Source organism: Azospirillum formosense, from assembly GCF_040500525.1.
GTDB classification, from domain to species: Bacteria; Pseudomonadota; Alphaproteobacteria; order Azospirillales; family Azospirillaceae; genus Azospirillum; species Azospirillum formosense_A.
In genome coordinates, this window is the sequence record NZ_CP159405.1 from 333768 (window position 1) to 446349 (window position 112582).

100 protein-coding genes and 1 pseudogene (2 of these 101 only partly in view) are annotated in these 112582 nt (G+C 70.4%); 35 read left to right on the top strand and 66 right to left on the bottom strand.

The window, feature by feature from the left end; translation table 11 throughout:
* The 7 genes from ABVN73_RS25875 to ABVN73_RS25905 all read right to left on the bottom strand — a co-directional run.
* On the bottom strand, positions 1-655 hold the 5' portion of the coding sequence (locus ABVN73_RS25875; protein WP_014199935.1) for a ribose-phosphate pyrophosphokinase. The gene continues 281 nt to the left of window position 1, outside the view; the window shows 655 of its 936 coding nt (coding positions 1-655); it begins with the start codon at positions 653-655; its stop codon lies beyond the left edge, outside the window.
* A 227-nt stretch (positions 656-882) separates the two neighbouring features.
* Positions 883-1362 carry a hemerythrin family protein gene (locus ABVN73_RS25880; RefSeq protein WP_353861464.1) on the bottom strand — a complete coding sequence of 160 codons (480 nt, stop codon included), beginning with the start codon at positions 1360-1362 and terminating at the stop codon, positions 883-885.
* Positions 1363-1481: 119 nt separating this feature from the next.
* On the bottom strand, positions 1482-2249 hold the full coding sequence (gene pgeF, locus ABVN73_RS25885) for a peptidoglycan editing factor PgeF (RefSeq protein WP_353861465.1): 768 nt from the start codon (positions 2247-2249) through the stop codon (positions 1482-1484).
* Between the two features lie 31 nt (positions 2250-2280).
* On the bottom strand, positions 2281-3408 hold the full coding sequence (locus ABVN73_RS25890) for an SAM-dependent methyltransferase (protein ID WP_353861466.1): 1128 nt from the start codon (positions 3406-3408) through the stop codon (positions 2281-2283).
* Between the two features lie 17 nt (positions 3409-3425).
* A complete protein-coding gene (lgt, locus tag ABVN73_RS25895) occupies positions 3426-4232 on the bottom strand; it encodes a prolipoprotein diacylglyceryl transferase (protein ID WP_353861467.1) in 807 nt (268 codons plus the stop codon).
* A gap of 57 nt (positions 4233-4289) precedes the next feature.
* Complete coding sequence (rfaD, locus tag ABVN73_RS25900) at positions 4290-5276, bottom strand: ADP-glyceromanno-heptose 6-epimerase (protein WP_353861468.1); 987 nt, start codon at positions 5274-5276, stop codon at positions 4290-4292.
* 123 nt (positions 5277-5399) lie between these two features.
* Positions 5400-7100: a long-chain fatty acid--CoA ligase gene (locus tag ABVN73_RS25905; RefSeq protein WP_353861919.1), complete on the bottom strand. Its 1701-nt coding sequence runs from the start codon at positions 7098-7100 to the stop codon at positions 5400-5402.
* 374 nt (positions 7101-7474) lie between these two features.
* Here ABVN73_RS25905 and ABVN73_RS25910 point away from each other — a divergent pair, with 374 nt between their 5' ends.
* The 3 genes from ABVN73_RS25910 to ABVN73_RS25920 all read left to right on the top strand — a co-directional run bounded on the left by ABVN73_RS25910 (position 7475) and on the right by ABVN73_RS25920 (position 9573).
* The gene (locus ABVN73_RS25910; RefSeq protein WP_353861469.1) at positions 7475-7930 is read left to right on the top strand and encodes a cold shock domain-containing protein; all 456 of its coding nucleotides are present in this window, start codon (positions 7475-7477) and stop codon (positions 7928-7930) included.
* A 111-nt stretch (positions 7931-8041) separates the two neighbouring features.
* A complete protein-coding gene (locus tag ABVN73_RS25915) occupies positions 8042-8704 on the top strand; it encodes a chemotaxis protein (protein ID WP_353861470.1) in 663 nt (220 codons plus the stop codon).
* Between the two features lie 17 nt (positions 8705-8721).
* Entirely contained in the window at positions 8722-9573 is an 852-nt protein-coding gene (locus ABVN73_RS25920) for an HAD hydrolase-like protein (RefSeq protein WP_353861471.1), read from the top strand.
* A 55-nt stretch (positions 9574-9628) separates the two neighbouring features.
* Here the strand turns inward: ABVN73_RS25920 and ABVN73_RS25925 are convergent, their stop codons facing one another.
* The 8 genes from ABVN73_RS25925 to bioF all read right to left on the bottom strand — a co-directional run bounded on the left by ABVN73_RS25925 (position 9629) and on the right by bioF (position 20076).
* A complete protein-coding gene (locus ABVN73_RS25925; RefSeq protein WP_353861472.1) occupies positions 9629-10711 on the bottom strand; it encodes a serine hydrolase domain-containing protein in 1083 nt (360 codons plus the stop codon).
* 63 nt (positions 10712-10774) lie between these two features.
* Complete coding sequence (gene ppdK / locus ABVN73_RS25930) at positions 10775-13468, bottom strand: pyruvate, phosphate dikinase (protein WP_353861920.1); 2694 nt, start codon at positions 13466-13468, stop codon at positions 10775-10777.
* 279 nt (positions 13469-13747) lie between these two features.
* Complete coding sequence (locus ABVN73_RS25935) at positions 13748-14455, bottom strand: DUF2270 domain-containing protein (protein WP_353861473.1); 708 nt, start codon at positions 14453-14455, stop codon at positions 13748-13750.
* 55 nt (positions 14456-14510) lie between these two features.
* Complete coding sequence (gene bioB, locus ABVN73_RS25940) at positions 14511-15494, bottom strand: biotin synthase BioB (RefSeq protein ID WP_353861921.1); 984 nt, start codon at positions 15492-15494, stop codon at positions 14511-14513.
* A gap of 43 nt (positions 15495-15537) precedes the next feature.
* The gene (gene bioA / locus ABVN73_RS25945; RefSeq protein ID WP_353861474.1) at positions 15538-16854 is read right to left on the bottom strand and encodes an adenosylmethionine--8-amino-7-oxononanoate transaminase; all 1317 of its coding nucleotides are present in this window, start codon (positions 16852-16854) and stop codon (positions 15538-15540) included.
* Positions 16851-18260, bottom strand: coding sequence for a dethiobiotin synthase (bioD, locus tag ABVN73_RS25950; RefSeq protein WP_353861475.1), 1410 nt, complete (start codon positions 18258-18260; stop codon positions 16851-16853). The genes bioA and bioD overlap by 4 nt, the downstream gene beginning before the upstream one ends.
* Positions 18257-18898 (bottom strand): alpha/beta hydrolase, encoded by a 642-nt coding sequence (locus tag ABVN73_RS25955; protein ID WP_353861476.1) that lies wholly within the window; start codon positions 18896-18898, stop codon positions 18257-18259. The genes bioD and ABVN73_RS25955 overlap by 4 nt, the downstream gene beginning before the upstream one ends.
* Positions 18895-20076 (bottom strand): 8-amino-7-oxononanoate synthase, encoded by a 1182-nt coding sequence (gene bioF, locus ABVN73_RS25960; protein ID WP_353861477.1) that lies wholly within the window; start codon positions 20074-20076, stop codon positions 18895-18897. Before bioF ends, ABVN73_RS25955 begins: the two co-directional genes overlap by 4 nt.
* A gap of 92 nt (positions 20077-20168) precedes the next feature.
* Here bioF and ABVN73_RS25965 point away from each other — a divergent pair, with 92 nt between their 5' ends.
* Positions 20169-20609: a GIY-YIG nuclease family protein gene (locus tag ABVN73_RS25965; RefSeq protein ID WP_353861922.1), complete on the top strand. Its 441-nt coding sequence runs from the start codon at positions 20169-20171 to the stop codon at positions 20607-20609.
* 180 nt (positions 20610-20789) lie between these two features.
* A complete protein-coding gene (locus ABVN73_RS25970) occupies positions 20790-21860 on the top strand; it encodes a BMP family ABC transporter substrate-binding protein (protein ID WP_353861478.1) in 1071 nt (356 codons plus the stop codon).
* Positions 21861-21980: 120 nt separating this feature from the next.
* On the opposite strand, the gene ABVN73_RS25975 is transcribed toward ABVN73_RS25970, so the two are convergent.
* Positions 21981-22691: an RNA pseudouridine synthase gene (locus tag ABVN73_RS25975; RefSeq protein ID WP_353861479.1), complete on the bottom strand. Its 711-nt coding sequence runs from the start codon at positions 22689-22691 to the stop codon at positions 21981-21983.
* A 204-nt stretch (positions 22692-22895) separates the two neighbouring features.
* On the opposite strand from ABVN73_RS25975, the gene ABVN73_RS25980 reads away from it, so the two are divergent.
* From ABVN73_RS25980 to galU, 3 genes are all read left to right on the top strand, one after another.
* A complete protein-coding gene (locus ABVN73_RS25980) occupies positions 22896-23642 on the top strand; it encodes a VWA domain-containing protein (RefSeq protein ID WP_353861480.1) in 747 nt (248 codons plus the stop codon).
* A gap of 33 nt (positions 23643-23675) precedes the next feature.
* Positions 23676-24413, top strand: a complete 738-nt coding sequence (locus ABVN73_RS25985) for a DnaJ domain-containing protein (protein ID WP_353861481.1) — start codon at positions 23676-23678, stop codon at positions 24411-24413.
* Positions 24414-24546: 133 nt separating this feature from the next.
* The gene (gene galU, locus ABVN73_RS25990) at positions 24547-25416 is read left to right on the top strand and encodes a UTP--glucose-1-phosphate uridylyltransferase GalU (RefSeq protein WP_145687224.1); all 870 of its coding nucleotides are present in this window, start codon (positions 24547-24549) and stop codon (positions 25414-25416) included.
* Between the two features lie 54 nt (positions 25417-25470).
* Here galU and ABVN73_RS25995 read toward each other — a convergent pair whose 3' ends face one another.
* Both ABVN73_RS25995 and ABVN73_RS26000 read right to left on the bottom strand, forming a co-directional pair.
* Positions 25471-26079, bottom strand: a complete 609-nt coding sequence (locus tag ABVN73_RS25995; protein WP_353861482.1) for a hypothetical protein — start codon at positions 26077-26079, stop codon at positions 25471-25473.
* Positions 26076-26636, bottom strand: coding sequence for a hypothetical protein (locus tag ABVN73_RS26000; protein ID WP_353861483.1), 561 nt, complete (start codon positions 26634-26636; stop codon positions 26076-26078). Before ABVN73_RS26000 ends, ABVN73_RS25995 begins: the two co-directional genes overlap by 4 nt.
* A 280-nt stretch (positions 26637-26916) precedes the next feature.
* On the opposite strand from ABVN73_RS26000, the gene ABVN73_RS26005 reads away from it, so the two are divergent.
* Complete coding sequence (locus tag ABVN73_RS26005) at positions 26917-27669, top strand: isochorismatase family protein (protein WP_353861484.1); 753 nt, start codon at positions 26917-26919, stop codon at positions 27667-27669.
* Positions 27670-27798: 129 nt separating this feature from the next.
* Positions 27799-28983: a pentapeptide repeat-containing protein gene (locus ABVN73_RS26010; protein ID WP_353861485.1), complete on the top strand. Its 1185-nt coding sequence runs from the start codon at positions 27799-27801 to the stop codon at positions 28981-28983.
* Positions 28984-28992: 9 nt separating this feature from the next.
* Here ABVN73_RS26010 and ABVN73_RS26015 read toward each other — a convergent pair whose 3' ends face one another.
* Positions 28993-29538, bottom strand: coding sequence for a BMP family ABC transporter substrate-binding protein (locus ABVN73_RS26015; RefSeq protein ID WP_353861486.1), 546 nt, complete (start codon positions 29536-29538; stop codon positions 28993-28995).
* Positions 29535-30281, bottom strand: a complete 747-nt coding sequence (locus tag ABVN73_RS26020) for a hypothetical protein (RefSeq protein ID WP_353861487.1) — start codon at positions 30279-30281, stop codon at positions 29535-29537. Before ABVN73_RS26020 ends, ABVN73_RS26015 begins: the two co-directional genes overlap by 4 nt.
* Before the next feature lie 169 nt (positions 30282-30450).
* Here ABVN73_RS26020 and ABVN73_RS26025 point away from each other — a divergent pair, with 169 nt between their 5' ends.
* Positions 30451-31278 (top strand): NAD(P)-dependent oxidoreductase, encoded by an 828-nt coding sequence (locus ABVN73_RS26025; RefSeq protein WP_353861488.1) that lies wholly within the window; start codon positions 30451-30453, stop codon positions 31276-31278.
* 401 nt (positions 31279-31679) lie between these two features.
* Positions 31680-31871 (top strand): hypothetical protein, encoded by a 192-nt coding sequence (locus tag ABVN73_RS26030; RefSeq protein WP_353861489.1) that lies wholly within the window; start codon positions 31680-31682, stop codon positions 31869-31871.
* A gap of 86 nt (positions 31872-31957) precedes the next feature.
* On the opposite strand, the gene argE is transcribed toward ABVN73_RS26030, so the two are convergent.
* The 6 genes from argE to ABVN73_RS26060 form a co-directional block, all read right to left on the bottom strand.
* Positions 31958-33154 carry an acetylornithine deacetylase gene (gene argE / locus ABVN73_RS26035; protein WP_353861490.1) on the bottom strand — a complete coding sequence of 399 codons (1197 nt, stop codon included), beginning with the start codon at positions 33152-33154 and terminating at the stop codon, positions 31958-31960.
* Complete coding sequence (locus ABVN73_RS26040; protein ID WP_353861491.1) at positions 33151-34170, bottom strand: oligopeptide/dipeptide ABC transporter ATP-binding protein; 1020 nt, start codon at positions 34168-34170, stop codon at positions 33151-33153. The genes argE and ABVN73_RS26040 overlap by 4 nt, the downstream gene beginning before the upstream one ends.
* Positions 34167-35156 (bottom strand): ABC transporter ATP-binding protein, encoded by a 990-nt coding sequence (locus ABVN73_RS26045; protein ID WP_353861492.1) that lies wholly within the window; start codon positions 35154-35156, stop codon positions 34167-34169. Before ABVN73_RS26045 ends, ABVN73_RS26040 begins: the two co-directional genes overlap by 4 nt.
* A gap of 12 nt (positions 35157-35168) precedes the next feature.
* Positions 35169-36071, bottom strand: coding sequence for an ABC transporter permease (locus ABVN73_RS26050; protein ID WP_353861493.1), 903 nt, complete (start codon positions 36069-36071; stop codon positions 35169-35171).
* Positions 36068-37045: an ABC transporter permease gene (locus ABVN73_RS26055; RefSeq protein WP_353861494.1), complete on the bottom strand. Its 978-nt coding sequence runs from the start codon at positions 37043-37045 to the stop codon at positions 36068-36070. The genes ABVN73_RS26050 and ABVN73_RS26055 overlap by 4 nt, the downstream gene beginning before the upstream one ends.
* 201 nt (positions 37046-37246) lie before the next feature.
* Complete coding sequence (locus tag ABVN73_RS26060) at positions 37247-38845, bottom strand: ABC transporter substrate-binding protein (protein WP_353861495.1); 1599 nt, start codon at positions 38843-38845, stop codon at positions 37247-37249.
* 348 nt (positions 38846-39193) lie between these two features.
* Here ABVN73_RS26060 and ABVN73_RS26065 point away from each other — a divergent pair, with 348 nt between their 5' ends.
* Positions 39194-40633, top strand: a complete 1440-nt coding sequence (locus ABVN73_RS26065) for an aldehyde dehydrogenase family protein (RefSeq protein WP_353861496.1) — start codon at positions 39194-39196, stop codon at positions 40631-40633.
* A gap of 63 nt (positions 40634-40696) precedes the next feature.
* Here ABVN73_RS26065 and ABVN73_RS26070 read toward each other — a convergent pair whose 3' ends face one another.
* The 8 genes from ABVN73_RS26070 to ABVN73_RS26105 all read right to left on the bottom strand — a co-directional run bounded on the left by ABVN73_RS26070 (position 40697) and on the right by ABVN73_RS26105 (position 49442).
* Entirely contained in the window at positions 40697-42058 is a 1362-nt protein-coding gene (locus ABVN73_RS26070) for a nucleobase:cation symporter-2 family protein (RefSeq protein ID WP_353861497.1), read from the bottom strand.
* 201 nt (positions 42059-42259) lie between these two features.
* Positions 42260-43504, bottom strand: a complete 1245-nt coding sequence (locus tag ABVN73_RS26075; protein WP_114861229.1) for a threonine ammonia-lyase — start codon at positions 43502-43504, stop codon at positions 42260-42262.
* A gap of 14 nt (positions 43505-43518) precedes the next feature.
* A complete protein-coding gene (locus tag ABVN73_RS26080) occupies positions 43519-44325 on the bottom strand; it encodes a carbon-nitrogen hydrolase family protein (protein ID WP_353861498.1) in 807 nt (268 codons plus the stop codon).
* 4 nt (positions 44326-44329) lie between these two features.
* Positions 44330-45385, bottom strand: a complete 1056-nt coding sequence (speB, locus tag ABVN73_RS26085) for an agmatinase (RefSeq protein WP_353861499.1) — start codon at positions 45383-45385, stop codon at positions 44330-44332.
* A gap of 44 nt (positions 45386-45429) precedes the next feature.
* On the bottom strand, positions 45430-46230 hold the full coding sequence (locus ABVN73_RS26090; RefSeq protein ID WP_353861500.1) for an ABC transporter permease: 801 nt from the start codon (positions 46228-46230) through the stop codon (positions 45430-45432).
* Positions 46230-47084 carry an ABC transporter permease gene (locus ABVN73_RS26095; protein ID WP_035682465.1) on the bottom strand — a complete coding sequence of 285 codons (855 nt, stop codon included), beginning with the start codon at positions 47082-47084 and terminating at the stop codon, positions 46230-46232. The genes ABVN73_RS26090 and ABVN73_RS26095 overlap by 1 nt, the downstream gene beginning before the upstream one ends.
* Positions 47081-48142 carry an ABC transporter ATP-binding protein gene (locus ABVN73_RS26100; RefSeq protein WP_353861501.1) on the bottom strand — a complete coding sequence of 354 codons (1062 nt, stop codon included), beginning with the start codon at positions 48140-48142 and terminating at the stop codon, positions 47081-47083. The genes ABVN73_RS26095 and ABVN73_RS26100 overlap by 4 nt, the downstream gene beginning before the upstream one ends.
* 178 nt (positions 48143-48320) lie before the next feature.
* Positions 48321-49442, bottom strand: coding sequence for an extracellular solute-binding protein (locus ABVN73_RS26105; protein ID WP_137142949.1), 1122 nt, complete (start codon positions 49440-49442; stop codon positions 48321-48323).
* A 184-nt stretch (positions 49443-49626) separates the two neighbouring features.
* On the opposite strand from ABVN73_RS26105, the gene ABVN73_RS26110 reads away from it, so the two are divergent.
* Positions 49627-50571 carry a LysR family transcriptional regulator gene (locus ABVN73_RS26110; protein ID WP_353861923.1) on the top strand — a complete coding sequence of 315 codons (945 nt, stop codon included), beginning with the start codon at positions 49627-49629 and terminating at the stop codon, positions 50569-50571.
* On the opposite strand, the gene cysE is transcribed toward ABVN73_RS26110, so the two are convergent.
* The 9 genes from cysE to ABVN73_RS26155 form a co-directional block, all read right to left on the bottom strand.
* Positions 50562-51431, bottom strand: a complete 870-nt coding sequence (gene cysE, locus ABVN73_RS26115) for a serine O-acetyltransferase (protein WP_353861502.1) — start codon at positions 51429-51431, stop codon at positions 50562-50564. The two genes, ABVN73_RS26110 and cysE, sit on opposite strands and share 10 nt — an antisense overlap.
* 647 nt (positions 51432-52078) lie before the next feature.
* Entirely contained in the window at positions 52079-53584 is a 1506-nt protein-coding gene (locus ABVN73_RS26120) for a tetratricopeptide repeat-containing glycosyltransferase family protein (RefSeq protein WP_353861503.1), read from the bottom strand.
* Between the two features lie 104 nt (positions 53585-53688).
* The gene (locus ABVN73_RS26125; RefSeq protein WP_353861504.1) at positions 53689-56058 is read right to left on the bottom strand and encodes a HAMP domain-containing sensor histidine kinase; all 2370 of its coding nucleotides are present in this window, start codon (positions 56056-56058) and stop codon (positions 53689-53691) included.
* A gap of 170 nt (positions 56059-56228) precedes the next feature.
* Positions 56229-58067 (bottom strand): PTS fructose-like transporter subunit IIB, encoded by a 1839-nt coding sequence (locus ABVN73_RS26130; RefSeq protein WP_353861505.1) that lies wholly within the window; start codon positions 58065-58067, stop codon positions 56229-56231.
* Positions 58068-58093: 26 nt separating this feature from the next.
* A complete protein-coding gene (gene pfkB, locus ABVN73_RS26135) occupies positions 58094-59080 on the bottom strand; it encodes a 1-phosphofructokinase (RefSeq protein WP_353861506.1) in 987 nt (328 codons plus the stop codon).
* Positions 59077-61584, bottom strand: coding sequence for a phosphoenolpyruvate--protein phosphotransferase (gene ptsP / locus ABVN73_RS26140; protein WP_353861507.1), 2508 nt, complete (start codon positions 61582-61584; stop codon positions 59077-59079). Before ptsP ends, pfkB begins: the two co-directional genes overlap by 4 nt.
* 67 nt (positions 61585-61651) lie before the next feature.
* Positions 61652-64528 (bottom strand): PAS domain S-box protein, encoded by a 2877-nt coding sequence (locus tag ABVN73_RS26145; RefSeq protein ID WP_353861508.1) that lies wholly within the window; start codon positions 64526-64528, stop codon positions 61652-61654.
* 16 nt (positions 64529-64544) lie between these two features.
* Positions 64545-65027: a response regulator gene (locus tag ABVN73_RS26150; RefSeq protein WP_353861509.1), complete on the bottom strand. Its 483-nt coding sequence runs from the start codon at positions 65025-65027 to the stop codon at positions 64545-64547.
* Complete coding sequence (locus ABVN73_RS26155; protein ID WP_353861510.1) at positions 65020-67326, bottom strand: ATP-binding protein; 2307 nt, start codon at positions 67324-67326, stop codon at positions 65020-65022. Before ABVN73_RS26155 ends, ABVN73_RS26150 begins: the two co-directional genes overlap by 8 nt.
* Positions 67327-67695: 369 nt before the next feature.
* On the opposite strand from ABVN73_RS26155, the gene ABVN73_RS26160 reads away from it, so the two are divergent.
* From ABVN73_RS26160 to ABVN73_RS26185, 6 genes are all read left to right on the top strand, one after another.
* Positions 67696-68403, top strand: a complete 708-nt coding sequence (locus ABVN73_RS26160) for a Crp/Fnr family transcriptional regulator (protein ID WP_353861511.1) — start codon at positions 67696-67698, stop codon at positions 68401-68403.
* Positions 68404-68859: 456 nt separating this feature from the next.
* Positions 68860-69267, top strand: a complete 408-nt coding sequence (locus ABVN73_RS26165; protein ID WP_353861512.1) for a hypothetical protein — start codon at positions 68860-68862, stop codon at positions 69265-69267.
* Positions 69268-69418: 151 nt separating this feature from the next.
* Complete coding sequence (locus ABVN73_RS26170) at positions 69419-70474, top strand: helix-turn-helix transcriptional regulator (protein ID WP_353861513.1); 1056 nt, start codon at positions 69419-69421, stop codon at positions 70472-70474.
* A 186-nt stretch (positions 70475-70660) separates the two neighbouring features.
* Entirely contained in the window at positions 70661-72226 is a 1566-nt protein-coding gene (locus ABVN73_RS26175; RefSeq protein ID WP_353861514.1) for an ABC transporter substrate-binding protein, read from the top strand.
* Between the two features lie 41 nt (positions 72227-72267).
* A complete protein-coding gene (locus tag ABVN73_RS26180; RefSeq protein ID WP_353861515.1) occupies positions 72268-73176 on the top strand; it encodes an ABC transporter permease in 909 nt (302 codons plus the stop codon).
* Positions 73173-73988 carry an ABC transporter permease gene (locus ABVN73_RS26185; RefSeq protein WP_353861516.1) on the top strand — a complete coding sequence of 272 codons (816 nt, stop codon included), beginning with the start codon at positions 73173-73175 and terminating at the stop codon, positions 73986-73988. Before ABVN73_RS26180 ends, ABVN73_RS26185 begins: the two co-directional genes overlap by 4 nt.
* 14 nt (positions 73989-74002) lie before the next feature.
* Here the strand turns inward: ABVN73_RS26185 and arsB are convergent, their stop codons facing one another.
* Entirely contained in the window at positions 74003-75043 is a 1041-nt protein-coding gene (arsB, locus tag ABVN73_RS26190; protein WP_353861924.1) for an ACR3 family arsenite efflux transporter, read from the bottom strand.
* A gap of 38 nt (positions 75044-75081) precedes the next feature.
* The gene (gene arsC, locus ABVN73_RS26195; RefSeq protein WP_353861517.1) at positions 75082-75534 is read right to left on the bottom strand and encodes an arsenate reductase (glutaredoxin); all 453 of its coding nucleotides are present in this window, start codon (positions 75532-75534) and stop codon (positions 75082-75084) included.
* Between the two features lie 164 nt (positions 75535-75698).
* On the opposite strand from arsC, the gene ABVN73_RS26200 reads away from it, so the two are divergent.
* Positions 75699-76034: a metalloregulator ArsR/SmtB family transcription factor gene (locus tag ABVN73_RS26200; RefSeq protein WP_353861518.1), complete on the top strand. Its 336-nt coding sequence runs from the start codon at positions 75699-75701 to the stop codon at positions 76032-76034.
* Between the two features lie 7 nt (positions 76035-76041).
* Here the strand turns inward: ABVN73_RS26200 and ABVN73_RS26205 are convergent, their stop codons facing one another.
* The 10 genes from ABVN73_RS26205 to ABVN73_RS26250 form a co-directional block, all read right to left on the bottom strand.
* On the bottom strand, positions 76042-76821 hold the full coding sequence (locus ABVN73_RS26205) for a GntR family transcriptional regulator (RefSeq protein WP_353861519.1): 780 nt from the start codon (positions 76819-76821) through the stop codon (positions 76042-76044).
* A 96-nt stretch (positions 76822-76917) separates the two neighbouring features.
* Complete coding sequence (locus ABVN73_RS26210; protein WP_353861520.1) at positions 76918-78189, bottom strand: TRAP transporter large permease; 1272 nt, start codon at positions 78187-78189, stop codon at positions 76918-76920.
* Positions 78190-78218: 29 nt separating this feature from the next.
* Positions 78219-78830, bottom strand: coding sequence for a TRAP transporter small permease (locus ABVN73_RS26215; protein WP_353861521.1), 612 nt, complete (start codon positions 78828-78830; stop codon positions 78219-78221).
* A gap of 14 nt (positions 78831-78844) precedes the next feature.
* Positions 78845-80233, bottom strand: a complete 1389-nt coding sequence (locus tag ABVN73_RS26220) for an amidase (RefSeq protein ID WP_353861522.1) — start codon at positions 80231-80233, stop codon at positions 78845-78847.
* The gene (locus ABVN73_RS26225; RefSeq protein ID WP_353861523.1) at positions 80230-80466 is read right to left on the bottom strand and encodes a hypothetical protein; all 237 of its coding nucleotides are present in this window, start codon (positions 80464-80466) and stop codon (positions 80230-80232) included. The genes ABVN73_RS26220 and ABVN73_RS26225 overlap by 4 nt, the downstream gene beginning before the upstream one ends.
* Before the next feature lie 77 nt (positions 80467-80543).
* Positions 80544-81308 (bottom strand): GntR family transcriptional regulator, encoded by a 765-nt coding sequence (locus ABVN73_RS26230; protein ID WP_353861524.1) that lies wholly within the window; start codon positions 81306-81308, stop codon positions 80544-80546.
* Positions 81305-82495, bottom strand: coding sequence for a CoA transferase (locus ABVN73_RS26235; RefSeq protein ID WP_353861525.1), 1191 nt, complete (start codon positions 82493-82495; stop codon positions 81305-81307). The genes ABVN73_RS26230 and ABVN73_RS26235 overlap by 4 nt, the downstream gene beginning before the upstream one ends.
* 99 nt (positions 82496-82594) lie before the next feature.
* Positions 82595-83773: an acyl-CoA dehydrogenase family protein gene (locus ABVN73_RS26240; protein WP_353861526.1), complete on the bottom strand. Its 1179-nt coding sequence runs from the start codon at positions 83771-83773 to the stop codon at positions 82595-82597.
* A gap of 22 nt (positions 83774-83795) precedes the next feature.
* Positions 83796-85202 (bottom strand): MmgE/PrpD family protein, encoded by a 1407-nt coding sequence (locus ABVN73_RS26245; protein ID WP_353861527.1) that lies wholly within the window; start codon positions 85200-85202, stop codon positions 83796-83798.
* A gap of 79 nt (positions 85203-85281) precedes the next feature.
* Positions 85282-85779 (bottom strand): MaoC family dehydratase, encoded by a 498-nt coding sequence (locus ABVN73_RS26250; RefSeq protein WP_094306085.1) that lies wholly within the window; start codon positions 85777-85779, stop codon positions 85282-85284.
* Between the two features lie 135 nt (positions 85780-85914).
* Between ABVN73_RS26250 and ABVN73_RS26255 the strand changes: the two genes are divergently transcribed.
* The 3 genes from ABVN73_RS26255 to dctP all read left to right on the top strand — a co-directional run bounded on the left by ABVN73_RS26255 (position 85915) and on the right by dctP (position 89230).
* Positions 85915-86811 carry a CoA ester lyase gene (locus ABVN73_RS26255; RefSeq protein WP_353861528.1) on the top strand — a complete coding sequence of 299 codons (897 nt, stop codon included), beginning with the start codon at positions 85915-85917 and terminating at the stop codon, positions 86809-86811.
* Positions 86812-86864: 53 nt separating this feature from the next.
* Positions 86865-88067 carry an MFS transporter gene (locus ABVN73_RS26260; protein WP_353861529.1) on the top strand — a complete coding sequence of 401 codons (1203 nt, stop codon included), beginning with the start codon at positions 86865-86867 and terminating at the stop codon, positions 88065-88067.
* A 131-nt stretch (positions 88068-88198) separates the two neighbouring features.
* Complete coding sequence (dctP, locus tag ABVN73_RS26265; protein ID WP_353861530.1) at positions 88199-89230, top strand: TRAP transporter substrate-binding protein DctP; 1032 nt, start codon at positions 88199-88201, stop codon at positions 89228-89230.
* A gap of 79 nt (positions 89231-89309) precedes the next feature.
* On the opposite strand, the gene ABVN73_RS26270 is transcribed toward dctP, so the two are convergent.
* The 5 genes from ABVN73_RS26270 to ABVN73_RS26290 form a co-directional block, all read right to left on the bottom strand.
* Positions 89310-90014, bottom strand: a complete 705-nt coding sequence (locus ABVN73_RS26270) for an SDR family oxidoreductase (RefSeq protein WP_353861925.1) — start codon at positions 90012-90014, stop codon at positions 89310-89312.
* Positions 90015-90148: 134 nt separating this feature from the next.
* Entirely contained in the window at positions 90149-90274 is a 126-nt protein-coding gene (locus tag ABVN73_RS26275) for a hypothetical protein (RefSeq protein WP_353861531.1), read from the bottom strand.
* A gap of 207 nt (positions 90275-90481) precedes the next feature.
* Entirely contained in the window at positions 90482-91612 is a 1131-nt protein-coding gene (locus tag ABVN73_RS26280) for a glycosyltransferase family 9 protein (RefSeq protein WP_353861532.1), read from the bottom strand.
* Positions 91609-92280: a hypothetical protein gene (locus ABVN73_RS26285; protein ID WP_353861533.1), complete on the bottom strand. Its 672-nt coding sequence runs from the start codon at positions 92278-92280 to the stop codon at positions 91609-91611. The genes ABVN73_RS26280 and ABVN73_RS26285 overlap by 4 nt, the downstream gene beginning before the upstream one ends.
* The gene (locus ABVN73_RS26290) at positions 92187-94247 is read right to left on the bottom strand and encodes a tetratricopeptide repeat protein (protein WP_353861534.1); all 2061 of its coding nucleotides are present in this window, start codon (positions 94245-94247) and stop codon (positions 92187-92189) included. Before ABVN73_RS26290 ends, ABVN73_RS26285 begins: the two co-directional genes overlap by 94 nt.
* A 252-nt stretch (positions 94248-94499) precedes the next feature.
* Here ABVN73_RS26290 and ABVN73_RS26295 point away from each other — a divergent pair, with 252 nt between their 5' ends.
* The 3 genes from ABVN73_RS26295 to ABVN73_RS26305 are packed head-to-tail and all read left to right on the top strand — an operon-like array spanning position 94500 to position 96006.
* Positions 94500-95072: an RNA polymerase sigma factor gene (locus ABVN73_RS26295; RefSeq protein ID WP_353861535.1), complete on the top strand. Its 573-nt coding sequence runs from the start codon at positions 94500-94502 to the stop codon at positions 95070-95072.
* Complete coding sequence (locus tag ABVN73_RS26300) at positions 95069-95500, top strand: hypothetical protein (protein ID WP_353861536.1); 432 nt, start codon at positions 95069-95071, stop codon at positions 95498-95500. Before ABVN73_RS26295 ends, ABVN73_RS26300 begins: the two co-directional genes overlap by 4 nt.
* The gene (locus ABVN73_RS26305) at positions 95497-96006 is read left to right on the top strand and encodes a periplasmic heavy metal sensor (protein WP_353861537.1); all 510 of its coding nucleotides are present in this window, start codon (positions 95497-95499) and stop codon (positions 96004-96006) included. Before ABVN73_RS26300 ends, ABVN73_RS26305 begins: the two co-directional genes overlap by 4 nt.
* 9 nt (positions 96007-96015) lie before the next feature.
* On the opposite strand, the pseudogene ABVN73_RS26310 reads toward ABVN73_RS26305, so the two are convergent.
* From ABVN73_RS26310 to gcvA, 3 genes and pseudogenes are all read right to left on the bottom strand, one after another.
* Positions 96016-96824 (bottom strand): annotated as a pseudogene (locus ABVN73_RS26310) (IS5 family transposase).
* 50 nt (positions 96825-96874) lie between these two features.
* The gene (locus ABVN73_RS26315; protein ID WP_353861538.1) at positions 96875-97432 is read right to left on the bottom strand and encodes an ankyrin repeat domain-containing protein; all 558 of its coding nucleotides are present in this window, start codon (positions 97430-97432) and stop codon (positions 96875-96877) included.
* 29 nt (positions 97433-97461) lie between these two features.
* Positions 97462-98382: a transcriptional regulator GcvA gene (gcvA, locus tag ABVN73_RS26320; RefSeq protein WP_353861539.1), complete on the bottom strand. Its 921-nt coding sequence runs from the start codon at positions 98380-98382 to the stop codon at positions 97462-97464.
* 117 nt (positions 98383-98499) lie between these two features.
* On the opposite strand from gcvA, the gene ABVN73_RS26325 reads away from it, so the two are divergent.
* Entirely contained in the window at positions 98500-98724 is a 225-nt protein-coding gene (locus ABVN73_RS26325) for a DUF1127 domain-containing protein (RefSeq protein WP_353861540.1), read from the top strand.
* 13 nt (positions 98725-98737) lie between these two features.
* Here the strand turns inward: ABVN73_RS26325 and ABVN73_RS26330 are convergent, their stop codons facing one another.
* Complete coding sequence (locus tag ABVN73_RS26330; protein ID WP_353861541.1) at positions 98738-99661, bottom strand: MBL fold metallo-hydrolase; 924 nt, start codon at positions 99659-99661, stop codon at positions 98738-98740.
* A gap of 102 nt (positions 99662-99763) precedes the next feature.
* Positions 99764-100147: a hypothetical protein gene (locus tag ABVN73_RS26335; RefSeq protein WP_353861542.1), complete on the bottom strand. Its 384-nt coding sequence runs from the start codon at positions 100145-100147 to the stop codon at positions 99764-99766.
* A 191-nt stretch (positions 100148-100338) separates the two neighbouring features.
* On the opposite strand from ABVN73_RS26335, the gene ABVN73_RS26340 reads away from it, so the two are divergent.
* The 3 genes from ABVN73_RS26340 (at position 100339) to ABVN73_RS26350 (ending at position 102997) form a co-directional block, all read left to right on the top strand.
* Positions 100339-100734: a VOC family protein gene (locus tag ABVN73_RS26340; RefSeq protein ID WP_094306072.1), complete on the top strand. Its 396-nt coding sequence runs from the start codon at positions 100339-100341 to the stop codon at positions 100732-100734.
* A gap of 96 nt (positions 100735-100830) precedes the next feature.
* Entirely contained in the window at positions 100831-101397 is a 567-nt protein-coding gene (locus tag ABVN73_RS26345; protein WP_353861543.1) for a Twin-arginine translocation pathway signal, read from the top strand.
* A gap of 28 nt (positions 101398-101425) precedes the next feature.
* Positions 101426-102997 carry a GMC family oxidoreductase gene (locus ABVN73_RS26350; RefSeq protein WP_353861544.1) on the top strand — a complete coding sequence of 524 codons (1572 nt, stop codon included), beginning with the start codon at positions 101426-101428 and terminating at the stop codon, positions 102995-102997.
* An 83-nt stretch (positions 102998-103080) separates the two neighbouring features.
* Here ABVN73_RS26350 and ABVN73_RS26355 read toward each other — a convergent pair whose 3' ends face one another.
* Positions 103081-103473, bottom strand: a complete 393-nt coding sequence (locus ABVN73_RS26355; protein WP_353861545.1) for a ribbon-helix-helix domain-containing protein — start codon at positions 103471-103473, stop codon at positions 103081-103083.
* Between the two features lie 575 nt (positions 103474-104048).
* Between ABVN73_RS26355 and glf the strand changes: the two genes are divergently transcribed.
* From glf to ABVN73_RS26375, 4 genes are all read left to right on the top strand, one after another.
* Positions 104049-106364, top strand: a complete 2316-nt coding sequence (glf, locus tag ABVN73_RS26360; RefSeq protein ID WP_353861546.1) for a UDP-galactopyranose mutase — start codon at positions 104049-104051, stop codon at positions 106362-106364.
* A 148-nt stretch (positions 106365-106512) separates the two neighbouring features.
* Complete coding sequence (locus tag ABVN73_RS26365; protein WP_353861547.1) at positions 106513-107676, top strand: beta-glucosidase; 1164 nt, start codon at positions 106513-106515, stop codon at positions 107674-107676.
* The gene (locus ABVN73_RS26370; RefSeq protein ID WP_353861548.1) at positions 107673-109439 is read left to right on the top strand and encodes an ABC transporter ATP-binding protein; all 1767 of its coding nucleotides are present in this window, start codon (positions 107673-107675) and stop codon (positions 109437-109439) included. Before ABVN73_RS26365 ends, ABVN73_RS26370 begins: the two co-directional genes overlap by 4 nt.
* 220 nt (positions 109440-109659) lie before the next feature.
* Positions 109660-112582, top strand: partial view of a PAS domain-containing protein gene (locus tag ABVN73_RS26375; protein WP_353861549.1) — the 5' portion only. 47 nt of this gene lie beyond the right edge of the window; only the first 2923 of its 2970 coding nucleotides appear in the window; it begins with the start codon at positions 109660-109662; its stop codon lies beyond the right edge, outside the window.

The window sequence follows — 112582 nt, forward strand, 5'->3', positions numbered from 1 at the left end:
TGTCGTCGAGCAGGATGCAGCGGCGGTTCTTGACGTCGCCGATGATGTTCATCACCTCCGACACGCCGGCGCGCTCGCGCCGCTTGTCGATGATAGCGAGATCGGCATCCAGCCGCTTGGCCAGCGAGCGGGCGCGCACCACGCCGCCGACGTCGGGCGACACCATCGTCACCTCGCCGATGTCCTCGAAGGTCGCGCGGATGTCCTTCTCGAACACCGGGGCGGCCATCAGGTTGTCGGTCGGGATGTCGAAGAAGCCCTGGATCTGGCCCGCGTGCAGGTCCATGGTCAGCACGCGGTTGGCGCCGGCCTGGGTGATCAGGTTGGCGACCAGCTTGGCCGAGATCGGCGTGCGCGGGCCGGTCTTGCGATCCTGGCGCGCATAGCCGTAGTAGGGGAGGACCGCCGTGATGCGCCGGGCCGACCCGCGACGCAGGGCGTCGATGGTGACCAGCAGCTCCATCAGGTTGTCGTTGGCCGGGAACGACGTCGACTGGACCACGAACACGTCTTCGCCGCGCACGTTCTCCAGGATTTCGACGAACACCTCCATGTCCGAAAAACGGCGGATGCTCGCTTTGGTCAGCGGCACGCCGAGACAGGTGGAGATGGCCTCGGCCAGCGGACGGTTGCTGTTGCCGGCAAGCACCTTCATCGCAGTCGGCTCTCTCTGCAGGGAATAGGTTCCGGTGCGCCCGTCAGTCCCTTGCCGACGCCGCCCCTTGAAAACGCGGCGGACCATAACAAAGGGCCGCACCCATGTAAACGTTCCATGACGGGCGGTTCAAGACGCCGCAGCCAGCCGGCCCTGCGATTCCCGCATGGCGCAGGCTTGGCCGCAGGCGGTGGGAGAGGGCCGTCCGCTCATGGGGCGTCCGCGCATCACCGCACCGCGAATTTCGCAAGATGCGTTTTCATGGGCAGGTCGGCCTTCGCGAAATGGTCGAAGAACCAGAATTGCAGAAGCTCGTCCGCCTTGCCCTTCACGTAGGCGTACTCGAAGGCCGACTCCTCGGCGTCCACCTGCCCGATGATGTCGTCCAGCAGGGTGGCCAGCCGGCGGTGTTGCGCCCGGTGCTCTTCCAGATGAGGGTAGCGCATCGAGGCCTGGACCCGCTCCTCCCGCAGGAAATGACGGATCGAGACGCGGCGCAGCTCGCTCAGCAGGGCCAGCGCCGGCTTGCGTTCGGCCTCCTCGCCCGGCAGGGCGACGAAGCGGCGGATCAGCTCGTGCTGCATCCGGTGGTCGGCGTCCAGCCCGCCGTTGTCGAGCACCATCCGCGCGCTGCGCCAATCGCCCCGTCCGTCGCCGCTCCGCCCCTCGCTCCCCAGCGTATCCTCCCGGTGCGCGTTCATCGTCATGCCGGCGTCCCCCCTGCGGAATGCCCTTGCCCTGGAGATCCGATCTTACCCGAAATGGGTCGTATCGCAATCATTCAGAGGTAAGAACAATTTTCGGGCGGCGGATTTTCCGTGCGCGGTCAGCCCTGAAGGACGATGGCCGACAGGCCGCGCCCATAGTCCTTCTCGCCGCGCAGGCAGGACCGGCGGTAGCTGAAGAAGCGATCCTCCTCGACCACCGTGTCGTTGGGGCAGCGCTGGATGATCTCCACCCCGGTGTCGCCCAGGCGGCGGGTGATGTAGCCGGCCAGATCAAACAGGAAATGGTCCGGGCGGCGGGCGGGCGCGAAATAGTCGCGGTTGCGCGGGTCCTCGGCCAGGAAGGGGGCGGGGAATTCCGGCCCGACCTCGTAGGAGCGCTGGGCGATGCAGGGGCCGATGGCGGCGACGACGCGGTTGCGCTTGGCGCCCAGCTCCTCCATGCGCGCGATGGTCGCCTCCAGCACGCCGCCCTTGGCGCCCTTCCAGCCGGCGTGGGCGGCGCCGATGACGCGCGCCTTCTCGTCGGCGAACAGCACCGGGGCGCAGTCGGCGGTCAGGATGCCCAGCGCGATTCCCGGACGGTCGGTCGCCATGGCGTCGGCGTGGGGCGCCTGATCGGGCGTCCAGGGCTCGGTGACGGCGACGCAGGTCGGGCTGTGCACCTGATAGCAGGTGACGAGCCGCTCCGGCGGGACGTCCATGCGGGCCGCGGCGCGCGCGCGGTTCTCCGCCACGGCCGCGGGCGCGTCCCCGGACCCGAAGCCGACGTTCAGCGAGGCGTACAGCCCCGTCGAAACGCCGCCGGTGCGGGTGAAGAAGGCGTGTCGGATGTGGGTGATGTCGTTCAGCGCGCCAAGCGTAATCACGAACCCGTCCCTTTGCTGTCGCGGTCTCTTGTCAAGTTGCCGGATCCGGGCTTTCGAAGCCCGCCGGAGGCCCCAGGCCGGGGGAGGCGAGGGCCAACACCTTGAAGAGGGTGCCCATTTGGTCGGGCCCGATCAAGCGGGCCAATGCGGAGTCGATGTCCGCGGCCTGCTTCGCCGTGGCCCCGCGCTTCAGCGCGGCGGCGCGCGGCTGGATGCCCAGCCGGGCGAGCCAGTCGCCCTGGTCCACCGGCCCGAAGCCCTCCGCCCCGCCGTCGCGCGCGGCGGCGGCGATGGCGGCGAAGTCCACATGGGCGGTTAGGTCGGCCTCGCCCGGCGCGTCCAGCACGGGGGCGAAGGCGTGGCGGCGCAGCGCCTGGAGCGTGTCGCCGACCGCCGGCCCGCTGCGGTAGCCGTAGTCGATGACCAGCGCCGCCCCGGGGTGGATCGCCAGACGCTCCCCGATCAGCCGGGCCACCGCCTGGGAGGCCGGGGAGACCTCGACCACGCTGCCCTCCGGCGCGTCGCGCAGGGCCGGCGGGATCAGCCGGGCACCGGCGCTGCCGAAAGCCTCCAGGACGAAGCGGAAGCGGGGCGTGTCCGTCGATCCTGTGCTGTCGAGGTCGATCAGCCGCTCGAACCAGCCGTGGTTGGTCTTCTGGATCTGGCGGATGGGCAGGGCGTCGAAGAACTCGTTGGCGAGGATCAGGGTCGGGCCTTCGGGCACGTCCTCCAGCTGGTCGTGCCACGCGACCGGAATGCCGGCCAGGGTTTCCTTCTGGCGGGCGCGCAGCGTCGGGCTGGTCTCCACGAGATGGACCTGCGCGGCCTCGCGGAAGGCGGGGACGAGCGCGGCGGCGCGCAGCGCGTCCTGCATCAGCGTGCCGCGGCCCGGCCCCAGCTCCACCAGATGGAAGGGGGTAGGGCCGCCCAGCCGCGCCCAGGTGTCGACGCACCACAGCCCGGCCAGCTCGCCGAACATCTGGCTGATTTCCGGCGCGGTGGTGAAGTCGCCGGACACGCCGAAGGGGTCCTGGCGCATGTAGTAGCCGAAGCGCGGATGCCCCAGCGCTTCCGCCATGAAGGCGGCGACCGACAGCGGCCCGTCCATCAGGATGCGGCGGGCGAGGTGGTGGGCGAGGCTGTCCGGGGCATCACTCATGACGGGACCTTCCGAACTCAGACGGCGGCGGGGCGGCGGCGGGCCTGGGCGACCAGCCACGCACCGAACAGAACCATCGGCACCGACAGAAGTTGTCCCATCGTCGCCCCGGCGTAGAGGAAGCCGAGCTGCGCGTCCGGCTCGCGGAAGAACTCCGCGATGATTCGCGACAGGCCGTAGCCGATGAAGAAGATGCCCGCCGTCATGCCGGCCCGCCCGCGCACGGCGGGCATCCGCACCAGGATGGCCAGCAGGACGAAGAGGACCGCCCCCTCCAGGAAGGCCTCGTAGAGCTGGCTGGGGTGCCGCGGCACCTGCAGCGGATCGCGCGGGAACACCACCGCCCAGGACACCTCGGGCGCCGGGCGGCCGTACAGCTCGCCGTTGATGAAGTTGGCGATGCGGCCGAAGAACAGCCCGATGGGGGCCGCCGCGGCGATCAGGTCGCCGAAGGCCAGCGGCGACAGGCCGCGCTTCCAGCAGAACAGCAGGATCGCGCCCAGGACGCCGATCAGCCCGCCGTGGAAGGACATGCCGCCGTGCCAGACCATCAGCGCGTCGAGCGGATTCTGCAGGTAGAAGGGCAGGTTGTAGAACAGCACGTAGCCGATCCGCCCGCCCAGGATGACGCCGACCACGGCCCAGGTCAGGAAGTCGTCGTAATCCTCCGCCGAGGGGCGGCCCGGCGTGCCGCGGGCCAGCGCCAGGCAGTAGCGCCAGCCGAGCACGAAGCCCGCCAGATAGGCCAGCGCGTACCAGCGGATGACGATCGGCCCGAGTTCGAACGCCACGGGGTCGATGGCGGGGAAGGCGATGGCGAGCATGCGCGGCGGGTGCCTTATGTTGTTTGGGCGTTTCCCAGGTCGGGGGAGGCGGAACCGTCAGCGGTAGGGATCGGGCTGCGACAGGAAATCCTGGACGTAGCGGCGCACGCCCTCCTCCAGCTCGGTGAAGGGCCGGTCGAAGCCGGCGGCGCGCAGGCGCTCGGTGCGGGCCTCGGTGAAATACTGGTACTTGCCCTGAAGCTCGGCCGGCATGTCGAAATACTCGACGCGCGGCTCCATCCCCAGGGCCGCGAAGGTGGCGAGGGCCAGATCCTTGAAGCTGCGGGCCTTGCCGGTGCCGACGTTGAACAGCCCGCTGACCTGCGGGTTGTCGTAGAGCCAGAGCATCACGGCCACGCAGTCGTCCACGAAGATGAAGTCGCGGAGCTGGCCGCCGTCCTCGAACTCCGGGCGGTGCGACTTGAACAGGCGCGCCGGCTCCCCGGCCTTCAGCTTGGGGTGCAGCTTGGCGACGACGCTCATCATGTCGTCCTTGTGCCGCTCGTTCGGGCCGTAGACGTTGAAGAACTTCAGGCCCGCCCACTGCGGCGGCACGATGTCGCCCTCCGCCACCACGCGGGCGACGCGACGGTCGATCAGATGCTTGGACCAGCCATAGGCGTTGAGCGGGCGCAGGGCCGCCAGCGCGTCCGGCGACCCGTCGTCGTCGAAGCCGGCGGAGCCGTCGCCGTAGGTCGCGGCGGAGGAGGCGTAGATCAGCCGCGCGCCCCGCCAGGAGGACCAGCGCCACAGGTCCAGCGTCAGCGCCACGTTGTTGGCGACGATCCGGTCCACGTCGCGCTCCGTCGTCGCCGAGATGGCGCCGAGGTGGAAGATGACGTCGATCTCGGCGGCGTGCTGGTCGAGAAACGCCAGCGCGTTCTCCGGAGCGACGAGGGTGGCGAGTTCCCGCTTGGCGAGGTTCTGCCACTTCTCCCCGTCGCCGAAGCGGTCGATCACCGCGACGTTGGTGATCCCGCGCGCGGCCAGGGCCGCCACGAGGTTCGAGCCGATGAAACCGGCCCCACCGGTGACCACGATCATGCGCTTTTCCTTGCCGCCGGACCGAAAGAAAGGACGAGCGTCCTTATAGGGAACGGGGGGCGGAGCCGCAAGGTGGGGTGGGGCGTATGGCCACCCTGCGGTTCCGGAAGGGCGCGCGGCCGCTCATGCGCCCTTGCGCCGCGCCTCCTCCTCGTCGAGCAGGGCCTTGCGCGACAGCTTGCCGATCATCGTCTTGGGCAACTCGCCGCGGAACTCGACCGCCTTGGGCATCTCGATGGGGGAGAGCTTGTCCTTGAGGAAGTCGATCAGTTCCTCGCGCGTCAGGGTCTTGCCGTCGTCGACGCGGATGTAGGCCTTCACCGTCTGGCCGCGGTACTCGTCGGGCAGACCGGCGACCACGCATTCCGCGACGGCGGGGTGCAGGTAGATCGCCTCCTCGACGTTGCGCGGGTAGACGTTGAAGCCGCTGCACAGGATCATGTCCTTGATGCGGTCGACGATGTGGGTGTAGCCGTCCTCGTCCATGTAGCCGACGTCGCCGGTGTGCAGGCGCCCGTCCACCAGGGTCAGCGCCGTTTCCGACGGCTTGTTCCAATAGCCCTTCATCACCTGCGGGCCGCGGATGCACACCTCGCCCTTCTCGCCGACGGGCAGGACCCGGCGCGGCTCCTCCAGGCTGACGATCTCGATCAGCGTGCCGGGCAGGGGCAGGCCGATGGAGCCCGCCTTGTTCAGCCCGGTCACCGGATTGGCCGTGGCGACCGGCGAGGACTCGGACAGGCCGTAGCCCTCCACCAGGACGCAGCCGGTGTTCCGCTCGAACGCCTCCTTCACCTCCACCGGCAGGGGCGCGCCGCCCGACAGGCAGTAGCGGATCGAGGAGAGGTCGTACTTCTCCAGATGCCTGTGGTGGTTGATCGCCGTGTAGATGGTCGGCACCGCCGGAAACAGCGTCGGCTTCTTGGTGTGGATGGTCTCCATCACCTGGTCCAGCTCGAAGCGGGGCAGCATGACGATCTCCGCCCCGATGCGGATGCTGAAATTCATCACCACGGTCATGGCGAAGACGTGGAAGAAGGGCAGCACGCCCAGCATCCGTTCCTCCCCCTCCCGCGCGCCGACGAACCACAGGCTGCACTGCTCGGTGTTGGCGAACAGGTTGGCGTGGGTCAGCATGGCGCCCTTCGGCACGCCGGTGGTCCCGCCGGTGTATTGCAGCACCGCCACGTCCTCCGCCGGGTCGATGGCGACCGGCTTCGGGGCGCCGTCGTTGGCGATGAGGCGGCGGAAGGACAGGTGGCGGTCGTCCGCGGGGATGCGCGCGACCTCCGCCCGTTTGACGATGGGGAACAGCCAGTTCTTGGGGAAGGGCAGGATGTCGGCCATCGGGCAGATCACCAACCGCTTCAGCCCCGATTCGGCGAGCATCCGGGCCATCTTGCCGTACAGCACCTTGAGGTCGAGCGTGACCATCAGCTCGACGCCGCTGTCGGTGATCTGGTGGTGCAGCTCCCGCTCGGCGTAGAGGGGGTTGAAGTTCACCACCGTTCCGCCGGCCTTCAGGACCGCGAAGTAGCAGATCACGTAATAGGGCGTGTTGGGCAGGAACAGCCCGACGCGCACGCCCTTGCCGACGCCGATCGCCTGAAATCCGCGGGCGGCGCGGTCCACCATCCGCGCCACCTCCCCATAGGTCGAGCGCTTGCCCATGAAGTCGAGGAAGGGACGCTCGGCGAAACGGGCCGCCGCGTCCTCCAGCAGCGCGGTCAGCGGTTTCACCGGGATCGGCGCGTTCCAGTCCACGTCGGGCGGGTAGCCCAGGGTCCAGCTCTGGTCCGGCAATCTGCGGGCCGCATCCCCCATCATCGTTTTCCCTCCCATGTTCGGTTCTTGTTCGGCCCCGGTGCCCGTTCGGGCTTGTTCGACTCATGTTCGAGGGCCTTTGGCGCATTGTAGCCTTTTTCGTAACCCGTCATTCGGAGAAATGGTCCCTGCGACGGTCCCGCCGCCAGAGGCAAACGGCGGGTGTGAAGAAAAAATTACGCTGGAACCCCTATTTTCTGTGTGGCTAAATTCACGCTTGGCGGACGATCCGGCGATGCCGGGCGGCGCCGAACCCGTTCACCGCGCCGGGCGCCTCGACCGAAAGGTTCGAACTCGTGTCTACAGCCGACTCTCACTCCAGCGGCGCCCCGGGCGTCCCTTTCCCGGACGAGGGCGTCCAGGTCCGGGTCCTGATGAAATGGTTCGATCCGGTCAAGGGCTTCGGCTTCGCGGCTCCGCAGGATGGGACGGCCGACGCCTTCCTGCACATCTCTGTTCTGAGCCGGGCCGGGTTGCACGAAATCGGCGAGGGGGCGGAGCTTCTGTGCCGGGTGGTTCCGGGGGCCAAGGGGCCGCAGGTGGCCGACGTCCTGGAGGTGCTGAGCACCGGCACCCCCGCCGAAATCCGCAGCGCCCGCCCCGCCGCGGCGTCCGGACCCGAGGAGGAACTGACGGGCACCGTGAAGTGGTTCAAGCCGGAGCAGGGATTCGGGTTCGTCACCGCGGACGACGGGGCCAAGGACGTCTTTGTCCACAAGAGCGTTCTGCGCCGCTGCAACCTGACGGGCCTGGATTCCGGCCAGCGGGTGCTGTTGCGGGCGCGCGCCGCGCCGAAGGGGCGGGAGGCCTCCTGGGTCGTGCTGCTGTGACATGTCCCCCGGGTTCCGGCCGGACGGCGGGGCATACGGACTTGTTGTATTTTCCTTAAGCACCACGGATTACCATCGTCGACGTTTTCCGCCTCATCCAGGCTGACGGTGATGCCCCTGTCCGGTCCCTTCCACTTCCAATCCTCCGCCGGATTCGACCGTCGCGGCACGGGTGGTGACGGGGCGCGCGGGGACGGCAGCTATCTCGACCGCGAGTTCGGGGCCTATGTGGTGCCGGTGGTGCTGGGCCATCACCGGATCTCCGGCCGCGACGACGACATGCTGGTGACCACGCTCGGGTCCTGCGTCGCCGCCTGCATCAACGATCCGGTCGCCCGGGTCGGCGGCATGAACCATTTCCTGCTGCCCGGTTCCCCGTCCGGTGGCGAGGGGTATGGGGTGGCGACCCGCTACGGCAGCGTGGCGATGGAGTGGCTGATCAACGACCTGCTGGAGCGCGGCGCCTGGCGCGAGCGGATGGAGGTCAAGCTGTTCGGGGCCGCCCGCGTCATCGACACCAGCCTGGACGTCGGCGCCGCCAACGCCGCCTTCGCGGTTGACTATGTGCGGCGGGAGGGGCTGGCGCTGGCCGTTCGCGACCTGGGCGGGGACAAGGGGCGGCGCGTCCATTTCTTCCCGGCCAGCGGGCGGGCCTTCCGCCGCCTGCTGCGTCCGGAGGCGGAGCGGGAGACGGTGCATCAGGAGATGGACTACCTCCAGGCGCTGCGGCGTGCCCCCCTGGAGGGCGAGATGGAGCTGTTCGACCGGCGCTGAGGGCCGTGCCGGGACTTATGGCCGTACCGGCGCTGCGGCCGGATCGATTGGAAGCGCGGCGCCCGCGTCGTCGGTTCGGGGCAGCCCCTTTTCCGGCGGGCGACGAACGCCTTGGCGTTGCCTGGCAAGCGCCCTACAGTGACGTCGGCGGGGCGTTCCCTCCTGCAAGCCCGGCCACCGCGGCGGCCCAAAAAACAACGGCCCCAAAAACGACGGCCCGAAAACAACGAGACGGCTTTGTGGCTTATAAGCTCGCAATTTTCGACTTCGACGGAACGCTGGCCGACAGTGCGGATTGGCTGAAAAGCGTATTCAACCAAGTCGCTATCCGATACGGCTTCCAACAGATCAGCGATGAGGACTTTGCCGTCCTGCGGGGCCGCGACAACCGCGCCATCATCCGCCACCTCGGCGTGCCGGCATGGAAAATCCCGTTCATCGCCAGACACATGCGCGCATTGGCCGGGCGTGACGCCTCGACCATACCGCTGTTCGCCGGCTCGGCGGAACTGCTGCGCACATTGCACGGGCGCGGCGTGATCATCGCAATCGTGAGTTCAAACACGGAAGAGAACATACGGCGGATTCTTGGGCCGGACAACGCGTGCCTGGTCGCGCATTATGAATGCGGCGCATCGATATTTGGAAAGGCGTCCAAGTTCCGCCGCGTTCTGAGACAAGCCGGCGTCGTTCCCAAAGAGGCCATCGCCATCGGCGATGAGACCCGCGACATCGAAGCCGCCATGCAGGCCGACATCGCCGCGGGAGCGGTGGCGTGGGGATACGCGACGCCCGAATTGCTGAAATCCCGTTTCCCCACCCATATGTTCGAAACCATGGACGATATCGTCGCGACCCTGCTGCCCTGACCGGCCGGCCATTGCCCGGCCCCGCAGGCCCGGCCTGCGAAGGCAAGCGGCCGGATCATCCCCTCAGGATTTCGGCGGCCTCCACCGTCATCCATTCCGCCTGGTCGTTGTCCTCGCCATCGGTGAAGAGGGCCACGGTCACCGCGTCCTCCCCGGGCCCGCGGGGTGGGAAGTGGTAGGCGCAGGCGGACCCGCCCGGCCCGCCACCGGTGTGCCCCCAATAGGGGCCGGCCTGACCGTCCCGCTCCACCATCAGGCCGAGGCCGTAGCCCGGCTCCACCCAGGGGCGCCCACGCATGGTGCCGGGCACCGGGAAGGAATCGTGCATGCGCGCCGCCAGGACGTCGGGCAGCAGGCCGCCCGCGAACAGCGCGTGGAGAAGCCCGGCGATGTCGGCCGCCGTCGCGGCCACCACGCCATGGGCCACCCAGCCGGGATGGTAGAGGGCGGCCACGTCGGCGGGCGGACCGTCCTTGCCGCCCAGATAAGGGCTGGGTCCGGTCCACAGACAGGACAGGTCGCCGCGGTCCGTCGGCACCGACCAGCCGGTCAAGGCCAGCGGGCGGAACAGCTCACGGTCCAGGGCCTGGGCGAAGGGCAGGTCGGTGACCCGCTCCAGCACCCGCTTCGCCAGCAGGTAGCCGATGTTGGAATAGGAGAACTCCCGCCCCGGCGGTGCGAACAGGTCGGCGGCGCGGCAGCGCTCCAGGAACCCATCCTCGCTCCACGGCTCCTCGCCCGCCCGCACGGCGGCGTGGTAGGCGGGGCTGCCGCCGTAATTGCGCAGTCCGGCGCGGTGGGCGAGCAGTTGGGCCAGGGTGATCCGGCCGGCCGCCGCGAAGTCGGGCAGCCAGCGGTCCAGCGGGGCGTCGGGGTCGATCCGGCCTTGTCCGCACTGGCGCAGCAGGGCGGCGGCGGTCAGGGTCTTGGTGACGCTGTAGACGAGGAAGCGGGCGGCCGCCGGCGGCGGCGCCGCACCGCCGCGGGCGAGGCCGGCGGTCCAGGACCGCGGCCCCGAACGGACCGCCACCACCGCGGCGCGGGCGGCGGCGGGGCCGTCGCCCTCGTCGAGGCAGGCGGCAAGGCGGTCGGTCAACCGGTCGATGTGCCGGGTCGGAAGGGCGGCGGCAGTGTCCACGGAACCATCCCTCAAAAAACGAAGGCCCCCAGAGCTGGGGGCCTTCGCGTCGTCGGGTGCCGGTCAGTCGCGCTTCACCGTATCGGCGTCGAGCGCCGCCTGGGCGGCGGCCAGACGGGCGATCGGCACGCGGTAGGGCGAGCAGGACACGTAATCCAGCCCGACCTTCTCGCAGAAGGAGATGGAGGCCGGGTCGCCGCCATGCTCGCCGCAGATGCCGAGCTTGATGTTCGGACGGACCTTGCGGCCGCGCTCCGTGGCGATGGCGATCAGCTCGCCGACGCAGTCCTGGTCCAGCGTCTGGAACGGGTCGTGCTCCAGGATGCCCTGGCGCTGGTATTCCGGCAGGAAGGCGCCGGCGTCGTCGCGCGACAGGCCGAAGGTCGTCTGGGTCAGGTCGTTCGTGCCGTAGGAGAAGAACTCCGCCGTCTCGGCGATCTCATCGGCCTTCAGTGCCGCGCGCGGCAGCTCGATCATCGTGCCGACCATGTACTCGAACGTGACGCCGGTCGAGTCCATGACCTCCTTGGCGACGCGGTCGATGACGGCCTTGAGGATGTCCAGCTCCTTCTTGGTGACGATGAGCGGGATCATGACCTCCGGCATCACCGTCTCGCCCGTGGTCTTGGAGACCTCGGCGACCGCGCTGAAGATGGCGCGGGCCTGCATCTCGTAGATCTCGGGGTAGGTGATGCCGAGGCGGCAGCCGCGATGGCCGAGCATCGGGTTCGCCTCGTGGAGCTGCACCACGCGGTGGTTCACCCTGAGCTGGTCGGTGCCGGTGGCCTTGGCGACCTCCGCCATCTCCGCCTCGGTGTTGGGCAGGAACTCGTGCAGCGGCGGGTCGAGCAGGCGGATGGTCACCGGCAGACCCGACATGATCGTGAACAGCTCGACGAAGTCCTTCTTCTGGAAGGGCTCCAGCTTGGCCAGCGCGGCGCGGCGGCCGGCCTCGTTCTCGGCCAGGATCATCTCGCGCACCGCCAGGATGCGGTCCGGGTCGAAGAACATGTGCTCGGTGCGCGACAGGCCGATGCCCTCCGCGCCGAACTTCCGCGCGGTGCGGGCGTCCAGCGGGGTCTCCGCGTTGGTGCGGATCTTCATGCGGCGCAGCGAGTCGGCCCAGCCCATCAGCGTGGCGAAGTCGCCCGACAGTTCCGGCTGGATGGTCGGCACCTGGCCCAGCATCACCTCGCCGGTCGAGCCGTCGATGGTGACGATGTCGCCTTCCTTGATGGTGACGCCGCGGACCGACATGATCTTGGACTTGTAGTCCACGCGCAGGTCGCCGGCGCCCGACACGCAGGCGCGGCCCATGCCGCGGGCCACCACGGCGGCGTGGCTGGTCATGCCGCCGCGGGTGGTCAGGATGCCGCGGGCGGCGTGCATGCCGTGGATGTCCTCAGGCGAAGTCTCCACGCGGCAGAGGATGACCGCCTCGCCCTGGCCGGCCAGGGTCTCCGCCTCGTCGGCGGTGAAGACGACCTTGCCCGAGGCCGCACCCGGCGACGCCGGCAGGCCCTTGGCGATGACCTTGCGCTCCGCCTTCGGGTCCAGCGTCGGGTGGAGGAGCTGGTCGAGCGAGGCCGGGTCGATGCGGCGCACGGCCTCCGCCTTGTCGATCAGCCCTTCCTCGGCGAGATCGACGGCGATCTTCAGCGCCGCCGGGGCGGTGCGCTTGCCGTTGCGGGTCTGCAGCATGAACAGCTTGTTCTGCTGGACCGTGAACTCGATGTCCTGCATGTCGCGGTAGTGCTTCTCCAGCGTGAGGCGGACCTCGTTCAGCTGGTTGAAGACCTCCGGCATGACCTCTTCCATGGCGGGGAGGTCGGACTTGTTGGCCTCCTTGCCGGCGATGGTCAGGTGCTGCGGCGTGCGGATGCCGGCCACCACGTCCTCGCCCTGGGCGTTGACGAGGTATTCGCCGTAGAAGGCGTTCTCGCCGGTCGACGGGTTGCGGGTGAAGGCCACGCCGGTGGCGCAGTCGTTGCCCATGTTGCCGAACACCATGCACTGCACGTTGACGGCGGTGCCCCAATCGGCGGGGATGTCGTGCAGCTTGCGGTAGGTGATGGCGCGGGCGTTCATCCAGGAGCCGAACACGGCGCCGACGGCGCCCCACAGCTGCTCCTGCACGTCCTGCGGGAAGGGCTTGCCGAGTTCGTGCTCGACGGCCTTCTTGTAGTCCTCGATGACGGCCTGCCAGTCGGCGGCGCTGAGGTCGGTGTCGAGATTGTGATTCTTGTCGCGCTTGTGGTTGTCCAGGATCTCCTCGAAATGGTGGTGGTCAACGTCCAGCACCACGTTCGAGTACATCTGGATGAAGCGGCGGTAGCTGTCGTAGGCGAATCGGGCGTCGCCCGAGCGCTTGGCGAGGCCGGCGGCGGTCGCGTCGTTCAGCCCGAGATTCAGCACCGTGTCCATCATGCCCGGCATGGAGGCGCGGGCGCCGGAGCGCACCGAGACCAGCAGCGGGTTGGCCGGATCGCCGAAGGTGGCCCCCATGGCCTGCTCCAGCCGCTTCACCGCGCCTTCCACCTGGGCCTTCAGCTCCGGCGGATAGTTGCGGCCGTTGGCATAGAAATAGGTGCAGACCTCGGTTGTGATGGTGAAACCCGGAGGAACCGGGAGGCCCAGATTGGCCATCTCGGCCAGATTGGCTCCCTTGCCGCCGAGCAGGTTCTTCATGTCCGCCCGGCCTTCGGTGGCATCGGCACCGAAGCTGTACACCCACTTGTTCTCGCCCTGGCTCGCCATCGTGAAATCCTCGTTCACCTCTATGGTCGTCCGGCCGTCGGCTGTGCGGGGAACCGGTGAAGATCAGCCCGGCGAACGGGTGTCCTTCTGGTATGACCGCGCAACCGCATCCGATGGAGCCCCTTCTAGCCCCCCGCGGAAGGAGAACACAAGACGATCCGTTGCATAGCGTGAGCGCGACGGTGCTGATCCCATTTATGCCACGGCGCGCAAAAGGGGCAGGCCGGACGGAAAACTACCCCTTATCCCTTGCGCAAAAAGGGAAATCCGCTGCGGCCCTCACGGGCCGCGGGCGAGATCGAGCACGGCGTCGGTGGCGGGCGGCGGCGGCCGTTCGCGGTCGGCGCCGCGGCGGCTGCGGAAGGTCCGGAAGGCGATGGCCATCCAGGTGCCGTGGAAGGCCATGCCGCACAGCAGGACGATCTCCCCCGGCACCGGCCCGATGGTCGCCCGCGCGAACAGCTCGTCCAGGCTCGACAGCGGGACCGGGTGGATCATCAGCTTGCCCAGATAGGCCACCACCTGGATCAGGAAGATCCAGCCGTAGTTCCGCCGCAGCCGGCGGCCCACCGCCTCCAGGTAGGTGATGTGCAGGTTGGGGTGCTGGTAGTCCTGGAACAGCGTCTCGTTCCAGCCCCGGGCGAACTGGTCGCCCTGGCCGCGCAGGATGGGGCCGAGGAAATACAGCTCCAGCACATGGGCGCGGATTCGCCAGAAGTCGAAGAAGCGGTAGCGCCGCGCCTCGATGTAGAGGAACACGGCGACCAGCAGCCCCACCAGCACCAGCGGCAGGGGAGAGGCGGTGGCGCTGCTGAAGGTCAGCGAGAGGGCGATCCCGGTGGTCACCACCGCCCAGTTCGTGGTCGCGTCCAGCCGGGTGCGCCAGACGGTGCTGCGGTAGATCTCGGCCCTGTAGAGGTGCGACAGGGCCGTGACCTCGGCCGGGGTGTAGTGGGTCTTGGGTGCTTTGGCGGCGATGTCGTCCATGCTCGGCGTCCTCCCCCTGGCTTTTCTTGGCGCAGGGGCCGGGGACGCCGGCGCGTCAGTGGGCGCCGCCGTCGGCCTCCAGCCCCAGCCGGTCGAACAGCCGCCGGTCGGCCTCATGCTCCGGGTTGCCGGTGGTCAGCAGCTTGTCCCCATAGAAGATGGAGTTCGCGCCGGCGTAGAAACAGAGCGCCTGCCCCTCGTCGCTGAGCGAGCGGCGGCCCGCCGACAGGCGGACGTAGGAGCGCGGCATCAGGATGCGGGCGACCGCGATGGTGCGGATGAACTCGAAGGGGTCCAGCGGGTCGACGCCGCCCAGCGGGGTTCCGGCGACCGACACCAGCTTGTTGATCGGCACGCTCTCCGGCTGCGGCGACAGGTTCGCCAGGGTCTCCAGCAGGCCGGCGCGGTCCACCCGGCTTTCCCCCAGCCCGACGATGCCGCCGGAGCAGACCTTCAGCCCGGCGTCGCGGACGTTGGCCAGCGTGTCCAGCCGGTCGCGGTAGCTGTGGGTGGAGACGATCTGCTCGTAGAACTCCTCCGACGTGTCGAGGTTGTGGTTGTAGTAGTCGAGCCCGGCGTCCTTCAGCGCGTCGGCCTGCGGGCGGGTCAGCATGCCCAGCGTCATGCAGGCCTCCAGCCCGAGGTCCTTCACGTCGCGGACGATGTTGGCGAGCTTCTCGACGTCGCGGTCCTTCAGCTCCCGCCACGCTGCCCCCATGCAGAAGCGTCCGGCGCCCGCCTTCTTGGCCTTCTCGGCGGCGGCGCGCACCTGGGCGCGGTCCAGCAGCTTCTCCGCCTCGACGCCGGTGTCGTACTTCACGCTCTGCGCGCAGTACTTGCAGTCCTCCTGACAGCCGCCGGTCTTGATGTTCAGCAGGGTGGAGAGCTGGACCTTGTTCGGGTCGTGGTGCCGGCGGTGCGTCTCGTGGGCGCGGTGCAGCAGCTCCATGAAGGGCAGCTCGAACAGGGCCAGGATGTCCTCGCGGGTCCAGCGCCGGGCGGTGGTGGAGGCGGCGGGGGTGGAGTCCGCGGTCTGCATGGCGGTGTCGGGCATGGTCGGTCCTTGGATCAGAAGAGGCGGATCAGAGAAGGCTGTCGGCGGCGTCGCGGATCGCGGCGTAGGCGCGGTCCAGCTGCCCGTCCGTCACGCAGTAGGGCGGCAGCAGGTATATCACGGGGCCGAGCGGGCGCAGCAGCAATCCCCGCTCCAGGAAGAAGCGCTTCAGCGTCTGCCCGACCGCGGCGGTGTAGCCCTGCGCGTCGGTCACCTCGATGGCGGCGATGGTGCCCATGACGCGCCCGCGCGACAGCTTCGGGTGCCGGGACAGGTCGGCGATGGCGGCGCGGTGCCGGTCCTCGATGCGCGCGAGGTTGGCGGCCGTCTTGGCCGACGTGGTCAGCTCCAGCGAGGCCAGCGCCGCGGCGCAGCCCAGCGGGTTGGCGGTGAAGCTGTGGCCGTGGGCGAAGGCCCGGTCGAAGCCGGCGCCGAGGAACGCCTCGTAGATCGAAGCGCCGCAGGCGGTGACCGACAGCGGCAGGAAGCCGCCGGTCAGGCCCTTGGACAGGCAGATGAGGTCCGGGGCGACCCCGGCCTTCTGGCTGGCGAACAGCGCGCCGGTGCGGCCGAAGCCGGTCATCACCTCGTCGAAGATGACCAGACCGCCCGCCGACCGCACCCGCGCGGCCATGGCCCGCAGGAACTCCGGCCGGCAGAAGCGCATGCCGGACGCGCCCTGGACCAGCGGCTCGATGATGACGGCGACCAGTTCCGCGCCGTTGGCGGCCAGCCAGCGGTCGAGCCAGTCCAGCGCCTCGGCCTCCTTCGTCCCGACCTCCGGGTCGCCGTCCCAGGTGGCGGGGTAGGGCATGCGGTCGACGGCGAACAGCAGCTCCTGGAACGGCTCGTAGAAGCCGGAGCCGACCCCCGCCGCCATGGCGCCGAAGGTGTCGCCGTGGTAGCTGCCCTCGAAGGCCAGGAAGCGCCGGCGCTGACCCTCGCCCCGGTTGCGCCAGCACTGCCAGGCGAGCTTCAGCGCGACCTCCACGGCGGTCGAGCCGTTGTCGGAGTAGAAGACGCGGTCGAGGTCGCCCGGCAGCACCTCAGCCAGCCGGGCGGCGAGGCGGGCGGCGGGGCTGTGGGTGAAGTCGGCGAAGATCACCTGCTCCAGCTTGTGCGCCTGCTCCGCGATGGCCCCGGCGATGGCCGGGTGGGCGTGGCCGTGCAGATTCACCCACCAGGAGGAGATGAGGTCCAGGATCTCCCGCCCGTCCTCGGTGAACAGGCTGACCCCTTTGCCGTGGGTGACGGCCAGCGGCTCCGGCGCGGTCTGCGCCTGGGTGAAGGGGTGCCAGACGTGGCGGCGATCCAGGGCGATGGTGCCGGGGGCGGTGTCGGTCATGGAAACACGCTGTCGAAGGAAGGAATGAGGGACGCCGCCCCGGCGACGGCTTCGGTGTCGATTCGGTCGAGCGTGGGAATCTCGGCCAGCACGCGGACCTTGCCGAACCGCTCGATGGCGGCGCGGTTGCCGGGGTTGGGGGGGCCGTTCAGCACCACCCCGGCCACCGCCAGCCCGCGCGCCCGCAGCGCCTCCAGGCTCAGCAGCGTGTGGTTGATGGTGCCCAGCGTGCTGCGCGCCACCAGCACCACCGGCAGGCCGAAGCGGGCGATCAGGTCGATGATGAAGACGTCCTCCGTCACCGGAACCAGCAGCCCGCCGGCCCCCTCCACCACCAGCGGACGGTCGGTGTCGGGCAGGGCCAGGGCGTCGGGGTCGATGGCGACGCCCTCCAGTTCCGCCGCGGCGTGGGGGGACAGCGGCTCGGCCAGGGCGTAGGCCGGCGTGTGGACACGCTCCGGGGGCAGGGCGGCGAGGGCGGCGACGGTGGGCGTGTCGCCGGCCTCGTCCTTCAGGCCGGTTTGCAGCGGTTTCCAATAGGCGGCGCCCCAGGCCCGCGCGAGCACGGCGGACACCAGCGTCTTGCCGACGCCGGTGTCGGTTCCGGTGACGAACACCCCGTTCGGGCGGGCGCCGTCCTTGCGGAACAGGCCGTAGGCGATGTGGTGGGTCATGGTCACTCCTTCCGGGCGTTCGAGCCGGCGCAGCACGCGGCGCAGCGCGCCCGGCGGCAGGGGGCGGCGGCCCTCCGCCGGCAGATGGGCGCCGATGCCCTTCAACTCGGCGAGGAATTCCAGCCCGTCGGCGTGACGGCGGAGCAGCCGCTCCTCCTCCACCGATCCGCGGCCTCCGGCGGGCCACAGCCGGTCGAGGTCATGGCGGGTGGGGTAGGTGGGCACTCCGGCCTCAAGCCCCAGCGCGTGGTGGGCCTCCCGCCACTCGCGGAAGCTGTCGGCGGCAAGCGTGGCAATGGCGATGCGCCCTCCCGGCGCCAGCAGCCCCACCCAGTGCGCCAGAGCGGTGGCGGGGTTACGGAACCATTGCAGGGCGAGGCTGGAGACGATGAGGTCGAAGGGGCCGTCGAGGTCCGGTTGTTCCCCGTCCACGATCCGGAACGCTGAGTCGGTCGGGTTGCCCAGCGTGGCGCGGCAGCGCGCCAGCATGTCCGGCGACAGGTCGGTGAGCAGCCAGTCCGCCGGCCCGATCCGCTCGCGCAGGGCGCGGCTGAGGAAGCCGGTGCCGCAGCCGATCTCCAGCACGCGGGGGCGGGCCGGCAGGGGCAGGCAGGCGACGCGCTCCGCCAGACGCTCCGCCGCGGCGCGCTGCACGGCGGCGTGCTCCTCGTAGCCGGGGGCGGCCTTGCCGAAGGCGGCGGCGATGGCGGCCTTGCGCGGGTCGGTGGTCATGCGGCCAGTCCGGCGGCGAAGGCGGCGATCCGTTCCGCGCACCAATCCGGTGCCGTCAGCGGCAGCAGATGCCCGCCTTCGGGGTGCCATCCGACGTCAATTCCGGCGAGCGCCTGTTCGGTCATGGCCGGCGGGACGATGGGGTCCTGCGCCCCCGCCAGGGCCAGCGCCGGGCCGACGAGCGCCGCGCGGGCGTCCCAGTCGCGCAGCGCCCGCAACGCCGCGCCCAGCCGGGCCGCATCCAGCCCCTCGGGCCGTGGAGCCTCGACGCCGCAGCGGTGCAGGAAGTCGCCGGTCACCGCTTGCGGCGCGGCGTCGAAGCGCGCGACCATGCGGTCCAGCAGCCGGCGCGGCGTGGCGGGGGCGAAGCCGTCGCCCTCGGCGAAGCGGGGAAAGCCGTTGACCAGAACCAGCCCGTCCCAGGCGAAGGGCCGTTCGTGCAGCAGCCACAGCCCCCCGAAGGAATGGCCGACCGCGACGACGGGGCGCCCTGCGGCAATCATAGGAAATGACGGCGGGCCGTAGAAGCCGAGATCCACCGCCACGCTCTCAGCGTCCGGCAGGGCAGCGCGCACCGCGTCCCAGACCCTGGGGCCAAAACCCCAGCCATGGACGAAGACGAACAGCGGTCCGGTCATCGCGGGCTCCAGGCATCGGCGACCGCACCCGTCAACGCGTCCATGTCGGCGTCCGTGTGGGCGGCGGACAGGGCGAAGCGCAGGCGGCTGGTGCCCGGGGGGACGGTCGGCGGACGGATGGCGATGCCCAGGATGCCGTGTTCCTCCAGCCGCCGGCTGAGCGCCAGCGCGTCCTCCTCCGCCCCGACGATGGCCGGGACGATCTGCGTGCTCGACCCCGCCGTGGCGATGCCCAGCCCGTGGAAGGCGGCGCGCAGCCGCTCCGCCATAGCCTGGAGCCGGGCGCGCTCGGCGTCCAGGGTCGGAACGAGGTCGAGCGCCGCGTCCATCGCTCCCAGAACGGCGGGCGGCAGAGCGGTGGCGTAGATCAGCCCGCCGCAGCGGTTCACCAGATAGTCGCAGAGCGCCCGGGACCCCGCCACATAGGCGCCGAAGCCGCCCAGCGCCTTGCTGAAGGTGCCCATGGCGAGGTCCACGCGCCCCTCGCCCAGCGCCGCCAGCCCCATCCCGCGCGGGCCGAGCACGCCGGTCGCGTGCGCCTCGTCGAGGAACAGGACGGCGCCGTGCCGCTCCGCCAGCGCGGCGAGCGCCGGCACGTCGGCGCGGTCGCCGTCCATGCTGAAGACGCTTTCCGTCACGATGAAGCGCGCGCCCGGCTCGCCCGCGCGCTGGGCCAGCAGGGTTTCCAGATGGCCGAGGTCGTTGTGGCGGAAGCGGATCTGCCGCACCCCGGCGGCGGCGCAGCCATGGTGCAGGCTGGCGTGGTTCAGCCGGTCGGTGAAGACCAGCGCGTCGCCGCCCAGAAGCTCCCGGTCGAACAGCGCCGGCAGCACCGCGGCGTTGGCCTGCCAGCCGGAATTGAACAGAAGCGCCGCCTCCGTCCCCTTCAGCCGGGCGAGCTTCGCCTCGACCGCCGCGTGGATCTCCAGCGTGCCGCAGACGAGGCGCGACGCCGTGGCTCCCGCCCCCCAGCGCCCCGTCCAATCACGGGCGCGCTCCACCAGCAGGGGGTGGGAGGCGAGGCCGAGATAATCGTTGCTGGAGAAGTTCAGCAGCGTCCGCCCGCCGCGCCGGATGCGCCCCGCCCCCTCCGGGCGCACGGGCAGCAGGTGGCGCCGCGTGTGGCGCCCGTCGAGGCGGTCGAGATGCTGGCGGAACAGAGGGTCGAGCAGGGACATGATGCGGGCGTGATAGCAGAGCGCGCCGCTGGGGTGAAAGGTCCGAATAGCACGGGTGCCCCGGCGCTCCGGCGGGCGTAGACTGCGTGGCCATGCCGCCCGACCCGCCATTCCACGACCGCCCCGATGCCCTGCCGCCCGTGCCCGGCGCCTACGCGCTGCTGGTCGCGCTGGACCGGGACCTGCCGCTTCGCCTGCCCGGCAAGCCGGAGCGCGTGCTGGTGCCGGGCCGCTACCTTTATTGCGGCAGCGCGCGCGGGCCGGGAGGCCTGCGGGCGCGGGTCGGGCGCCATTTCCGCCGGGGGAAGCCCGAGCGCTGGCACATCGACCGGCTGACCGCGGCCGGCCGGATGCTCGGCGCCTGGATCGTTCCCGGCGGCGACGAATGCGCCCTGGTGGCGGCGCTGTCCGGCCTGCCGGTGCCGGTTCCCGGCTTCGGCAGCAGCGATTGCCGCCGCTGCGCCAGCCACCTGCTGCATTGGCCGGACGGGACGCCAATCGCGCTGCCCGGTGCGCCCGCCCGGTGCGTCTGATTTGAGGATCTGGATGGCCCCCGGCTTGGCAATTGAGGCGAATTGCTTGGTATGACCATCCTCCAAGGGTTATAGTCTCCCGTCATCGGGAGGCGCATGAAGACATCGATCCACAACCGCCGGGCCCACAGCCGCCGAGATGTCCTCCGGGCTTTCGGAGGCGCTTTCGGGGCCGCGGCCATGCTTCTGGCGGCGCCCCGGGCGTCGGGGCAATCGGCACCGTCCGCCCTTGGATCGCCCGACCTGGGCGTCGGCGTCCTCTATTGCGGCGACCGCGCGGATTTCGGTTTCAACCAGGCCCACGCGGAGGCCGCCCGCGCCCTGACCGGCCTGCCCGGCCTGCGGCTGGAGGAGCGCGATCACGCCGCCGGCGCTCTGGCCGCCACGGCGGAGGAGCTGGTCGGTCCCCAGGGCTGCCGGGTCCTCATCGTCACCGCCGCGGGCGACGCCCTGCCGGGGCTGCTGGCCCAGGCCGACGCCCACCGCGACACGGTGTTCCTGTTCTCCGACGCGCCGCTGGACCGCGACCGTCTCCCGATCAACACCGGCTTCTTCGAAGGCTATCTGGAGGAGGCGCAGCACATCTCCGGCCTTGTCGCCGGCTACGCCAGCCGGGCCAAAACGATCGGCCTTGTCGCCTCCCATCCCGCGCCGGACGTGTTGCGCTGCGTGAATGCCTTCGCGTTGGGCGCCCGGCGCGCCGATTCCGCCGCCGCGCTGCGCGTCGCCTTCGTGGGCGAGGCGGCGACGCCGCGGCAGGTCGCCGAGGCCGCCCGCGCGCTGGCCGACGGCGGCGCCGACGTGCTGGCCGCCCAGCTCGACGGGGCGCGCCCGGTCTGCGAGGTGGCGGAGGCGCACGGCATCCTGTGCTGCGGCCTGCACACCGACCTGTCGGCCTTCGCGCCGCAGGGGCTGCTGACCGGGGCCGAATGGGCCTGGGAGAAGGCCTACGCCGAGGCGGTCGCGCTGATCGCCGCGGGCAAGCCGTGGAAGCATCTCCGCCAGGGCGGTTTCGACCAGGGCTTCGTGCGCAACACCGCCTACGGTCCGGCGGTGGGGGTGGAGGCGCGGGCGCACGCCGACGCGGCGCGGATGCAGCTCGCCAACGGCAACGCCGCGGTCTTCCGCGGGCCGATCCAGGACAACACCGGGCGGACGGTGGTCGCCAAGGGCCGGGCCCTGCGCGGCGGCGACCCGGCGCTTGGCCGCATGGTCTGGCTGGCCGACGGCGTCACCGAGGTCGGGCGCTAACCTCTCCCCAAAGCGGATTTTTATTCGCTTTGGACTCATATGGCCTCAATTGCCGGCCGCGCTTCGGCCGCATGGGCGGCCGGGACCGCCGTCGCGGTCCTGAGCGGACTGCATTCCGCTTCACCGGCCCGAATCGCCGGTCCAGCCGCAGGCGGCCAGGGCGTCCCGCATGTGCGGCGGGGGCGGCGCCACGGCGGTGACCGGCTCGCGGTCGAAGGCCATGGTGAAGGTCACCGTCCGCGCCAGCAGATGCAGGTTTCCCGGCGGCACCCGCACCGGACCGTAATAGGGCTCGCCGACCAGCGGGCAGCCGATGGCCGCGCTGTGGACGCGGAGCTGGTGGGTGCGCCCGGTGCGCGGCCGCAGCTCCAGCCAGGCCCGCCCGTTGCCGGTTCCCAGCACCCGATACTCGGTGAGGGCGGGCTGGCCGGTGGGGTGCGTCACGATGTTCCAGGCGCCGGGGATCAGCAGTTTCAGCAATGGGAAGTCGATGACCCCCTCCGCCTGCTCCGGGACGCCCTCGCTGACCGCCCAGTAGGTCTTCTCGACATGGCCGGCGGCGAACATGTCGCCCAGCCGCTTCAGCGCCCAGAGCGACCGCCCGAGCACGAGGCAGCCCGCCGTGTCGCGGTCCAGCCGGTGGGCCAGCCGCGGCGGCGTTCCGTCCCCCTCCGCCAGGAAGGGCAGGTAGAGGTCGAGATGGTCGGTGATCCGCCCGGCCTTGTGCACGGCCAGCCCGGCGGGCTTGTCGATGATGAAGACGTCCGCATCCTCGTGCAGGATCCGGGCGCGCAGCGTGGCGGGGGTGAAGGTGGGACCGGCGTCGCTCATGGGCGCACCCAAGCACGGCGAGGGGAGAGGGGCAAGCCCGCCGGCGGTGCTGCGCCGCGGAACCACATCGCCGCGCGGCCTGTTGCCCAGACAGCGGCGCTTCCAACCTGACCGGCGACCTGTCCGGGCGCGCATGTCTGGACCCACGCCGCCACGCCGCCCATCTTACGGAATCACGAAACACCGCGCGAAGGGATACGGGCGATGGGGGAACGCGACAATCTGCCGGCGCAGCAGCGGTCCACCCAGACCGAGGTGGACGATTTCCTGCGCCGCGTGGCGACCCTCCCGCGCGCGCCGGGCGGTCCGCGCGGGCGGCTGATGTTCGCCATGGACGCCACGGCCAGCCGCGAGCCGACGTGGGACCGCGCCTGCCAGATCCAGGGGGAGATGTTCCAGGCGACCTCCGCGCTGGGCGGGCTGGACATCCAGCTCGTCTATTACCGGGGGTTCCGGGAGTGCCAGGCCAGCCCGTGGGTCGGCAACGCGCAGGACCTGCTTCGGCGGATGACCGCGGTGTCCTGCATGGCCGGCCAGACCCAGATCGCGCGCGTGCTGGGGCACTGCATCAAGCAGACGCGGGACCGCAAGGTCAACGCGCTGGTCTTCGTCGGCGATTGCATGGAGGAGGACGTCGATCATCTCGCCCATCAGGCGGGACAGTTGGGTCTGCTCGGCGTGCCGGTCTTCATCTTCCACGAGCGGGGGGACCTGATCGCCAAGCGCGCCTTCCAGACCATCGCGCGGCTCAGCGGCGGCGCCTATTGCCCGTTCGACGGCTCGTCGGCCCAGCAACTGCGCGACCTGCTGAGCGCGGTCGCCGTCTACGCGGCGGGCGGCCGGGCGGCGCTGGAGCATTACAGCCGCGGGCGGAGCGACGCGGTGCGGCTGCTCACCAGCCAGCTCGGGAGCGGTCAGGGAGGACGCGGAGACCAAACCCATGCATCATAGGGCAGGATTCGGCTAGAAATGGGGCAGAGCGGGATGTTTGGGTTTTTTCTCCTGGGCATCGCTCTGGTGGCCGGCCTTGCCATGCTGGCCCGTGTCTTCGTGTCCGCAGACCCGCGTGCGCTCGCCACGGCGGTGCGCTATGGCGGGATCGCGCTGGCGGCCGTGACGGTCGTCGTGCTCACCCTGACCGGGCGGCTGGGCACCGCCATGATGCTGGGGGCGCTGGCCTTCCCGCTGCTGACGCGCTGGCGGACGCTGCGCGACGCCTTCCGCCCCTCGTCCTACGGAGCGGCAAGCGGCGGGCAGACCTCGCAGATCGAGACGCTCTATCTGCGGATGACCCTGCAGCACGACAGCGGGGCGATGGCGGGGGAGGTCCTGCACGGGCCATGGCGCGGGCGGACGCTGGAGTCGCTGACATTGGAGCAGGTGCTGGCGCTTCTGGCGGAGTGCCGGCGTGACGATCCGCAATCGGCCGCCGTCCTGGAGGCGTGGCTGGAGCGTTCCCATCCCGGCTGGCAGACGGCCGGGGAGCAGTCCGCGGGGGCGTCAAACAATTCCGGTTCGAAGGACAATGGCGGCGGTCGCGGCGGCGGTTCTATGACCCGTGACGAGGCCTATGATATTTTGGGGTTGTCGGTTGGCGCCACACCCGAACAGGTAAAGGACGCCCACCGAAGGCTGATGATGAAAGTGCACCCAGATCATGGGGGGTCCACCTATTTGGCGGCCAAGATCAACCAAGCGAAGGATTTGCTGCTGCGCAACTAACCTTTTGCCGGGTTACGGAAGGGGAGTTGCGTCACCGAATTGCCTGTGGCAGAAAGCTGGACGAGCGTTTTGCAAAGCTGCGAATCGTCTCCATATTCGAAGTATTTCCTCAAGCAACCACAAGAGAACCCCAATGCGAAAGCCTGTGCGCAAGGTGGTGTTCCCCGTCGCCGGTCTCGGTACGCGTTTTCTGCCGGCGACCAAGGCGATTCCAAAGGAAATGCTGCCTTTGGTCGACCGGCCTCTGCTTCAGCATGCCGTGGAAGAGGCGCGGGCCGCCGGCATCGAGGATTTCGTGTTCGTCACGGGCCGCAGCAAGCGCGCCATCGAAGACCATTTCGACACCGACACGGAACTGAACCGCACCCTTGAGGAGCGCGGCAAGCAGGACGCCCTCGATGTGGTGCGCCACAGCGAGATCGCGCCGGGCCGCTGCTTCTACACGCGCCAGCAGGTCCCGCTGGGCCTCGGCCACGCGGTGTGGTGCGCGCGGGCGGTGATCGGCAACGATCCCTTCGCCATCGTCCTCCCCGACGACTTCGTCCAGGGCGACACCCCCTGCCTGAAGCAGATGGTCGACGCCTACAACGAGGTGGGCGGCAACATTGTCGCCGTCGTGGACGTCCCGCGCGAGCGGACCAGCAGCTACGGCATCCTGGACGTGGAGAAGGACGACGGCCGTCTGGCCACCGTCCGCGGCCTCGTCGAGAAGCCGAAGCCGGAAGAGGCGCCCTCCACCCTGTCGATCATCGGCCGCTACATCCTGCAGCCGGAAGTGTTCGACCATCTGGAGAAGCAGCAGCGCGGCGCCGGCAACGAGATCCAGCTGACCGACGCCATGGCCAAGCTGATCGGCACGCAGCCCTTCCACGGCCTGCGCTTCGAAGGCACCCGCTACGATTGCGGCGACAAGGTCGGCTTCATCGAGGCCACGCTCGCCCACGCGCTGCGCCGTCCGGACATGGCGGACAAGGTCCGCGACATGCTGCGCAAGTACTGCTGACGCGGACGGCCCGCGGGGAGGGGCGCCGCCCCATCCCCGCGGGCCGGATGCTCGTCAACCGCCGGCGGCGGCCCGGCGGGGAGGCCGCGCGGCTTCCTCCGGCGGGGCGGAGCGGCGGAAGGTGCTGAGTTCGGGGATGCGGTTCACCGACAGGCCGGCGACCCGGCAGGGCACCACTTCCAACACCTGGAATCCCGCCTTGCGCGGGTAGCGGGCGCTGACGCGCTCGCGCACCTCCCGTTCCGTTTCGGCGGTCAGGAGGCAGCGGCGGATGCCCACCCAGCCGCGTTGCCCCGTCATCACCGTGGCGTCGCTCGGCACATGGCGCACCGCGGCCTCCCAGAACCGGCCCGGACGGGGTTCGGAGCGGTCGAAGACGTGATAGCGCACGACCGGCGCCGCCTGCCTCGCCTCCAACTCGTTCAAGGCGGCCTGCATGTCCTGCTCGGCCTTCAAGGCGCGCTTTTCGGCCTCGCCGTGCTTCTGAGCGACCTGGGAGTAGGCCGTGGCGATGTCCTCCACGTCCTTCCCCACCTCCTCCATCTTTTCGCGGATGCGCAGCTGGGCCTGCCGCAGACCTTCCAACTGCCGCCGCCAGTAGCGGTTGGACAGCACCGTCAGCACCATCAGCCCGAGGCTGAGATAGAGCATCATCCCGGTCATGCCGCCGCTCCCTGCGCGTCGGGGTCAGGGGCGTGGGCGAGCGGGACGACCATGGTCGGCAGGACGCCGTTCTTCACGGTGAAGGCGACGCGCGCCATCGCCGCCGCCTGATCGGCCGAATAGGTCCAGACATGGGCGACGTTCGTGTAGCTCCAGATCTGGCGGGCGAAGATCACGTCGCGCCGTTCGATGGAGGGGAATTCGTCCTGCACGGTCAGCCGGACCCAGAAGGCGCTGGCTTCCTCGCCGTCGCCCAGTTCGTGCACGAACTCCACCTTGGTGAGTTCCAGCGCCCGGATCTCCGACAGCGCCTTCTGCCGCCGCCCGTTGCATTCGGTGGTGCGGGCCTGGAAGGCGATCATTTCCTCCTGCCGCTGCTCCAGCTTGCGGGTCCATTCGCCCAGCGCCGTCTTCTTCCGGTCGTGCTGGCGCATCATCATGGTCTGGCGCGCCTTCTCCGACGTGATCTGCCCGACGTCGATGACGATGGACAGGCCGAGCGCCGCGGCGCTGGTGACCAGCAGAAGCATGCCCAGGAACTCGGCCGATAAAACCATTGGTGTGCCTTATGGTTGCGGCGGAAGCTTCGCGTCTCCTTTATTGAGGACCGGGTTTCACGGCTTGGCATTGCGGTATTCCGTCGCACGGCGCGCCGAATGCGGACAGGAATATGTCTCGCGGTTGCAACAAACGGTCGATCCGGCTGAATTCCATTGATCTTTTCGGACCCATGCGCAAGCGTTCGGCCACAATGTCGCAGTGCTTGGACACAGTCCTGAAATGTTGTGCCCCTCCGTTCGCAGGACTGCCATCTCCACCACTTGAATGGGAGCACCCATGCTGGACCTGATGACTCGCAGCGACGAGGCGCTGGACACCATCCGCCGCACCTTTCCGGTGGCGCTCGGCGACTACGCGATGCCCGCCGGAGGCACCGGTCTGGTGATCATCGACGAGGTGAAGGGGTTTGCCGCCGTCGGTTGCGGTCCGCTCGCCCCGGCGGCGCCGAACGCCCAGGTGGAGCGCATGATCGCCGAGACGGACCGCCTGGCCCGCCGCTTCGCCGGGGCCGGCTGGCCGATCTGCGTCTCGCTGGACCGCCACGACCCGGACAGGCCGGAGCCGCCCTATCCCCCGCATTGCCTGGTCGGCACCGGCCACGATGAACTGGTGTCCGAACTGGCCTGGCTCGAGTCGGAGCCGTCGGCGACCCTGATCGCCAAGGACTGCATCAATTTCTTCGTCGGCGCGACCGAGCTGGGCGCGGATGGCAAGGCCGGGCGCAACCGGCTGGTGGACTGGGTCAACGGCAACCGGCTGGCGTCGGTCGTCACGGTGGGCATCTGCACCGACGTGTGCGTGATGGACTTCGTCCTGACCCTGCTGTCCGCGCGCAACCACGGCATGATGCCGACGCTGAAGGACGTGGTGGTCTATGAGCCGGGCTGCGCCACCTACGATCTCCCGGCGGAGACGGCGCGGGACCTCGGCCTTCCCGAGACCGCGGCGCATCCGCAGGAGCCGGCGCACCACATGGGGCTCTACATGATGGCATCGCGCGGCGCGCTGCTGGCCGACACGCTGCGCTGAAGTGCGGCGGATAAGGGCTTTCGCTTTTTCCAGGCGGCTCTGGTAACATCCCAGCGTGGCAAGGGTTCCGATCGTTCAACCGGCGTGCGATGCCGGCGCAAACGGCCGGACGGCGCGGAGACGTCGCACGTGGAAGAGCGATATCTGAGGGCGATCCGCAACGCGCTGGTCCGGCATCAGCAATGGCTGACGCGCGACCCGAGCATGAAGGGCCGTTGCGCCGACCTCAGCTTCCACAACCTGTCGGGTCTGGGCTTGCGCCGCATCAACCTCAGCAGCGCCAAGCTCAGCGGGGCGAACCTGAGCAGCGCCCGGCTGACCGGCGCCGACCTGTCGCGCACCGACCTGTTCGGCGCCGATCTGTCGAAGGCCGAGCTTTCCGGTGCGTCGCTTGAAAGCGCCGACCTGCGCGGCGCGCGGGTGGAGGGCGCCACGCTGGAGGAGGCCAACCTGCGCGGCGCCGACCTGCGCAAGGGCATGATGCTGGGGGCCGACGAACGCAAGCCGGCGGGCAACGCCGACGGCAGCACCACCTTCATCGGCTCCAAGATGGCCCGCGCCATCCTGTCCGACGCCCGTCTGGCGCAATGCGACTTTTCCGGCTGCGACATGGCCGGGGCGACCTTCTCCGGCAGCGACATGACCGGAACGATCCTGATCGGCGCCAACCTGATCGGCGCGGTGATGGAGCGGGTGGAGATGCAGGGTGCCCTGCTGTGCGGCGCCCGGCTGGACGACGAACTGCGCCAGACGCTGGAGCGGCGCGGCATCGACGTGGACGGCACCGGGCTGGTCAGCCTCGCCGGGCGGATGGCCGACAGCATTTCCGCCCACCAGCTCTGGGTCGAGCGCAACGCCGCCGCCGGCCTGCGGCTGGAGATGCAGCGCGTCGACCTGCGCGGCTACAACTTCGCCAACCAGCTTCTGGCCGGTTGCGTGATGCGCTTCTGCGGGTTGCGCGGGGCGGATTTCTCCGGGGCGAAGCTGGTGATGGCGGATCTGTCCTACTGCGACCTGCGCGAGGCGGACTTCACCAGCGCCGACCTGTCCGGCTGCAACCTGCGCGGGGCGAATCTGGCGGGGGCCAAGCTGTGGCGGGCACGGCTGCGCCCGGTGGACCTCGCCGGGGACGGCAGCCGCCTGTGGCCGACCAACCTCGCCGAGGCCAGCCTGACCGGTGCCGATCTGCGCGACACCAGCCTCGCCCGCGCGATCCTGCACGGCACCGACCTGACGCGCGTCCGCGCCACGGCGGAAACGCTGCGTGGCGCCGACCTGAGCTTCGCCGTCGGGGTCGAGCCGCAATACGCCTGAGTGGGGCGCCTACACGGCGTCCGCCACCCGGATGCGGCCCTCGATGATGGCCGCGCGCGCCTCCTCCAGCCGGTCCCTCATGGCGGCGGTGACCAGCGCGCGGTTGTGGTCGTCCAGCGCGCAGTCGACGCCGCGCTCGGCCAGCCCCAGGGCGCGCGGACCGGGGGTCCAAGCGCCGCTGCGCCCCTCCGCGAAGGCGCGCTCCACCGCCAGATCCACCCGCTTCAGTATCGAGGTCAGGATGGTGCCCGGGTAGAGGTGGTTCTGGTTGCTGTCCACCTCGATGGCGAGGCGCCCGCCGTCCTTGGCCGCCGCGAAGATCCCGAAATTGGACACGCCGGCCCCGGCGAACACCACGTCGGCGCCGCGCTGGAACTGGGCCTTCGCCACCTCCGCCCCGGTGAAGGCGCCCTCGTTGAAGCTCTTGTCGAACTTCTGCCCCACCGCGTAGAGCAGCCCCGGCGCAAAGTCCTGCGCCCGCGCCGGAGCGGCGAGCGTGGTGAGGCCGGCGGCGCCCAGCGCCAGGACGGAACGGCGGGACAGCGGAGGCGTCATCGGACGGGCTCGGAGGTCAGGATTTCGGACACCAGCCCCGCGTGACGCGGCCGCAGCGGGGCGAGGGCCGGGCTGTCGGGCCGGGGCGGCTGGAGGACGAGCCGCGCGTCGGCGCGCCCGGTCGCGGCCAGGACCGCGCCGGGGAAGGCGGCGGCGGCGCGCTGCAGGGATTCGGTGAAGGCCTCGTCGGGAAGGCCGCTGTAGGGCGTCCCGTCGCCGTTGCGCAGATTCAGGAACAGCAGCGTGTCGCCAAAGGCGGTGTAGCCGCCGCCCAGCCCGTCCTGCTCCGCCGCGGCGGCGAGGAAAAAGCGCTGGGCGCGGTCCGGCGTCAGGCTGCCCGCGGGAAAGCGGACCAGGGCGTAGCCGGTGGCGCCGTCCGCGCTGTCGAAGTCCGCCACCAGGACGCTCTCCTGTTCGAGGCTCCAGGCGATGGCCCCGGCCAGCCGGTCGGCGGGCGCGTCCTCCAGCCGCAGGGTCATGTGGAGCGACGGGTTGGTCTGGAGCCGGTAGCCGCCCATCCGCAGATCGGTCACCGCGCCCGTTCCATCCAGGCCGGCGGCGTCGAGGATGGTGGGCAGCAGTTCGGTCCGGGCGCGCTCGGTCAGGCGTTGCCGCGCGTCGTAGGACGCGCCGGGCGGGGCGCCCGCCGGCACGGCCTCGAAGAACAGGTGCTGCGTCACCGCCTGCGCGAAGGCGGGCGCGGAGCCGAGGATCAGTGCGAGGGCGAGAGCAAGACGGCGCACCGGCCGGAACTCCCAGGCGAAAAGGGGCAAGCGCAGTCTAGACGCGAAGGGATATTGACGCATAGGTCAATTGAATGACGCATGCGTCTGGACGGCGCCCCGGGGATGTGTGGTAGCATGGCCGCCAACCGGCCGGCTGCGGCGGAAGAATTATGGGGAGGGAAGCGACATGACGGACGCGCGCACGCTGAAGGGCAAGACCCTGTTCATCACCGGCGCCAGCCGGGGCATCGGCAAGGCCATCGCGCTGCGCGCCGCCCGCGACGGCGCCAACGTCGTAATCGCCGCCAAGACCTCGGAACCCCACCCCAAGCTGCCCGGCACGATCTTCTCCGCCGCGGAGGAGGTCGAGGCCGCCGGCGGCAAGGGGCTGCCGATCCTCTGCGACATCCGCGACGACGCCCAGGTGGCCGAGGCGGTGGCCCGCACGGTGGAGCGGTTCGGCGGCATCGACATCCTGGTCAACAACGCCAGCGCGATCAGCCTGACCGGCACGCTGGACACCCCGCTGAAGCGCTGGGATCTGATGATGGGGGTCAACGGGCGGGGCACCTTCGCCTGCTCCCAGGCCTGCCTGCCGCATCTGCTGAAGGCCGAGAACCCGCACATCCTGACCCTGTCGCCGCCGCTGAACCTCAATCCGCGCTGGTTCCAGCACCACACCGCCTACACCATCGCCAAATACGCGATGAGCCTGTGCACGCTGGGCATGAGCGCCGAGTTCCGCGGCAAGGTCGGGGTGAATTCCCTGTGGCCGCGCACGATCATCGGCACGGCGGCCATCGCCATGCTGAAGGGCGCGGCCGAGTTCGACAATTGCCGCAAGCCGGAGATCCTGGCCGACGCCGCCCACGCCATCCTGACCCGCGACGCCAGGACCTGCACCGGACACTTCTTCATCGACGACGAGGTGCTGGCGGAGGAGGGCGTCACCGACTTGGAGCCCTACGCGGTCAAGCCGGGCGCTCCGCTGGCGCCGGACATCTTCCTGGATTGAGGGCCGTCCGAAGGACCCGCGCCGCGCCGGGGGTGGCCATGCCGGGGCTACCCCTTCCGCGCCCGTGAGCGCGCTTGATGCAGGGCAGCGTTCCCACGATATCACAAGCATCGGCCGCCGGTTTCGATTACACTGCGGTTTGTTTGCTCCCCAAATCGAAAGGGACCCTTTTCGCCGATCGGCTGATCCCCGGATTCAATCCGCCAACCGGCAAGTGTCCGCACGTCCCTTTCCAGTCTTGTTTGCATAGACCGTCCGGTTGGGGCGGAGCGGATGCTCGAACAGCGTCAAACACTGAGCTTGTCCCAGAACAATCGGTTCATTCCGGAGCTCTTATGACCATCGAGCTGCACACGTTCACTGTCACCCTGAATCAGTCGGAAGCAACGGCGTACAAGAGCATGGCCGAGCATCGGGCCTGGGTCCGCACCGCGGTGTCCGACCTGTCGGAGGTGCTGCGCACCGCCGGCATGGGCGCGGAGGCCCGCCTGCGCGGGCACGACCGCTGCGGTCACCTCGTCGTCGAGGCGACGGACACGGGTGCCGATTTCCTGCGCACCCTGCCGGCCATCGTCAGCGTGGAGGTCCACTGACCGGCGAAGCGCAACGGTCTGAGGGACGGTTTCAACGGGGGCCGGAGCGGAAACGCTCCGGCCCTTCCGCGTTCCAGGCGCCGTTGTTACAGCCCCTTCGTCGCGGCGTCCTTCAGCCGGTGCAGAAAGCGCTCGGCCCGGGCGAGTTCGCTCAGCTCCACATACTCGTCGGGCTTGTGGGCCTGCTCGATGTCGCCGGGTCCGCAGACCACGGCGGGGATGTTGGCGATGCTGGTGAACAGCGCCCCCTCCGTGCCGAAGGCCACCTTGCCGTGGCCGTTCTGCTCGGCGAGGTTCTTGACCAGCGTCACCTCCTCCGACTCCGGCGGGGTGTCGAGCGCCGGGCTGTCCGACAGGGTTTCCCAGGAGAATCCCGCCTCCGGACGGACGGCGCGCATCTCCGGTTCCAGCGTCCTGGCGAAGTCGCGCAGTTCCTTCAGCATCGGCGCCACGGGATGGTCGGCGAGGTGCCGGATCTCGAACTCGAAGGAGGCGTCGGAGGGCACGATGTTGCGGGCCGTGCCGCCCTCCATCACCCCGGTGTGCACCGTGGTGAAGGGCACGTCGTAATCGTAGTCGAACGGCCCCTGTTCGGCGAAGCGGCGGCCCATGCCGCGCAGGAAAGACACCAGCTCCGCCGCGTACTCCACCGCGTTCACCCCCTGCGGGGCGAGCGAGGAATGGCAGGCGTGGCCGTGGACGCGGCAGCGCATCGCCACCTTGCCCTTATGGCCGACGATCACCCGCATCCGCGTCGGCTCCCCGACGATGCACAGGCGCGGCTTGACCGCCATCCCGGCAAGCCGGGTCAGCAGGCCGGGCACGCCGAGGCAGCCCAGCTCCTCGTCATAGGAGAAGGCGTAATGGACCGGGGTCGTCAGGTTGGCGGCCAGGAAATCCGGCGCCATGGCCAGCGCCGCCGCGATGAAGCCCTTCATGTCCGCCGTGCCGCGTCCGAACAGTTTGCCGTCGCGCTCGGTCAGGGTGAAGGGATCGCTGGACCAGTCCTGGTCGTCCACCGGCACCACGTCGGTGTGGCCGGACAGGCAGACGCCGCCGCGGTCCATCGGGCCGATGGTGGCGTAGAGGTTGGCCTTGGTCCGCTCCTCGTTGAACACCAGCGTGCTGGACACCCCCAGCGCCGCCAGATGGTCGCGGATGTAGTGGATCAGGTCGAGGTTGGAGTTGCGGCTGGTCGTGTCGAAGGCGATCAGGTCGCGCAGCAGCTCCAGCGTGCGCGGGCTGCACGCGGATGGGCCGGCGGGATCGGGTGAGGGCATCATGGACCTGTGGTTTCGTTCAGATGGCAGGCGGACCAGCGCCCGGGCGCGATCGCGCGCAGGGCCGGGCGTTCCGCCGAACAGCGTGGCATCGCGTGCGGGCAGCGCGGATGAAAGGCGCAGCCCGACGGCGGGTCGAGGGGCGATGGAATCTCTCCGCGGATCGGCGCGAACCGCCGCTTCTCCACGGACACGCGCGGCGCCTCGTCCAACAGCGCCTTGGCATAGGGATGATTGGGTTTGTCGAACAGCTCCGGTGTCGGGGCCAACTCCACGATCCGTCCAAGATACATGATCGCGGTGCGGTCGGAAATGTGTTCCACGACGCCCAGGTCGTGGCTGATGAAGAGATAGGTCAGCGACAGCTCTTCGCGCAGGCGCATGAACAGGTTGATGATCTGCGCCTGGATCGACACGTCGAGCGCCGCCACCGATTCGTCGCAGACCAGCACGTCCGGCTTCACCGCCAGGGCGCGGGCGATGCCGATGCGCTGCCTCTGCCCGCCGGAGAACTGGTGCGGGTAGCGCCGCAGATAGGCGGGGTCCAGCCCGACCTGCCGCAGCGTCGCGGCCACATACGCCTCCGCCTCCCGCCGCGGGACCAGCCCATGGACCACCGGCGCCTCGCCGACGATGTCGGCCACGCGCAGGCGTGGGTTGAGCGAGGCCATGGGGTCCTGGAAGACCATCTGGATCTTCAGGTTGGCGTGATGGCGGTCGGCCAGGGACAGGTCCCGCAGGTCGCGGCCACGCCAGCGCAGGGTGCCGGCGCTCGGCGGCAGAATGCCGGCGACCATGCGGCCCAGCGTGCTCTTGCCGCAGCCGGACTCGCCGACCAGCCCGACCACCTCGCCCTCGGCGATGGACAGGTCCACGCCGCTGACCGCCTGCACCGCACGGTCGTCGATGGCCGCCCCCAGACGGCGGGCGAAGCGCTCCACCACGTCCAGCTTGCGCGAGAAGCGCTTGGTCAGGCCGTCCAGCTCCAGGATTGGGGCGGCGATGGATGCGGACGTCATGCGGCGTCTCCCTGCGCTTCGGCCCCGACGGGATTCCAGCAGCGCCAGGCGCGGCCCTCCCGCTCGCCGCTCAACTCCGGCATCACGGTGCAGGCTCCGGTGGACCGGTCGCAGCGTGGGCGGAAGGCGCAGCCCTCCGGCAGGTCGAGAACGGAGGGCGTCATGCCGGGGATGGAGCGCAGCGGCACGCCGCGCCGGTTGCGGCTGGGCACCGACTCCAGAAGGCCGCGGGTGTAGGGGTGGCGCGGGTTGCCGATGATCTCCGCCACCGTCCCGGTTTCCACCACCCGGCCGGCGTACATCACAGCCACCCGGTCGGCCAGCGCCGACACGACGGCCAAGTCGTGGGTCACCCAGATCAGCGCCGTCCCCGTCTCGCGGCAGAGCTTCTGCACCTCGAAGAGGATCTGCGCCTGGATGGTGACGTCGAGCGCGGTGGTCGGCTCGTCGGCGATGATCAGGTCGGGGGAGTGGAGGAGGGCGATGGCGATGGCCACGCGCTGGCGCATGCCGCCGGAGAACTGGTGCGGGTAGGACATCAGCCGCTCGTCGGGCGAGGCGATGCCGACGCGAGCCAGCGCCCGGCGCGAACGTTCCCACGCCTCCGCCCGGCTGACCGTTTCGTGGGCCCGCACGGCTTCGACCATTTGGGTGCCGATGCTCAGCACCGGGTTCAGCGTCATCATCGGGTCCTGGAAGATCATGGCGATGCGCCGCCCGCGGATGGCGCGCAGCCGCTTCTCCCCGGCGGTTACCAAATCTTCCCCGTTGAACAGCACCCGCCCACCGACCACCCGCCCCGGCGGATCGACGAGGCCGAGGATGGATTGCCCGGTCACCGACTTGCCGGAGCCGGACTCGCCGACCAGCCCGAGGATCTCGCCGCGGGCGAGGTGCAGGCTCACCCCGTCCACCGCCTTCACGGCACCGGCGCGGGTGAGGAAATGCGTTTTCAGCTCTTCCACGCGCAGCAGGGGTTCGGTCATCGCGTGCCCCTCCTAATGGTTCAGGCGCGGGTTGAGGACATCGCGCAGCCGGTCCCCGACCAGATTGATCGCCACGATGGTGACCAGCAGGGCGAGGCCGGGAAACAGGCTGACCCAGTAATCGCCCGAGAGCATGTACTGGTAGCCCGACGCGATCAGCATTCCCAGCGACGGCTGGGTCACCGGCACGCCGACGCCGAGGAAGCTCAGCGTCGCCTCCAGCGCGATGGCGTGGGCGACCTGCACCGTCGCCACGACGATCAGAGGCGGCAGGCAGTTGGGCAGCAGGTGGCGCATCATGATCCGCCGGTGGGGCAATGCCAGGCATTGCGCGGCTTCGATGTATTCCTTACGCCGCTCCACCAGGGCGGAGCCGCGGATGGTGCGGGCGTAGTAGGCCCACTGCACGGCGGCCAGCGCGACGATCACCTTGTCCACCCCCTTGCCCAGCAGGGCCAGCAGGATCAGCGCGATCAGGATGGCCGGAAAGGAGAGCTGGATGTCGACCAGCCGCATGACCAGCCCGTCCACCCGGTCCCCCGCGTAGGCGGCGAGCAGCCCCACCGCCACCCCGACGGCGAGCGCGATTAGCGTGGCGACCACCCCGACCAGCAGGCTGGTGCGCAGCCCGAAGACGATGGCCGACAGCATGTCGCGCCCCTGGTCGTCGGTGCCCAGCCAGTAGGTCCAGCCGCCGCCGCCCAGCGATCCCGGCGCCATCATGCCGTCGAGGATGTCCAGCTGCGCGAGGTCGTAGGGGTCCTGCGGCACCACCCAGCGGGCGAGCAGGGCGGCTAGCACGATCAGGACCAGCATCACCAGCCCCGCCAGCGCCGTGCGCGACCGCGCGAAGTCCCGCGCCAGCCGCAGGAAAGGCGTCTCGACCGCCGGGGCCTTGGCAATGACGCCGCTCATGCCCGCCCCCCGCCCAGCCGGATTCGCGGGTCGAGCAGCGAATAGACCAGATCGACGATCAGGTTGATGACGACGAACAGCAGCACCGTCACCAGCAGGTAGGCGATCACCACCGGCCGGTCGAGTTGCAGGATGCTGTCGATCAGCAGCTTGCCCATGCCCGGCCAGGCGAAGACCGATTCCGTGACCACCGAAAAGGCGATGACGCTGCCCAGTTCCAGCCCCAGGACGGTGACCACCGGGATCATGATGTTCTTCAGGATGTGCACCCCGACCACCCGCGCCGGCGCCAGCCCCTTGGCGCGGGCGAACTTCACATAGTCCTGCAAGGCGACCTCCCGCGTGCCGGCGCGGGCCAGACGGATGACCAGCGACAGCTTGAACAGGGCCAGATTGACGGCGGGCAGGATCAGATGGGCCAGCCCGTCCGCGGTCAGGAAGCTCCATTGCACGCCGAACAGGCTGGCCGTCTCGCCGCGTCCGCCCGCCGGCAGCCAGCCCAAAGTCACCGCGAAGGCCATGATGAGCATCATGCCCACCCAGAAGGTGGGCAGCGAGAAGCCGAGGATGGAGCCGGTCATGATGACCCGCCCGGCCAAGCTGTCCGGCTTCAGCCCGGCCCACAGCCCCAGCGGGATGCCCAGCACCACCGCCACCAGCATGGCGCAGACCGCCAGCTCCAGCGTCGCCGGGAAACGCTGGAGAACGAGTCCGAGCGCCGGCACCCCATGCACGAAACTGGTGCCGAGGTCGCCGCCGAGCGCGCTGTCCACGAAGCGCAGGAATTGCTCGTGCATCGGCTTGTCGAGCCCCAGCCGCGCGATGGCGGCGGCGCGCTCGAACTCGTCGGCCTCCGGGCTGATGAGCACGTCGATGGGGTTGCCGATGGCGAAGATGCCGGCGAAGACCAGCACCGACATCGCCACGACGACGACCGCGCTCTGCGCCAGCCGCCGGAGGATGAAGACAAGCATGGATTTAGCCCCTTAGCCCTCTCCCCTCCGGGGAGAGGGTGGCCCGAAGGGCCGGTGAGGGGAATGCGCGTTGCGGAGCGTTCGGCAGAAGCGAACCCCCTCACCCTAACCCTCTTCCCGCTTTCGGCGGACCGAAGGTCCACCTGTCGCGTCAGCGCAAACTTCGTTTGCGCGTGAGCGGAGGGGAGAGGGGATGAACGCTCACTTCGCGGGGGTCACCTTCTGCGCCAGCGTGTACTGGTCGGCGCGCGGTTCGTAGCTCAGCCCCTTCTTCATGGCCCAGACCGTCACCTCGTAATGCAGCGGAATGATGATGTCGGCGTCCATCGCCCGCTTCACCGCGGCCTGGAGCAGCTTTTCCCGCTTCGCGTCGTCCACCGTCGTCAGCGCCGTGTCCAGCATCCCGTCCAGCTCCGGGTCGGAGTAGCTGGTGTAGTTGGTCGTGCCGTAGCCCTTCTCCTTGACCGGCGTGGCGATCAGCGCCTTCAGCGGCGACGACATCTCGCCCGAATCGGCGCCCCAGCCGGCCAGGAAGACGCTGTATTCCTGCTTGTTGCGCTTGGAGAAGAAGACGTTGGCGGTGGTCGCGTCGACCTGGGTCTGCACGCCGATGCGGGTGAACATCTGGGCGACCGCCTGGGCCACCTTGTCATCGTTGATGTAGCGGTCGTTCGGCGTGCCGAGGGTGAGCTGGAAGCCCTTCGGGTAGCCGGCCTCGGCCAACAGCTGCTTGGCCTTGTTGGCGTCGGTCGCGACGGTGACCTCCGGGTTGTTGCCATAGAAGCCGGCGGGCAGGTACTGGTTCGCCGGCTCCGCCACCCCCATCATGATGCGCTTCACGATGGCATCGCGGTCCACCGCCAGCGACAGCGCCTTGCGCACCTTCGGGTCCTTCAGCGGGTTCTTGCCGTCGGTGCCGGTGATGGTCGGCGGGGTGTCCTGGACGCCCAGCGCCAGATAGATCACGCGGTTCGACTGGGCGCGGGCCAGGGAAACGTTGGGGGCGGATTTCAGCCGCTCGATGTCCTGCACCGGGGGGGATTCGATCATGTCCACGTCGCCGGCCAGCAGGGCGGCGACGCGCGGCCCGTCGCTGGTGATCGGGCGGAAGACCACCGTGTCCCAGGCCGGCTGCGGACCCCAGTAGTCTGGGTTGCGCTCCAGGATTTGGCGGTCGCCCTTGGTGTAGGACTTGTGCTTGAACGGCCCGGTGCCGATCATCAGCGAGCCGTCGTTGAAAGCCTGGGTGGTCGGCCAGGAGTCGGCCTTGCAGCCCGCCTTGTCGAAGGTGACGGCTTCGCCGCCCGCCGCCTTGGCCGAGATGATGCCGAAGGTCGACAGCTCCACCGGCAGAAGCGGGTAGGGCTTGCCGGTCTTGATGACCAGGGTGTGCGGGTCCGGCGCCTCGATCCCCGCGATGCCCTTGGTGTAGACGGTGAAGGAGGACGGGCTGTTGGCGACGTTCGGGATGCGGCAGACCGTGTAGACGAAATCCTGCGCGGTGAACTCGGTGCCGTCGTGGAACTTCACGCCCTTGCGCAGCTTGAATTCCCAGGTGGTTTCATCGACGGCGCGCCAGCTTTCCGCCAGTTCGGGCTGGAGACGCATCTTGGCGTCCATGCTGACCAGCGATTCGAACACATGCTTGCGGGCGCGCGTGTTGGGGCCGAGGTTGTGGTAGTGCGGGTCGAGGGCGCTCGGCTCCGCCGAGGTGCCCACCGTCAGGGTGGCGGCCCGCGACGGCGTCGGGGCCGCGGCCAGCAGGGCCAGGCAGGCCGCCGCCGGCAGGGCTCGTTTCAAGGTTCCGGAACGCAGCACATCCGCAAGACGCCGACCACGCCCATGCCGATCACGTAAGGCCATCCCTCGTCCCCCTGATTGTACGTTTGAAGTGTACCCGTAAAGCAGGCTCCCAGCCCTTTGGACCGCCGTTTCTGCGGCCCGATTCTTGTCGTTCGGCTCGCCGCATGCGGGGCGGCGGCACGTCTGTGTTCAACGATCAGACCGTGAAACCATTGGTCTGTCAACAGGGTCCGGTCTTCTGACCTATCCGGTTTTTCCCGATGGAAAGCTTTGGCAAACGGCTCCGGACGGGGCAGGATCGCTTCACCCGAAAACGCCAACGACAAGAGAGCGAGGGGATTAGAGATGAAGACCTGCCAATCCTTCTACATCGGCGGCGCCTGGACCGAACCCGCGGCGGGCGCCACCGTGATGGAGGTGTTGAACCCGGCGACGGAGCAGGTGTCGGGCACCGTGGCGCTCGGCGGGCCGGAGGACGCGCAGCGCGCGGTGGCGGCGGCCCACGCCGCCTTCGACGGCTTTTCCCGCACCCCCCTGAACGAGCGGCTGGAGCTGCTGGCCGCCGTCTGCGCGCTCTTCGAGAAGCGCATGGACGAGGTGGCCGACGCCATCACCGAGGAGATGGGCGCCCCGCTGGCGGCGCTGTCCAAGCCAGCGCAGGCCTTCATGGGGCTGGCCCACTTCAAGACGGCGCTTGAGGCCGCCCGCGAGTACCCGTTCGAGCGGACCCGCGGCACCACCCGCATCCTGCGCGAGCCGGTCGGCGTCTGCGCGATGATCACGCCGTGGAACTGGCCGATCAACCAGATCGCCTGCAAGGTCGCACCGGCGCTCGCCACCGGCTGCACGATGGTGCTGAAGCCCAGCGAGTTCGCCCCCTATTCGGCCTGGATCTTCGCCGAGATCCTGCACGAGGCCGGGGTGCCGGCGGGCGTCTTCAACATGTTCTACGGCGACGGAGCGGTCGTCGGCCCGGTGCTGGCCTCGCACCCGCTGGTCGACATGGTGTCTCTGACCGGCTCCACCCGGGCCGGCGCGTCGGTGTCCCACAACGCCGCCGACAGCATCAAGCGCGTGTCGCTGGAGCTGGGCGGCAAGTCCGCCAACATCATTTGCGAGAGCGCCGACCTGACGAAGGCGGTGACCCACGGCGTGCGGTCGATGATGTCCAACACCGGGCAGAGCTGCAACGCGCCGTCGCGCATGTATGTCCCGGCCTCCCGCCTGGACGAGGCGGAGAAGATCGCCGCCCAGGTCTGCGCCCGTCTGGTGGTCGGCGATCCGCGCGGCGACCGCACCGGCGTCGGCCCGATCGCCAACCAGCGCCAGTACGAGCGGGTGCAGCGCCTGATCCAGGCCGGCATCGAAGAAGGCGCCTCCCTGCTGTGCGGCGGTCCGGGCCGTCCGGACGGTCTGGAGCGCGGCTTCTTCGCCAAGCCCACCGTCTTCAGCCGCGCCACCGACGGCATGACCATCATGCGCGAGGAGATCTTCGGCCCGGTCCTGACCATCCGTCCCTACGAGGACATCGAGGAGGCGATCCGCAGCGCCAACGACTCGCTCTACGGCCTGTCCGGCTACGTCTACGCCGGCACGGTGGACGAGGCTCGCGCGGTGGCGAAGCGGCTGCGCACCGGCATGGTGCATCTGAACGGTGCCTCCATCGACCTCGCGGCCCCTTTCGGCGGCTACAAGCAGTCGGGCATCGGCCGCGAGTGGGGCGAGGTCGGCTTCGAGGAGTTCCTGGAGACCAAGTCCGTCTACGGCAGCGAGCCGGCCGCGTAAGGGGCTGAGCCGGCGGTGAAATCCCCTCTCCCCTCTGGGGAGAGGGCTCAAAGCTTGGTTCCCTCACGCCTCCGCGGTCTTGGCTGCGGCGACGAACGCCTTCGCGTCGGCCTTGCCCAGCCCGTTGAAGAACAGGTTCAGCAGGACCGCCGCGATGGTGCCGAGAAGGATGCCGCTGTGCAGCAGCGGCGACAGGAAGGGCGGCATTTTCTGGAAGATTTTGTCGGCGACCAGCGGCACCATCCCCAGGCTGATGCTGATGGCGACGACGTAGATGTTGCCGCGGTTGGTCGTGTAGTCGACCTTCGCCAGGATCTTCACGCCGGTCGCCGCGACCATGCCGAACATCACCAGACCGGCCCCGCCCAGCACATAGGTGGGGACGGAGGCGACGACATGGGCCAGTTTCGGGAACAGGCCGAAGGCGACCAGGATGACGCCGCCCGCCACGCAGACCCAGCGGCTGCGCACCCCGGTGATCCCGACCAGCCCGACATTCTGCGAGAAGGAGGTGTAGGGGAAGGTGTTGAAGACGCCGCCGATCAGCGTGCCCAGCCCGTCCGTGCGCAGGCCGCGGGTCAGCTGCTCCGGCGTCACCGGGCGGCCGACCATCTCGCCCACCGCCAGGAACATGCCGGTGGATTCGATCATCACGACGATCATCACCAGCGACATGGTCAGGATCGACCAGAACTCGAACACGGGCATGCCGAACTGGAACGGGTGGATCACGTCCACCCACTTGGCCTGTCCCACCCCGTCGAAGCTGACCAGCCCCAGAACCATGGTCAGGGCGAAGCCCGCGACGATGCCCAGCAGGACCGAGATGTTCGCCAAGAAGCCCTTGGCGTATTTGGTCACCAGCAAGATCACCGCCAGCACGAACAGAGCGACGCCGAGATAGAGCGGGTCGCCGAAATTCGGGTTTCCAGCGCCGCCGCCGGCCCAGGTGATGCCGACCCGCATCAGCGAGATGCCGATGATGGCGATGACGGTCCCCGTCACCACCGGCGGGAACAGCGGCAGCAGGCGGCCGACCAGCGGGGCGGCCAGCGTGGCGAGGACGCCCGCCCCGATCACCGCGCCGTAGATGCCCAACAGCCCCAGCGACGGGTTCCCCGCCATGGCGACCATCGGCCCGACCGCGGCGAAGGTGACGCCCATCATCACCGGCAGGCGGATGCCGAACTTCCAGAAGCCCAGCGTCTGGATCAGCGTGACGATGCCGCAGGCGAACAGGTCGGCGTTGATGAGCAGCGCGATCTGGTCCTTGGGCAGCTTCAGCGCGCCGCCGATGATGAGCGGCACGGCGATGGCCCCCGCGTACATCACCATCACATGCTGCATGCCCAGCGCCAGCAGGCGCAGCAGCGGAAGCTTCTCGTCAACCGGATGGGTTGGCTGTGATGACACCACCGACGACATGATCCATGACCTCCGCGAATGAACAGGCGCGAATTGCATGGTCCGTGCCACAACCGGCGGGGCGGAATATCCATGCGCGGCCCCGCAGATGTGCCGCGAAAGGCAGCGGTGTTCGGGAGGGGTGCTCAATCCTTAGGCAGCCCCATATACCCTCTCCCCAGAGGGGAGAGGGTTATTGCGCCGCAAGTGAAGGGGCTCGGGTCAGGGCCGCGCGCTGGACAGCGGCTGCGCGGCTTCCGCCACCACCGCCTTGCGGACGGGCAGGCCGGCGCCGCGCAGGGCTTCGGTGATGCGGTCGCCGTGGCCCTCGTCCTCCACCTCGATCAGCAGGGCGACCTCGGCGGACTTGACGGAGAAGGCGCCGAACAGGCGCTGGTGCTGCACGTCGATGATGTTGCCACCGCACTCCGCCACGATGCGGGCCACCTGGGCCAGCGCGCCGGGCTGGTCGGCCACGTCGATGTCCAGGTTGATCAGGCGGCCGTCGCGGGCGAAGCCGCGCATCAGAACGTTGGCGAGCGTGCGCGTGTCGATGTTGCCGCCCGACACGATCAGGCCGACCCGCTTGCCGCGGAAGCGCTCGGGGTGGAAGAGCAGGGCGGCCAGACCGGCGGCCCCGGCGCCCTCCGCCACGGTCTTCTCCACCTCGATCAGCATCGCGATGGCGCGTTCGATCACCGCTTCGGGCACCAGCACCACGTCGCAGCCGTTCTGCTTCAGAATGTCCATGGGCCGGTCGCCGACGTCGCGCACGGCGATGCCCTCGGCCACCGTCGGGCCGCCGACCTTGACCGGCTGCCCGGCGAGGCGCTGCGCGGCGGCGGGGTAGGTCTCCACCTCCACCCCGACGACCTCCAGGCCGGGCCGCAGCGCGCGGGCGGCGACCGCGGCCCCGGCGGCCAGCCCGCCGCCGCCCACCGGAATGGCCAGCGCGTCGAGGTCCGGCACCTCCGCCAGCATCTCCAGCACGACGGTTCCCTGGCCGGCGATCACCGCGTCGTCGTCGTAGGGATGGACGAAGACCAGACCGTCCCGCTTGGCGAGGTCGTGGGCGAAGGCCGCGGCCTCGGCCAGGGAATCGCCCTCCAGGATGACGGTGGCGCCGTGGTAGCGCGTGCGCTTGACCTTCACGAAGGGTGTGAAGCGCGGCATGACGATGGTCGCCGCGATGCCCAGCCGCTTCGCGTGGTAGGCCACGGCCTGGGCGTGGTTGCCCGCCGACATGGCGATCACCCCGGCCCGCCGCTCCTCCGGCGTCAGGTGCAGCAGACGGTTGGCGGCCCCGCGCTCCTTGAAGGAGGCGGTGAACTGGAGGTTCTCCAGCTTGACCCAGACCTCGGCGCCGGTGATCTGCGACAGGGTTTCGGAGCGCAGGAAGGGCGTGCGGCTGATGCGTCCGGCCAGCCGTTCGGCGGCGGCGTGAATGTCGTCGATGGTGACCGGCATGTCCTGTGCTTCCTCTACGAACCGCCCTTCCCAGGCGTACTGGAGACCGCACCGTACAGGTCCGGGCGGCGGTCCGCCAGATGCGTGCCGACACGGCGCAGGGCGGGGTCCAAATCGACGGTCAACAGCGTCTCCACGTCGCCGGCCCGCGCCAGCACCGATCCGTCCGGCGCCGCCACGCTGCTGAGCCCGCAATAGCGCAACGTCCCTTCGCTCCCGCAGCGGTTGGCGTAGGCGACGAAGAAGCCGTTCTCGAAGGCGCGGGCCGGGACGATGGTGGTGGCGACGATCTCGTAGGGCGCCATCAGCGCGGTCGGCACCAGCAGAACGTCGACTCCGGCCAGCGCGTGGCGGCGCACCAGCTCGGGGAATTCCACGTCGTAGCAGATCGCCACGCCCATCCGCATCCCGCCGACCTCGGCGGTCGGGAAGGCGTCACCGCCCGGCGCGAAGGAGCCTCGGTCAAGATCGCCGTAGAGATGGGTCTTGCGCTGGTTCAGCCGGGGCCGTCCGTCCGCCCCGATCAGCTGCGCGGCGTTGTGGACGGCGCCGTCCGCCCCGCGCTCCGGATAGCCGTAGAGGATGGCGATGCCGTGCCGCCGGGCCATCTCGGCGACCCGCACGGCCATCGGTCCGTCCGCAGGCTCGGCCAAGGCGCGCACCGCCTCCGCTCCGATGTCGTAGCCGGTCAGGCCCATTTCCGGCCCGACCAGCAGGGCGGAGCCGCGCCCTGCCGCCTCCGCCGCCGCCCCTTCCAGACGGTCGAGGTTGCGGTGCGGCGCACCGGGTTCCGCGTCCGCCTGGAACAGGGCCAGCCGCATGCGGTCAGCCTTGCTTCTGGCGGTTGGCGAGGGCGCGCACCGACAGGCAGAGGATTTCGAACAGCATCTGTGCGCCGGCGTGGGCGGTGTTGGTCGTCGCGTCGTACTGCGGCGCCACCTCCACCACGTCGCCGCCGATGATGTCCAGCCCGTCGAGCCCGCGCAGGATCGCCAGCGCCTCCCGCGTGGTCAGGCCGCCGACCTCCGGGGTGCCGGTGCCGGGGGCGAAGACCGGGTCCAGGCAATCCACGTCGAAGGAGACGTAGACCGGCCCGTCGCCCACCACCTTGCGCGCCGTCTCGATGACGCTGGCGATGCCGCGTTCCGGGATGTCCTCCGCGTGGATCACGGTCATGCCGCTGTCGTAGGAGAACTCCCACAGATACTCGGTGCTGCCGCGGATGCCGATCTGCACCGTGCGCTCCGGGTCCAGCACGCCGTCCAGAACCGCCTGCCGGAAGGGGCCGCCGTGGTGGAACTTGGCGCCCTCGTAGGGGCCGCCGGTGTCGCAATGGGCGTCGAAATGGATCATGCCCACCGGACGCTCGCGGCCCAGCGCCTTGAGGATCGAGTAGGTGATGGAATGGTCGCCGCCGACCGACAGCGGGATGACCCCCGCGTCCATCACGCGGTTGTAGAAGGCCAGGATGTCGCCGTGGCAGGCCTCCAGGCTGAAGCGGCTGGACAGCGGCACGTCGCCCACGTCGGCCAGCTTGCATGAGGCCGCCGGGACCATGCGCAGGGCGTGTTCGTAGGGGCCGATGCGCTCCATCCCGCGCACGGCGCGCGGGCCGAGGCGGGCGCCGGCCCGGTTGGTGACTCCCAGGTCCATCGGCACGCCGATCAACGCGATGTCCAACCCGCCGAAGTCCGCGGCCTCGGCCGCGTCGGGGCGGTAGGGGGCGTCGAGCAGGGTGGACACCCCGGCGAAGGGCTGCACCCGCTTGCCGCCGGAGAACTGGAGGGCGGCCACCCGCTGGAACTCCGGATCGTGGAAGTCGTCGCCGCCGGAGCCGCTGTACTTCGTACGCAAACGATCAAGCTTCTGAGGGTCGATCATCGTCCGAATCTCTCTGAGGAAAAGGTGTTGGTCGTTTTTGGACGTCAGTCGTTCTTGGCCCAGGCACCGAGCAGGCGGGGCAGGTCGCCGAACCACGCGATCAGCCCGAAGACCACCGCGGTCAGCGTCACGAACAGCACCGTCACGGCGGCCATGGTCGGCGTGTAGCCGTAGCGGAGCGCGTTGAAGATCTTGATGGGCAGCGTTTCCAGCGTGAAGCCGACCACCATGTAGGCCACGATGTACTCGTTCAGCGACAGAACGAAGGCGAAGGCGAAGCCGGAGATCACGTAGGGCCGCACCAGCGGCATCACCACCGTGCGCAGCACCGTCCGGTCGTCCGCCCCCATGGTCGCCGCCGCCTCGACGTAGGAGCGGTCGACCGCGCCGAAGCCCAGCGACAGCGTGACCAGCGGCAGCGTCACGAAGAACACCGCGTGGCTGACCACCACCGTCCAGGGCGACCCGTACTCGCCGACCGCCGCCCAGAAGCTGAGGAAGCCCAGCGCGGTGATCACCGGCGGCAGGATGAAGGGCGTCATGCCCAGCACCTCGAACGCCCGCGCCCAGGGCGCGCGCCAGCGCCACAGGAACCAGGCCAGCGGGAAGGCGATCAGCACCGCCAGCGCCGCCGACAGGGTGGCGACGACGAGGCTGGTGATCAGCGCGCCGCGCCAGCCGGGATCGGTGAAGACCTCCGCGTACCAGGCGAGCGAGAAGCCCTGCGGCGGGAAGGTCAGCGCCTTCTTCTCGTTCACCGAGACGCCGGCCACCACCAGGATGGGAGCGGCCAGGACCAGGGCGATCAGGCCGGCGGCCAGGGAGTTCAGCGTGCGCATCAGCATCAGGCCGTCTCCTCCCGCCGCCCGGCGAGCAGCGCCAGCCCGACCAGGGCGAGGCTGACCAGCACCAGGAAGACGGCCATCGCCGCCGCGAAGGGCATGTTGGACTGGTAGATCGCCTGATCGGTGATCAGCACCGACAGCGTCCAATGCTGCGGCCGCCCGAGAAGCTGCGGCAGCAGGTAGGAGCCCAGCGCGAAGACGAACACCATGATCGTGGTCGCCACGATGGTGTTGCGCAGCGCCGGAACCACCACCGTGAAGAAGGCGCGCAGCGGCGAGGAACCCAGCGTGCGCGCCGCCTCCTCCAGATAGGGGTCGAGGCGGGCGAGCGCGGGGTAGAGCACCAGCACCGTGTAGGGGAAGGCCTGATAGACCAGCCCGGCCAGCAGCGCGCCGAAGCTGGGGCTGAGCGATTGCGGCTCGGCCATCAGGCCCAGCGCCACGAACAGGTTGGTGATGCCAGCCGTGCGCGACAGCAGGGTGGACCAGGCGAAGCCGATGATGACTTCCGACAGCGAGAGGATCGACAGCAGGAAGACCAGCCAACGGATCTGCGCGCCGCGCGACAGCTTGACCAGCCGGTAGGTGAAGGGGAAGGCGATGCCCACCGACAGCGCCGCGACCAGCGCCGCCAGCCCCAGCGAGAAGGACATCACCCCGCCGAAGAAGGCGGTCAGGAACCGCTCGTAGTTGGCGAAGACGAGGTCCGGCTCATAGAAGCCGCCAGGCACGCGCCGGAAGACGCTGACCGCGATCATCAGGCTGAAGGGGATGACGAAGAAGACGACCAGCATCAGCGCCGGGAAGAGGATCGGCGCGTGCTCGGCCAGACCGCGGGGGGCGCGGCGGATCATTGCGGACGCTCCGACATCGGCGGCAGCACGACGCAGGCCGCCGGCGGGAACTCCACCGACAGGGCGCCGCCGGGGGCGACCGGCGGGCGGTCCTGCGGACGCGACAGGGCGACGATCTCCCGCCCGGCCACGTCGATGCGGAACTCCACGCTGGCGCCGAGGTCGCGCATGAAGGACAGGGTGCCGGTCAGCCGGTTCGGCCCGTCCGTTCCCGTGGGGTGGACGACCACGTCCTCCGGGCGGACCGACAGCAGGACGCGGCCGGTCGGCGGCAGGTCCGGCAGGTGCAGGGTGCCGCCGGGCACGGCGGCGGTGCCGGGGGCGGTGACCTCGCCCTCCAGCAGGTTGGTCATGCCGATGAAGTCGGCGACGAAGGCGTCGGCGGGCTGGCGGTAGACCTCCATCGGCGGGGCGGCCTGATGGATGCGGCCCTGCGACATCACCACCACGAGGTCGGCCATGGTCATCGCCTCGCGCTGGTCGTGGGTGACGACGATGGTGGTGATGCCCAGCCGCTGCTGGAGCTGCTTCAGCTCGATCTGCATGGCCTCGCGCAGCTTGGCGTCGAGCGCCGACAGCGGCTCATCCAGCAGGAACAGCTTGGGCGACAGGGCCAGCGCGCGGGCGATGGCGACGCGCTGCCGCTGCCCGCCCGAGAGCTTGGAGACAGGCCGGTCGGCGACGCCGGGCAGGCGCACCAGCTCCAGCAGCTCGTCGGCGCGCTTGCGCTGCTCGGCCTTCGGGACGCCGCGGATGCGCAGGGGGTAGGCGATGTTCTCGCCCGCCGTCAGGTGCGGGAAGAGGGCCAGCGACTGGAACACCATGCCGAATTCCCGTGTGTGGGCGGGGGCCGTGGTGATGTCGCGCCCGTCGATGACCAGCCGTCCGCCGGAGGGGTCCTCCAGTCCGGCGATCATGCGCAGGAGCGTCGTCTTCCCGCAGCCGGACGGGCCGAGCAGGCAGACGAATTGCCCGTGCGGGATGCGCAGCGACGCGCCGTGCACCGCGGTCACGGGACCGTATCGTTTGGTGAGACCGTCGAGGACAAGGGCTGACATGGATCGGACTTTTTGACTGTCGTTCACAACGGGCTCTGTCCCCTCGCCCCTCTGGGGGAGGGTCAGGGTGAGGGGGAGCACGCCAGAGCGTCCACGCACTGCGATGAGCCAGCGTGGTCGGCCTGCGGCCGCCCCCTCATCCCATACCCTTCTCCCCAGACGGGAGAAGGGCTCTCACTCAACCCACGATCATTTCCGTCCACTTCTGGTTCAGCCAGTCGGACTTGCTGGTGTAGAGGTCATAGCGCGGGATGATCGGCGCGATGTCGGAGGAGACGGCGGCGAACTCCTGATCCGTCAGGTCGGTCAGCTTGCGGTCGATGGTCGGGGCGGTGCCCACCTTGCGCGACAGCAGGGCCTGGATCGACGGCTGGCACATGTAGTCCACGAAGACATGCGCGAGGTCGCCGGCCTTGGAGGCGCGGGTGACCGCCCAGCTTCCCGAATCGAGGATGCCGCCCTCCTTCGGGAAGGTCGAGCGCACCGGCTGCCCGTCCGCGGCGGCGAGGCCCGTCACGTCGTGGTAATACTGGCCCATCGGAATCTCGCCGGACTTCAGCGAGGCCTCGAACTGCGCCTCGTCGCGGTACCAGAGCTTCACGTTGGACTTCAGCTCCGCCAGCTTCTTGAAGCAGTCGAGTTGCCCCTGTTCGCTGTCGAGATGCTTGGTGCCGCCGAAGAAGGTGGCCGCCGTGACCTCCAGCAGGAAGCTGTTGCTGACCAGCGCCAGCAGGCCGAGCTTGTCCTTGTTCGCCGGGTCCCACAGCGCCGCCCAGCTGTCCGGGGCCTGCGGGTAGCTCTTGGTGTTCGTGACCAGCGTGATGTACCAGGACACCGCGCCGATGCCGCTGACCTTGCCGTCCGGATATTTGTTGACGAGGTGGGGGACGACCTTGGCGGCGTTGGGAATCTTCGACAGGTCGAAGGGCGCCCACAGCTCCGCCGAGGCCCCCTTCAGCATCGCCACCTGCGACATCATCGAGACGTCGGCGGGCGCCTGACGGGCGCGGGCCGCCTGTTCGAGTTGGACCAGCCACGCCTCGCCGGTCGGCTCGGCGATGGCCTCCACCGTGATGCCGGTGGCCTTGGAGAATTCCGGGAAGATGTGCTTTTCGAAGGATTCCTTGAAGTAGCCGCCGTAGACGCCGACCTTCAGCGTCTTGGACTGGGCGCGGACGATGTTCGGAAAGCCGATGGCGGCCACCGTGGCCAGCGTGCCCGCTCCGGCCAGAACGGCGCGCCGGCTGATGCCGCCGGTCAAAGCGGCGTGAAGTCCCTGCTTACCCGTCGTCTCGTTCATGGATGCGACCTTTCCTTGCGGACGAGCTTATCTGTTCGTGAGGCCAGCATTGCGGCCTGCGATCATTAGACCCCCGGCGCCGTTGCTCGAAAATCAGAAAGTTTTGTATCTTACTTCGATCCGGGCCGAAGTATCGGTGGGCCGGACCCATCGGGCGGGGCAGGGGAGGGCAGGCGTCGTGGCGATGATTCAGCTTGAAACCGTGGATCTGCGCCTGTTGCGGTTGTTCATGACCATCGTCGAGGCCGGCGGATTCAGTGCGGCGCAGAGCGAACTGAACCTGTCGCTGTCCACCATCTCCACCCATTTCGCCGATCTTGAGACGCGGCTGGGCCTGCGGCTGTGCCGGCGGGGGCGGTCGGGATTCCAGCTCACCCCGGAGGGGCAGGCGGTCTATGACGAGGCGCGGCGGGTGTTCGATACGCTGGAGAGGTTCCGCGGGCGGGTGCGCGGCCTGCGCGAGCGGCTGACCGGCACGCTGGCGGTCGGGCTGGTGGACAACACGCTGACCGACCCGCGCGCCCCGCTGGAGCGCGTCTTCGCCCGCTTCACCGAAGCGGCGCCGGAGGTCTCGCTGATCATCAACGTCCGCCCGCCGAACGAGCTTCTGCGCGATGTCATCGGCGGACAGCTCCAGCTCGCCATCGCCAGCTTTCCGCGCATCGTGCCCAGCCTGTCCTACCAGGACCTCTACAACGAGACGATCCACTTCTGCGTGGCGGACGGGCACCCGCTGTTCACCCTGCCGGACGAGGCCATCGACCTGGACGAAATCCGCCGCTACCGGCTGGTCGCGCGCAGCTACTGGGGCGCGCGCGACCTGAAGATCTTCGCCATTTCAACGCCCAAGGCGACGGTCAGCGACATGGAGGGGGCGGCCCGGCTGATCCTGTCCGGGGCCTACGCCGGCTATCTGCCGGACCATTACGCCGCACCCTACATCAAGGCCGGGCGGCTGCGGGTTCTGCTGCCCAAGGTTCTGTCCTATCAGGCGCCCTTCCAGGTGGCCTTCGACGCCAACCGCTCCAAGAGCCCGGTGGTGGACCTGTTCATCGCCCTGACCCGCGAGGAGATGACCGCGCCGGAATTCCGGCCCGGCCCGGCCCATCAACCGGCCCGTCAGATGTGATATTCCGGCTCCGGCACGGTCTGGTCCATGGCGAGCGCCGGCACCGTGTCGCGGCACCAGCCGACGATCCGCGCCGGGACGCCGACGACGGTGGCGCAGGGCGGCACGTCCTTCAGCACGACGCTGCCGGCGCCGACCTTGGCGCGGCTGCCGATCTCGATGTTGCCGAGGATCTTGGCGCCGGCCGACAGCAGGACGCCGTCGCGTACCTTCGGGTGGCGGTCGCCATGCTCCTTGCCGGTGCCGCCGAGCGTGACCTCCTGAAGGATCGACACGTCGTTGCCGACCACGGCGGTCTCGCCGATCACCACGCCGGTGCCATGGTCGATGAAGACGCCGCGCCCGACCGGGACCGCCGGATGGATGTCCACCGCGAACACCTCCGACACCCGGCTCTGCAGGAAATGGGCGAGGTCGCGCCGCTCGCGCCGCCACAGCCAATGGCCGATGCGGTGCCACTCCAGCGCGTGGAAGCCCTTGTAGTAGAGGAAGGGCGTCAGGCAGTTGTCCGCCGCCGGATCGCGCGTGCAGATGGCCTGGAGGTCGGAGCAGGCCTCCTCCACGATGCAGGGCGCGTCGGCGACGGCCGAGCGCACGAGCATCGCAAGCTGGTCGGCGGAGATGTAGGAATCGCCGAGCTTGCGCGCCAGCAGGCTGCCCAGCGCCGAAGGGAAGTCATGGTGCAGCAGGATGGCGGTGTCGATGAAGGGGCGCAGCCACGGCTCCTTGACGACGACGCTCTCCGCTTCGGCGCGCAGCATCGCCCACATGCCGTCGACGCCCTCCAGAAGGGGCGATTCCGGACGGTCCAGCTCCTTGAGGTCTTGGTCCTTGAGGCAGGGGGCGACAATGTGATTCATGGTACGCGTGTCCTGATGTTCCCGATCGGTCCGTCTGTCGGTCCGGTCATGGGGCCTTCAACAGGCCGGACGGAAGCCTAGCACGCCGCTTTCCGGAAGGGGAGCCATGTCGTGGGAAATGAAGGGTCACCACGAATTCTTGCACATTTTTATAATGTGAAAATTCCGCCGTCCACCCAGACAGCTCCATCCGCGCCGCGAACAGCTTCATCAGGGGATTGCACCGTCGCGGGTGCGGGACCCGGACTCCTGTCGGCTGTTTCCTAGAGCCGATCTTGTCCTGCAAAGCTGCGCTGTTGCCGCTCACCGTGATCCCACGGATGCCTCCGATTTCCATCCTGTCCCGCTATGCCGAGCATTGACGGAACGAACCCGGCTGGCATCGATGGGATCGCGTCGCTGTATTTTCCATAAGATTCCTTATGGGATTTGTATGCCAAAACAAACGAAGGCAATCAGACCCTACACCCAGAACCGACTCAGTGCATTTGCTCTCCGTCGTCCGGGGTCGACCCCGCCTCTGCCGATGACTTGGTCGGGAAGGACGAAGCCGCGCCCATGGTGGGCCGGCTGGCGACCGGTTCAGCCGGCTCGCCCTGCCCGGCCGGCTCGAGCCCTGGCGTCCGTGGCGTGGCCCATGGCCAGCGTCACCGATTTCGCGCCGCGGCTGCGGCAAGATCATGCCCCACGCGGGCCATGACCGGCCCCCAATCGCCGGGCGATTCCTGCCGGTAGAGGCGCATCGTCGGGTACCAGGGGCTGTCGTCGCGCCCACGGAACCAGCGCCAGCAAGCGTCGGAGCGCGACAGCATCCACACCGGGCGCCCGGTCGCCGCCGCGAGGTGGGCGACCGACGTGTCCACGGTGACGACGAGGTCGAGATGCGCCGCGATGGCCGCGGTGTCGGCGAAGTCGATCACGCCCTCCATGGGGTCGGTCAGCAGGCCCGCCGCGACGGCCGCCCGCGCCTGCTCCGCCGCGTGCCCGACCTGGAGGCTGACCGCCTCGATCCCCGGCACCGACAGCAGCGGTTCCATCAACGCGAAGGGCACGCTGCGGCGGCGGTCCATGGCGTGGGAGGTGGGGTCGTGCCGCCGCGGGTTGCCCGACCAGACGAATCCGACGCGCATCGGGCGCTGTGCGGCGGATTCCCCGGTCCGGTTCCAGCCGAGCCGCTCCGCCCAGGCCGCCGCCAGATCGGTGGACGGCGTGATGTAGGGAGCGCCGGAGGGAATTCCGTCGATGCGCGTCCCGAAGGCGAAGGGCAGGCTCATCAGCGGGCAGCACAGATCGAAATCCGGCAGTGCCGCCGCGTCGTCGTAAGTGGCCAGACGGTCGACTCCCCGCACCGAGGCCAGCAGGCGGCGCAGCTCGGGCTGGACGATCAACAGCACCCGTGCGCCGCGGTCGGCGAGCAGCGGCGCGTAGCGGACGAACTGCAGAGTGTCGCCCAGCCCCTGTTCGTAATAGAGAAGGATGGTCCTGCCGGCGATGTCCTCGCCCCGCCACACCGGCTTGCCGGACACCGCCGCGGATTGGCCGGTGTAGTCCCAGCGCCGTTCGTAAAGCGCCAGCCCCTCCGCGAAATCGCCAAGCGCCAGCTTCAGCACCGCCAGCTCGCAGACCGGGTGCGGATGGTCCGGGCGCAGGGCCTTGGCCGCCTCAAGCGCCGCCTCCGCCTCATCGAACCGGCCCGCGTCACGCAACGCGATGCCCAGGTTCAAAAGCGTCTCGAAATGCGACGGATCGAGCGTGGCGGCGCGCCTCAGCCAGGACACGGCGTCGCCGATCCGGCCATCGGCGGCCAGGGCGGAGCCGAGATTGCCCGGCACGCCGCGCGCCGCCGGCTCCAGCGCCAGGGCGCGGACGAGATGGCGGATGGCCTCGTCGTACCGCCCGGCGGCCTTCAACGCCGCGCCCAGATTGCCGAGAAAGGCGGTGTTCAGCCCATCCCGCGCCACCGCGGCGGCGATCAGCGCGACGGCTTCGGCGGAACGGCCCTGTTGTCCGGCGACGATGCCCAGCAGATGCGCGGCGTGGGCCTGCTCCGGATCGGCGTCCAGAATGCGCTGGTAGATGGTTGCCGCCTCGTCCAGCCGCCCGGCCTGATGGTGGGCGATGGCGACCGCATAGGCTTCCTCGATCGTCGCCATCCCGCGAACCCTGAATTGCAATTTCCAGATGAAATCCCTTTTCAGTAAACCGAAAGCGGACATGATCGCAACGATACGCGAGAAAGAGAACCGCAAAACCCGTCTCAGGCGCCTTTTTTCACCCGCGTGGCGGAAGGCAGGCGGACGACGAAGCGGGCACCGCCCCTTTTTCCCTGTCCGTCCTCCAAGGCGATCGTGCCGCCGAGTTGGCTGACCGTGTTGTGGACGATGTGCAGGCCGAGCCCGGCATGACCCCGGTCGCGGCTCGTGGTGAAGAACGGGTCGAAGACCCGGGTCCGCAGCTCCGCCGGGATGCCCCGCCCATCGTCGGTGACGGCCAATTCCACGACCTCCGCCGTGGCCTTGCCGGCGCTGACCGTCACAGTGCCCCGCTGCCGGAGATCCCTCCGCTCCGCTTCCCCCTGCCCCACATCCCCCCGCCCCGCGTCCTCCCCGCCGCCCGCGAAGCCGTGGTTGACGGCGTTCAGCAGCAGGTGCGAAACGATCTGTGCGATGGCTTGCGGGTAGCCGTCCATCATCAAGCCCGGCGGGCAATCCACGACAACCCGGTGTTCCGCGGGCTCCCAGAAGGGGCCCAGCGCCTCGACGGCCTGCATCAGGCAGAGGCGGAGGTCGAAGCGCCGACGCGTCTCCCCCGCCGGGTCAACCGCCAGTTCCTTGAAGCGCTGGACCAGCTCCGCCGCGCGGACGGTGTTGTTGACCAGCAGCTCGCACACGTCGCCCAGGTCGGTCAGGAAGCGTTCCAGCTCGCGGCGGCGCAACTGCCCGGTGTCGAGAAGGCGCCGCATCTTCGGCACTTTCTCGCAGATCAGGGTGGACGTGGTGAGCGTGATGCCAAGCGGCGTGTTGATCTCGTGCGCCACGCCGGCCACCACCTGCCCCAACGCGGCCAGCTTCTCCGCCTGGACCAGATGGGCTTGGGTCCGCCGCAGCTCTGCCAGGGTCGAATCCGCCTGCTCCTTGGCGCGGCGCAACTCGTCCTCGCGGCGGGTGATCTCGGCGGCGAAATGCTGGACGGCGCGGGCCATGTCGCCCAGCTCGTCCCGCCGCTCCAGGTCGGTCACCCCCCCGTCGCTCGGGTCGCGGGCCAAGCGCCGCGTCGCGTTCTGCAGGCGGCGCAGGGGCCGCGTGATCCCGCCGGCCACCAGCAACGCCGCGCCCGCGGCGAACAGCAGGCCGACGGTCGCCCCGATGAGCAGGGTGGAGCGCAGCAGATCGGCGCTGCGCACCGCGCTGTCCTGGAACAGGTCGTTCAGGCGGCGGGCCGTGTTCATCACCGCGGCGGCGTCCATGTCCATGGCGGCGATGGCGCCGTTCTGGCGGGCCAGCCCGTCGGTGGTCCGCTCCAGCCCGTCGCGCCAGGCGGTGATGGCGGCCAGCATCCCATCCTGGATCAACGGGGAGATGGGAAGCCCCGATACCCGGTCGCGCAGCCGGCCGCTGTCGGTGGCGACGTCGCGCAGGCTGCGGGAATCGCGCCGCTCCAGCGCCCTCAGGGTCCGCCCGCTGAGCGTCAGGGCGGTCATGGCGAGGGTCTGGGTTTCCTGTTCCATGGCGTGGGCGGACATGGTCCGGCGCAGAAGCTCCGCCACCTCCTCCTGGACGGCGCCGTAGCCGGCGTCGGCGGCTTTCAGCATCCGTTCGGCGAGCGCGTCGTAGCGGGGCGCCAGCCGCGGAAGCGTGGTCCAGTCCAGAGGTTCGGCCCGCAACCGCACCAACTCGTCCAGCGCCGTCCCGTGGGCGGTGTCGGCAGCGAGCGAGGCGGCGAGGCCATCGGCGGTCCGCTCCACCCGCTCCAGCCAGAAGGTCAAGCCACCGGACCGCTGCGGCGACCCGGATGGAGGATCGGGCGGATCGGCGATGGCCGCCTCGTCCACGGCGGCCAGCCGCGCGTGCAGCAGCGCTTCCCGCAGCGCGTGCAGGCCATCCACCAGATCGCGACCGGCGCGCATCTGCCGGTCGGACTCGGCCAGGGAGGCGACGAGCGCCACGTTGGCGGCGTGCTGCCGCTGGCGCGCCTGTTCGGCCAGGGCGAGCAGACGCGCCTCCTGCTCCGCCATGCCGCGGGCGCGGGCGTCGCTGACGGTGATCGCGTCGACCAGTTCCTCCAGCCGGGCGGCGTGACGGTCGGACGCACGGCGGGCGGTCTCCACGGCGTCGGCCTGGATCCCCTCGTCCGCCAGCCCGCCCAGCGCGTCCAGCGCCGCCCGCGCGCCATGGGTGGCGCGGCGGAAGGTGACCTCATGGGGAAGCCGGCTTTCGGGAAGAGAATGGATGAAGTCGTTGCGGGCCGCGGTGGCGGCGATCATCTCGCGGTAGACGGTGCCGGCCAGGACGGCGGCCTCGCGCGAGCGGCCGGCGCGCTCCAGCAGAATCCAGGCGGACACCGCGATCAGCGCCGCGATGAACACCGGGATTCCTCCCACCGTCGCTATGCGATACGAGATCCTCATCACGCTCCGCCGGCTGCCGCTCCTCCGGGGGACTGCGGAACAGGCCGGCGTCGGAACAGCGCAAAGCTAGCGATAGCACTCTTGAGTTGTCGAGTTCTTTCAATTTTGGCGAAAATTAAAACTAATTTGCGGTACAGCCGGCAATCAGCGGCTGCGACGATCCCCGCCGTTCAGCGCCCTGCCCCGCTGGGCGCGGGGCTGGTCGTGGTCGGCGCGGCGGTGCCGAGCGTCGGCGCCGCCGTCGGGTCCGCCTCGACGCGGCGCTTCAGAATCATCAGGCCGAGCGTCGTGACGATCGTCCCGGCGACGATCGCCAGGATATAGGGTCCGAGCGGCGCCACCGCGTTGGGGATCGCCAGCACGAAGACGCCGCCGTGTGGCGCCCGCAGGCCGCAGCCGAACCACATCGACAGGGCGCCGGCCACCGCCGATCCGGCCATGGCCGCGGGGATGACGCGCAGCGGGTCCTTGGCGGCGAAGGGGATCGCCCCTTCCGTGATGAAGGCGAGGCCGAGCACGCCGGCGGCCTTGCCCGCCTCGCGCTCCTGCATGGTGAAGCGGCTGGGCACGACCAGGGTGGCGAGCGCCAGCCCGAGCGGCGGCGTCATGCCCGCCGCCATCACCGCGGCCATCGGCGTGTAGGTGTTGGAGGCCAGAAGCCCGACCGCGAAGGTGTAGGCCGCCTTGTTGACCGGCCCGCCCATGTCCAGCGCCATCATGGCGCCGAGCAGCGCGCCGAGCGCCACCGCGTTGGCTCCGGTCATGCTCTGCAGGAAGGCGGTCAGCCCGTTCATGATCGCGGCGACCGGCGTGCCGATGACGTAGACCATCAACAGGCCGACCGCCAGCGTGCCGAGAAGCGGGATGATCAGCACCGGCTTCAACCCCTCCAGATTCTGGGGCAGCCGGATGGTGTCGCGCAGCCAGCGGGCGATGTAGCCGGCCAGGAATCCCGCCACGATGCCGCCCAGGAAACCGGCGCCGATCTTGGCCGCCAGCATGCCGCCGATGAAGCCGGGGGCGAGGCCGGGCCGGTCGGCGATGGAATAGGCGATGTAGCCCGCCAGCACCGGCACCATGAGCCCGAAGGCCGCCTCCCCGCCGATCTGCATCAGCGCCGCCGGCAGGGTTCCGGGCTCCTTGAACGCCTCGATGCCGAAGACGAAGGACAGGGCGATCAGCAGACCGCCGGCCACCACGAAGGGCAGCATGAAGGACACGCCGGTCAGCAGATGCTTGTAGGGGCCTGACTGCGCCTCCTTCTGCCGTGCCTTGGCGCCCGACACCGCGTCGGCGTAGGCGGGCGCGGCGGCGCTCCCCGTCGCGGCCGGGGCCGGCAGGGCGAGCGCTTCGTCGATCACGCGGGCGGGCTGCTTCAGCGCCTCCCCAACCGAGGTCTTGAGCAGGCGCTTGCCGGCGAAGCGGTCGGTGGCGACGTGGGTGTCGGCGCCGATGATGACGGCCTCGGCCTCGGCGATCTCCTCCGCCGTTAGAGCGTTTTTCGCGCCGACCGAGCCCTGGGTCTCGACCTTGATGCGGTAACCCTTGGCCTGGGCGGCCTGCTTCAGCGCCTCCGCCGCCATGAAGGTGTGGGCGATGCCGGTCGGGCAGGCGGTGATGGCGACCAGCAGGCCGGGGCTGCGCACGGCGGTCGGTGTCGGCTTCGCTGCGGGCGGCGGAACGGCGGTTTCGGGTTGCGCACCGGGAGCATGGCCCAGGGCGTTGCCGATCACCGTCTTGGTGTCCCGGATCGCCGCGGCGGTGGAGGTGCGCAGGATCGGCTTGCCGGCGAAGCGGGAGTCGTCCACGGCGATGTCGGTGGCCAGGATCACCGCGTCGGCCGCCGCGATGTCGGCGGCGGAGAGCGGAGTCTGCACGCCGTTCGCCCCCTGGGTCTCCACCGCGATGGCATGACCCATCAGCACGGCGGTGCGGCGCAGCGCCTCGGCCGCCATGACGGTGTGGGCGATCCCCGTCGGGCAGGCGGTCACAGCCACGAGCTTTGCCATCGCGATCCCTCCGGCGCTGAAAGGCCTTACAATTCTTCCACCCGAACCGCCCGCATCAGCTCGGCGAGCCGCTCCGGCGGAGGCAGTTCGGGGCCGAGGCGCGCCAGCGTGCCGGCGGCGAAGGCGGTGCCGCGCCGCGCGCACTCCTCCAGCCCGGCGCCCCCCGGCCCCTTCCCGTCCAACCGTGCGGCGACGACCCCGGCCACCATGGCGTCCCCGGCGCCGACCGTGCTGGCGACCTCCACCGGCGGCGGCACGGCGAGCAACGCACGGCCGCCCTCCACGAAGACGGCGCCCTCGGCGCCCAGCGACACGACGACGAGCGCGATGCCGGATTCCGACAACTCGCGGGCGGCGCGCACCACCTCGGCCCGATCCCCCAGCGGCCGGCCCAGCAGCTCGGCCAGTTCGGCCGCGTTCGGCTTCACCATGTCGGGGCGGGCGGCCACGGCGTGGCGCAGCGGCGGACCGCTGGCGTCCACCACCACGAAGGCGCCGCGCCGGTGCAGGGTGGCGGCCATCTCGGCGTAGGCGGTGTCCGGCACGCCCGCCGGGACGCTGCCCGACAGCACGAAGGTCCGGTTGGCGGCGGCAAGGTCGTCCACCACCGTCAGCAGCCCCCGCCAGCTTTCCGCCGGCACATGCAGGCCCGGCAGGTTGATGTCGGTGACGGAGCGGCCCTCGCGGTCCACCAGCTTGATGTTCACCCGGCTGCGGCCGGGCAGGCGCAGGCAGCGGTCGCGGATGCCGCGGCGGCGGAACAGCGCGTCGAACACCGCCGTGTTCTCCTCGCCCAGAAAGCCGGTGGCGGTCACCGGAACGGAGCCGCCCGCCAAGGACGCCCCGGCCAGGAAGGCGGCGACGTTGATGCCCTTGCCGCCGGCGGTCCGCGTCTCGGCGACCGCGCGGTTAACCGCTCCGGCGGCGAAACCCGGAACGTCGAGCGTCTGGTCGATGGCGGCGTTCAGCGTCACGGTGACGACGCCGGTGCCTGGGGGGAACGCTGCGGTCATGACACGCCTCCGGCGTCGGCGAAACGGTGACGGACCAGCGCCCGCACCTCCGCGGCGTCGGCGCAGTCCAGCGCGTCGCGGGCGGCGCGCTCGGCGTCGGCCATGGCGATGGCGCGCAGCCGGGCCTTGACCGAGGGAACGGCGGGAATGGCCACGCTCAGCTCGGCGACGCCCAGCCCGGACAGCAGCACCGCCCCGGCCGGGTCGCCGGCCACCCCCCCGCAGGCGCCGACCCAGATTCCGGCGCGGCGGGCGGCGTCCACCGTGCGCTCCACCATGCGCAGGACGGCGGGGTGCAGCCCGTCGGCCTGCGGGGCCAGCACCGGGTGCAGCCGGTCCATCGCCAGCACATACTGCGTCAGGTCGTTGGTGCCGATGGAGAAGAAGGACACCTCCCGCGCCAGCCGGTCGGCCATCATCACGGCGGACGGCACCTCGATCATGATGCCGAGTTCGACCGGCGGCACGTCCAGCTCGCGCCGCACCGCCTCGGTGATCGCCTTGGCGCGCTCCAGCTCCGCCGGGGCGGCGATCATCGGGTACATGATGCGCACCGGCCCCTCCACCGAGGCGCGCAGCATGGCGCGGAGCTGGGTGCGGAACAGGTCCTCCCGCTCGAAGCACAGGCGGATGCCGCGCACGCCCAGGAAGGGGTTGCCCTCCGCCGGCATGCGCAGATAGGGGACGTTCTTGTCGCCGCCGATGTCCAGCGTGCGCAGGATGATCGGCAGCCCGTTCATCGCCCGCACCATGGTCCGGTAGGCGGCGAACTGCTCCTCCTCGTCCGGCGGCAGGTCGCGCTGGAGGAACAGGAACTCCGTGCGCATCAGCCCGACGCCCTCGCCGCCCGCCTCGACGGCCTGCACCGCCTCCGCCGGGTCGGAGATGTTGGCGGCGACCTCGACGCGCCGGCCGTCCGTGGTGATGGCCGGCTTGTAGCGGTCGAGCCGCTCGGCCTCGCGCCGCTCGCCCACCTTGATGCGGGCCTCGGCGGCACGGTCGCGGTCGCGGTCGCTGGGGTCGGCGACCAGCACGCCGCCGTCGCCGTCGAGAATCGCCGCCCGCCCGTTCTCCAGATCCAGCACCGACGGCCCGGCGGCGACCACCGCGGGGATGTCCAGCGAGCGCGCGATGATCGCCGTGTGGGAGGTGGCGCCGCCGCCCGCCGTGCACAGCCCCAGCACCTTGGCCGGGTCGAGCTTCGCCGTGTCGGACGGCTCCAGATCCTCGGCGAGCAGGATGACGGGGTGGTCCGGCAGGGCCGCCACGCTCTCCGTCACCACGGCGAGCAGCCGCAGCACGCGGCGCCCGACATCGCTGAGGTCGGCGGCGCGACCGGCCAGCAGCGGGTCGGCGAGCTGGGCCAGCGTGCCGGCGCGCTCCTCGTAGACCGCGCGCCACGCCCAGCCGGCGCTCTTGCCGCGGTCGATCAGGGCGTGGGCTTCCGCGACCATCTCCGGATCGTCGAGAAGCTCCTGGTGCGCCTTGAAGATGGCCGCCTTGGCGGCGCCGGCCTTCTTCCAGAACTCCTCGTGCAGGTTGCGCAGGTCGGCGGCGGCGGCGGCGAGCGCCTGATCGAGCCGGCGGTGCTGCGCCTCGGGATCGGGGGCGGTCTCGGCGACCGTCAGCTCCTCCCGTTGGAACTTCCAGACCGGGCCGGTGGAGACGCCGGGGGAGGCGGAGATGCCGGCGATGACCCGCCCATCGTAATCGAGGTCCGCCAGGGCGGCCCGCGGCGCCGCCTCCTCCGGGGGCGCCGCCGCGGGGGCCGGTTCGTCAAGCCCGGCCGCGAAGGCGGCACGGATGGCCTGGAGCGCCGCCGCCGCGTCCTCGCCCGAAGCGGTGACGGTCAGCGGCTGGCCACCCGTCGCGCCGAGGCGCAGCAGGGAAATCAGGCTCTTGGCGTTGGCCGTGGTGTCGCCGTGCCGGACGGCGATCTCCGCGCGGAAGCGCTTGGCGACCTCGACCAGCGCCGTCGCCGGGCGGGCGTGGAGGCCATGGGGCGACGGGGCGGTGACCGCGATGGAATCCCCGTCGATGGGAGGCGCGTCGGCTTCCGCCGCGGGTGTGGCGGGTGCCTCGCCGTTCAGCACGGCCATGATGGCGCGCGGGTCGCTTGTGCCGCCCAGCCGCGCGGCCTCCGCCGGATCGCCCAGCACGCCGGTCAGCCGTTGCAGGACGGCGATATGCTCGTCCGACTTGGCGGCGATGCCGACGACCAGCCGCGCCGGCTCCCCGCCGCCCCAATCGACGCCTTGGGGGAACTGGACGACCACAACGCCGGTCCGCCGCACCAGATCGCGCGCCTCGGGAAGCCCGTGGGGGATGGCGATCCCGCTGCCGAGATAGGTGCCGGACACCGCCTCGCGGCCCAGCATGCTGTCGATGTAACCGGGCTCGATCAGGCCGCTGTCGACCATCGCCCGCCCGGCGATGCGGATGGCCTCCGTCTTGTCCGACGCCGAAAGCCCAAGGCGCACCTGCGATTCGGAGACCTGAAGCATCGCCCGTCCTCCTCCCGCGCGGAGTCCATGCGCGGGGCCGGACTCATCCTTAGAGGAGGATAACGCGTCAGTCGCAGTGGCGTTCCGGGACCGATTCGCGCAGGGCGCCGCGCGTGTGGGCCAGCATGCCGGTGACGCGGGCGACCAGCGCCGTCGTCTCGAAGGGCTTCTGCAGCACCTCGCAGCCCGGCTCCAGGATGCCGGTGCCGAGCGTGGCGTCGTAGGCGTAGCCGGTCATGAACAGCACGCCCAGCTCCGGACGCCGCTCCCGCACCGCCTCGGCGAGCTGCCGCCCGTTCATGCCGGGAAGCCCGACATCGGTCACCACCAGATCGGCGCGCAGGCCGCCGTCCAGCAGTTCCAGCGCCTCGGTCCCGTCCGACGCCTCGACCACGTCCAGCCCCGCATCCTCCAGCGCCTGCACCGCGACCATGCGGACCAGAGCCTCGTCCTCCACCAGCAGCACGGTTCCGGCGGTGCCGTCCACCGTGGCGTCGGCGGGCGACGCGGTGGCCCCGGCCGTCAGGCCGGGTCCCTCCTCCCCGTCGCAGCGCGGCAGGTAGAGGCGCACGGCGGTGCCCCGGCCGGCCTCGCTGTCGATGCGCACCAGCCCGTGGGACTGGCTGACGAAGCCGTAGACCTGCGACAGCCCGAGCCCGGTCCCCTGCCCGATCGGCTTGGTGGTGAAGAAGGGGTCGAAGGCGCGCTTGATGATGTCGGGCGGCATGCCCATGCCGGTGTCGGCGACGGTCAGGACGACGTAGTCGCCGGGCGCCGCGCCGGAGGCGTCGCCCGCCACGTCGGCCGCCGTCAGATGGGCGTTGGCGGCGGTGATGGTGATCCGCCCGCCGTCCGGCATGGCGTCGCGGGCGTTCACCACCAGATTCAGCAGGGCGATCTCGAGCTGGTTGGAATCGCACCAGGCCGCCCAGACGTCCGGCGGGCAATCGGTCGCGATGGACACCTGCTCGCCCACGGTGCGGCGCAGCAGGTCCTCCATCCCCTCGACCAGCACGCAGGGCTCCGTCGCGTCGGGGCGCAGCGGCTGCCGCCGGGCGAAGGCGAGAAGGCGTTGCGTCAGGCCGGCGGCGCGGGTGGCCCCGACCTTGGCGTGGGTGGCGTAGTCGCGCAGGTCCGCCCGCTCCGCCGTGTCCAGCCGGGACAGCAGCAGGTCGAGATTGCCGGAAATCGCCGTCAGCAGGTTGTTGAAGTCGTGGGCGATGCCGCCGGTGAGCTGGCCCAGCGCGTCCATCTTCTGGGATTGGCGCAGGGCCTCCTCCGCCCTCTCGCGCTCCGCCTCGGCGCGCAGGCGGGCGGACACGTCGACCACCGCGGCCATGGTGCGCAGGAAGCCGCCCCACCCGTCCCGCTCGATCCGGGCGGAGACCAGCACGTCGGCGACCTCCCCCGAGCGCTTGACCAGACGGTAGGGCATGTCCTGGAACGCGCCGAGCCGCAGCAGCTCCGGCCAGCGGTGCTCCCGGTGCTCCCGCGCGACGTCGGGCGGCATGAACTCGGTGATGTTGCGGCCGAGCACCTGCCCACGCCCCTCATAGCCCATGAACTCCAGCCAGCGGTCGCTGACGCTCAGCAGCCGGCCTTCGGAGTCCAGGGAATGCAGCGGCACCGGAGTCTTGGAGTAGAGCGCGCTGAGGTCGGCCTGGGCGCGCTGCCGCTCCGCGACCTCGCCCAGCAGGCGGCGATTGGCGGCGACCAGCTCCGCCGTCCGCTCGGCCACCTGCCGCTCCAGATCCTCGCGAGCGTCGGCCTGGGCCGTCCGGGCCTTCACCGCGTCGTCGATGTCGGTGCAGGTGCCGAACCAGCGGGTGATCCGCCCGTCGCCGTCGCGCAGCGGCACCGCCCGCCCGAGAAACCAGCGGTACCGCCCCCCGGCCTCGCGCAGCCGGTATTCGATCTCGTAGGGACCGCCGGAGCGCACCGCGCCGGACCACAGGGCGGCCGTCCGCGCCCGGTCGTCCGGATGCACCACGTCCATCCAGGCCGTGCCGGTCATCGCCTCCGGCCGGGTGCCGGTGTAGGCGAACCAGTGCAGGTTGTAGTAATCGGTCAGCCCGTCCGGCGGGGCCGACCAGACGAGCTGCGGCATGCTTTCCGCGATGGCGCGGAACTTGGCCTCGCTGTCGCGCAGCGCGATTTCCGAGGCGCGGCGGTCGGTGATGTCGCGCACCACCACCGAGTAGGCGGTCGGCCGGCCCGAGGCGTCGCGCGCCACGGTCAGAACGGTGGAGCCGAAGAAGCGCCGCCCGTCCCGCGCCGCGTGGATCCATTCGACCTCGCAACGCTCCTTCTCCGCCACCCCGGCCAGCAGGCCGGGGATGTTCTCCGCGCAGCGTTCCTCCGGCGCGAAGAGCAGGGAGAGCGGGCGGCCCAGCGCCTCCTCCTCCGTGTGGCCGAAGAGGCGGCGGCTGCCCTCGTTCCACGAGGTGATGCGGCCCTCCAGGTCCAGCGTGACGATGGCGTAGTCGCGGATGTCGTCGATGGCCTGCCGCAGCCGGCGCAGATTTTCCTCGGCCAGCCGCCGCTCGGCCAGGGTGCGCGCCTCCACGATCGCCCGCTCCACCGCGGCGGGCAGATGGGCCAGCCGCTGCTTCAGCACATAGTCGCGGGCGCCCATCTTCAGCGCCGACACCGCCGTCTCCTCGCCCATGCGCCCGGAGAGGAACAGGAAGGGGATTTCCGGTACGCGCGCCTTGGCGATGCCCAGCGCCTCCAGACCGTCGAAATCGGGCAGGGAGAAGTCGGCCAGGATCAGGTCGAAGCGCCGCCCGCCCCCCGCCGCCTCGACCAGCGCCGCCTCGAAGGCCGAGCGGGTGTCCACGCGGGTCACGTCGCAGGCGATTCCCGCCTTCCGCAGGCGCGCGCAGGCCAGCTCGCAGTCCAGCGGGCTGTCTTCCAGATGCAGGATGGTCACCGCGGAGGGCATTCCGGAGGGCATTCCTTCAGGCGCCTTTTCCCGCGGGCGGGGTTCCCGCCGGACGCCGGGCGCAGCCGACCGGGGGTTCGTTCAGGATCGCCCAGAAGGCGCCCAGGTCGCGGATCGCCTGGAAGAAGGCCTTGAAGTCCACCGGCTTCACCACGAAGGCGTTCACGCCCAGCTTGTAGCTGCGCACGAGATCGCTCTCCTCGCGCGACGCGGTGAGCATCACGATGGGGACGTGCCGGGTCTCGGGGTCGCTCTTCACCCGCTCCAGCACCTCGAGCCCGTCGATCTTCGGAAGCTTGAGATCGAGCAGGACGACGGCGGGAAGCTGGGTCGGCTTTCCGGTCTCCGGATCGCGGCGGGTCAGCATGCCCAACGCCTCCTCGCCGTCGCGGGCGACGATCACGTCGTTGGCGAGCTGGCATTTCTCCAGCGCCGCCAGGGTCAGCTCCAGATCCCGCGGGTTGTCTTCGACCAGCAGGATGGGTTTCAGGTCACTCATCGAGATCTCGCAGATCGATTTTCGCCGCCCCGGCCTTCGGCAGCGTGAAGAAGAAGGTGGCCCCTTCGCCGAGCCGTCCTTCGGCCCAGGTCCGTCCGCCATGGCGGTCCACGGCGCGGCGCACGTTGGCCAGACCGATGCCGATGCCTTCGAACTCCTCGTTGCGGTGCAGCCGTTGGAACACCCCGAACAGCTTCTTCTCGTAAGCTTGATTGAAACCGACCCCGTTGTCCCTCACGAAGAATAGGGTTTCGGTGGGCCGGTCCTCGCAACCCACGGCGATGCGGGCCGGTTCCCGTCCGCGGGAGTATTTGATGGCGTTCGACAAAAGATTTTGCAGAACCAGCCGCATCATCACCGGATCGCCGCGCACCGTGGGCAGCGGGGCGATGTCCCATTCGATGGCCCGCCCGGCGGTTTCCGAGGCCAGCGTCTCCCGCACCTCCGCCACCAGGGCGCTCATGTCCATGGCGACCGGGGTCAGCTCGCTCCGCCCCATCTGGGAGAAGTGCAGCAGGTTGTCCACCAGCGTGCCGGCGCTGTTGGCCGCGTCCACGATGACGTCCAGATAGCGCTTCCCGGTGTCGCTCAACTGGTCCGACTCCAGCTCCTGCAGCAGCTCGGCGTAGCCGACGATGTGGCGGAACGGCGCGCGCAGGTCGTGCGAGACGGAGTAGGAGAAGGACTCCAGCTCCTTGTTGGAGCGCGCCAGTTCCCGCGACAGGGCGGCCAGCTCCTCGGCCTTGCGCAGGACGATGCCGATGACGGCGTGGCGCAGCGCCGCGGCGGTGTCGCGCTCCGCAGCGGTCCAGGGCAGCGCGCGGTGGCGCACCGTCTCCTTCCAGGTCTCGAAGGAGGCGCGCGGGCTCAACCCCTGCCCCGGCCCCCGCCCGTCGCGGTCGAGCGGCTTGCGCGGGTCGCCGCCCCAGCGGACGGTGCGCACCACCTCGGGCCGGAACCACAGCACGTAGCTGGCGTGCAGCTTCGACACGGCGATGGCCAGCAGCCCCGCCGCCTTGCCCTCGAAGTCGGCCGCGGCCGGGTAGAGGGCGGGCAGGCTGTCCGTCTCGAACTGCTCCGGCTCGCCCTGGGCGGCCAGCCAGTCCACGAGGGCGCGCACCTGCTCCTCCGTCGGCGTGTCGCCGACCAGCGTGCAGCGCCGCTCGAAGACCACGGCTGCGCCGCTGGCGTTGGCGAAGCGCAGCAGGTCGTCGGGATGCTGGGTCAGGCCGGCGAGGAAGGGGTCGGCCTGGGCCATGGCGGCGAGCAGCCGCGCCTGGATGGACTGCAGGGCGATGCGGTGCTCCGCGTCGCGCCGGTCCTCCACCGCGGCGATGCGCACCGACAGGATCTGGGCGATCAGATCGCAGGCCGAGCGCACGGCGTAGGACACCGCCTTCGGCTCCTGATGGTGGCAGGAGACCAACCCCCACAGGGCGCCGTGCAGCAGGATCGACACCGACATGGAGGAGGCGGTTTCCATGTTCCGCATGTACTGGACATGCACCGGCGACACGCTGCGCAGGACGGAGAAGCTGAGGTCGAGCGGCGGCGCGCCGTCGGGGAGCGGCGGCAGCGCGACCAGGGGCATGGCGACCAGAGGCACCGGGGCATAGCCGGCGTCGGGGATCAGCCGCTGGCGGTTCAGCCGGTACAGCTCGCGCGCCTGGGTGGGAATGTCGGAGGCGGGAAAGCGCAGGTCCATGTAGGAGGGCAGCCGCCCGTTCCCGTCCTCCGCCACCACCGTGCCGTGCCAGTCGGCGTCGAAGCGGTAGATCAGCACGCGGTCGAAACCGGTCAGCGCCCGCACCTCCTGCGCGGCGCAGCTCAGGAGGTCGGCCGGCGCGTTCAGCGCGTCCAGCCGCTCCAGCGCCTCGCGCATGCGCGAGTAGACGTGGTCGAGAAGGTCGGTCTCCAGCCCGTCCAGCCGTTCCAGCTCCAGGATCACCACGCTGCCGCCCGCCGCGTCACCGACGGCGTGGGCGAGAAGCTGGCAACGGCCGGCGCCGGGCAGCTCGGTCACGGCGACCGGCACCGGGCGCGACGGCACCGGACCCGCGGCCAGGAAGGAACGGACCGCGGCGGCGATCTGCGGATGGAGCGCCCGCTCCAACGGCTGGCCCAGCGCCCGCTCCAGCGGCATGCCCAGCGCCGGTGCGGCGTTGGCGCTGGCCTGGATCAGGGTGGCGCCGGCGTCGCTTCCGGAGAAGGCCAGAAGCATGCCGTGGGGCTGGATGCTGCCGGGGCGGTGGATCGGTTCCCGGCTGCAGGCATCGAGATCCAAATCACCGACAGTCATGACGCTGGTCCTCACGGTGGCGTTCGCCCCGACGGCAAAGACAATCCAATAGGCCGCTCCTTAATGCCCTGCTCGGCGTCCGGTTTATCCGATGACTTCAGACAATGCCGGGCGTTCGACGCGACGGGTTTCGCTTTGGTTATCAACGGAGACTGACTTAGACAATACCACTTCAGAACAAGGATATAAGCGCTTGGTCATATAGATTGCCTTCAACCGCGCGCAATGCGGGAAAAGGAGGTAGGGCAGGATACGCAGGATCGTCGGCGGACGTCCCCATCGTTGGAATTTTCCAGCCGGACCACGTAAGATTCGCCCAGGGCAGCGGGCGGAACCGGAACGGGTCCGGCGGACGGAAGGCAGGCAGGGGTGCATCGGAACGGAATCGACGCCGCGCGGCTGGGCACCGCACGCTGCAGCAGCTGCGCCATCCGGGACCTCGTCCTGTTCGGCGACCTGCGCGACCAGGATTTCGACCTGATCCACATCCCCATCGACGAATTGCGCTTCCAGCCCGGCGCCACGCTCTACAGCGCGGGGGAAGAAGGCGGCTCCCTCTACACGATCCGCAGCGGTCTGGTGAAGCTGGTCCAGTTCCTCCCGGACGGCACGCAGCGCATCGTCCGGCTGCTCCGCCGGGGGGCCGTGGCGGGGCTCGAGGTGCTGGTCGGCAAGCCCTACGAGCACAACGCCGTCGTGCTCCAGGAAGCGGAGACCTGCCGCCTGCCGCGCGCCGTGGTCGAGCGGCTGAGCAAGGAGACGCCGCGCCTGCACGCCCGCCTGATGGAGCGCTGGTACCAGTCTCTGCACCAAGCCGACGAGTGGCTGACCGAACTGTCCACCGGCAGTGCCCGGCGGCGGCTGGCCCGGCTGTTCCTGAAGCTCGCCGCCGATGCTCCGGACGGACCGGTCCTGCTGTCGGGCCGCGAGGATCTGGGCGCCATGCTCGGCGTCGGCATGGAAACGGCCAGCCGCACCATCGCCGAGTTCAAGCGCGCGGGCTTGGTCGTCGAGCGGGCGCCGAACGTCTTCGACTGCGACCGGTCGGCGCTGGCGGCCGTGGCGCTCGACGGGTGAGCGTCCCCGCTCCTCCCGTCCCCCATCCTGCGAAGCGGGCCGGCTCACGCCGATTTTTGCGAAATCGCCCACATATGCATGCAATCACAAAGAAATGATGGTTCGGATTCAACACAAATACGCGATATGCTCTTGAGCACTTGCACAACCGGGACTAAGATACACTCGGGTATGCAGGAGGGGTGCATGGCGGGCCTGTTGCAGGAGCTGACGGGACGCGTCGCGCACACGAACGCAGCCTTGGCGGTTTGCCCAACGGCGACAACCGGCCCATGCCGGCTGACGCCACGCACGGGCGCCGTCCGGCGGAACACCGCCAGCCACGCCCCATCCGATCGAACCGGCCCGCAAGGGCCTGCGGCGACCGTTCCGCCGCAGCCCGCCGACCGGCGCCATCGGGTGGAGGCCCCCGGGGACCGCAGTGACCCTCATTCCCTTCTGAAAGGATCATCGAGAATGAACGACAACAGCGAACGCCTCCCGTCCGTGCAGCCGGCGAACCTGGACCTCTCCTTCATCAACGCGCGGCTCGAGACGGCCGGCTACACGCCTGAGCAGGCTTCGGCCTCGGTCGAGGCCTACCGTCAGTTCCTCGTCGTGGTGGCGGCCAAGCCGAACCTGATCCTGGTGCCGACGAAGGCGGCGGACGCGGCGTGGCACGAGCACATCCTGTTCATGGACCGCTACGAGGCGGACATGAAGCGTCTGGTCGGCGCCCGCGTCCATCATCATCCGGACGCTCCCGACGCCGCCGCCTGGCAGAAGGCCGTCGCCAACACCCAGGACGCCTTCCGGGCGACGCTCGGCGTGGAGCTGCGGACGGAGGAACTCGCCGGGTGCTACCTCACGGTCGAGGCGGCCTGAGCGTCATACCATCGTATTGACCGTTGCATGATGTCGGCGGTTTTCTGCTAAATTCATTCGAACGGCAGCGCGTTTCACGCCTCCCGACCGGCGGTCCAGGCCACGGTCGGGGGCGCTCCGTCAACCCCGGCGGCGAAGGGAGGAAAGAGTGGTGTCCGATCTCGTCCATGACCTCTCCAGCCGCGCCCGGGACATGAACGCGGCGCTCACCGTCTTCGACAAGAGCGACACGCTGCTGGCGACCAACGACAAGCAGAAGACCATTTATCCCTTCATCGACTTCTCGCGCTCGGTGACGTTCCGCGACATCGTGTGGGAGTGCGTGAAGCACAGGAAATTCAGTTCGGACACCATCTATTCCGACCCGGCGCGGTGGATCGGCTACGCCGAGGACCTCCGGCGCTTCAACCGGTTCTGGCAGTCCTTCACGCTCCATTCCGACGGGCGCGTCATCCAGATCACCTACGAGCGTTTGGACGAGACCGACGGCTGGTGGTACCAGATCCGGCGCGACGTCACCAGCAACGTCAAGGACAGCGTCCGGGGCGGCTACGACAGCCTGATTTCCCTCAACGGCAGCGGCGTCCTGCCGCAGTCCGCCCGGCCCTCCTTCGTCGTCCGGCTTCTCGACGCCCTGCCCTACCCGGCGGCGCTGCTGACGCCGCGCTGCCAGGTCATCGACGGCAACCCGTCCTTCGCCTCCATCCTGTCGCGGGGCGACGGGCTGTCCATGGTCGGCGGCCGGCTGTGCATCCCCGGCGCCCCAACCGAGCAAGCGGAGCTTTCCAAGCGGGCCGCCGGCTTCTTCCGCCGCCGCACCCGCACGCCGATCACGCTCCGCGTGTCGCGCCTGGACCAGCCGGCGCCCTATTTCGCCACCCTGTCCGAGCCGCCGGCCCAGAGCGACGGAGGCGGCGGGCCCATGAACGGCATGCTGCTTCTGACCCTCGTCGATCCGGACGTGCTGCCCAGCGTGTCGGCGCGCACCGTCGCCGAGCTTCTCCAGATCACCGGCTCGGAGGCCGAGATCGCGCTGGCCCTGTGCTCCGGGCGGAGCGTCGACGAGATCGCCGAGGATCGCGGGGTGGAGCGGCGCACCGTCTACAATCAGGTCTCGTCCATCCTGGGCAAGACGGGGCTGCGCAACCAGGCGGGTATCGTCCGGCAGGTGACCACGATCTGCTGGCATTTCGGGTCGCGCGCCTGATCGATTCCGGGTATGGTGCGTGACGCGTCGCCGGCCGCGCGAATACCTGGATATGAACGCACTCTTGTGCATACATATGGCGGACGTCCGGCGCGGTTCCGGCTCCGCTCTGGCCGGATGCCATGACGGAGGCAGGGGCGTCTGATTCTCCCACTCCCCGGCAACCGCCCTGCAGCGTCCCGCACCATGCCTCTGCCCGCCCCCCTTCGCCTGCTCCTGACCGTTCTGGCCGTCGTGACCGGCGTCGCGGGCGCCGCTGTTCCGACCGCGGCGGGGACCCTGCGGGCCAGCCTGTCCGACGATCTGACGACCATCGACCCGTTCGCCTTTCCCGGACTGATCTCGTCCGGCGTCCTGCGCCAGGTCTATGAGGGCTTCACCGCCATCGACGCCGCCGGCAACGCCGTTCCGGCGCTGGCCACCCGCTGGGAGACGCCGGACGGCGGGCGCACTTGGCGCTTCACCCTGCGCCCGGACGCGCGATTCCATTCGGGACGCCCCTTCACCGCCGCCGACGTCCTGTGGACCTGGGAACAGCACCTGACGCGCAAGCCCCAGCCCGGCTACAGCGCCTTCTACCTGCGCGGCGTCGAGGGGGCTGCGGCGCTGCAGCAGGGGACCGCCGCCGCGCTGTCCGGCGTCGCTGTTCGCGACCCCCACACGCTCGAGGTGCGGCTGACCGAACCCGACGCCCTGTTTCCGCTCTACCCCTTCCTGTTCGTCGACCGCGGGATGGCGGCCGAGTTCGGGCCGGCGTGGCCCGAGCGGGCGTCCGGCGGCACCGGGCCGTTCCGCCTCGCCTCCTGGCGGCGCGGCGAGTCCGTGCGCCTGGAGGCCCACGCCGCCTATTGGGGCGGCGCGCCCGCCGTGGACGCGGTGTCGCTGGCGGTGCTGCCCGACACCAACACGATGCTGGCGCGCTACGACGCCGGAGACCTCGACGTCGCTCCGCTTCCCGACAACGCCGTGCGCACCGTGGTCCGCCAGCCGCGCTACGACGGGCAGGTCGCCGCCTTCGCCCGCGCGCAGGTGCGCTATCTCGCGCTGAACCAGGATCTGTACCCGCCCTTCCGCGACCGGCGCGTGCGCGAGGCGGTCGGCCTCGCCCTGGACCGCGTCGCCACGGTCAACGGACTTCACGCCGGGCGGGCGGTGCTGACGAACGGCTTCGTCACGCCCGGCCTGGGCGGCTACCAACCGGACGCGCCGCCGCTGCCCCCGGCCGATCCGAACCGGGCCAGGGCGCTGCTCGCGGAGGCCGGTCACGCCGGGGGCCGGGGGCTGCCGCCGCTCCAGATCGCCGGCGGCCCCAACGTGCGCGAGGAGGCCACCTATTTCGCCGCCCAGCTCACCGCGGTTCTGGGGATTCCGGTCGGCGTGCGAATCCAGGAGCGCGCGGCCTTCGTGGCGGCGATCAACGAGGGGCGCGAGGCGCTGTTCATCAACGGCTGGACGGCGGATTTTCCCGATCCCATGGACCAGCTCGCCACCCAGTGGCACAGCGCCAGCCCGACCAACCGCATCCATTGGCGCAACGCGGAGTTCGACCGGCTCATGGAGCGGGCGCGCGGCCTCGCCGACCCCGCCGCCCGCAACGCGCTCTACCGGAACGCCGAGGCCCTGCTCCGCGAGCAGGCCGTGGCGCTGCCCCTGCCGGCGCCGCAGTTCGTGGCGCTGGTGCGGCCGGGCGTGACCGGGCTGGTCATCCGGCCCGACGGCACGACCGACTACCACGCCGCCCGGCTGCCATGACGGGGCGCCGGCCCGGCCTGTCTCGGCGAATGTCTCAACGATTGACTTGGCGATTGCCCTGGCGGCTGGCCCGGCGCCTTCCGGGGCTGCTGATTCTGGCCGGAGCCGCCGTGCTGGCGAGCTTTCTCGCCTCCCACGCGCTTCCCGGCGACCCGGTGATGCTGATGGTCGATGGGCGGGCCGCCGACCCGGAGATGATCCGCCGGCTGCGGGAAGACGCCGGGCTGGACCAGCCTCTGGCCGTTCAATTCCTGTCCTACGCGCTGGACCTGCTGCGGGGTGACCTTGGCCAATCGCTGCGCTACGGCGGCGTTCCGGTGACGGCGCTGCTGGGCGAGGCCCTGCCGGTGACGCTGGAGCTGATGGCCGGCGCGGCGGCGCTCGCCCTGCCCTGCGGCCTCGCGCTGGGCCTCGCCGCCGCCGACGTCCGGCGGGCGTGGCCGGGCACCGCCCTGATGGTCGGGTCGGTGCTGGCCCTGTCGGTGCCGCCGCTGGCTCTGGCGACGTGGCTGATGCTGGCGGGGTCCGGCACGGCGCCCTGGGCGGTGGCGGCGCTCGCCCTGCCGGCGGCGGCGATGATCGCCCGCCTGACGCGGACCCAGGTGATGGAGGTGCTGGGACGCGACTTCGTCCGCACCGCCCGGGCCAAGGGGCTGGGGCGGGCCGCCGTCCTGCTGCGCCACGCCCTGCCCAACGCCCTGGTGCCGCTGACCGCGGCGGTCGGATCGGTGGCCGGAACGATCCTCACCACCACGGCGGCGGTGGAGAGCGTCTTCGCCCTGCCGGGGATCGGGCGGCTGACCGTCCAGGCGGTGCTGGCCCGCGACCACACGGTGGCCGGGGCCGCCGTCCTGGTCTTCGTCCTGCTGCAGATCGCCATCAGCCTGTCCGCCGAGCTGCTGATCGGCCTCGCCGATCCGCGGCTGCGCGACGATGACGAGCCGCCGTGATCGCGGTCCGTTCCCCCGCCGGACGCGCCGGTCTGCTGCTCGCGGCGGCGCTGGCGGTGCCGCTGGCCCTGGCCGCCCTGCTGCTGCCGCTCGATCCGTCCGCCATGGATCTCGGGCAGGTCTGGGCCGGACCGTCCGCCGCCCACCCGCTGGGCTGCGACGGGCTGGGCCGCGACGTCGCCGCCCGGCTCATCGCCGGGACGGGGACCTCCTTCGCCATCGCAGGGTTGGCGCTCGCCCTGGCGGTGGGGCTCGGCGTCGCCTCGGGCGGCGTGGCGGGCTGGATCGGCGGACGGACGGACGCGGCGGTGCTCCGGCTGGCCGATCTGCTGCAGGGCTTTCCCGAGCTGTCGCTCGCCATCGTCGCGTCCGCGCTGCTTGGTCCTGGCACCAAGGCGATGGTGCTGACGCTCGCCCTGGCGGCGTGGCCGTCGCAGGTCCGCTGGTGCCGGGCGCTGGCCCTGTCGAACCGGAGCGCCGAGCATGTGCGGGCCGCCACCGCCCTCGGCGCAAGGCCGCTGCACACCGTCCGCCGTCATCTCCTGCCGGCGGTCGCCGGGCCGGTGGCCATCCGCGCCGCCCTGTCCATCGGCCCCGTCATGGTGGCGGAGGCGACGCTGAGCGGCCTCGGTCTGGGCATCCAGGAACCGGCGGTCTCCCTGGGCACCCTGATCCGCGACGGGCTGGCCGACCTGCGCGACGCCCCCCACCTGATCGCCGCGACGACGGTCACCGTCGCCGCCATCGCGCTGGCCGTCAACCTGCTGGCCGAGGGGCTGCGCGAGGGCCTCGACCCGCGGGGGCGCTGGTAGAGGACGCAGCCGCGTCAGCCCTGCCCGGCGGCCGCGCCGCGCTCGTACCAGCCGCGGGTCCGCTTCACGATCCGGACCACCGACAGCATCACCGGCACCTCCACCAGCACGCCGACCACGGTGGCCAGCGCGGCGCCGGACCCCAGACCGAACAGGCTGATGGCGGCGGCCACCGCCAGCTCGAAGAAGTTCGACGCCCCGATCAGCGCCGCCGGAGCGGCCACGCACCAGGCCACGCCGAACCGGCGCGACAGCCAGTAAGCCAATCCCGCGTTGAGATAGACCTGGATCAGGATCGGCACGGCCAGCAGCAGGATGACCAGCGGCTGCGCCAGGATCTGCTCGCCCTGGAAGCCGAACAGCAGGACCAGCGTGGTCAGCAGGGCAAGAAGCGACAGCGGCTGCATCACGCCCAGCGTCCGCGTCAGCGCCCCCTCCCCGCCCGACGCCAGAAGCCCGCGCCGCCACAGCTGGGCCGCCGCCACGGGGATGACGATGTAGAGCAGCACCGACAGCAGCAGCGTGCCCCACGGCACGGTGATCGACGCGACGCCGAGCAGCAGGCCGACCAGCGGCGCGAAGGCGAAGACCATGATGAGGTCGTTCAGCGCCACCTGGCTCAGTGTGTAGTGCGGCTCCCCCTCGCACAGGTTGGACCAGACGAAGACCATGGCCGTGCAGGGCGCGGCGGCCAGCAGGATCAGCCCGGCGATGTAGGACGGGATCTGCTCCTGCGGCAGCAGCGGCGCGAACAGATGGCCGATGAACAGGCTGCCGAGCAGCGCCATCGAGAAGGGCTTGACCGCCCAGTTGATGAGAAGCGTCACGCCGACGCCGCGCCAATGCTCCTTCACCCGCCCCAGCGCGCCGAGGTCGATCTTCAGCAGCATCGGCACGATCATCAGCCAGATCAGCGCCGCCACCGGCAGGTTGACCCGGGCCAGCTCCGCCGCCGCGATCGCCCGGAACAGGCCCGGCGCCACGGAGCCGAGCGCGATGCCCGCGACGATGCACAGGACCACCCAGACGCTGAGGTAGCGCTCGAACAGGCCCATTGCCGGACGGGGAGCCGGCTCCCGATGGACGTCAGCGGTCATGCCGGGCCATCCTCCCGGCGAACCTGGCCGATGCGCTGCCCGGCGCCGTCCACCACCGCCTCGCCGTCCTCCTTGGCGAAGGCCCCGCGCTGCGGGTCGGGAAGGATGTCCAGGACCAATTCGGACGGGCGGCACAGCCGCACGCCGAGCGGCGTCACGACGATCGGCCGGTTGATGAGAATGGGGTGGGCGACCATGGCGTCGAGAAGCCGTTCGTCATCGAGCGCCGGATCGTCCAGGCCAAGCGCCGCGTAGGGGGTGCCCTTCTCGCGCAGCACGGCGCGCACCGGCACGCCCATGCGGCGGATGAGGTCGGCAAGCGCGTCGCGTCCCGGCGGCGTCTTCAGATACTCGACGACGACCGGCTCGACGCCGCTGTTGCGGATCATCGCCAGCGTGTTGCGCGAGGTGCCGCAATCCGGGTTGTGGTAGATGGTGACCGCTGTCATGGGAACTGTCCGCCGAGGCTGCTGGGGCCCCTATATTTCCATACTTGTCGAAATATAGAAACGTGGATTCGCCGGGCCGGCCGATCCACCGCCCCCGTGTGGCCGCCCCCGTGTGGCCGGCGGCGCGCTTGCCGGTGGGGTGCCCGTCCGTTAGGCTGCGCCCCATGAACGTCAAGGATGTCATCGCCGGGCTGGGAGCGCTGGCGCAGGAGCACCGGCTGGCCGCGTTCCGGGAACTGGTGCAGCAGGGTCCGGACGGGCTGCCCGCGGGCGTGCTGGCGGAGCGGCTGGGCCTCGCCCCGGCGACCCTGTCCTTTCATCTCTCGCAATTGAGCAACGCCGGGCTCGTCGCGTCGCGCCGCCAGGGGCGGCTGATCATCTACAGCGTCGATGTCGGGCGCTTCCAGGCGCTGCTCGGCTTTCTGACCGAGAATTGCTGCCAGGGAAACGCGGATCTCTGCCGGCCGCGTCCCGGCGGCTGCGCGCCCGAAAGCGACTGAGGCGCGGTCAGCGCCGCTGCAGCGACATGGTGTAGCGGAAGCCGGCACCGGGGTGGGTGTTCACCGCGATCTCCACCAGACGCCCGTCATCGGTGAAATAGCGCCGGGTGATGACGAGGATCGGCGACTGCGGCGGGACATGCAGGCGCGAGGCGACGTTCAGGCTGGCCGGGGCGGCCTCGATGTCCTGCATCACCTCGGCGATGCGAACGCCGTAGCGCTGCTCAAGCACCGTGTAGATGGCGTACTGCACCACATCCAGATTGCGCACCACGTCGGAGAAGGCGGCGTCGATGTAGACCTCCACGTAGGAGAAGGGCTCCGACGTCTCGCGGGTGCGGCGCAGCGCGCTGACGCGGAACCACTGCGTGTCCGGGCGGCAGCCCAGCCGGCCCGCCAGCTCCTCCTCCACGATGATGCGGTCCACCGAGAGGATTTCCAGCCGGGTCGAGGTGGCGTACTGGACCAGCTCGTCCAGGGAACTGATGGAGTTGACGAAGCGCCCGTCGGCGCGGCGCGCCGCCAGGACCGAACCCGATCCCTGGCGGCGCAGGATGTAGCCCATCTCCTGAAGCCGGCGCAGCGCCTCGCGGACCGTGTGTCGGCTGACGGCGAAGCGGCTGCACAGTTCCTGCTCGGTCGGCAGGCGGTCGCCGACGGCGTAGGCGCCGGCGTCGATCTCCTCCAGCAGGCTGCGGACGATCTCCTGGTAGAGCGGAGTCTCCCCCCGCTCCGCCGCGCCGTCCGTGCCGCTGTTTTCCTTCAGGCTGTCCGCTTCGTCCGACATCGCATCCCTCATGATGCCGGAAGATGGACGAGGCGGGGCGCCGATGCAACCGGCGTACGGGCCGGCGCACGACAACTCCCGCGCGGGACCGTCCGCTTACGTCAGCAGGACCAGCGACAGGGCCGGGAAGGCGTTGATGGCGATCAGCGCAACCACCCGCATCCCGTAGAAGGGCAGCACCCCCTTCACGATGGAATGGAGCGGCATCTTGGTGATGCGGCTCATCACGAACAGGTTCAGGCCGACCGGCGGCGTCAGGGTCGCCACCTCCACCAGCGCGGTCATGATGACGGCGAAGTGGATCGGGTTCACCCCCACCGCCTGGGCCATCGGGAACAGGATCGGCGCCAGCAGCACGATCATCGACACGCCGTCCAGGAACATCCCGATGACGAGCAGCAGCAGATTGACCGCCAGCAGGAACTCGAAGGGGGAGACCTGCGCCTCCTTGAGCATCGCGGTCAGCTCGGCGGACAGGCCGAGGCGGGTCAGCACCGCGGTCAGCAGGCCGGAGCCGAGCAGCACGCCGTAGATCATCACCGTCTGGAGGACCGACTCCCGCGCCGTCTCCCACACCGCGGCGAGGTTGGCCGTGCGGTAGACCATTGTCACCAGGACGACCGCGTAGATGGCGGCCAGGGCCGACACCTCGGTCGGAGTGAACCAGCCCATGTAGATCGTGCCGATGATGAGCACCGGCATCATCAGCGCCCCGGCGGCACCCGGCAGGCGCCGGCCGAAGCCCTTCCAGTCCGGGCGCTCGCCGACATGGCCGTAGCCCTTGACCCGGCTGACGATCAGCGTGGTGAGGCCGAGCAGGAACGCCTCGAACAGGCCGGGCACGATGCCGGCGATGAACAGGTCGGTGATCGGCAGGCCGACGATGGAGCCGATCAGGATGAAGGTCAGCGACGGCGGGATCATCAGGCCCAGCGTGCCGCAGACCGCGACCAGCGAGGCGGCGAAGCGGGGCGGGTAGCCCTCCCTCGGCATCAGCTTCACCGCCGCCGGGCCGAGCGCCACGGCGCAGGCCACCGACGAGCCGTTGACCGCGGCGAAGAACACGCTGGACATGGCCAGCGCCAGGGCGATGCCGCCGCGGAAGTAGCGGATGATCGTCCCGACCAGCTCCAGGATGACCAGGGCGAGGTTGCCGCGCGACATCAGGTTGCCGGCGAAGATGAAGAACGGGATGCAGACCAGCGCGTATTTGTCCACGGAATCCCAGGCCATCTGCGCGACCAGGACGACCGGGATGTTGAAGTTGAAGGTCAGCAGGCCGACCGCGATGACGCCCAGCGCCAGCGCGATGTGCACGCCCGCGGCCACGAAGAACAGCAGGCTGACGACGGCTACGATGGTGGTCATGGTGTTTCCTCCCCTTTTTCAGCCGTCGTTCAGAGATTCTCGCCCTCGACGGGCGGATCGGGATCGTGGCCGCGCAGCAGCAGGATGATGTTGCCGACGAAGGCGAAGCCGTAGAGCACCCCGCCCAGCGGCAGCACCAGCCGGACCGTCCAGAGCGGCAGGTCGAGGTTGGATTCCGTGAACATGCCGATGGCCTGGAGGTGAGCGACCTCCTGCACGCCGGCGATCACCAGAAGCACGCTGAAGGCCAGCCCGATCAGGCTGTTCAACCAGGCGAAGGCCAGCCGCACCCGGTGCGGCATCATGTTCAGCAGCAGGTCCATGCGGATGTAGTGGCCGTGCCGCGTGCCGACTCCCAGCGACAGCAGGACGCTCCACACCACCAGGAAGCGGACCAGCTCCTCCGCCCACCAGTGGCTTTCCGACAGGAGGGAGCGGCTGGACGCCTCGTAGAACATGAAGCCGATGGCCGCCATCATCAGGATCGTGGCGACGTTCAGAAGGATGCGGTCCTCGATGAAGCTCCACCAGCCCGGCAGGCCGCGGCCCGGCGACGAGGCGGCGTCCGCCGCGGGCGACGTCGCCTGGTTGTGCGGGGCCGCGGAGGTCGCCGCGGACGTCAATGTATCGGTTCCCGGCATGGGTGGAACTCCCTTCACGAGAAGACCTGGGTCTGGGGGACGCGGCTCAGCCAGCCGGTGGCGCGCTCGTAGGCGTCGGCGATGCGCAGCAGCGTGGACTCCGCCTGCGGGCGGCCAATGAGCTGCATGGCGATGGGCATCCCGTCCGGATCGAAGCCGGCGGGCGTGACGAGCGCCGGCAGACCGAGGTAGGAGACCGGACGGGTCAGCGCCGCCACCCCGGCGACCACCGCGGCCATCGCCGGCCCGGCGCCCACGTCGGTCTGGGCGGCGGTCGGCACGCGGCCGCGCAGGGCGGCGACGAACAGCGCGTCGCACCGGGCGAAGGGGCCGTCGATCATCGCCCGGAGATGAAGCGCGCGAAGCTGCTTCGCCTGGAGGTAGGAGGCCGCCGGCACCATCAGCCCCTGCAGAAGCCGCGCGCGCACCTGCGGGCCGTAGTCCTGCGGACGCTCGCGCAGCCAGGGCGCGTGGACGGCCGCCGCCTCCGGCGTGAAGACGAGGTTGGCGAGGTCGCCGTAGGGCTCGTGGTCGGGGATGTCCACCTCCACGACGCGGGCGCCGGCGCGCTCCAGCACTGCCCGCGCCTGCTCCAGCGCGGCGGCCACGGCGGGGTCGAGGCCGTCGTAATAGAACTGCCGCGGGATGCCCAGCCGCAGCCCCTCGACCCCCTGGCCGAGGCCGTCCACGGCGTCCGTCCGCCCGGTGATCAGCGAGAACAGCGTCGCCGCGTCCTCCGCGCTGCGGGCGAGCGGGCCGACGCAGTCCAGGCTGTCCGACAGCGGCATCACGCCGTCCATCGGCGTCGCCCCCTGCGTCGGCTTCAGCCCGACCACGCCGCACAGCGCCGCCGGAAGCCGCACCGACCCGCCGGTGTCCGACCCCAGCGAGCCGAAGGCCAACCGCGCCGCCACCGCCGCCCCGGAGCCGGAGGAGGAGCCGCCGGTGATGCGGTTGGGGTCCCAGGGGTTGCGGCAGCGCCCGAGATGGGCGTTGTGCCCGGTCGGCCCCATGGCGAATTCGGCCATGTGCAGCGTGCCGAGCGTCACCGCCCCCGCCGCGTCCAGCCGCTCCAGCACCGTGGCCGTCCGCTCCGGGCGGAAGCCGCCGCGGATCGTCGGGGAACCGCAGGTGCAGCGCTTGCCGGCGCGGTAGAACATGTCCTTGTGGGCCAGCGGCACGCCGTGCAGCGGCCCGCGCAGCCGCCCGGCCCGCGCCTCCGCGTCGGCGGCGCGGGCGGCGGCCAGCGCCTCCTCCGGCTCGACCGACAGGACGGCGTTGAGCGTCGGATTCAGCCGGGCGATGCGGTCGAGGCAGGCGTCGGCCAGGGCCTCCGCCCGCAGCGCGCCGTCGCGGACCGCCCTCGCGGCCTCCGTCAGGGTCAGCGATGTGGGATCGGTCATGCCCGCTCCCCGGCACTGGTTCCGGCGGCACCGGTTCCGGCCGCCAGCGCGGCGTGGGCGCCCAGCGGCACGTCGAACAGCGACCCGCCGGGATGCGCCGCCGCCAGGATGCCCGGCACGGCGGCCAGCAGGCGCCCGCACAGGGCGGCGTCCGCGTCGTCCAGGGTCACCTCCTGAATCCTGGCCAGGGTCCGCGCGCAGGCGGCGGCATCCCCGATGAGGTTTTCCGTCATTCCTTCCCTCCCTTCCGGTGCTGTCCCCGCGCGGCTCTTCCGGCCGTTCACCGCGGGCAGGGCCTTGTATGGTCCCCTTACCCGGATCGTTGCAGCGTCATCTCATAGCGGTATCGTCCGGCCGCGTGGCTGCTGACCGCCACCTCCAGCGCGTTTCCTTCGGCGTCCAGATAATGGCGGATCACCACTAGGATCGGGGTGCCGACCTCCACCGACAGGCGGGACGCCAGGTTGGCGTCCGCCGAGGTCGCCTCGATGGATTGCACGACCTCCTCGATGCGCAGGCCATAGCGGCTTTCCAGCACCGCGTAGACCGCGACCGGAAAGGTGCCGATGGCCTGGGCCACGTCGTCGAAGGCGGCCGGCAGGAACACCTCGGTGTAGCAGAGCGGAGTCCGCTCCCCCGGCTGGCGGCGCAACGCCACCACCCGGACCCAGGGCGTGTCCGGCTGGGAGCGCAGAAGCTCCGCCGTCCGCCCCTCCACCAGGATCTTCTCCACCGCTAGCACCTCCAGCCGGGTGGAGGAGGCGTACTGCCCGATCTCCGCGAGGCTGGACAGCGTGTTGTGGAACCGCCCGTCGGGCCGGGCGGCGGTCACCACCGACCCCGAGCCCTGGCGGCGCGCGATCAGGCCGAGATCCTGGAGCCGGCGCAACGCCTCCCGCACCGTGTAGCGGCTGGCGGAGAAGCGCAGGCACAGCTCCTGCTCGGTCGGCAGCCGTTCGCCGACCCCGACCCGCCCGTCCGAGATGTCGGCGCGCAGCGCCTCCAGGATTTCCTGGAAACGCGGCCCCTCCGCGGCGGACGGGCGGACGGAGGCCGGGCGAACGGCGGTCTTCACAGCGCCCCCTGCTCGCGCAGCGCGGCGATCCGCTCCGGCCCGATGCCGATGCGGCCCAGCACCTCCTCGGTGTCGGCGCCCAGCGCCGGGGCGGTGCGGGTGGGCAGCGTCTCGCCGCCGATGCGCACCGGCCCGGTCAGCATCCGCACCCCGCTGGACCCGTCCGGATAGACGAAGTCGGCCACCCGGTCGCTGTCGCGGACGAAGGGGTTCTCCAGCGATTGCGCGATGTCGAGGACCGGGGCGGCGGGAACGGCGCCGCCGAGGATCTCCACCCACTCCGCCGTGTCGCGCTGGCCGAGCACCTCGTCCAGCAGGACGGTGAGCTGTTCGCGGTTGGCGAGCCGGTCCTTGAAGCTGCGGAAGCGTGGGTCGTTCCCCCATTCCGGCTTGCCGATCTTGTCGCAGAAGACCGGCCAGAACTTCTCCTTGTTGCACATCACGAACAGCCAGCCGTCGCGCGTCCGGTAGAGCTGCGACGGGGTCAGCGAGGGGTGCGCGGAGCGCGGCTCCCGCCCCTGGTTGTGGCCGCCGTTGAGGTACCAGGTGGCGAGGTAGGTCATGTTGTGCAGCGCCGTGTCGAACAGGCTGACGTCCACGTCCGAGCCCTTGCCGCTGGCCCGCGCCCCGACCACGCCGGAGACGAGGCCGAAGGCGGTCATCAGGCCGGTCATCATGTCGACCACCGACATGCCGAAGCGGGCGGGCGGGCCGTCCGGCTCGCCGGTCACCGACAGGTAGCCGGCCTCCGCCTGCATCAGATAGTCGTAGCCCGGCCAGGCCCGCCGCGGCCCCGTGCGCCCGTAGGCGGACAGGTGGGCGCAGACGATCTTCGGGTTGACCGCCTTCAGATGCTCGTAGGTCAGCCCCAGCTTGTCCGGCAGGTCGCCGCGCAGGTTGTCCAAAACGGCGTCGGCGTGGCGCACCAGCTCGTGCAGCACCGCCATGCCCTCGGGGTGCTTCAGGTTGAGGGTGATGCTGCGCTTGTTGCGGTTGAAGGACTGGTAGAAGTGGCTGTTGCCGGGGCCGAAGAAATGGGGGCCGACATGGCGGCCGACCTCGCCGCCCTCGGCGGGATTCTCGACCTTGATGACTTCAGCCCCGAGATCGGCCAGCAGCATGGTGCCGAACGGGCCGGCGCCGTATTGCTCCACGGCGATGACGGTGACGCCTTCGAGGGGTAGCACGCGGTGTCTCCCTGATGGGGGTGTGCGGGGTGTGTGGGGAGTGGTTGCGCTGGGCCCCCACCCAACCCTCCCCCGCTTCGCAGGGGAGGGCTTTTGTCCTCACACCGGATTCTGCTCGATCAGCCGCTTGGCGATGATGATGCGCTGGATCTCGTTGGTGCCCTCGCCGATGCACAGCAGGGGGGCGTCGCGGTAGAGCCGCTCCACCACGAACTCCTTGGAGTAGCCGTAGCCGCCGTGGATGCGCATGGCGTCCAGGGAATTTTCCACCGCCGCCTCGGAGGCGAAGAGCTTGGCCATGCCGGCCTCGTAGTCGCAGCGCTCGCCGCGGTCGAGCGCCTTGGCCGCCTGCTGGACGAGCAGCCGCGCCGCCGAGACGCGGGTCGCCATGTCGGCCAGCTTCATCGCCACGGCCTGATGCTCGTGGATCGGCTTGCCGAAGGTCTTGCGCTGCTGGCTGTACTTGACGGATTCGTCCAGCGCCGCCTGGGCGACGCCGACGCCGCGCGCCGCCACGTTGACGCGGCCCAGCTCCAGGCCGGAGATGGCGCAGGCCATGCCGCGGCCCTCGACCCCGCCGATCAGCCGGTCGGCCGGGACGCGGTAGTCCTCGAAGACCAGCTCGGCGGAATCGATGCCCTTGTAGCCCAGCTTCTCCAGCTTGCGGCTGACCTGGAAGCCCGGCCCCTTCTCGGCCAGGAACATCGTCATGCCCTTGTGGCGGGGCTGCGCCGTCGGGTCGGTCTTGACCAGCAGGGCGAAGCAGCTTCCCTGGATGCCGTTGGTGATCCAGGTCTTCGAGCCGTTGATGACGTAGTCGTCGCCGTCGCGCTTGGCCACCGTGCGGATGGCCTGGAGGTCGGTGCCGCAGTCCGGCTCGGTCAAAGCGAGGCCGCCGCGCAGCTCGCCAGTGGCGAAGCGCGGCAGGAAGGCGGCCTTCTGCTCCTCCGTCCCCGTCTTGGTGACGATGAAGGCCATGATGAGGTGGGAGTTGATGATGCCGGACAGCGACATCCACACCGAGGAGATGCGCTCGATCATCTTGGCGTAGGTGGAGGGGCGCAGGCCCAGCCCGCCATACTCCTCGGGGATCGTCGCCCCGAACAGGCCCAGCTCCTTCATCCGCTCGACGATCTCGTCGGGGTAGGCGTCGTCATGCTCCAGCTTCAGGGCGACCGGACGGACGTGGCGGTCGAGGAAGCGGTCCACGCTGTCGAGGATCAGGCGCTCCTGCTCGTCGCGTTCCGCATCGGTCATGCTGGCGGTGGTGTCGCTCATGGCGTGTTTCCCGGATTAATGGTCAGCGGACGGACGGCGACAGCACGGACAGCGAGTCCGCCGCGCGCGGGCTGGCGTCGAGGCCGAGGACAGCGTCGGCAATGCGCGACGCGGCGGTCTCGTTCACGGCCATGGCGGCGTTGCCGCGGTACTTGTCCACGATCTCGGCGTTGGACAGCGGACGATCGGCGGCGCCGCGGTTGATGTGCTCGCGGTGGCGCAGCTCCCGCCCGTCGTCGAGCGTGATGACCAGCTCGCCCGAATAGGCCTTGGGGAAGGGCGAGTCGGGGTCGTGGCGGTAGGACACCTTCGACGCGATGTCGAGGATCGCCGCGTCGCCCAGCGCGTCGTTCTCCAGCTCCGCCAGGGTCAGGCGCCCGCGCACCAGCGCGGCGGCGACCAGGAAGGGCACGCTGAACTGCGCGTCGTAGGAATTGGAGGGCCGCTTCTTGTTGGCCTCCGGCTCGCAGACGGTCTTGACCACCTGCTCGGGCACCAGCGCCTCGATGCGGCGGATGCGCGCGAGGTCGAGGCCGTCGCGGCGCAGCTCCAGGGCGGCGTCCACGCAGGCGTGGGTGAAGTGGCAGGCCGGATAGGGCTTGATCGCCGTCGCCATCAGCTCCCACGTCTCGCCAAGGCCGGCGGTGGCGATGCCCAGCTCGGCGCGCCCGGCCTCCTTGCCGAGATAGGCGTTGAACAGGCCGAAGCGGCCCTCGTAGGGGCGGGTGACGCCGGTGAAGCCCTCGCGGGCCAGCGCCGCCGCGGTGATGCCCGCCGCCGCCGCCCAGCCGGGATGCAGGCGCTTGTTCCAGGCGCCGTCCTCCAGGAACTCCAGGCTGCCGCTCGCCATCGACAGGGCGATGCCCTGGGCGGCGGCCAGCTGCGCGCGGGTCAGGCCGAGCAGCCGGCCGGCGGCCAGCGCGCAGCCGAACACGCCGATCATGCCCGTCGGGTGGAAGCCCACCTGATGGAAGCCGCCGCGCGCCACCGCGCCGAGCCGGGCCGCCACCTCGACGCCCAGCACATAGGCGCTGACCACGGAACGGCCGTCCGCCCCGGTCATCGCCGCCGCCGACAGCACGGCGGGCATCACGCTGGCGGTCGGGTGGATGACGCCGCCGATGTGGGTGTCGTCGAAGTCGAGACCGTGGCAGAGCAGGCCGTTGACCGTCGCCGCGTCGCGCGCCGGCAGCGAGGCGGGCATGCCGATCACCGGCACCGGCCCCTCCCCCGCCAGCCCGCGCAGGGCGGTCAGCGTCTTGTGGGCGAAGTCATAGCGCGTCGAGGCGAGCGCGATGCCCACGGCGTCCAGCATGTGGTGCGGCGCGCGGGTGCGGACCTCCGCCGGGATGGCGTCGTCGGGGGTGTCGGCGACGAAGGCCGCCAGCGTGGCGGCGATCGAGTTGCTGGTCGGATCGGTGGCGGGCATGGTTCCTCCCTTTGTTCTTTTCAGGCCGTCGGTGCTTTCGGGTTGTCCGGATCAGTCGCCCCGGATCGATCGTCCCGGATCAGTCGCCGATGCCGTGGCCCCGCTTGGGGACGAGGCTGGCCCGCTCGAAGGTCACGAAGACCGTGCCGTCGGCCTTGTAGCCCTCGGTGTAGGTGGTCACGATGCCCTGCGTCGGGCGCTTCTTGGATTCGCGGACGTCCAGCACCTTGGAGCGCGCGTAGATCGTGTCGCCGGGGAAGACCGGGGCGACCAGCTTGATCTCCTTCCAGCCGAGGTTGGCGACGGACTTGTAGGAGACGTCGTCCACCGTCATGCCCAGCACCATGGCCAGCGTCAGGCCGCTGTTGACCAGCGGCTTGCCGAACTCCGACTTCTCGGCGAAGGCGTGGTCGCAGTGCATGGGATGGCGGTTCATCGTCAGCAGGCTGAACTGGATGTTGTCCGCTTCGGTGATGGTCCGGCCGGGGCGGTGCTCGTAGACATCGCCGACGGTGAAATCCTCAAGGTAGCGGCCAAGGTCGGCGACGATGGTCCGCGGTTCCTGAACATCGGGCATGGGCGGAAGTCTCTTGTCTGCGGATCGGAGGGGTGAATGCGGGGCGCCGATCATTTCAGGGTGACATGTTCAGCGCGTGTGATAGCATGTTGTACGTACAAATAACACGCCCCCTCACCCTTGGAAAGCGTTTTCATGCCCAACAATCCGCAAACCCCGGCAACGGCGCCGGAATCGCCGGTCCGCCGCTCCTACCTGTTCGTTCCCGGCGCCCGTCCCGACCGTTTCGCCAAGGCCCTGGGCGCCGGCGCCGACGCGGTGATCATCGATCTTGAGGACGCGGTGGCCCCCGGTGACAAGGACAGCGCCCGCGCCGCCGTCGGCGCCTTCCTGCGGGACCACGAGGGCGCGGGCGGGCCGGCCATTTTCGTTCGAACCAATTCGGTGCGCAGCCGCACCGGCCTGCTCGACATCCTCGCTTTGACCGATCTGCCGGACGGCGCCGCGCCGCGCTGGGCGGGCATTTTGCTGCCGAAGGTGGACGGGGCCGAGGACGTCCGGCTGGCCGCCGGGCTTCTCGACGAACGCGGCCTCCCCGGCGCGCTCGGCGCGCTGATCGAAAGCGCCGACGGGCTGGAGAACGTCATGGCGATCGCCGCGGCCTCCCCCCGCCTGTCCTTCCTGATGTTCGGCGGGGCCGACCTGTCGGCGGAACTGCGAGTCCCGCTGTCCTGGGAGCCGCTGGTGCAGGCCCGCACGCGAATCGTCCACGCCGCCGCCCGATTCGGGCTGGACGCGCTGGACATGCCGTGGATCGCGCTGGACGACGAGGAAGGCTACCGCCAGGAGTTGGCGCGCAGCGTCCTGCACGGCTTCACCGCGCGTTCGGCCATCCACCCCAAGCAGATCACCGCCATCCACGACGCCTACACCCCCTCGCCGGAGGCGGTCCTCCGCGCCGGGCGCGTCCTGGCCGCCTTCGAGGCCGCGGGCGGCGGGGTCTGCGTGCTCGACGGCAAGCTGGTCGAGCGGCCCCTGGTGCTGGGGTCCCATCGAATCCTGGCATTGGCCCGCCGCGCCGGAATGCTGTAGGCCAGAATCGACCGTTCACGCGCGCCGCGCCACCGCCACTTGTCCGGACTCCCATGACCACGCAAGAAACCCCGCCCGCCCCCTTTCCGCTGCTGCTGGCGGAGGTGACCAGCGTCCAGACCGTCGCCACCCTGTCGGTTCTGACGCTGGCGACGGTCGCCCCGCTGGCCGCCGCCTCGCTGGGGGTGGGGTCGGAGGCGGTCGGCTACCAGATCAGCGTCATCTACAGCGCCGCCGCCCTGGTGTCGGCCTTCGCCGGCCTGGTGGTCCGCCGCTGGGGCGCCGGCACGGTGGGCGTCCTGGCCCTGGGGCTGGGTCTGGTGGGCTGCCTGGGCCTCGCCACCGGCTCCCTGTGGGTGGCGGCGCTGGCGTCGGTGCTGCTCGGCATCGGCTACGGGCTGGTGAACCCGTCCTCCTCCCACCTGCTGAACCGCTTCACCCCGCCGGCCCGGCGCAATCTGGTCTTCTCGTTGAAGCAGACCGGCGTGCCGCTGGCCGGCGTGCTGGCCGGGCTGACCCTGCCGGGAATCGGCGAGATCGCCGGCTGGCGCGGGGCGGCGCTGGCGGTGGCCGCCATGTTCGCGCTGCTGCTGGTCCTCTTCGCGCCGGGCCGCCGGGTGTGGGACGACGACCGCAGCCCCGGCCTGCCGATCCGCGGCAACCTGATGGAGGGACCGCGGCTGGTCTGGCGGGTGCCGGCGCTGCGCGGCTTCGCGCTGATGGGCTTCTTCTTCTCGGCGATCCAGCTGTCGCTGATGGCCTTCACGGTGAACATGCTGGTGCACGACCTGCACTGGTCCATCGTGTCGGCCGGGCTGGCCGTGTCGGTGATGCAGGCGGCGGGGGCGGCGGCGCGCATCGGCTGGGGGCTGCTGGCCGACCGGCTGCGCTCCGGCGTGGCGGTGCTGGGCGGGATCGGCGTGCTGTCCGCCAGCGCCGCGTTGGCCACCGCCGGTCTGGGGCCAAGTTGGCCGGTGCCCGCGGTGATCGGTGTTCTGACGGTGTTCGGCATCGCCGCCATCGGCTGGAACGGCGTGTTCCTGGCGGAGGTGGCGCGGGTCGCGCCGAAGGGCACCGCCAGCACGGCGACGGGCGGCGCGCTGATGTTCACCTTCTCCGGCGTCGTCGTCGGGCCGGCGCTGTTCGCCACCCTGTTCAACACGGTCGGCAGCTACGGCGAGACCTTCGCCCTGATGATGGCCTTCCCGCTGGCAGGGGCGGCGGCCGTCCTGTTCTGGTCGCGCCGCAAGAGCTGACAGCGGCGGTCATCGACCCATCGCGTCGAGTTGTCCGTACAATAATGTTGGCACTCCCCACTGTTTTCCCCTATGATCGTTCGGACAAGCGGGCCAAAAGCGTCCGAACGCAGCCATTGGGAGGGAAGCCGATGTTCAATCCGTCGATGTTCAGGCCATTTTGGGCGAAGACGCTGCTGGTCGGGATGACCGTGGCCGGGCTGGCCGCCGGGGCGCCGGGTCAGGCCCGGGCGCAGGCGGCGCCGGTCGAGATGGTGATGACGGACGAGATCGCGACGTCCCACTGGACCGCCAAGATGATGGACGAGTATGCGGCTCTGATCGAGGAGCGCTCGAAGGGCCGCATCAAGCCGAAGGTCTTCCACTCCGGCACGCTCTACAAGGACAAGGACGCCGTCGCCGCCCTCGGGTCGGGCGCCGTTCACATGGTCTGGCCGGTCAGCGTGCAGCTTGAGAGCATCGCCCCGCAGTACGGCGTGGTGAACCTGCCCTTCGCCGTCACCGACGCCGCGATGTCCAAGCCGGAAACCGCGAAGGAGGTCTCGAAGCTGCTGTCCGGGCTGGTGGCCGACAAGGGCATCCGCGTCATGGGGCTGATGCGCACCGCCGACCTGATCTTCCTGTTCAAGGACAAGGAGGTCGCCTCCGTCGGGGACCTGAAGGGCAGCAAGATCCGCCTGACCGGCGGCCGCGTCCTGCAGCTTCTGATGCGCGACTTCGGGGCCAGCCCGGTGTCGATGCCCGCCTCCGAAATGGCGGCGGCGCTGATGCAGGGGGCCATCGACGGCATCTACACCTCCGCCGGCGGCTGGGAGATGGTCGGCACCAACGCCGCCAAGGTCGCCTCACTGGTGCCGGGCATGAGCCTGCTCACCTACTCCGTCCTGGTGGACGACAAGTGGATGAAGGGCCTGCCCGACGACCTGCGCCAGGTGGTGGAGACGACCACCAACGAGATCATCGCCAAGCAGTGGCAGCGCGCCATCGACGCCGACAAGAAGACCATGGACCAGATGATCGCCCAGGGCGGGCGGCTGGCCGTGGCTCCCGAGGCGGAGCAGGCGAAGTTCCGCGAGATCGCCAACAAGGTCAACCAGGACTACGTCCGGCGCTACCCTGAGGTCTGGAAGCAGTATCAGGCCATCGTCGGCGACAAGAGCTGAGGCGATCCCCCTCGCTTCACCTCGCGGTGCGGGCGGCGTTCCGGAAGGAGCGCCATCCGCACCGTTTTTTTATGCGTGCTCAGACCGACCGCATGAGGCCGCCGTCCACCCGGATGTTCTGCCCGGTGATGTAGCCGGCCCCCTCGGAGGCGAGGAAGGCGACGGTCGCCGCGATCTCCTCGCTCTTGCCGTAGCGGGCCATCGGCACGCCCTGGCGCCGCTCCTCCGTCGCCGGCAGGCTGTCGATCCAGCCGGGCAGCACGTTGTTCATCCGCACATTGTCGGGGGCGTACTGGTCCGCGAACAGCTTGGTGAAGGAGGCCAGACCGGCCCGCGCCACGGCGGAGGTCGGGAACATCGGGCTCGGCTCGAAGGCCCAGGCGGTCGAGATGTTGATGATCGTCCCGCCCTTCTGCCGAACCATGACCGGGGTGACCAGCCGGACGGCGCGGACGACGTTCAGGAAATAAACCTCGATCCCCTTGTGCCAGTCCTCGTCGGACAGCTCCAGAAGCGGCTTGCGCGGGCCATGGCCGGCGCTGTTCACCAGCGCGTCGATGCGGCCCCAGCGCTCCATCGTCCGGGTCACCAGCCGCTCCAGATCCTCGGCGGACTGGTTCGAGCCGGTGACGCCGATCCCGCCCAGTTCCTCGGCCAGAGCCTCGCCCTTGCCGGAGGAGGACAGCACCGCGATCTTGAATCCGTCCGCCGCGAGGCGCCGCGCCGCCGCGGCGCCCATGCCGCTGCCGCCCGCGGTGATGATGGCAACCTTATCGCCCATGATTCGTCATCCCTCTCCTGCCGGAACGGTTCGTCCGTTCCTTCTCTCCTCCTGTATCGCACCGGATGCAGGACGGGGCCAAGGGAAGCGTGCGCGCGCCTTCGGGCGTCGAAAGGACGGCGCCGGAATAAGGCCGGTCAGAGGGTGAGGAGGAAAGCCAGCGACGCGACCGGAGCCGCCGTGACGAAGCCGACGGCGACGAAACGCTCGACCGGGCTCCAGGACTCCCAATCCCGCTGAAGCGAGGACAAGAACGACTTCATGATCCCTCACGGACCGGCTGATGTTGCAATGCATATAAGATACGGTTTCCGGGGGCGTTCGTGCCAGGGGCGTGGCTTCCGCATCGCGAAATATCGGGGGGTGATGCAGCGCCGCCACAGGCCGGAAAGCGGCACCCCGAAAGGGCTTCGCCGGATCGGCACGGCCGGGGGTTGCCCATCGGCCACAGGGTCCGACGGACGGACGGCTCAGAACGGCGCGCCGCCGGCCCCGCCGAACAAAGCGAGGATGCGCGCCGCCGACAGTTCCGGCGGGATCGAGGCGATGCAATGCGCTTCCGCCGCCGTGCAGCTGTCCGCCACGCAGGGCGCGAGCGCCGCCGCGGGCCGCAACACCAGCGCCCGTTCGCACCAGGGACGGAAGCGCTCCGGCGCATGGAAATGATTGGGATCCCCGCCCTCCGGATGGCAGGAGAAGACGGCGACCGGCACGCCCACGGCGGCCCCCAGATGGGCCGGGCCGGAATCCATGGCGATCAGCCCCACCGTCCGCTCGATCACCGCCGCCGCCACGCGCAGGCCGGTCCGCCCGGTGAGGTCGGTCACCCGCCCCGGCAGGGCGGCGGCGATCCGATCTGCCGCCGCGCGCTCCAGCTCCGTGCCGAGAACCGCCACCCGCGCGCCGAGCGCGATGGCCACCACGGCGACCACCGCCGCCAGCCGCTCCACGGGGTATTCGCGGCGCGCGGCGGCGGCTCCCGGCGCCACGGCGATGATCCGCTCCCCCGCCGCCACGGCCAGCCGGCGGGCGGCCTCCGCCCGGTCCTCCGCGGTCAGACACAACTCCACCCCGTCGCCGTCCGGAACCCCTCCGGCGAAGCGCAGCAGGGCGAGGTTCTGCTCCACCTCGTGGCGGCCGGGCGGCGGCGTCAGCCGGTGGGTGTAGGCCCGGTCGAAGCCGGCGTTGCCCGACGCCTTCCAGGGCGTGACGCTCTCGGAGAAACCGACCACGGCGCGGGCGCGGCTGTTCGCGGCGAGCGCCGTGGCGCCGTGGCGGTCGAAGTCGTAGCGGGGGACCAGCGTCAGGTCGAATCCGGCGCGGAACGCCTCCGCGAAGGCCGCGGCGCCGCCGGGCGTGACGCCGCGCAGATCGATGCCGCCCCCCGGCTTCGGGTGCGGCGCCACCACCGCATCGACGCGCGGGCAGGTCGCGGCGAGGTCGGCCACCGCCGGGCGCACCGCCAGCACGATGCGCGCCTGCGGCGCCGAGACCCGCAGCCCGCGCAGGAAGGGCGTGGCGAGCACGAAGTCGCCCGCCTCGTCCAGCTTCACCACCAGGATGCGCCGGGCGGACGAAAGGTCGAAGACGGCGTCCGTCATGCCGCGCCCATGTCGATGCGGGCGGGCGGCAGGCCGGCGCACCAGCGCCGCCACGCCAGGCGGTAGCCGGCCTCGACCGCCCGGACGTACCCCGTCTCGTCCATCAGGGGAGAGCGCGCCATCCGCTCGCGCAGGTCCGCGCGCTGCGCCTCCAGAAAGGCGCGGTCGGTGGCCAGCCGGACGGCGAGCGCCACATAATCGTCCTCGCGCTCCACCACCAGCCCGCCCAGCCCGACGCTGCCGAGCATCGTGGCGCCCCAGCGGGAGATCATCGCCTCCCCGGCGATGGACAGCACGGGAACCCCCATCCACAGCGCGTCGCAGGTGGTCGTGCCGCCGTTGGCGAAGACGGGGTCCAGCGCGCAATCGAGCCGCCGGTAATCCTCGTAGGGATCCGGGGCGGTGCCGCGCAGCAGCAGCCGCGACTCCGCCACCCCGTGGGCGGCGAAGGCGTCGAGCACCCGCCGCGCCACCCCGCCGCCGGACAGCCCCCGCCATTTCAGCATCAGCCGCGCCTCCGGCACCGCCGCCAGCACCCGCCCCCACAGCGCCAGGGTGGAGGCGTTCAGCTTCGTCAGGTTGTTGAAGGAGCCGAAGGTGAAAACACCGTCGTCTCCACCGGCGGGCGGTCCGGCGGCACGGCGGCGGACTCCGCGGGGCGGTAGCACAGCACGCTGCCCGGTAGGCGGATCAGCTTCTCCGCGTGCAGGGCGTCCGCGCCCGCCCCGGCGAAGCGGTGGTCGGAGAACTGGTAGTCCATCGCCGTCAGCCCCGTCGTGTTGGGGTAGAGCGGCAGGCTGACCTGCACGGGCGCCGGGCGGCGGATGAACAGCGGCATGCGGTTGCGCGACATGTGCCCGCCGCAGTCCACCAGCACGTCGATGCCGTCCGCCCGGATCAGCCGCTCCAGCTCGTCGTCCGGCATCGCCGCGACGGCGCGCCAGCGGTCGGCCAGCGCCGCGAAGCGGGCCGTCGCGGCATCCTTCGGCAGGTCGGCGTAATAGCCGGTCACCTCCACCGCCGACCGGTCGTGGCCTTCGATCAGCGGCAGCAGGAAATGGTAGCCCGGCCCCGGGTAGCGCTGGAAATCCGGCGACAGGTAACCGACGCGCAGACGGCGCTCCGGATCGCGGTCCACCGCGCCGAGGCGCGGGGCGGCCGGCGGCGCCGGCATCACGGCGCGCTCGAACCGCCGATGCTCCTCGAACACCGCGCCCAGCTCCGCCTCCTCGGCGAAGCACAGGCAGAACAGCAGGTTGGAGCGCACCTCCGCGTCCCCCGGCGCGCGGTCCAGCGCGGCGCGCAGGGCAGCCACCGCCTCGCCGTGGCGGCCCAGCGCCATCAGCGCGACCCCCAGGTTGGAGCTGGCCAGCGCCTCCCGCTCCGCCGTGCGCAGCGCCAACGCCCGCCCCAGCAGGGTCAGCGCCTCGTCGAAGGCGCCCGCCTCGATGGCGTGGGTGCCGAGGTTGGTCCAGCCGGCGGCGCCGTCGGGCTGCAGGACCACCGCGCGGCGGAACCACGCCTGGGCGGCCTCGGAATGCTTGGCCCGGTGCCGGACGGCCCCGGCGTTGAGGGCGTGGCCCGCCTCCTCCGGGTCGGCGCGGACGGCGCGGCGGGCGGCGGTCGCGGCCTCCTCCATCGCGCCCAGGGCCGACAGCGCCATGCCCAGCCCGGTCAGCGCCGGGGCGGACTCCGGGGCCAGCGCCAGGGCGCGCCGGTAGCAGCGCGGCGCCGCCGCGGGATGCCCCCGCTCCTGCCACAGGTTGCCGAGAACCAGCAGGGCGTCGGGGGCCGGGGCCAGCGCCGCCGCCCGCTCCAGCCACGCCGCCCCCGCCCGCCAGGGCCCCGCCGCGGCCAGAGCCGCACCCAGGATCTTCGCAGCCTCGGCGTGGCCCGGCTCCAGCGCCATCAGCCGGCGCCCGGCCTCGGCCGCGCCGGCCATGTCGCCCAGCGCGTGGCACAGGCCGGTCACCTGCTCCCGCGCCTGGACCAGCAGCGGCGCCAGGGCGGCGGCGCGGCGGAAGGCGGCGAGCGCGTCGCGCGGGCGCCCGGCGTCGCGCAGCGCGGCCCCCTGGTTGTAGACGGCCAGCACCGCGCCGGGGGCGAGCGCCGACGCCCGCCCGTACCAGTCCGCCGCCGGGCCGGGCCGTCCCAGGTCGTACAGCGCGTCGGCCAAGGCGTTGGCCGCCTCCCCGTCCTCCGGCGCCAGCGCCAGCAGGCGGCGGAAGGACCGCGCCGCGGCCTCCGCCCGGCCCAGCGTGCCGTGGGCGGCGGCCTCCAGCCGGTGATGGTCGGGAACCAGCGGGGCGAGGCGGGCGGCGTGACCGTAGGCCTCCGCCGCCTCCGCCCAGCGCCCCGCCGACTCCAGCACGCGGCCGAGGTTGAGGCGGAAGACCGGCTGGGCGCCGTCCTGCGCCACGGCCTTGCGGATCAGCGCGATTCCGGGTTCCGGATCGCCGGTCTGCGCCGTGAGCAGGCCCAGCAGATGCAGCGCGTCGCTCTGGTCCGGGATCCGGCGCAGCACCCGCTCGTAGAGGAGCCGAGCCTCCGCCAGCCGTCCGTTCTGGTGGTGGACGACGGCCTGCGTCAGCGTCTCCTGGAGCGAGGCGGGGGATGAATCGCGGCTGGCGCTCATGACGGTCCGTGTGTCTGGCCCGCGGACGGGGTTTTTTAGGGGAACGGGGCTTCGGGGCGCGCAGTGTAGCGCGCCCGCGCGACCACGGGTACGAATGCCTTGACGCCGCCCGGACCGAGCGGCTGCAAATTTTCGATCGGGACCGCGCAGGAGGTCCCGACCACCCGCGTATCACCATCAACAGGCTCCCCGGAGCCGGCCGGACGGCCCCGGATGCTGGCCGGGGCTCGGGAAGGAGCAAAGGATGGCCGCGTGGCGGTGATCGACGAGGACGACGACGAAACGCTGATGACCGAGACGGCCGCGGGGAATCGGGCCGCCTTCGACCGGCTGACCCGCCGTCACCTGCGCCGGAGCCTCGCGCTCGCCCACCGGGTGGTCGGGAACGCGAACGACGCGGAGGAGATCGTGCAGGACGCCTTCCTGCAGATCTGGACGCACGCCGACCGCTGGCGCGGCGATGGGACGCGCTTTTCCACGTGGCTCTACCGGATCGTCGTCAACCGCTCGATCGACTACCGGCGCCGCAAGAGCTTCCAGCCCCTGAACGACGCCGTCGAGGTGGCCGACCCGGCCGTCGGCGCCGACGGGCTGCTGGCCGAACGCCAGCTCGGTGCGGCGGTGGACGCGGCGATCGCCGCCTTGCCGGAACGGCAGCGGGCGGCGCTCAGCCTGTGCTACTACCAGGAGATGAGCTGCGCGGAAGCATCGGAGGTTCTGAAGGTCTCGGTTTCGGCCATGGAAAGCCTGCTGGTCCGGGCGCGGCGGATGGTCCGCACCCGTCTCAACTCCCTGATCCGTCAGAAGGACGGCGACGAGAAATGACACTCAAAGAGTTCAAGCGCTTCGCCGACCTTTACGGCGGCGACATCGACCGCTGGCCCGCGACGGACGGCGTCGATGCCCTGACCCTTCTCGAAGGCTCCGCCGAGGCGCGCGCCATCCTGGCCGACGCCGCGGCGCTGGACGCCCTGCTCGACCGCGCCGCTCCGGCGGTGGACGAGGACAGCGTGCGGCGGGCGATGGACGGCATCGCCGCGCGGCTGGACGCCCCGCCGGTGGAGCGCGTCCCCTCCCCCTGGACCCTGTCGGCACCGCCCATGCGCTTCTGGCCGACCGCCGGATTCCTCGCGGCCATGGGGATGGCGGGATTCCTGGCCGCCGTCCAGGGGGTCCTTCCGATGCAGAACGCCCGGGCGAACGGTTACGCGGAGGTCGTGGTGAACAGCAGCTACCTGGGAGCGATCCGATGAGCCGGCCCGTCAGCGGTCCCGCCGCCCTCCGGCCATCGGGACGCCATCCGGGAGCCGGCGCCGCGGCGCCGCGCCGCTGGCCCTGGTATCTCCTGGTCGGCTCGCTCGCCATGAACATGCTTCTGGGCGGCATCCTGGCCGCGCAGGCGCTGCACCTCCTGCCGCCGCCCCCGCCGCCCGATCCCGGCCAGGGGATCGCGCGCTTCGTCGAGCGCGCCGAGCACGGGCTGTCTCCCGCCGACGCGGCGATCCTGCGGAGCGGCTACGAGGCGGAGCGCGCGACGGTCGAGCGCATGCAGGAGAACATGGACTCCATGCGCCGTCACCTTCGCGACAGCATGCAGGCGCCCAGCTTCGACCCGGACGGCCTGCGCCGCGCCCTTGAAAAGGCCCACGCGACCGAGGCCGCGCTGCGCGACCGGCTGGACAGCCGCGTGATCGAGGTGCTCGGCCGATTGTCGCCGGAGGGACGCCGCAAGCTGCTGGAGATGGGACCGCCCCGTTAGGCCCTGTTCTCAAACCCTGAGCCATAGCCGGATAGCCGCGATGTGGACCATGGCGAGGTAGTTGGCGGCGAGTTTCTCGTATCGGGTGGCGATGCGACGGAACTGTTTGAGGCGGTTGATCAGGCGCTCGATGGCGTTGCGGGAGCGATAGGCGGCCCAATCCACCAGAGCACAGGGCTTCTGGCTGGAGGGCTGTGGGATCACCGCCCCGATCCCGCGCCGACGCAGGTAGTGGCGGATGGCTTGGCTGGAGTAGGCGCGGTCAGCGACCACGCGCTCGGGTCTTTGCCGCGGTCGTCCGCCTGCCACTCGGCGCACCGCGACCGCCTCCATCAGCACCGTCAACGCGCTCTGGTCGGCGGCTTGACCGGGGCTCAGCACGAAGGCGAGCGGTTGGCCGTGGCGGTCGGCGCGCAGGTGGATCTTGGTTGAGAAGCCGCCGCGCGAGCGGCCAAGCGCTTGGTTCAGCTGCCCCCTTTTGCGCCGGCGGCGTGCTGGTGGGCGCGGACCACCGTGCTGTCGACTTGGTGCAGGCTCCAGTCCAACTTGCCGGCCTCATCCGCCTCGGCTTGGACCAGTTCCAACACGCGCTCCCATACCCCGGCCTTGCGCCAGCGGTAGAAGCGGTTGGCCGCCGTCTGCCAGGGACCGTACTCGGCCGGAAGATCGCGCCAGGGCGAGCCGGTGCGGTTCACCCACAGGATCGCCCGCACGGTGCGCTCCAGGTCCCGCGCCGGCCGGCCCGTCCACGGGCGTTCCGGCGGAAGCAGCTTCAGCAAATGCTCAAGCTGCTCATCGCTCAGTTCAGATCGTGCCATCCCCCTTCAACAGGGCACAGCCAAACCCTCACAGCCTTTGAGAACAGAACCTAGCCGGCCTGTCCGCCAGAGGCCAGCCGTGCGGACTCCAGCCGGGCGGCGGCGTTGGCGGCCCCCATGGCAAGCGCCGCCTCGCGGGCGGTCAGGCCGCGGGCGTCCCGCGCGTCGGGGTCGGCGCCGCGGGCCAGCAGAACCTCCACCATGCCCACCCGGTCGAACATGGCGGCGGTCATCAGCGCCGTCCGCCCGTCCGGCCCGCAGCCGTCCACCGCGGCCCCCTCCTCCAGCAGAACCCGCAGCACAGCCTCGTCCCCCTTGAAGGCGGCGGCGGCCAGCGGCGTCTGCCCGCGGTCGTTCGCCAGCTCCGGATCGGCGCCGTGGCGCATCAGGTTGCGGGCCAGTTCGGCATGGCCATGGTAACTCGCCAGCATCAGCAGGCTGTCGCCCTTGTCGTTGCGCAGGTTGGGCGGCAGGCCCATCTCCAGCAGCTCGGTCAGTTCGGCGGTGCCGCCGGACCGCGCCCAGTGGAACAGCTTGCCGGCGAAGGCGATGGTGTCCTCGTCGAGTTCCGGGCGCGGCCCCCGTTGCGGCTCCCCCTGCGCTCCCATGGCGGCGCCCCCTTGGTCAGGATTTCGGCTCAAACCGGGGAAACAACCGCCGCAGCACTTTGTTGCGCCATCTCGTCGCGCGCCTCCTCCAGCAGCCAGCCGCGGAAGGCGGCGACGGCCGGACGCTCCTGCATCCCTTCCGGGCAGACGAACCAGTAGCTGCCGGACGACGCCTCGATCTCCGGGAAGGGCAGGACGAGGCGCCCCGCCGCCATGTCCTCGGCGCACAGCATGCGGTCGGCGACGGTGGCGCCCATCCCGGCGGCGGCGGCCTGCATCGCCGGGTCCATGGCGTCGAACACCGCGCCCTGGCGCAGCGCCTCGAAGAAGGGCAGCCCCGCCGCGGCCAGCCAGACCCGCCAGTCCCGCCCCTCCGAACAGCCGTGCAGCAGGGGGATGGCGCCGAGGTCCATCGGTTCCCGCAACCGCTCCGCCAGGGCCGGCGGGCAGACGACGGTCAGGCGCTCCGGCAGCACCTCAACGGCGGAGAGGCCGGGCGGCACCTCCCGGCAATAGGTGATGGCGGCGTCGAATTCCTGGGGGTCCAGCTCCAGTCCGCAGCTCCAGGCGACGGTCACCCGCACCTGCACGTCGGGGTGGCGCGCCTGGAAGCGGACCAGCCGCGGCATCAGCCAGCGGATGCCGAAGGAGAAGGCCACCCGGATCCGCAGGTCCCGCCCGCGCGCCGCCAGTCGCGCCGCCGTCCCGGCGATGCGGTCGAAGGACTCCGACAGCACGGGCAGCAGGGCGCGCCCGTCGTCGGTCAGCTCGACCCGCCGGGTCAACCGCCGGAACAGCGGCACGCCCAGCCACTCCTCCAGCCCCATGATCTGCCGGCTGACGGCGCCCTGGGTCACGCACAGCTCGTCCGCCGCCTTGGAGAAGCTCTCGTGGCGTGCCGCCGCCTCGAAGGCGCGCAGGGCGTGAAGGGGCGGCAGGGCACGCCGCATGGGACGCTCCATGGATGATGTAGGCTCATCCATCCTATGAGAAAGCATGGTTTGTCGTCCACGCACCGACGCGCGATTTTCCGGCTTCGTGGAATGACCGACCGGCGGGAGGGCCGCATGACGAGCATGAGCGGAACGCACGACAAGCGGCGCAGCGGAACGACCGTCGGCCTCACCGCCACCCCCACGGCCGGCTCCTGGCTCGCCCGCCTGAACGGCTGGCGGGAGCGGCGGGCCTTGCGGCGCGCCCTGGCCCGCATGGACGCGCATCTCTGGGCCGACCTCGGCTTCGACGAGGCGGCGGCGCGCGAGGAGATGGACAAGCCGTTCTGGAAAGGGTGAGCGGACCGGCGGCTCAGGGCGGCCGGTAGGCGCTGCCGTCCTCGGCGCGGGCGGGTGAGTCGACGTAGGTCCCGTGCGCCGGCACGGCGATCCGCTCGAAATCGCGGGCGAGGTCATGGAGCGCCGCCCGCATGCCGCTGCCCCGCATGGCGGGGCCGTGGCCGGTGACCACCAACTCGGGCTCAAGCCCAGCCAGCAACGCCACCGAATCCCGCGCCTTCGCCCAATCCGTCGTGTAGTACATGGGCGGGCCGTGCATCTCCGGGTCCTGGACGGCCACGGCATAGGCGGATTCCTGGCGCGTCGTGATGAAGGCGTCGCCCGCGATCAGGGTCCGGTCCGCCGCGCGCCAGAAGGAGACGTGTCCGGGGCTGTGCCCCGGCGTGGCAAGCCAGCGCCACCCCGGCATGCCCGGAACGCTGCCGTCCTCGGGAAGGGGGCGCAGCCGGCCGCCCACATTCACCGGCCCGCGGGGGTAGAGCGGCGCCATCAGGGACATCAGGCCGCCGCCGACCGACGGATCGGGCGGCGGGTAGGACGCGCGGCCGTCGAGATAGGGATGCTCCAACCCGTGGGCGTAGACCGGCGCCTCCCAGCGCTCGGCCAGCTCCTCAAGGGCGCCGACATGGTCGAAATGACCGTGGGTCATCACAATGGCCGCGGGCCGCGAGTCCGGCCCGAACCGCTCCTCCGCCGCCCGGGCGATGAGGCCCGCCGTGCCCATGACGCCGGCGTCGATCAGCACCCATTGCCGGTCGCTGGGCCGGTCGCTGGGCCGGTCGCCGGCCCCCGGCACGCCGACGAAAACGACGTTGACGATGGCGAGGCGCCGGTAGGCCAGATCGGGAGCGATCTCCCGCGTGCCGTCGTCGCGCGCCCGGTCCCGCTCCGGATCGTCGGCCCGCTCCGCGGAATCGAGAGGGATCTGCCGCGTCATGCGCCGTCCTCCGTGCTGCAATGGGTGAGGGTCGGTTCCGCTCACCATTTGTAGGCAAACTGAAGGTGCCGGCGATGGTTCCCCAACGCAGGGTGGTGGCGGCTACTCCATCGGCTGGTCGAGCGGGCGCCCCAGCACCCCACCCGCCGCCGCGCCCAGGGCGCAGCCCAGCGCTGCGGCCGGGCCGGTCGCCGGCAGGGCGGCCCCGCCGGTCGCCGCCCCGGCGGCAACGGCGCCCGTCACCCCCATCGCGCCGCCGGCCAGACAGCCGAGCGTCAGCCCCGCCACCATGTGCCGGTTCTCGTACAGCAGGGCGCCTCCCAGGATGATCGCGCGCTCCGCCCCGTCGCGCAGCCCGCCGGTGCCGTCGGACAGCCAGCCGCGCCACTCCGACGTGGGCGATGTGGCGTTGGCGGCCGGGGCAGCCATTGCCAGCAGCGTGGCAAGGCCCGCCGCGGCGAGGGTTCGGCCTGTCTTGTGTCGCATGGATGGCTCCTTTTCCAGGGCGTCAGGATACCCCATCGCGGCCTGAAAACCGCCCCGGAAGGAGGGCGGGGGAAGCGCCGGCCGGGCTACCCCCTTCGCGCCGCGCCTGTAGTAGATACTTACTGCCACACCGACAATCCGTCCCTCTAACATTCATGCTGGAGCCACCAACCGGAACGGAGCCAGCCCCCATGGCCAAGGCCATCCACATGATGATCCGGGTCCTCGACGAGGAGCGGTCGCGGGACTTCTACGCCCGCGCGTTCGGCCTGGAATGCGCCGACCGCTACGCCTTCGACGGCTTCACCCTGGTCTATCTGCGCAACGCCGAAAACGACTTCGAGATCGAGCTGACCATCAACCACGGCCGCACCGAACCCTACGCGCACGGCGACGGCTACGGCCACTTGGCCGTCTGCGTCGACGACCTGGACGGGGAGCACCGGCGCTTCACCGCGCTCGGCTACGGCCCCAACCCGATCAAGGAGTTCGCGCGGGACGGCGCGCTGATGGCCCGCTTCTTCTTCGTGCAGGACCCCGACGGCTACAAGATCGAGGTCCTCCAGCGACACGGCCGCTACCGCTGACACGGGGCCCGCGCGTGCGGCACCCGCAGCCAAAATCACACATGGCCTGAAAATCACACATGGCCTGAAAATCACAAACGGTCTTGGGAGGAAGCGATGCGTTCTCCGACGAGCACAACAGCAAAACCCGCCCCGAAGACGGCGATCGACCGGCGCGCCTTCCTCGCGGCGTCGGTCACCGCCGCCGCGGCGACGGCCATATTGGTGTCGGGCGGGGCGATCCTCTGCCCGCGCGAAGCCTGGGCCTATGAGACCAAGGCGCTGGCGCCGGACACCATGCGCTCGCTGATCCGAGTGGCGCGGGACATCTACCCGCACGACCGGCTGGCCGACCGCTTCTACGCCGTCGCCATGAAGGCGCAGGACGAGAAGGCGTCCGCCGACGCCGCCCTGAAGGAGCTTTACGAATCCGGCATGGCGAAGCTCGACCGGCTGGCCAAGGCCAAGCACGACGTGCCCTACGTCGACGTCGGCTGGGAAGCCGACCGGGTCCGGCTGCTGCATGAGATCGAGGCCGATCCTTTCTTCCAGACGGTGCGCGGCGGGCTGGTGACCGGGATCTACAACAACCAGGAGGTCTGGCCGCTCTTCGGCTACGAGGGCGAGAGCGCGGCCAAGGGCGGCTACATCGACCGCGGGTTCAACGACATCGAGTGGCTCTGACCACCGTCTCAGGAAGGATGTTTCAGCCATGGCAGCGAAATTCGACCTGAACGACGACAGCGTCGTGGTGATCGTGGGATCCGGGGCCGGCGGCGGCACGCTGGGCACCCAGCTGGCCCTGAAGGGCATCAAGACGGTGATCCTGGAAGCTGGCGGCCGCCACAACATGGAGGATTTCCAGAACGACGAATGGGCCAGCTTCGCCCAGATCTCCTGGCTCGACCCGCGCACCACCTCGGGAAGCTGGCGGGTGTCGCGCGACTTTCCCGGCCTGCCGGCCTGGATCGTCAAGGCGGTCGGCGGCTCCACCGTGCACTGGGCGGGTGCCGCGCTGCGCTTCCAGCCGCACGAGTTCAAGACGCGCACCGCCTACGGCGAGGTCGCCGGCGCCAACCTGCTGGACTGGCCGATCACGCTGGAGGAGCTGGAGCCCTGGTACGCCAAGGCGGAGGACCGCATGGGTGTCACCCGCACCAACGGCATCCCCGGCCTGCCCGGCAACAACAACTTCAAGGTCCTGAAGGCCGGCGCCGACAAGATGGGCTACACGGAGTGCCACACCGGCAACATGGCGATCAATTCGGAGCCCCGCGACGGGCGCGGGGGCTGCCAGCAGATCGGCTTCTGCTTCCAGGGCTGCAAGTCCGGGGCGAAATGGTCGACCCTGATCGCCGAGATCCCCAAGGGCGAGGAGACCGGCAAGCTGGAGGTCCGCGCCAACGCCCAGGTGCTGAAGATCGAGCACGACGCCAAGGGCAAGGTGACCGGCGTCGTCTACGCCGACAAGGACGGGGCGATCCAGCGCCAGAAGGCCCGCATCGTCGCGGTCGCCGGCAACTCCATCGAAAGCCCCCGTCTGCTGCTGAACTCGGCGTCCTCCCTGTTCCCCGACGGTCTCGCCAACTCCTCCGGCCAAGTGGGGCGGAACTACATGCGGCACATGACCGGCTCGGTCTACGGCGTGTTCGAGAAGCCGGTGCGCATGTACCGCGGCACCACGATGGCCGGCGTCATCCGCGACGAGGCGAAGAACAAGCCCGACCGCGGCTTCGTCGGCGGCTACGAGATCGAGACCCTGTCGCTCGGCCTGCCCTTCATGGCCGCCTTCCTCGACCCCGGCTCCTGGGGGCGGGAATTCACCTCCGCGCTCGACGGCTACGACCATATGGCCGGCATGTGGCTGGTCGGCGAGGACATGCCGCAGGAGAGCAACCGCATCACCCTGCACGCCGACAAGAAGGACAAGTACGGGATGCCCGTCCCGAACGTCCATTTCGACGACCACCCCAACGACGTCGCCATGCGCCAGCACGCCTACCGCCAGGGCATGGCGCTCTATGAATCGGTGGGGGCGACCCGCACGTTCCCGACGCCGCCCTACCCGTCCACCCACAATCTGGGCACCAACCGGATGAGCGAGAAGGCGCGCGACGGCGTGGTGAACAAGTGGGGCCAGACCCACGACGTGGCGAACCTGTTCGTCTCCGACGGCTCGCAGTTCACCACCGGCGGCGCCGAGAACCCCACCCTGACAATCGTCGCGCTGGCGCTGCGCCAAGCCGACTACATCGCCGGCCAAATGGCCAAGAACGCGATCTGACCCTGTACTGTCCCATTATTCGGGACGCCGCGCGGATCACAGCCCCTCTCTTCCGGACGGAGGAGGGGGGCACTCTTTTGCGCTCAGGCCGTCTCGCGTTCTTTTTCCGGAGCGGTGAGGACGGCCGGAATTCGCGCCGGAAGGCCGGCGGCGGCCACCGCGGCGAAATCGGTGCGCGCCTCCCGTTCCAGTTCCTCCACGCAGGGACGGTGGCCCTTCACCTCCTGGGCGTAGGTCAGGCAGGCGCAGCGCAGCAGGCCGGCGAAATTGCGCCGCTCCACCCCGCGGGCCAAGACTTCATCGTGCAACTTTGACAAGAAGCGGCCCAGCGAGACCCCCTGCATCGCCGCGATTTCCTCCAGCGCGTCCCAGAAGGCCGCCTCCAGACAGACGCTCGTCGAATGACCGCTGAGGCGGACCCGCCGGGTTACCATGCGGAAGCGCTCCGGGTCCTGACCGGCAAAAATTCGGCACATCCCTCGTCTCCTTCCAAACTTCCCCGACTCCTTGAATGCACTATGACCGGAAAATCCGTGTCGCGCATTAATTTCCGGAAGACGCCACCCGCCCAGGTGGAGTGAAGGAAAAGAAACATCATCACATCCGCGCAGTTTGAAAAGCACCGGAGACGCGCAGTCTTCCCCGGACATCACCCCCGCCCGCTGAAATATGCGCTTACCCCAGCCAACCCGGCGCAAAAGGGCGAGTGTTGAAAATTCGGGGAACCGTTTCCGCAGCGCATTTCTGTCACGGAACCCACCCCTGCCGACCCCGTTATTGGTTTCCGGTTTTCGACGCCATTCCGCTGCGCCGCAAAAATCCACTGTATTCGTGGCGAATTCCCGGCGGCAACCCGACGATACGTCATTGAAGAGAGGATGGAAACATGAGTTGGGCCGGCCAACACCAGTTCCCAATCGGCAGAAACCGAAAAAGAACACGTCAGACCGCCGACTCTCCACATTCCGAGATCACCGCCCCACCCTCGCAAACCCTGATCTGCTTTTCGCACCTGCGTTGGAGCTTCGTTTATCAGCGCCCACAACATCTTATGTCGCGATTCGCGCGCGACCACCGTGTGCTGTTCGTCGAGGAGCCGATCCACAACGACACGCCCGAGCCCTGGCTCGACGTGCGCGAGGACGAAGGGGTCCATGTCCTGGTGCCCCGCCTGCCCGCCGGCCTGGACGGCGAGGCGGCCATCACCGCCCAGCGCCAGCTGCTCGACCGCTATCTGGCCGAGGAGGGGGTGACCGACCCGATCCTCTGGTACTATACGCCGATGAGCCTCGGCCTGTCCGGCCATCTGCGCGGGGCGCTGGTCGTCTATGACTGCATGGACGAGCTGTCGGCCTTCCATGGCGCGCCGCCGGAGCTGGTCGAGCGCGAGCGCGAGCTGATGGCGCGGGCCGACGTGGTGTTCACCGGCGGCGTCAGCCTCTACGAGGCCAAGCGCACCCTGCACCCCAACGCCCACGCCTTCCCCAGCAGCGTCGACGTCGCCCATTTCGCCGCCGCCCGCGGCATCGTCGAGGAGCCCGCCGACCAAGCGGCCATTCCGCACCCCCGGCTCGGCTTCTACGGCGTCATCGACGAGCGGCTGGACATCGCCCTGTTGGACGCCGCCGCCGCCGCGCGACCGGATTGGCAATTCGTCCTGGTCGGCCCGGTGGTGAAGATCGACCCGGCCGACCTGCCCCGCCGCCCGAACATCCACTATCTCGGCCCGAAGAGCTACGACGACCTGCCGCACTATCTGGCGGGCTGGGACGTCGCCCTGATGCCTTTCGCGCGCAACGAGTCCACCCGCTTCATCAGCCCGACCAAGACGCCGGAGTATCTGGCCGCCGGGCGCCCGGTCGTCTCCACCTCCATCACCGACGTGGTGCGCGGCTACGGCGACAGCGGCGTCGTGCGCATCGCCGACGCGCCGGAGGATTTCGTCGCCGCCGTCGAGGCTTCCCTGGCCGACGCCGCCGACCCGGAGCGTCTGCGCGCCACCGCCGACCATGTCCTGCGCGACATGTCCTGGGACAAGACCCAGGGCCGCATGAAGACGCTGATGGAGCAGGCCCGCCAGCGCGGCCGCGCCGCGCCGCCGGCCCACCGTCCGGCTTCCGCCATTCACCCGGCCCCCCATGCGACCCGGCACGTCAACGGCCGCGCCGCCGGCCGCCGCTCCGGTTTCGACTACCTGATCGTCGGGGCGGGCTTCGCCGGCAGCGTGCTGGCGGAACGGCTGGCGGCGGGGCTGAACAAGCGCGTGCTTCTGATCGACCGGCGCCCGCACATCGGCGGCAACGCCTACGATCACTACGACGACGCGGGTGTGCTGATCCACCGCTACGGCCCGCACATCTTCCACACCAACGCCAAGCCGGTCGCCGACTATCTGTCGCGCTTCACCAAGTGGCGCCCCTACGAGCACCGGGTGCTGGCGCGGGTGGACGAGCGGCTCGTCCCCATCCCGATCAACCGGACGACGGTCAACCAGCTGTACGGGCTGGACCTCGACGAGGCCGGCGTGGCGGAATTCCTGAAGAGCCGGGCGGAACCGGTGGCCGACGTCCGCACCTCGGAGGACGTGGTGGTCGGTGCGGTCGGGCGGGAGCTGTACGAGAAGTTCTTCCGCGGCTACACCCGCAAGCAATGGGGTCTCGACCCCTCGCAGCTCGACAAGGCGGTGACCGCCCGCGTGCCGACGCGGACCAACGACGACGACCGCTATTTTGGCGACAGCTTCCAGGCGATGCCGCTGAACGGCTACACGCGGATGTTCGAGAGCATGCTCGACCACCCGAACATCAAGGTGATGCTGAACACCGACTTCGACGACGTGCGCGACGAGATCGCCTATGACCGCATCGTCTTCACCGGTCCGATCGACGAGTATTTCGGGCACCGCTTCGGCAAGCTGCCCTACCGCTCCCTGACCTTCCGGCACGAGACGGTCGACCGGGAGTGGTTCCAGCCCGTCGCCGTGGTGAACGAGCCGTCGGAGGCGGTGCCTTACACCCGCGTCACCGAATACAAGCACCTGACCGGGCAGAGCCACCCGAAGACCAGCATCACCTACGAGTATCCCTCCGCCCAGGGTGATCCCTACTACCCGATCCCCCGGCCGGAGAATCAGGAGCTGTTCCGCAAGTACCAGGCGCTGGCCGACAACACGCCGGACGTCATCTTCCTGGGACGCCTCGGCACCTACCGCTACTACAACATGGACCAGGTGGTGGCGCAGGCGCTGGCGGTCTACGCCCGCCTGGAGAAGGAGGAGCAGCAGGGCCGCGGTCTCGCCGCCGCCGCGCGGGCCTTCGGCTCGCTGGGCGCGGAGCGGGAGGTGCGGGTCGCGGGGATGGGGGATTAGGCGGAGCGCGCGCACCCTTGCCCCCACCCTTCCCACCCCCGCTGCGCGGGAGAGGGAGCTTAATCCCCTCCCCTGCGCAGCGGGGGAGGGTTAGGGAAGGGACAAGACTCCGCACACCCCGAACGCCAAAAAACATAGAGCACCCCCCATGCACTTCCCCACCCTGTTTGACAGCGCCTTCCTTGGCGGCTTCGAATGCTCGACGCACCGGCGGCATGACGGGCGCCGGCTCGACCTGATCGCGGCGACCGGCCACGACCGGCTGGCCGCCGAGGACTACCGGCGCATGGCCGCCCACGGCCTGCGCAGCGTGCGCGACGGCGTGCGCTGGCACCTGATCGAGACCACGCCGGGCCACTACGACTGGTCCAGCCTGCTGCCCATGGTCCGCGCGGCGCGCGAGGCGGGGGTCCAGGTGATCTGGGACCTCTGCCATTACGGCTGGCCGGATGACATCGACGTCTGGCGGCCCGCCTTCGTGGAGCGCTTCGCTTGCTTCGCCGGGGCCGCCGCCGCCCTGCTCCGCGACGAGGGCGTGGAAGCGCCCGCCTATTGCCCGGTCAACGAGATCTCCTACTGGGCCTGGGCCGGCGGTGACATGAAGCGCTTCAACCCGATGGCCGAGCGCCGTGGAGCCGAACTCAAGCACCAGCTCGTCCGCGCCAGCATCGCGGCCATCGACGCGATCCGCGCCGCCGACCCGCGCGCCCGCATCGTCCAGGTCGATCCGGTCATCAACGTGCTGCCCCGCCCCGACCGCAAGGGCGACGCCGGGGCCGCGGAGGAGGCCCGGCTGGCCCAATACGAGGCGTGGGACATGATCGGCGGCTACGCCTGGCCGGGGCTGGGCGGCAAGCCGGAGTATCTGGACGTGATCGGGGTGAACTACTACTCCGACAACCAGTGGTTCCTGAAGGGCGGTACCATCGGGCGCGACGACCCGCGCTACCGTCCCTTCGCCGACATCCTGGCGGAGGTCCACCAGCGCTACGGCCGCCCGATCCTGGTGGCCGAGACCGGCGCCGAGGGCGACGCCCGCGTGCCCTGGCTCGACTACGTGACGGGGGAGGTGATCACGGCCTTGAAGGCCGATGTGCCGGTGGAGGGCGTCTGCCTCTACCCGATCCTCGACTATCCCGGCTGGGCCAACGACCGCCATTGCGAGACCGGCCTCTACGGCCTGTGCGACGAGGACGGCGGACGTTGCCTGTATCAGCCGCTGGCCGCCGCCCTGGAGCGCGCGCAGGCCCGCATCGGCGCCCTGTCCGGCCAGCCGCAGTTCGGTCGTTCGGAACTCCAGGCGGCTCAATGAGCGGTTCGAGCAAGGACACCATCCCGGACCGTCCCGGTCGCTTCCTGCTGCGCTACATCCGGCGGCGGCCCTGGTCATTCGGCGGGCTGTTCTCGGTGATCGTGGCGGCGGCGGGCTGCGCGGTCGCCGTCCAGTACGGGATGAAGCTGCTGATCGACGCCATGGCCTCCCCCGACCGGGCGGCGGCGGACGTCTGGACGCCGCTCGGCCTGTTCCTCGGCTTCATCGCCGCGGAGAACGTGCTGTGGCGGCTGGGCGGCTGGCTCGGCTGCCGGACGGTGCTGGCGACCGGCGTGGACATGCGGCTGGACCTGTTCCGCCACCTGACCGGCCATTCGATGCGCTACTTCTCGGAGCATCTCGCCGGGTCGCTGGGCAACCGCATCGCCGCCACCGAGAACGCCGCCACCACCATCTTCCGCACCCTGACCTGGAGCATCGTCCCGCCGGTCACCGACTTCCTGGGGGCGGTGCTGGTGCTGCTGACCATCCATTGGGGCATGGCGGCGGCGCTGGTGATGTTCGCCGTGGTGGTTGCCGTCGCGATCGTCGGCCTGGGACTGCGCGGGCGGACGGTGCACCACGCCTTCGCCGAGCAGTCCGCCCGCACCAACGGCGAGCTGGTCGACGTGGTGTCCAACGTCTGGACGGTGAAGGCCTTCTCCGCCCGCGGGCGGGAGCGCGAGCGCCTGCGGCAGGCCTTCACGGTGGAGGCCGGGGCGCACCGCCGCAGCTGGATGCATCTGGAGAAGACCCGCGTCGTCCATGACGTCTGCCTGTGGGTGATGGCCGGGTCGATGCTGCTGTGGGCGCTGCTGCTGTGGCGGGACGGCACGATCACCACCGGCGACGTGGTGATCGTCAGCGCGCTCACCTTCCGCATCCTGCACGGCTCCCGCGACCTCGCCTTCGCGCTGGTCACCGCCACCCAGCAGGTCAGCGCCATCGACGAGAGCCTGCGGGTGATCGCCCGCCCCCACGACGTGCTCGACCCCGTGCCGGCCGAGCCCGCCAAGCCCGGCGGCGGCGCCATCGCCTTCGAGAACGTGTCCTACCGCTATCCCGAAGGGCGCAAGGTCCTGGAGGATTTCAGCCTGACCATCCCGGCCGGGCAGAAGGTCGGTCTGGTCGGCCCGTCCGGGGCCGGAAAGTCCACCATCATCAGCCTGATCCAGCGGTTGGACGACGTGCAGCGCGGCGACATCCTCATCGACGGCCAGCCGCTGACCGCGCTCGCCCAGGACGACCTGCGGGCCAAGATCGCCGTGGTGCCCCAGGACATCGCGCTGTTCCACCGCCCGATCCTGGAGAACATCCGCTACGGCCGCCCCGACGCCAGCGACGAGGAGGTGTTCGAAGCCGCCCGCCACGCCTTCTGCGACGGCTTCATCCGTCAGCTGCCGGAGGGCTACGGCACGCTGGTCGGCGAGCGCGGCGTGCGGCTGTCGGGCGGGCAGCGGCAGCGGCTGGGCATCGCCCGCGCCTTCCTGAAGAACGCGCCGATCCTGATCCTCGACGAGGCGACCTCGGCCCTCGACACCCAGTCGGAGCAGGAGATCCAGGCGGCGCTGACCGATCTGGCCCAGGGGCGGACGGTCGTCGCGGTGGCGCACCGCCTGTCCACCGTATCGGCCTTCGACCGTGTGCTGGTCCTGGTGGACGGCCGCATCGCCGAGGACGGCCACCCCACCGAGTTGCGGCGTCGCGGCGGTTTGTTCAACTCCCTCTGGCAACTCCAGGCGCAGGGCTTCGCAGCGGAATAGCCGGAACCTGTCCGGCGGCCTCCGCACCGTGGCGCGGAGGCCGCATCAGCCGTAACGGTTAGGGAAGACCGCCCTTCGATGGGCTATCTTTCCAGGCGTCGTGTGTTAAGACACCAGACGCAACTTCGCCTCGGCCCGAAAGCTCGATGAAAGCCACGACCGACGATAGCATCCCCGAACAAGGCGCACGCATTCCGCGAAAAAGCCGTGGGGCAGGCCCATGACGGACCTGCCGGTGATCGGTGGCGACCTCGATTTCCTGTCCGGCGGGGGCGAAATGGGGGAGCGGATGCGCGCCCACGACTGGGCGTCCACGGCGCTCGGGCCGCCGGAAGGCTGGCCGCAGAGCCTGCGCACCATCGTCAGCGTCGTCCTGTCCTCCCGCCAAGCGATGTTCGTGGCCTGGGGTCCGGAGCTGTCCTTCCTCTACAACGACGGCTACGTGCCGATCTTCGGGTCCAAGCATCCGGAGGCGCTCGGCCGTCCCTTCGCCGAGGTGTGGTGGGACATCTGGCCCCAGATCCGGCCGCTGGTCGACCGCACGCTGGCCGGCGAGGCCTCCTGGTACAAGGATCTGCTGATCCCGATGGAACGCCGGGGCTTCCGCGAGGACGCCTGGTTCACCTTCTCCTACACCCCGGTGCGCGGCGAGGACGGGCGCATTCCGGGCATGTTCTGCGCCGCCATCGAGACGACCTCGCAGGTGCTCGCCGCTCGGCGCACCGCGTTCCACCTGAAGCTGGAGGCCCGGCTGCGCCAGCTCTCCGACCCGTTCGCCGTGGCCGCGGCGGCGGAGGAGGCTCTGGGCCGTCACCTGGGGGTCAGCCGCGTCGGTTACGGCGTGGTCGACGAAACCGCCCGCTTCTTCACGACGGAGCGGAACTGGACCGACGGCAGCGTCGACCACCAAGCCGGCACCCATGACCTGCTGAACTTCGGACCGGAACTTCTGGACACGCTGCGCAGCGGCGGGACGCTGACCATCCACGATGCCGCGGCGGACCCGCGCTTCGCCACACCGGACCGGCAGGCCGCCTTGGCCGCGCTGAACATCGCCTCCGCCATCACCACCAGCCTCGTGAAGAATGGACGGATGGTCGCCCTCCTCTACGTCCACGACCGGAAGCCCCGGCACTGGCACCCCGACGAGGTCCGTCTGGTCGAGGAGGTGGCGGAGCGCACATGGTCGGCGCTGGAACGCGCCCAGGCGGAGGAATCGCTGCACCGCGCCAACGCCCGTCTGGCCGCGGAGGGGGAGCAGATGCGCAACCTCTTCCGTCAGTCGCCCAACTTCATGTGTGTGCTGCGCGGCCCCGACCATGTGTTCGAGCTGGCCAACGATTCCTACCGCCGTCTGGTCGGCGACCGCGCGCTGATCGGCAAGACGGTGCACGAGGCCATGCCGGAGGTCGCCGGCCAGGGTTTCTTCGAACTGCTGGGCCGCGTCTACGACAGCGGGGAACCCTTCGTCGGCCACGCCCTGCCGGTGCGGGTCGTCCGCCACCCCGGCGCGCCGGTCGAAGAACGCTTCATCACCTTCATCTACCAGCCGATCAAGGACGCCGACGGGCGGGTGACCGGGATCTTCTGCGAAGGCAGCGACGTCACCGAGGCCAAGCACGCCGAGAACGCGCTGCGCGACCTGAACGCCACGCTGGAGCAGCGCGTCGCCGAACGCACCGCCGACCGCGACCGCATGTGGCGCCTGTCCACCGACGTCATGCTGGTGGCCCGCTTCGACGGCACCATCAACGCCGTCAATCCGGCCTGGACCAGTCTGCTGGGCTGGACGGAAGAAGAGTTGGCGGCGCGCAGCTTCCTGGACTTCGTGCATCCCGACGATCTGGAGCGCACGCGGGCCGAGGCGTCGCGGCTGGGCGCCGGACACATCACGCCGCGCTTCGAGAACCGCTACCGCCACAAGGACGGCCATTATCTCTGGCTGTCCTGGGTGGCCGTGCCGGACGAGCGCTTCATCCACGCCGTGGGCCGCGACATCACCGCCCAGAAGGAGGCCGACGCCGCCCTGCGGCAGACCGAGGAGCAGCTTCGCCAGGCCCAGAAGATGGAGGCGGTCGGCCAGTTGACCGGCGGCGTGGCGCACGACTTCAACAACCTGCTCCAAGCGCTGGAAGGCTGCCTGTCGATGATCGGGCGCCGCACCGGGGAGCCGCAGGTCCATGCCCTGCTCGACGCCGGCCAGCAGGCGGTGGGGCGCGGGGCCAAGCTGGTGCAGCAGCTCATGGCCTTCGCCCGGCGCGACAGCCTGCGTCCGGAATCCATCGGCGTGCGCGACCGGCTGCTCGCCATGTCGGCCCTGCTGGAGCGGGCGCTGCGCGCCGACATCGCGCTGGACCTGCGCCTCGGCGATGACCTCTGGCCCGTCGAGGTCGATCCGACCCAGTTCGAACTGGCGGTCATCAACCTCGCCGTCAACGCGCGCGACGCCATGCCGGCCGGCGGGCGCCTGACGGTGGAGGTGGTCAACGCCGTGTTCCCCCAGGGCGACCCGCGGGGGGTGGAGGGCGACTTCCTGCACCTGTCCGTGTCGGACACCGGCTGCGGCATGCCCGCCGCGGTGGCCGCCCGCGCCTTCGAGCCGTTCTTCACGACCAAGGACCTCGGCAAGGGGACGGGGCTGGGGCTGGCCCAGGTCTACGGCCTCGCCCGGCAGGCCGGCGGCACCGCCTGGATCGACAGCGCGCCGGACCGCGGCACGACGGTGCATCTTCTGCTCCGCCGCTCCGGCGTCGCTCCGGCCGAGGAGCCCGCCCTCCCCGCCGCCATCGTGCCGCCGCCGGGCGGGGCGCGGCGCCATGGCTGCGTTCTGGTGGTCGAGGACGACCCCATCGTCGCCATGACCGTCAGCACGGCGCTGGAGGACGCCGGGTTCGCCGTGCTGTCCGCCGCCAACGCCGAGGAGGCGCTGCCCCACCTGTCGGACGACGGGGTCGACGTGCTGCTGAGCGACGTGGTGATGCCCGGCGGGATGAGCGGCATCGACCTCGCCCGCGAAGCCCGCGAGCGGCGGCCCGGCCTGCCGGTCATCCTGGCGACCGGCTACAGCGAGGACATCGCCCGCGCCACCGGCATCCCGGTGCTGGCGAAGCCCTACCGGATCGACGATCTGGTCGGGCGGATCG

What these genes read in the sequence shown, in the direction of transcription:
- ABVN73_RS26305 (WP_353861537.1), top strand. Translation starts at nt 95,497, where the DNA reads ATGAGCCGGCCCGTCAGCGGTCCCGCCGCCCTCCGGCCATCGGGACGC.
- ABVN73_RS26105 (WP_137142949.1), bottom strand. Translation starts at nt 49,442, where the DNA reads ATGAACGAGACGACGGGTAAGCAGGGACTTCACGCCGCTTTGACCGGC.
- ABVN73_RS25890 (WP_353861466.1), bottom strand. Translation starts at nt 3,408, where the DNA reads ATGAGTGATGCCCCGGACAGCCTCGCCCACCACCTCGCCCGCCGCATC.
- ABVN73_RS26210 (WP_353861520.1), bottom strand. Translation starts at nt 78,189, where the DNA reads ATGACCACCATCGTAGCCGTCGTCAGCCTGCTGTTCTTCGTGGCCGCG.
- lgt (WP_353861467.1), bottom strand. Translation starts at nt 4,232, where the DNA reads ATGCTCGCCATCGCCTTCCCCGCCATCGACCCCGTGGCGTTCGAACTC.
- ABVN73_RS26275 (WP_353861531.1), bottom strand. Translation starts at nt 90,274, where the DNA reads ATGAAGTCGTTCTTGTCCTCGCTTCAGCGGGATTGGGAGTCCTGGAGC.
- ABVN73_RS26220 (WP_353861522.1), bottom strand. Translation starts at nt 80,233, where the DNA reads ATGACCGATCCCACATCGCTGACCCTGACGGAGGCCGCGAGGGCGGTC.
- bioB (WP_353861921.1), bottom strand. Translation starts at nt 15,494, where the DNA reads ATGCAGACCGCGGACTCCACCCCCGCCGCCTCCACCACCGCCCGGCGC.
- ABVN73_RS26045 (WP_353861492.1), bottom strand. Translation starts at nt 35,156, where the DNA reads ATGACCGAACCCCTGCTGCGCGTGGAAGAGCTGAAAACGCATTTCCTC.
- ABVN73_RS26255 (WP_353861528.1), top strand. Translation starts at nt 85,915, where the DNA reads ATGCCCAACAATCCGCAAACCCCGGCAACGGCGCCGGAATCGCCGGTC.
- ABVN73_RS25985 (WP_353861481.1), top strand. Translation starts at nt 23,676, where the DNA reads ATGTTTGGGTTTTTTCTCCTGGGCATCGCTCTGGTGGCCGGCCTTGCC.
- ABVN73_RS25935 (WP_353861473.1), bottom strand. Translation starts at nt 14,455, where the DNA reads ATGGACGACATCGCCGCCAAAGCACCCAAGACCCACTACACCCCGGCC.
- ABVN73_RS26040 (WP_353861491.1), bottom strand. Translation starts at nt 34,170, where the DNA reads ATGACGTCCGCATCCATCGCCGCCCCAATCCTGGAGCTGGACGGCCTG.
- bioA (WP_353861474.1), bottom strand. Translation starts at nt 16,854, where the DNA reads ATGACCGACACCGCCCCCGGCACCATCGCCCTGGATCGCCGCCACGTC.
- ABVN73_RS25955 (WP_353861476.1), bottom strand. Translation starts at nt 18,898, where the DNA reads ATGACCGGACCGCTGTTCGTCTTCGTCCATGGCTGGGGTTTTGGCCCC.
- argE (WP_353861490.1), bottom strand. Translation starts at nt 33,154, where the DNA reads ATGATGCCCTCACCCGATCCCGCCGGCCCATCCGCGTGCAGCCCGCGC.
- rfaD (WP_353861468.1), bottom strand. Translation starts at nt 5,276, where the DNA reads ATGATCGTGGTCACCGGTGGGGCCGGTTTCATCGGCTCGAACCTCGTG.
- ABVN73_RS26300 (WP_353861536.1), top strand. Translation starts at nt 95,069, where the DNA reads ATGACACTCAAAGAGTTCAAGCGCTTCGCCGACCTTTACGGCGGCGAC.
- ABVN73_RS25905 (WP_353861919.1), bottom strand. Translation starts at nt 7,100, where the DNA reads ATGGGGGATGCGGCCCGCAGATTGCCGGACCAGAGCTGGACCCTGGGC.
- dctP (WP_353861530.1), top strand. Translation starts at nt 88,199, where the DNA reads ATGTTCAATCCGTCGATGTTCAGGCCATTTTGGGCGAAGACGCTGCTG.
- ABVN73_RS26120 (WP_353861503.1), bottom strand. Translation starts at nt 53,584, where the DNA reads ATGGCGACGATCGAGGAAGCCTATGCGGTCGCCATCGCCCACCATCAG.
- gcvA (WP_353861539.1), bottom strand. Translation starts at nt 98,382, where the DNA reads ATGCGGCGTGCCCTGCCGCCCCTTCACGCCCTGCGCGCCTTCGAGGCG.
- ABVN73_RS26280 (WP_353861532.1), bottom strand. Translation starts at nt 91,612, where the DNA reads ATGACGGACGCCGTCTTCGACCTTTCGTCCGCCCGGCGCATCCTGGTG.
- cysE (WP_353861502.1), bottom strand. Translation starts at nt 51,431, where the DNA reads ATGAATCACATTGTCGCCCCCTGCCTCAAGGACCAAGACCTCAAGGAG.
- bioD (WP_353861475.1), bottom strand. Translation starts at nt 18,260, where the DNA reads ATGACCACCGACCCGCGCAAGGCCGCCATCGCCGCCGCCTTCGGCAAG.
- ABVN73_RS26070 (WP_353861497.1), bottom strand. Translation starts at nt 42,058, where the DNA reads ATGTCGTCGGTGGTGTCATCACAGCCAACCCATCCGGTTGACGAGAAG.
- ABVN73_RS26215 (WP_353861521.1), bottom strand. Translation starts at nt 78,830, where the DNA reads ATGCCGGGAACCGATACATTGACGTCCGCGGCGACCTCCGCGGCCCCG.
- ABVN73_RS25980 (WP_353861480.1), top strand. Translation starts at nt 22,896, where the DNA reads ATGGGGGAACGCGACAATCTGCCGGCGCAGCAGCGGTCCACCCAGACC.
- ABVN73_RS26080 (WP_353861498.1), bottom strand. Translation starts at nt 44,325, where the DNA reads ATGCGGCTGGCCCTGTTCCAGGCGGACGCGGAACCCGGTGCGCCGCAC.
- ABVN73_RS26205 (WP_353861519.1), bottom strand. Translation starts at nt 76,821, where the DNA reads ATGTCGGACGAAGCGGACAGCCTGAAGGAAAACAGCGGCACGGACGGC.
- ABVN73_RS26335 (WP_353861542.1), bottom strand. Translation starts at nt 100,147, where the DNA reads ATGCGACACAAGACAGGCCGAACCCTCGCCGCGGCGGGCCTTGCCACG.
- ABVN73_RS25995 (WP_353861482.1), bottom strand. Translation starts at nt 26,079, where the DNA reads ATGACCGGGATGATGCTCTATCTCAGCCTCGGGCTGATGGTGCTGACG.
- ABVN73_RS25970 (WP_353861478.1), top strand. Translation starts at nt 20,790, where the DNA reads ATGCTTCTGGCGGCGCCCCGGGCGTCGGGGCAATCGGCACCGTCCGCC.
- arsC (WP_353861517.1), bottom strand. Translation starts at nt 75,534, where the DNA reads ATGACAGCGGTCACCATCTACCACAACCCGGATTGCGGCACCTCGCGC.
- ABVN73_RS26100 (WP_353861501.1), bottom strand. Translation starts at nt 48,142, where the DNA reads ATGTCAGCCCTTGTCCTCGACGGTCTCACCAAACGATACGGTCCCGTG.
- bioF (WP_353861477.1), bottom strand. Translation starts at nt 20,076, where the DNA reads ATGTCCCTGCTCGACCCTCTGTTCCGCCAGCATCTCGACCGCCTCGAC.
- ABVN73_RS26005 (WP_353861484.1), top strand. Translation starts at nt 26,917, where the DNA reads ATGCTGGACCTGATGACTCGCAGCGACGAGGCGCTGGACACCATCCGC.
- arsB (WP_353861924.1), bottom strand. Translation starts at nt 75,043, where the DNA reads ATGGGCCTGTTCGAGCGCTACCTCAGCGTCTGGGTGGTCCTGTGCATC.
- galU (WP_145687224.1), top strand. Translation starts at nt 24,547, where the DNA reads ATGCGAAAGCCTGTGCGCAAGGTGGTGTTCCCCGTCGCCGGTCTCGGT.
- ABVN73_RS26145 (WP_353861508.1), bottom strand. Translation starts at nt 64,528, where the DNA reads ATGCCCTCCGCGGTGACCATCCTGCATCTGGAAGACAGCCCGCTGGAC.
- ABVN73_RS26125 (WP_353861504.1), bottom strand. Translation starts at nt 56,058, where the DNA reads ATGAGGATCTCGTATCGCATAGCGACGGTGGGAGGAATCCCGGTGTTC.
- ABVN73_RS25910 (WP_353861469.1), top strand. Translation starts at nt 7,475, where the DNA reads ATGAAATGGTTCGATCCGGTCAAGGGCTTCGGCTTCGCGGCTCCGCAG.
- ABVN73_RS26030 (WP_353861489.1), top strand. Translation starts at nt 31,680, where the DNA reads ATGGCCGAGCATCGGGCCTGGGTCCGCACCGCGGTGTCCGACCTGTCG.
- ppdK (WP_353861920.1), bottom strand. Translation starts at nt 13,468, where the DNA reads ATGGCGAGCCAGGGCGAGAACAAGTGGGTGTACAGCTTCGGTGCCGAT.
- ptsP (WP_353861507.1), bottom strand. Translation starts at nt 61,584, where the DNA reads ATGCTTCAGGTCTCCGAATCGCAGGTGCGCCTTGGGCTTTCGGCGTCG.
- ABVN73_RS26150 (WP_353861509.1), bottom strand. Translation starts at nt 65,027, where the DNA reads ATGAGTGACCTGAAACCCATCCTGCTGGTCGAAGACAACCCGCGGGAT.
- ABVN73_RS26075 (WP_114861229.1), bottom strand. Translation starts at nt 43,504, where the DNA reads ATGCCGGTCACCATCGACGACATTCACGCCGCCGCCGAACGGCTGGCC.
- ABVN73_RS26200 (WP_353861518.1), top strand. Translation starts at nt 75,699, where the DNA reads ATGAACGTCAAGGATGTCATCGCCGGGCTGGGAGCGCTGGCGCAGGAG.
- ABVN73_RS25920 (WP_353861471.1), top strand. Translation starts at nt 8,722, where the DNA reads ATGGCCGTACCGGCGCTGCGGCCGGATCGATTGGAAGCGCGGCGCCCG.
- ABVN73_RS26055 (WP_353861494.1), bottom strand. Translation starts at nt 37,045, where the DNA reads ATGCTTGTCTTCATCCTCCGGCGGCTGGCGCAGAGCGCGGTCGTCGTC.
- ABVN73_RS26110 (WP_353861923.1), top strand. Translation starts at nt 49,627, where the DNA reads ATGATTCAGCTTGAAACCGTGGATCTGCGCCTGTTGCGGTTGTTCATG.
- ABVN73_RS26350 (WP_353861544.1), top strand. Translation starts at nt 101,426, where the DNA reads ATGGCAGCGAAATTCGACCTGAACGACGACAGCGTCGTGGTGATCGTG.
- speB (WP_353861499.1), bottom strand. Translation starts at nt 45,385, where the DNA reads ATGATCGACCCTCAGAAGCTTGATCGTTTGCGTACGAAGTACAGCGGC.
- ABVN73_RS26240 (WP_353861526.1), bottom strand. Translation starts at nt 83,773, where the DNA reads ATGAGCGACACCACCGCCAGCATGACCGATGCGGAACGCGACGAGCAG.
- pfkB (WP_353861506.1), bottom strand. Translation starts at nt 59,080, where the DNA reads ATGACCGCAGCGTTCCCCCCAGGCACCGGCGTCGTCACCGTGACGCTG.
- ABVN73_RS26325 (WP_353861540.1), top strand. Translation starts at nt 98,500, where the DNA reads ATGACGAGCATGAGCGGAACGCACGACAAGCGGCGCAGCGGAACGACC.
- ABVN73_RS26000 (WP_353861483.1), bottom strand. Translation starts at nt 26,636, where the DNA reads ATGGTTTTATCGGCCGAGTTCCTGGGCATGCTTCTGCTGGTCACCAGC.
- ABVN73_RS26050 (WP_353861493.1), bottom strand. Translation starts at nt 36,071, where the DNA reads ATGAGCGGCGTCATTGCCAAGGCCCCGGCGGTCGAGACGCCTTTCCTG.
- ABVN73_RS26065 (WP_353861496.1), top strand. Translation starts at nt 39,194, where the DNA reads ATGAAGACCTGCCAATCCTTCTACATCGGCGGCGCCTGGACCGAACCC.
- ABVN73_RS26015 (WP_353861486.1), bottom strand. Translation starts at nt 29,538, where the DNA reads ATGACGCCTCCGCTGTCCCGCCGTTCCGTCCTGGCGCTGGGCGCCGCC.
- ABVN73_RS26370 (WP_353861548.1), top strand. Translation starts at nt 107,673, where the DNA reads ATGAGCGGTTCGAGCAAGGACACCATCCCGGACCGTCCCGGTCGCTTC.
- ABVN73_RS25965 (WP_353861922.1), top strand. Translation starts at nt 20,169, where the DNA reads ATGCCGCCCGACCCGCCATTCCACGACCGCCCCGATGCCCTGCCGCCC.
- ABVN73_RS26330 (WP_353861541.1), bottom strand. Translation starts at nt 99,661, where the DNA reads ATGACGCGGCAGATCCCTCTCGATTCCGCGGAGCGGGCCGACGATCCG.
- ABVN73_RS26345 (WP_353861543.1), top strand. Translation starts at nt 100,831, where the DNA reads ATGCGTTCTCCGACGAGCACAACAGCAAAACCCGCCCCGAAGACGGCG.
- ABVN73_RS26165 (WP_353861512.1), top strand. Translation starts at nt 68,860, where the DNA reads ATGAACGACAACAGCGAACGCCTCCCGTCCGTGCAGCCGGCGAACCTG.
- ABVN73_RS26130 (WP_353861505.1), bottom strand. Translation starts at nt 58,067, where the DNA reads ATGGCAAAGCTCGTGGCTGTGACCGCCTGCCCGACGGGGATCGCCCAC.
- ABVN73_RS26340 (WP_094306072.1), top strand. Translation starts at nt 100,339, where the DNA reads ATGGCCAAGGCCATCCACATGATGATCCGGGTCCTCGACGAGGAGCGG.
- ABVN73_RS26155 (WP_353861510.1), bottom strand. Translation starts at nt 67,326, where the DNA reads ATGACTGTCGGTGATTTGGATCTCGATGCCTGCAGCCGGGAACCGATC.
- ABVN73_RS26315 (WP_353861538.1), bottom strand. Translation starts at nt 97,432, where the DNA reads ATGGGAGCGCAGGGGGAGCCGCAACGGGGGCCGCGCCCGGAACTCGAC.
- ABVN73_RS25915 (WP_353861470.1), top strand. Translation starts at nt 8,042, where the DNA reads ATGCCCCTGTCCGGTCCCTTCCACTTCCAATCCTCCGCCGGATTCGAC.
- ABVN73_RS26245 (WP_353861527.1), bottom strand. Translation starts at nt 85,202, where the DNA reads ATGCCCGCCACCGATCCGACCAGCAACTCGATCGCCGCCACGCTGGCG.
- ABVN73_RS26175 (WP_353861514.1), top strand. Translation starts at nt 70,661, where the DNA reads ATGCCTCTGCCCGCCCCCCTTCGCCTGCTCCTGACCGTTCTGGCCGTC.
- ABVN73_RS25975 (WP_353861479.1), bottom strand. Translation starts at nt 22,691, where the DNA reads ATGAGCGACGCCGGTCCCACCTTCACCCCCGCCACGCTGCGCGCCCGG.
- ABVN73_RS26225 (WP_353861523.1), bottom strand. Translation starts at nt 80,466, where the DNA reads ATGACGGAAAACCTCATCGGGGATGCCGCCGCCTGCGCGCGGACCCTG.
- ABVN73_RS26250 (WP_094306085.1), bottom strand. Translation starts at nt 85,779, where the DNA reads ATGCCCGATGTTCAGGAACCGCGGACCATCGTCGCCGACCTTGGCCGC.
- ABVN73_RS26025 (WP_353861488.1), top strand. Translation starts at nt 30,451, where the DNA reads ATGACGGACGCGCGCACGCTGAAGGGCAAGACCCTGTTCATCACCGGC.
- ABVN73_RS26290 (WP_353861534.1), bottom strand. Translation starts at nt 94,247, where the DNA reads ATGAGCGCCAGCCGCGATTCATCCCCCGCCTCGCTCCAGGAGACGCTG.
- ABVN73_RS26355 (WP_353861545.1), bottom strand. Translation starts at nt 103,473, where the DNA reads ATGTGCCGAATTTTTGCCGGTCAGGACCCGGAGCGCTTCCGCATGGTA.
- ABVN73_RS26095 (WP_035682465.1), bottom strand. Translation starts at nt 47,084, where the DNA reads ATGATCCGCCGCGCCCCCCGCGGTCTGGCCGAGCACGCGCCGATCCTC.
- ABVN73_RS26090 (WP_353861500.1), bottom strand. Translation starts at nt 46,230, where the DNA reads ATGCTGATGCGCACGCTGAACTCCCTGGCCGCCGGCCTGATCGCCCTG.
- ABVN73_RS26365 (WP_353861547.1), top strand. Translation starts at nt 106,513, where the DNA reads ATGCACTTCCCCACCCTGTTTGACAGCGCCTTCCTTGGCGGCTTCGAA.
- glf (WP_353861546.1), top strand. Translation starts at nt 104,049, where the DNA reads ATGTCGCGATTCGCGCGCGACCACCGTGTGCTGTTCGTCGAGGAGCCG.
- ABVN73_RS26260 (WP_353861529.1), top strand. Translation starts at nt 86,865, where the DNA reads ATGACCACGCAAGAAACCCCGCCCGCCCCCTTTCCGCTGCTGCTGGCG.
- ABVN73_RS25880 (WP_353861464.1), bottom strand. Translation starts at nt 1,362, where the DNA reads ATGACGATGAACGCGCACCGGGAGGATACGCTGGGGAGCGAGGGGCGG.